Below are 103653 nucleotides of genomic sequence, written 5' to 3' on the forward strand. Positions count from 1 at the left end.
GAAGCCAGTCCGGACGAGGTCACGCAGCACCCGCTCCGACGCGGCGGCCCGCCAGATCGGTCAGTGCTCGCCGTCTCCCACCTCCCGCCAGGCAATCATGGCGGAGTCTTGTCGGGGCTCCGGCTGCTGAGACGCAAATCCCATGGCCAACCCTCTGGCCATGGCCTCTTGGGTCGTGACCTCTTCGACCTGCCCGAATGCATCGGCGCTTCCGCTTCGCGCGCTGGCGACGCCCCTCTGCCAATGACCGCGTGCCCGGAGGTCGTTGAGGTGTCATGATCGGCGGCGATGAGTAGCGGTGAAGCTTCCGAGGCCGGTCTCTGTGAGGTACGCCGGCACCATCTGGCGCAGGTGAACGGGGTCCTTCGTCGTCCTGGTATGTACGGTAGGGACGAGATGGCCGAACGGCTGCTGTTGGAGGCGATGGCCGCGGTGGATGGCAGCCTGACGCGATGGCGGGCGGAGTGCGAGGGGCTCCGTGAGCGCGACGCGTTCGCCCCGACGGGTGTCATGGGCGCCTACAGCAACGTCCTTCCGGCGGATGCCCTACGTGATGCCACGGCCTCCGTCTATGCCGAGATCGCCGATCGCCTCGGCTGGCTCGAGTTGGACCGGGCGCTGTCGGAGGCCGAGTTTCAGCAGTTGCGTACGGATGTCGGGGAGTGGGTGACGCAGGATCGGACGCTGTCTGAGCTCATCGAGACGTTCGGGCCCCCGTCGCTGTGGATCGGCGGAACCAACCCCTTCTTCCCCAAGACCCTCGTTTACACCACGGCTGATCCCGCCCACGACCTGATCTGCTTCCACCTGTGGAACGCCTTCGCGAACACCCCAGCCGGGACAGGGCTCGAAGGGGTGCACCCTGAACCGGTGGTCCTGGCCGTACGTCATCGCTCAGGCAGCTTCCTCGGCTCGTTGTCGCTCACGCCGGAGGGCCTACGCCGCAGACCGACCGCCGACCAGCGAAGCCCGCTCAGGTCTGCGGTCTGGGTGTTCCACGGCGACCGCGCCCGATACGCCTGCGGGGTTTTCGAGACCCTCGACGCCGGACTCGCCTGGGCAGCCGAGCATCAGGTGACGGGGATCTTGGCCGAGTACGGCATCGGGGGCGCCTTCGACATGGCCGTCAGTGAGGGCCGGTTCACGCCGTCGGAGGCGCACCACGGCAGCGCGCACCATGTCGCCGCCTTCGGCCCGGGTCTACGTCAGCTCCACCTGACCGACGGCCGCCGCGACTGACAAGAAGTCAGCCAATCCGAGCCGACAAGAGATCATGACCCGGTCGTGGCAAGCGCCTCGCGAGCCAGCGGGCGCCTGACCCGGGGCGGATGGTGCGCACAAGGCTCGTCGGGTCAGTCCCGGCTTGCAGAGGCGGGCGAGCCCAGCCACGGGCCATGATGGGCCGAGCGGTTGTCGGCAGGTATTAGTCAGCGGTCTGCTGGCGAGAGGGCGGCGATTCGACGCCCACGAGCAGCCCGACCGTGCGATTCAATGGACGACGAGATCGTCGGCGATGCGCAGGGTCCTGCCATCGTGATGGATGCGCTGCACACCGTCGAACGCGGCGCTGGTGATCTGGAACCGCGAGGGTTGCGTGATCTCCTCGCTGGCGAGGGCCCATGGTGCTGCGGGGTCTGCGCCCGGCACGGCGGCGAGTAGGACGGCACAGCCGTGGCGAGGGACGTCGTGGTCGTCGTGGGGCTCGTCGTACTGCGCATGGCGCAGCAGGGCCGGGCCGGATCGGACCGGGTCAGGTGCCATCGTGGGTGGTACGTGACGCCACCGTTGGTCAAGCTCCGCGAAGGCATTCTGGCGCGCTGCTCCGTGGCGGGCGCTCGCGGCCAGGATTGCACTGCCGGCGTCGGCCGCGACACGGCAGATGTCGAGGATCGGAACGCCGGCGGCCAGATTCGGATAGTGGTGGACGAGCCGAGCGTGGCTCATCAACATGACGAGCGCTCGGGCGGCTGCCTGCTGCGGTGCGGTCCGGGTCGACGTCCCTGCCGGCTTCCGCCGTTGCGGCCGTTCGTGCGGCGTGGTGAGGTCGGCCGCCTTTCCCGCTGTCGACTCGTGCCATCGGGGGTCGTCGGGCCAGACCGTGGCCTTGATCGCCTGGAGGCGTCCGGTGCGCCCGATCGTCACGGCTGCCCCGACGCTGGTGCGGCTTACGGTCATCCCGAGCCGATCGTCGGCGTTGAACTGCAGGTCGGCGACGCCGTCGAAGGTGAACTTCAACGGTGCGGCCGGCCAGGGTTTCCTCGACCCGTCCCGCGCGACACGTCCGATACTGGGAGTGAATCGCCGCGGAGCGGCCAAGGTCAGATGCACCTTCAAGCCTTGGGCCGCCGGCCGCACCGTGAGGGAGCGCACGGTCCCGCTGGCGAGGTCGTAGTCCTGGTCCAGCGCAGCAACGATCTCTGCGGTAAGCGGGATCGCGCCCGGGAAGACTTGCCCCTGGTAGTCCCGATGTATGGAGCGCTGCGGCCTCGCGGGGGGAAGTACCGTGTCCAAACTTGGGTCCAGGTCGACAATCAGCTTGCGTCGGTCTGCCCCGAGTTCAGCCATCCACCGCAGCCCGGCGCTGGCGCTCCTGGATCGAAGCGGCCAAGGAGCACAAGCCGCGCCTACCAGCGGCACGGTGTTGTTGTCCCAGATGTCGGCGAGGCGACCGATGCGGGTCGCGTCGAAGGTGCGGGCGTCCGACGCCAGGGTGGCAATTTCCCGAACGGAACGATCCAGCAGTCCCGCGAAGGCTTCCAACGGCGAGTTCACGCCCGCGAGTATGCCGGACCTAACCGAAGGCGAGAGGTGTGCCGATGGCAAAGAGGAAGTCGCAGCCGTAGTCCAGAGGCCAAATGAGTAGCGTGCGTTCCCCACACGACGGACCCCCACATGCTGAGACTCGAATCCCATCAGCAGCCCTCGGAGTGGGGCTTCTGCCTCGGTGACCTCTTCGGCGTGCCCGAAAGCTTCAGTACCCGTGGCTCGAGTTCGCAGGCCGGCGACGTCCGCTCATGCCGAAGCGCGCGTGTTCGGCCCTCGACAGATCTCGCCGATCCTCCACGGCCGCCCGCCCGGAGAACATGTAAGCCAGAGCCGCCGGATACTCCAGAAGTGCCGCGTCCAGCTCCGGGGTCAGCAGCTCGGCAGCGCGCAGACAATCAGCGATACCCGCATGGGCAAGAGGTCGGGTCGACGGCCGGCCCTACTCAGCGGTCCTGTGCCGAAATCAGGTCGAGGTCGCGGACGCAGAAGCCGTGGTGCTCGAAGGTCTCGTTGAGCACCGTGCGGAGGCACTGCCGCACCGAGCGGCCCCGGGCGTACGGCGGCCAGACATCGTCGTCGGGCACCGGCGCTCGCGCGGCTAGTTGTACAGCGGTGACCTTGTCGAGCCAGGCCGCCAGCTCGGCGGCCTGTGCGTCACGCACGCTCACTATCTCGTCCAGGGCCGGGTCGGACGAGAGGTCAAGCCCGTGCGCTCCGCTGTAGGGCTCGACGCTCGTCCCGATGCCCATCGGCGTGAACAGCTGTGTCGAGCCCAGGCAGCAGCGGCGGAACCACGAGTCGTGGACGAAGACTAGGTGGCGCAAGGTCTGTACCGCTGACCACTCGTCGTTCACGCTGCGGCGCTCGATGCCGGGCGTCTGGCGGATCCGCTTGATCGTGGCGGCCCAGCCGGTATGGAGCTGACGTGCTGCCTCGCGCAGGTCGGCAGGGTCCTCGGAGCGGATCAGCGCCCGGACCGGATGACGCCGGTCGAGCTCTGCTTCGACGTACTGCGTGACTTCGACACCGTTCACCACGAGGTTGGTGACCAGCCCGTCGATCACGACGTCTTGCATGACGACACCGATCAGGCGCGCCCCGGTCAGGTCACACTCGCGGAACTCTGCACCGTGCAGATCCTCGTCGACATATCGCGTCATGCACCACACATTAGGGCCGCACACCGACAAGCCAGCCTCGGCTCGGCTGCACTCCGTGATCTCCCCACCAACTGTACGGCGGCCAATGGCGAGCCATGACGCATCGTGACGCACATCCGAGGCGGCCGGATGCACGCTCATGCCGCGATGCGCTCGTCGCGGGAGGGTAACCGGATCGCCGGTGCCCGCCTCCGGACATGCCGATAGGTGGATACCTTGACGAGAAGCGCGGGCGTAACGTGCAGTCGATGATCGGTGATGCCTGGCTGGATCGGTGTTCGTCTCCTTCACCCCTGCTGCGAGGGCTGGCGAGAAACCCGGCAGCGCCGGTCTACGCGCTGTTGCGGCTGGTGGATTCGTGGCCGGAGCAGGTGTGCGATGGGCTACGACGCCGCCGTGAGCTGCCGCCGCCGGTGCGGGATGCGATGCTGCACCATTCTTCGCCCAGGATCCGCGGAGCGCTGGCCGCCCATCCGCAAGTCGACGCCCTGGCGCGCGCCAAGCTGCTGGCCGACCCGGCGTGGCGGGTGAGAATGCGCGCGTTCGGCCGACCCGGTCAGGAGCCGTTGCCCGACGACGTGCTGGTCAGGTTGTTGGCCGAGCTCGACGGTCCGCCCCCCGACATGCCGTTCAGCCGAGAGGAATTGATCGGCGAGTTGTTCGAAGCGACCAGGTATGACCGGCGTCTGTTCCGGCTGGCCGCCGCGCACCCCCGGCCGGGCGTGCGCCGATTCGCGGCCGGTTCCTTGTACTGGCTGGACGAGCGGTCGCGCCAGGCGCTGCTGGAGGATGAGGCGCCCGACGTACGAGCGACCGCCGTGGCGTCCGTCGCGTACCGGCAGCGGGTGATGGAGCCTGCGGATCTGCCGGATCAGCACTGTCACGCCTTCTGGTACGTGCTGCGCCGTCCACTGTCCCGGGCGCTGATCGATCAGGTGCTGGCCAGCGGCGACACGGCTGCGCTGCGGGTGATGGGCAAGAACCCGAGCGTTCCGCCGGACGTGGTCGAAACGCTGCTGCGCCACCCCGACCCGTCGGTCCGGCAGGGAGTCACCGGTCGCGTCGACCTGACCGGCGACCAGGTCGTCAGGCTCACCACCGACTCAGCGGTCGAGGTCCGCACCGCTGTCTCCACCCATCCCGGCCTCACCGAGCAGCAGCGGGCCGGCATCGACATCGACGTGACCACTGTGCCGGGCGATGGCCACTTCGGCTCCGCGGACGTCCGCTGCCGGTGGGTCCCGTATCCCGACGATGCTGCGTGGGAGGTCACCGACGCGCTGCGCTGGGCCCGTTCGGTCAATCCGCTGCTGCGCCGACGAGCGGCCCGCAACGCCGAGTTGCCGGCGGACGTCGTCGCCATGCTCGCCGACGACCCCGACCTGGGCGTACGGGTCCTGCTCGCCCAGCACCACCCGGCCGCGCCGCCGGCGTTGCTGCTGCGCTGCTACCTGGAGTACGGCTGCTGCGGCCGGGACCGGCTCAGCGAGCTGCCACAGTTTCCCACCGAGGGACTGGCCCGCTTCGCCGACAACCCGGACCCGGCGGTACGACGGCTCGTCGCCCTCGACCCGGACGCCGACCCCGAACTCGTCGACCGACTCAGCACCGACCCGGACGTCACCGTGCGACAGGCGATGGCAGGCAGCCCACGCCTTCCGGCACCGCGGGTCACCGCGCTTCTCAACGATCCCGAACTGGCCGAGGCCGCTGCGGCCAACCCGGCCCTGACGGTCGATCACATACAAGAGATCCTGGACAGGACCACCGCGGACTAGCACCAGACCACGGAGACGGCGGCCCTGGCCGCGAACCACACGCTCATGCCGCTGGCCGCACGCCCGATCAGCGTTCGCTCGTCCTGACGATCGGAGCTGATGGCTCGGCTGCTTTCAGTCCTCGAGTGGATCCCAGTGATTGCTGTAGCGCAGCAGTGACTGGGCCAGGTCCGGGTGAGCGGCCGCCCACACGGTGTCGAACAGGAACCACTGCTGGTACCCGAACGACTGACCACAGTGCATCGTGACTTGCGCGAGGTGTTTGTCGACCTTGATGCGCGATGCGTCGGGGCGTCGGCCGTCGACATATCGGCCCGTTGTAAGAAGCGCCATGGCTTCGCTGTGGGCGGCGCCGTGCTCCTTCGGCAGGTTGGGCCACGGTTCGGCGTTGAGGTTGAAGCCGGGCCATCTGTTACACCGGTCCAGCGCCGGGGTGATGGCGGCTTCTTCGGGCGCGACGAGCGCTCGCAAGACCAGCAGCTCGGGTGGCCATGCTGCACCGCTGTCGGGGTCCGCGGTCCGGAGATGTCCGGCCAGTTCCCACAACCCGACCCCCGGGATTACCAGCGGCTGGGCGCGGGCGAGGCTTTCGCCGTCGTAGAACGTGAGGAACACCGCGTACGTGCTGGCGTCACCGGTACTGGCGGGCGTAACGACTGTTACCGGCACATCGGCGACGAGCGACGTCAACTCACCTTCCCCACCAGGCAACGGCCACGACTGGAACAGGTATGCCAACCGGTCGTGGGCGGCCGCGACCACCTCGTCATCGAGGAAGAAGTAGGCCAGTTCCACCTCGTCGTCATCGGTCCGTACCCGAAGGCTGTGATCGTCGAGGCGGATGAAGTCCTCGTCACCCTCGACGTACAAGTGCTCATGTAGGAGCTCGCGCAGCTCGCTGGTCGTTGCCGGCCGAGACAGGCCGTGCTTCCGTGCCGCCTCGAAGATCGAATCGAGGCCGTAGACGTCACCGCCCAGCTCGTTCTCGACCCAGGACTCCGGATCGTCGCAGTCCCAGCCTCGCCGGAACCAATTCAGCACGGTCTCGTCCGGCAGCCGCCGGACCCGCTTGCTCAACTGGCCCTCGTAGTGGGAGCGATACACGAAATGCACGGCATGACGGTACTGCAGCCGGTCACGCAGACGTGGACGGCCGGAGCCAAACTTCTGCCGCTACTAGGTGATGTGAGGGGCCTCCGGGTGCCGGCATCTGGCCGGCGTAGCAACCGATGAGTACGACGTAGTGATCGCTGTTCCGGAGTCCCCACGATCAGCGACGCCGGCCGGGGCGGGGAATGCCTTGTAAGGCTCTGTCCAGGTCCTCGTCGGTGAAGCAGACCAGCCGGTCGACGCGGTGGCAGAAAATTCGGCCTTTGAAGGCCCAGTGCCAGAGGGTGGTTTCCGCGATCGAAAGCTTCGCTGCGGCCTCGGTGTACTCCCCGGCCACCTCGTCCTTCTCTTGCCCTCCGGTGCTAGGTGTGCGGTCAGACTGTTGGACGTTGGTGAGGTGCGGCGTCGGTTTCTCGCCGAGCGATGGGGCAGCGCGAAGGTGGCGAAGATGCTGCTGGTCGACGCGACGGGCGCCGCCGCGGTGATGCTGGGCTTCTACGACCGGGCCGAGGAGGAGATGGTCGCCGCCTTGGCGAGCGGTGACCCGCGCGACGGGCAGACCGCCGGGATCGACCGGTTCAACGGGCTGCTGGTCGCGGGTTCGTCGCCGCTCACGAGGCTAACGCGTCGACCGTGGCGGCCGGGCGGTACTCCCGCCGAGAGCACCTGCTGCTGCCGTGGCTGGACCGCCTGGTGGCCGAAGGCCAAGAGCTGTCGGAGTCCGCGCAGCCACGGGCCCTGGAGCAGGCCGAGGCCGAGGCCGCGGCCGAGCTGGGGTACGACGAAGCCGAGGGCTACGTGGAGGACGCCGAAGGCTTGCGGCCGTTCAAGGACGTGCAGCTGCCCGAGAGCGACGTGGAGCCGGCGGCCGAGCCTGACGACGCCGCCGACGGCGACGCCGAGTCGCAGGCCGAGACGGACCCGTGCCCGGACGGCGACTTTGGACTCGGCCGAGGCCGGCGGCGAGCAGGGAGCATGACCCCTGCCAGTCGGCAGGAGGGGCGTGACCCTAATTGACTTAGATTGATGAGTGAGGAGCATCTGTTCCGTAGGCCTACGACGGCAGATGGAGGCTCGATGGTCGCGGCCCTTCGGATGACCATCGCTTGGTGGGCGGAGCCGGCCGCATGGTCAGGGCGGCAAGACCGCCGGGCACTCCGAGAGCATCCAGCGCGCGGTCGAGCCATGCCGGTTCATCAGCGCACATCTCGACCAGGAGGAGATACTGCCCCGGCACGGCCAGGCGACGGTGGACGACGATGCTCTCGCGCATCAGGCCACCTGGCAACGTCCGCCGAAAAGCTACGCCACGGTGGCCGACATGATCGATGTCATTACCGGGAGTGCGGACTCGCTGCTGGCCGGAGGTGAGGACCACACCCAGGACATGCGGATGGGCGCCGAACAATGGGTCCAGGGCCTGGCGAAGTGCCTCCTCCTTACGCGGCAGAGAATCCTGGGCAAACGCGGAGAGCGGCCACAGGGCACCGGCGTCCTCCAACCACAACCAGGCTGCTCCAGCTGACTCCGTCTTGACGGCTTTCGCCACAAGCGCACGCAGCAGACGAGGGCCCTGATCCGCCGCCCATACCGGGCCAGAGACCACCGTCCCTGCCGGTGCCGGGCCGGGCCGCACGGTGAGAGTCGCATCTTCCAACGCAACCTCGACGGATGCGCTGCCTGCCACGGACTTCTGCGCGGCGGAACTCACGGCTTCCCGCCACTCATCGGTCGGCTCGTGTGCCAGTTCGCCGTCAAAGTGCACCCCGTGCCGGTGCTCGAGCTGCCGGAGAAAAGCTTGCGCCTGGCTCACCTGCTGGTTGTACTCCAGGAACTTCTTGTCCGGCCCGAGCGTCCGCAACTCAAGGAATACGTCGCTGCTGGCGCGAACCGCCCGCAGGTCTCCCGGACCGCCTTGGGGCTTGCTGGGCTCCAGCATCACCCTGGCGCCGGCTACCTTCGCCTGCGCCGCGAGCCTCGCCAAGGCAAGGTGGTGGCGGAATTCGTCGGCGACAGGGTTCGCTCGGAGGTTTCGGCGCAGATGGCCGACGCCCGGCGTCGCGGCATCAACCAGGTACTGCAGGCGCGCCCACAGCCCCACCACGTTTCCGAAGGCACCAATGCCCGTCAACGAGGCGAAGTATGGCCCCATGGTCGGACCAGCTACACCGTTGGCGGGCCGCACGGCCTTGTGCAGCCAACCTGGCCCGAAGAACGCTTCGAGATCATCGATCATGCGAGACGCCGTCTGACGACCCAGTGGTGTCAGGTAAGGAGCCTCTGCCGGATCACCGACCGCGATGGACCAGTCGAGCTCACGGCGACCTGCCTCTACGTCACGCCATCTGTCGTTCACAAGCCAAGCATTCTCAACGCCGCCACTGATTTTCGTCGCCCCGGCCAGCCGCCAGCCGCCATAGATCCGGCGATCAGTCAAGGAAGTCGTACTCGGATTCGTCGACGAGGCCGGCAATGAAAGTCTCGAAGTCGGGGGCAAGGACAGTGATCTGGTAGTTCCGCTCCTGGTCGACGTGCACGACGGCTGGCTCTCCAGGTGAGCGGTATTCGAGGGCGATCATGTCGTGACCCGCCGACGGGCAGTCGGCGATGTAGATGCCGATGGCGGGGTAGCCCCATTCGGCTACCCAGAACGCGCTGCCGAGCTCGCCGCAGAGGCTGAAGTCGGCAGTTCGACCGATTGCTGCGAGCGAGTACACGCCAACGTGGTCCTCGGCCCATGAGGTTCGGCTGGGCGCAGGGTGGGCGTCATGGGCGAACGAGCCGCCGTTGTGTCGACGAGCCAGATCCACGTACGCGGCAGGGAGTTGGTGTCCAAGCTGCGCTTCCACCGTTCGTAGAGTCTCGTTGTTGGGCGGATCCTCCAGCGGGGCAGATCTGTCGAAGACGGTTGCGGGATCGAGCACAGGTCGACGGTAGTCGGTCGGCGTCAGTTCCAGGAGTGCCGGTAGCCCGGTTGCTGGCGACAGCAACGGTGACAGCAACCGGGCCGGACAGGCAGATCCGAAGTCACCAGGAGGTGAACCAGCGCTCGACGTCAGAGACGTGTGCGGACGGAGCTGGACGGAGCGCCCAGAACTTGCAAGCGAGGGGTCGGAGTCCGTCGAGCCGCGACGTATTGGCCGGCCGCGAGCCCGAGTGCGGTTCCGATGCAGATCGGAACGGCAGCGAGGACCAGGACGAGGGCGTCCCCGATGGCGCTGTGGTGGGCCGAGTTCAGCCAAGTGCCGGTGTAGAAGCCGAGCAGCACAAGGGCCGCCCACCAGGTCGTCCGCTTGCTGAGGGCTGCAAGCGTTCCAACTGCGAGTCCTGAGCCGGCGAGGCTGGCGACCATGATGATGGCAGCGGCAGGAGCACGGTCCATCGAGCCGCCCGCACCGGCCGTTGCCCAACCCGACAGCCCTCCGAGCCCAAGGGCCATCGTGCCCGTCAACCACATGTTGAGTCGCACGGCCAGGACGGTAGCAACGGGTTGCAGGTGCCGCTGCCGTCGGTCAACCGCCGACGGTGTAGTGCCGAGATTGGGGGAGCGGAATGGGAGCAGCCGGGTGCATTGAACGGCGCTGAATGCCGTGCATCGGCACTGAACGGCACTCAACTGCACCCACGCCGACCTGCACGTTCGCGTTTCCGCAGTTCAGAGTCGGTGCGGCGTCCTGTTTCACACAACTGCACTCAACGGCACTGAACAGCAGTCAACGGCACTCTATGTCGCCTGGTAAGGAGGTATCTGCAGGTCAGAGCAGTAAGGATCTTGTGGCTGCTCGGGCCTTGCAGGTGGGTGCAGATTGGGTGCAGCTTGGCGAAGTGGTCACCGCGTCCGAAGTGGTCACCAGGGCCCGACGCGCCGAAGCCCTTTGACCTGCGACGATGCGGGCGAGCGAGGCGGAGCGACCTCCCATGGAACACCGAAGTGGTCAGGGTTCGCTGCTCCCGTCTGGATGGCGCCGGCTGTGGTCCTGGACCCCGCTGACGCCGCTCACGAGGGTGGTGCCCCATCGATGCATGGCTCTGGGTGCCGTGGTGCTGGCGTCGGCATGGATCCCGGGAGCTGGGACTTGAATCCCACTGCCAACCTTCTGAGCAGGGCTTCCTACTCGGTGACTTCTTCGGCGCGCCCGAAGAGGTCACCAAGAGGACTACCCTTACGTGAGCTTCAACGTCGCGCTGATGATTAGCGGCGGCGGTGGGGCATTGGTTCGTGTCCCCTCGAACACCACATTGCAGCATCCATGCTGTGTTTCGCGTACTGGTGGTCAAGTGCGCTTGACCACGCAACTCTCAGCTCAGTGACTCCCTCGATCGACCCTGTCTCGATCGGGGGCGATTGTCGTGGCTGATCGCTCGGTGGTTCCCGTCATCCCGCCGGTGGTGTTGTCCGGCCGATCCTGAGGTGCTGGCGCACGTCGGGCGTCCCTCGGTGGCAGGCGATGGCGCCGTTGTTGCGGAGTTGGGAGTGGAAGCGTCGTTCCCCGCCCGGCTGTAGCGAGCGCCAGCGGCGGGTCACCCCGAACTGGCACGGCAGGCGGCGCGGGGGAGAATCCCACCTGGTAGGCCAGGGTGAGCGGGTTGGCGTGGTGCCATACCCGGGCGATCACCGGGTCGTGGGCAGGCACTCGGCGAGCAGGTCGACGACGTCACGCCAAGCCCGCTGCGCGTGCCGTGGGTGGTAGCCGACGCCGGGGAGCACGGTGTGGTCGACCGGTGGTGGTGGAAGGCGTGCAAGGCGCCGCCGTAGACCACGAGGCGCCAGTCGACGCCTGCGGCCTGCATCTCGGCGGTGAATGCGTCCCGTTGCGCGGGCGGCATGATCGGGTCTTCCGACCCGACCCCGGCCCAGACTGGGCAGCGGATGCGCGCCGTCTCGCCCGGTCGGCCGGTGGTCAGTGCGTTGACGGTCCCGATCGCGCGCAGGTTGACGCCGTCGCGCCCGAGTTCCAGCGCGATCGCGCCCCCGGTGCCGTAGCCGACGGCGGCGATCTGGTCGGGGTCGGTCCGCGGTTCGGCGCGGAGCACGTCGAGCGCCGCGTGGCCGATGCCCCGCATCCGGTCGGGGTCGGCGAGCAGTGGCATGCAACGGGCCAGCATCTCCTCGGGGTCGCCCAGATAGCGTCCGCCGTGGAGGTCGAAGGCGAGCGCCACGTATCCCAGTTCGGCGAGCGTGTCGGCTCGGCGGCGCTCGACGTCGCTGAGCCCCACCCCCTCGGGGCCGATCAGGACCGCGGGCCGGCGGTCGGCGCCGGCCGGGAGCGCGAGGTGCCCGATCATCGTCAGGCCGTCGGCCGCGTATCTGACCTCGCGCGTGGTCGCCGTCGTCATGAGCCTGGACTGTAGTGCGCGCCGAGCCCGGTGGGGCCGGCGTTCTGCCGCTGGGAGAAGGCGGGTCTCCGGCGTGCTCCGGAACCATCCGTCAGCAACTCGGCTGAGCGCGCCGCCGGGGTCGGACGTTCGGGTAAGGACTGACGGGCGACGAGCGTGCCTGTCACTCCTTACCCGAACCGCCTCGACACACGATCAGCACCGCGAGGGCGGCACCGACTCCCACGGCTCCTGACCCCGCCCAGAGGGGCGGCGTCTCGACCCGGTCCGCGCCGCATCCGCCCGCGGGTCGATCAGGTCGGTGCGGTCGCAGGCGGCGTACCCCCACCGGCCACCCGCGATCCAGTACGACCGAAGAGCCACCTCACCGACGACGAACAGGGCGCACGCCGTCGCCCACAACCAGATCCTGGCGACCGACGTGACGCCGATCTCGCCCTCATCGCTCGGGCCCGGCAGTACCGACAGTCATCAACCAAGGGTCTACGGCGACGGACGGCCTCTCCGCCCCGGCAACGGGGAATGTGCTCCCTCGGCCGGGGGAGCGGCCCTCCGATGTCCGTTCCGTTCCCCGGGCAGACCGGCCGGCCAGGAGCCGGGACCTCAGCGCACCGGGGCGGCAGAGCGTCCGCCAGACCGCTCCGCCACGCCAGGCGGCGATGCCCACCCGGTTGTCGAGCCCCAGCTTCGCCCGGATGTTGGCGATGTGGGACTTCGCGGTGCCGGCGGCCCGGGCGCAGGCGCCGGACGGTGACCTCCCACGGCCGGACCCCCCGCCCGCTGTCATCGCTCGTCCGTCGGCCGGATCCGTCGCCGTCGTGCCTGGTGGGAGCGGGCACCCCGGTGTACTCGGGTTGGTCGGCGTTGCCGGCCGGGTACCGGCCGGTACAGCTGCGCTCGCGTCGGCGGGTGCGTCTCCGTCTCGCCCGCCCGGGCTGCCCGCCGTACCAGCTCGTTCGACTCCTCCGTCCGGCATCCCGAGGCCCGCAGCACTTCACTGCCCGCCGTGCGGATGTCGTTGATCATCGCTTCGCCGAGCGAGCTCACTCCCTGCCCCCAGGCGCGGCCGGCGCACTCCGCGCTCTCCAGGACGAGGCGACCGGCTCGGAGGAACTCGCGCTCGTCGCGGCAGGCATGGTGCAGCTCCCGCAGGGCGTCGGCGAGTCGGGACAGGGCCATCGGCAGCGCCGGCGGGATGGGTTCGTCGTGCTGAAGGGCGGTGACGGTGCGCCGCGCCACGGACCGGGTGTAGAGGATCACCTGTTCGAGGTGTCGCAGCGCGGTCGCGTACCGGTGGAAGTGTCGACGTCGACGCCACCGGGCCGGTGCGATGGTGACCACCTCCTCGGCCCCGGCGAGGGCGTCGGTGAGCCGGCCGACGTCGGGGCCGAGGCCGCGTAGGGCCTGCAGGGCACGCATGGCCCCCTCCGCGTCGCCTGTAGTCTGCGCCTCGGCAATGGCATCAAGCTGCCGGGTCAGTTCCGTGACGACAGGTCCGGCCGCGTTGTCGAGCACTCGCAACGGATTCACCGGCAGCAGCACCGCCACCACGAAGAGGCCGGCCAAGCCGCCGATCAGAGCGTCGACGATGCGGGGCACCTCCAGGTTGTGGTCGGCGGGGGCGAGGGTGGCGATCAGCACGGCCGTACCGCCGGCCTGACCGACCAGGGCGCCACCGCGCCCGGCAACGAGCAGCGCGGTGGCAATGGCCACGGTGACCACCACGCCGGTCTGCACGATGCCCGAGCCGACCAGATAGCGCAGCAGGTCGGTGACGACGATGCCGACGCCGACACCGGCGAGCAGTTCGAGGGTGCGTCGGACCCGTTGGCCGATGGCGGTGGCGATGGTGCCGACCGCCGCGGCGGGCGCGAACACGTGTGCTCCGGGACCGAACCGGGCGGCCAACAGAGCAGCCAGCGCGGCGGCCAGGCCCGCCTGAGCGGCGATCACCAGAATGATCTCGAGCTGGCGCCGACGGGACCGCCCGAACGCGCCACCCTCCTCTCGCGCCGTCGTGAGCACGTGGCCGCCGCGCTCCACGACCCGGTCGAGAGCCGAAGGGGCGCGATCGTCACTCGCACGGTCGGTCATGCCGGGTGTTACCCACCCTTGACCGGACGAATCGTTCCTGTCGCGGATGGCGGCCGACGGCACCGTCCCGGCCGCCGAGCGTAGGGTCAGCACCTTGCCCGCTTGCTGAGGAGCTCGCAGCCTGGGTTGATTGATCGACCGAATGGCTAATCCAGGTACGTCTATGCGGCGGCTAGGCTGGCGTTGCGTTGAGTCATCACCTGGCTACGTTCGGAGGAGTTCCATGCGTACCACCGTCAAGGTCCTTGCCGCGTCCGCCCTTGCCGCTCTGAGTCTTGCCGCCGCCGGCGCCACCCCGGCCCTCGCCGCCGCCCCGGCGCCCTCCTGCGAGTCCGGCGCCTCACAGTTCTACTGCGACGGCAGCAGCACCGGCACGACGACCTGGAGCATCACCTGGTACTCCGGCAGCGTCGGCACCTTCACGACTGCCGGGTCGACCCTCTTCGCCGGCTGCCCGGCCAGCAACCTCGGTCGCACCGTACGGGCCAGCTACAGCTACTTCGACGGCAGCACGACCCAGTACAGCGGCACCACCCAGTTCATCTGCCGCAGCGGCCCCTGGCAGTAGAGCCGTCCCGCGCCGGCGTACGGGTCGCCAGCGCGTACGCCGGACAGGCTCCAGCACCGGTGTGGGGTTTCGGTAGATCATCGGCATGATCGACGGTCGAGGCGTGGGACCGTGTGGCTCACCGCCGCGGCGACGATGACGGCGCCGGCGGCTGTCGCGTTCCGCCACCGCGCGACCGGCGTACGGGCCCGCGCCGACGGATCGGGCGAGGGCGTCCGGGCGTCCCCGAAAGGCCTCCAGGTCGACGGCTTGCCCGGGCCGCAGCTCGGTCCGGGTTCGATCCTCGGGGGGATCCTGGTGGTTGCGCACGTGGTCTCCCTCGCTGAACTCTCCCCGCACCACAACGTCGCCGGCCGGCGTGGGGTCCAGCGGGAACGGCGCCGCCGCCCGTGTCAGGGCGTCGCGGCCGGGCTCACGTCCACGGCCTGCAACGTCTGGAGCTCCTCCACCGACAGGTCGGTACGCCCCCGGAGCCGGCTGGCCTGCCGGGTGACCGCCTCGTCGAGCAGTTGACGGGCGTACCGGCCGTTGCCGAAGGACCGGCCCTTCGGCACCGCCGTGAAGTGCGCCCGCAGCGCGTCGAGCGTGCCCAGCGGGCACTCGTACCCGCTGGCCGCCGCGAGGTTCTGGAAGATGGCCAGCAGTTCGTCCGGCGTGTACTGGGCGAAGTGGATGTGCCGGGTGAACCGCGATTCCAGGCCGGCGTTGGCGGCGAGGAATGCCGCCATCTCCTGGTCGTACCCGGCGACGATCACGACCACCTCGTCGCGGTGGTCCTCCATCAGCTTGACCAACGTGTCGATCGCCTCGCGACCGAAGTCGTTGTGGGCGTCCGGGGGAGTGAGCGTGTACGCCTCGTCGATGAACAGCACGCCGCCACGGGCGCGGTCGAACGCCTCCCGGGTCCGGTGCGCCGTGTGCCCGATGTACTCGCCCACCAGGTCGGCGCGAGCCACCTCGACGACCTGCCCACCGCTGAGCACTCCGAGGGCCGCCAGCAGCCGGCCGTACAGCCGGGCGACGCTTGTCTTCCCGGTGCCGGGCGGCCCGGAGAACACCAGGTGGCGGGAGACCGCGGGGGCGGGCAGCCCGGCGCTGATCCGTACCCGGGCGTTGGCCAGCAGGTCGATCAGGTCGGCGACCTCCTGCTTCACCGCCTCCAGGCCGATCATCGCGTGCAGCGAGGCGAGCAGTCCGTCCACCGCGGCGCTGCCGGCCGCGTCCGAGCCGGCGGTCGCGGTCGGCGCGGCGCCCAGGTCCTGCGGCAGCAACTGGGCCAGCTCCACCCCGTCACTGGCGCCCTGCGCGGACAGCCGGTACGCCTGCCGGCCGATCATCTCCTCGAAGATCTTCCGGGCCACCCGGGCGTTGCCGAACGACTCGGTGCGGGGCATCGCGTCGAACAGCCCGGCCAACGCGGCGCGGGTGTCGTACTCCAGCACGTAGTGGTGGGTGCGGCAGAGCCGGTCGACGATGGTGATCAGCTCGTCGGTGCTGTAGCTGTCGAACTCGACGGTGCGGGAGAAGCGTGAGGCGAGGCCGGCGTTGCCGGCCAGGAACTGCCGCATCTGCGGCGAGTAGCCGGCGACGATCACGATCACCTCGTCGCGGTGATCCTCCATCAGCTTGACCAGGGTGTCGACGGCTTCCCGGCCGAAGTCGTGCCCGCCCGCGCCCTCGATCGGATTCAGCGTGTACGCCTCGTCGACGAACAGCACGCCGCCCAGCGCCTCGGTGAACTTCTGGGTGGTCTTCACCGCGGTGCCGCCGATGTGCTCCGCGACCAGGTCCGCCCGGGACGCCTCGACCAACTGGCCGGATTCGAGCACCCCGAGGGCGGTCAGGATCTGGCCGTACAGCCGGGCCACCGTGGTCTTGCCGGTGCCCGGCGCCCCCGCGAAGACCAGATGCCTCGACATCGGCGGGCGGGGCAGCCCGGCCGCCGCCCGCCGCTGCGCGACCTGGTGCAGCCCGACCAGGGTCGCCACCTCCTGCTTCACCGCCGCCAGGCCGACCAGGGCGTGCAACTGCGCCAGCAGCGGCGCGACGGTGTCGCCGCCGTCGGACGCCGCCGCGCCCGCCTCGGCGTCCGTCGCCCCCGGTGACGGGAACCGGCCCGGATCCGGGGTCCGCCGGCCCGGCTCCGAGTCGGCCAAGGGCACGACGGGCGTCGCGTCGGGGGCCGGGCGGTCGCCGTTCCGGGGCGCCTCCCGCCGGTCCGGGTGGGTCGCGGCCCCCACCCGGCGGATCTGCTCACGCCGGTTGCCGGTGATGGTGGCGCCGGTCAGGTCGACCGGCTCCCGCGTTTCCAGCAGCACCCCGTCCGTGCCGTTGTCGACGACCTCCGACCGGGCCAGCGTGCCCCGGGAGCCCGGTGCGAACCGCACGCCGACCAGGTCGCCGCCGCTGACCCGGCTGTGCCGCAGGTCGAGATCGCCGGACGCCTCGACCACGACTCCGGCCCGGGCCGCCGAGCCGATCTCGCAGGAGGTGAGGGTGGCCTGGCCGTCGCCGGCGACGATCAGCCCGTACGGGCCGCCGCGCAGCCGGGAGTCGGTGAGCACCAACCGGCCCCCGGCGACCCGGACGGCGGCTTCGCCGCAGCTCTCGACGGTGCAGCCGCGCACCGTGCCGAGCCCGCCGTCGACGCCCTGCACGCCGTACTCCCGGCAGTCCGCCACGGTCGTGTCGTCGAGCACCGGATCGGCGCCGGTGCGCACCAGCACGCCGGTCCGGCCGCCGCTCACCGTGCACCGTGTCAGGGTGCCCCGGGCCCCGCCGTCGAAGACCACGGTCGCGTCGCCGGCGCCGGTGATCCGGCAGTCCTCGAGTGTGGGCGCCGCGCCGCCGGTGACGGCGACCGCCGCCGCGGCGGTGGCGTCGAGCCGGCAGTCGACCAGCCGGCCGGTGGCGGTCTCCAGGGCGAACACGGCGTGCCCGGTGGCGGTCTCGACCTGGCAGCGCGACAGCGTCGGGGCGGCGTCCCCGGCGATCACCACCCCGTGCCCGTCGACATCCCGTACGACGCAGTCCTCCAGCGTCGGACGCCCGCCGGTGGCGACCAGCGCGGGGCCACCGGAGTCACGAATCGTGGTGCGCAGCAGGCGGACGGCGCCGCCGCTCTCGACGGCGACCGCCGGCCCGGCGACCGCGGACACGACACAGTCGGTCAGGCTGCCCCGACCGGCGCGGGCGGACAGCACGGCCGGTCCGGCCGTCTCGGTCAGCGTGCAGTCCACCAGCTCCGGGTCGGCGCCGGAGGAGATCACCACCCCCGCGCCGCCGACGTCGCGGACGGTGCTGGCCCGCACCGTCCCGGTCATCCCGCTCTCCAGCAGCAGACCGGCTCCGGCGGCGTTGCGCACCACGCAGTTGTCGAGGTCCAGGCGGCTGTCGCCGGCGTGCAGCGCGACCAGCCCGTCGGCCGTCAGCTCGCAGTCCGACATCCGCAGCGACCCGCCGGTGACCTGCACCGCCGGGAACCGGTCGCCGCCACCGACGACGGTGATGCCGCGCAGCTCCACCCGGCCGGCGCCGACGAAGAGGGCGACCGCGTCCGGCGCCTGGAGCGTCACGGTGCCGGGGCCGTCCTCGGCGGCCAGCGTGACGTCCCCGACGATCCGCAGCTCCTCGTGATAGGTGCCCGGCTGGAGCACGATGGTCGTGCCCGGGCCGGCGACCGCCAGCGCGTCGGCGATGCGGGGCAGCCCGCCCGGCTCGGTGTGCGACACCGACACCACACTGGAATTCATCGTCGCGAACCTCCGGGAACGGGAGCGGTGGGCCGGGCCGGCGTCGCGTCGGCGGGCCGGTCCGGGACGAAGCGGTGACCCCGGTCGTCCAGGCCGATCGGGAAGTCCAGGGTGACCGGGCCGCGGAGATCGGCGGCGGTCGCGTTCGCGCGCAGCCGCCGCAGCATCTCCTCGCCCCGACCGGCCGCCGCGGGGCGCTCACCGGTACGGTCGCGCAGCAGCACCCGCACGGGGCCGTCGCCGTCCGGATCGTCGACGGCGAGCACCGCGAAGCGGCTGCCCGGCGGGAAGGCCGCCGTGGGCCGGGCCTGCGAGGTGAACGGGTCGATCCGTCGGGCGCTGACCGACCAGATGACGTACTCGACCGCGACGTCGGGACCGGCCCCGCCGGACAGTCGCACGTCGACGAAGGCCGGCTCGACGAGTTCGTCGCCGGCCCGGTAACCGTCGGCCGTCGGCGCGCTGCTGGTGGCGTAGACCGGGCCGATGACGGTGGGTAGGCGGCGCAGCCCGCTCGCCGCGCCTCGGGCGAGCAGCGTGGCCGCCCCGGGCGGACCGTCCGATCCCCGGAGGGCATGGTTCACCGCCGCCGGGTCCGCCGCGTAGGCGCAGAGCGCCACCAGGTCGCCGACCAGGTCGGCGCCGTGACCGGCAGCGCGAAGGCCGGGCTCCTCGGCGAGGGTGCGGGTGACCACCCGGGCGTACGCGTCGTAGCGGTCGGTCAACGCCCGTCGCAGCCGGGCCCGGTCCTCGGCGCCCCATTCACCGCTGGCCAACCATCGGGCCACGGCGGGGGTCCCGGTCGGCTGCGGTGGGTCGGACGCGGGCCGTGCGGGGCTGACCGCGGCCGGGGCGTCGCGTGGCGTCGGCCGAGGGCCGGCGGCGACGGCCGGCGCGGTCGGCGGGCCGGCCAGCGTGGCCAGTCCGCTCCACCGGCCCGCCCACCGGCCCGGATCGAGGACGGTCGCGCGTGACGTCAGCTCCTCGGGTGTGTCGTTGAGCGGGGGTGGCGCGTCGACGGTCGGCGCGCCGGCCCGGGCCGGAAGCGGCAGCGGGACGGTCAACCGTGCCCCCTCTCGGTCGGCCCTGGCGGCGGTGGGACCTGACCGGTTGACAACGGACGGCACGGGCGTCGGGTTCATCGCACGGTCACCCGCCGACCATCAGCGTGGCGGTGGTTGCTGCCGGCGCGGGGCGGTCGAGTCGTCGGCCGTGCCCTCCGGGTCCTCCGCACCGGCGGTGTCCTCGTCGCCGGGGGAGATCGGGGCCTCGGCCGGACCCAGATCCTCCGCCCGGTAGCGGTCGAGCAGGCGGCGGAGGACGGCGGTCAGTTCCCGGATCTCGGTGACGCCGTCGTCCATGCCGGCGGTCGTGTACGTCTCCAGGGTCCGCGATCTGGTCTCGGCCCGCCGGTTGCCGGCGACGTGCTCGCGCAGGCTCGCCAGCACGGCCTCGTACTCGTCCCGGGCCGCACGCGTGAGGGATCGGCTCAGCGTGGGCCGGGGCCGTGCCACCGGCGGCGGCGCGGCCGGTGCGGTGCCGGAGCGTGGCGCGGTGACCGGGTGGAACACCGGGGTCCCGGCGGGGGCGGCCGTGATGTCGGCCTGCGCGGTCGGGGTGGCCGTGGGGGGAGGGACGTGCGGGCCGGCGACGATCCCCGCGTCGCGGGGCCGCGGGTCGGGCTCCTCGCCGGTGGATTCGTCGGCCGGGGACGGGACCGGCGGTCCGCCGTCGTTGAGCCGGCGGGCGATCCGGAAGACCCGTTCGTCGTCCACCTCGCCGGTGACCCCGGCGGCCTCCAGCTCCCGCCGCATGTGGTCGCGCAGGCCGGTCAGGTCGGCCTCGCGGATCCGCCTGGCCAGCACGGTGACCGGGCCGGCGCGGTCGTCGTCGAGGATCCGGAGCTGGTTCGTCGCGTACTCCATGACCTGGACGAGCCACCGTCCGTTCCCGCCGAGGACGAAGTGGGAGAGGGCGATCGGTCCCCGTCGGGCGACCGCCGTGGCGAAGACCGCCGTCCGGAGTCCGGCGTGCGCGAAGCGTACGACGGTCTGCCCGGTCACGGGGCCGAGCGATTCGACGTACGCGGCCGGGTCCATCGGCACGTCCGACCGCGCGCTGCGGATCATTCCGTCGTCGTCGATCCGGCCCGGCTCGATGATCACGTCGACGAACGGGACGTTGGCCGCGGTGAAGTCGCCGAGGGTGGCGTGGGGCGTCCGGGCGGGCGCCGGAACCGGTCGGGTCGTCGTCGGGCCACCGCCGAGGGGAGCGAGGAGCCGACCCGCGGACGCTACCCGCGGACGTCCGCCCTCGTCGCCGGGTGGATCCTCCGAGTCGTCGCTGTCGGTGTGCGGAGCCGGCGGGGTCGGCGTGGCCGGCACCAGGGCGGCGTAGTGCTCGACGAGCAGTGGTGTGCCGTCCGGCCCACGGCGTCCGGCGTGCGCGTCGGGTGTCTCGTGGGTCCGGCGCAGCCGGATCGGCGGCTCCGCGCTCGGGTCGGGCGGCGAGAGGGTGACGGTGTGCCGATCCTGTTCGATGACGATCGTACGGCGAAGCAGGTGGGTCATCAGCGGCATGACGAGGTCGCCGTCGTCGGTGCGCCAGTCGGCGTAGACCGCGTCCGAGAGCGCCTCCCGCAGGTCGGGCGCCTCCGTCGGATGTCCCTCCAGGAACGACACCAGGGTCGCGTCGTCCATCTGGTCGATGAAGGCGACAAGCCGGAGCCGCAGGCCCTGCGCGATGTCGCCGAGTTCCGCGCGGCCGAAGCCACGCGGGTGGGCGACCCGGTCGTGTCGGGCGCTGACCAGGCCCCGCAGCAGCCGCCGCTGCTGCCGGGTCCAGCCACCCAGACCGAGGACCGCCTCCGGAGCGGCGACGATCAACGCGTAGTCGGCGCAGTTGCCGTCGCCCAGCACCGGTACCTCGACGTGCGCCGCGGCCGGCCGGCCGTGGGCGGCCGGGGCGGGCCGGGGTGGCGCGTCCGGCATGGGTGGCGGTGGCGTGGTCGAGGCGGCGTCGGGCGTGGTCTCCGTGGGTGCGGAGTCCTTCGCGGGCCGCTCCGGGGTGTCGTCGGACCTGGCCGGCTGCGGCCCCCGTTCCGTCACCCCGTCCGCCGTGGCCTCGTCCCCGAAACGGTCGCGGAAGAGGTCGCCGAAGCGAACCGGCGGCCGGTCGTCCCGATCGGTGCGCGGCGCCGGCCTCGCCCGCCTGGGGCGCGCCACCGGGGGGACGTGCGGCACGCGCGCCGCGGTTTCGCCCGGGCCCGGATGCGCGGTCCGCAGCAGGATGATCATCTGGCCGTCGAAGGGGACCCGACGGAGGGCGTCGGGACTCACCCGCACCGTCGTGCGGTCGTCCCCGCCGTCCTGCTCGACGAAGGCCAGGTAGTCGTCGTCGCCGTCGGGCCGCCGGCGACGACCGGCGCGGTGGGCGGTGGTCGGCACCGCCACGGTGACCTCGCCGCCGGTGACGGCGTCCGCGTCCGGTCCGACGCCGACGAACCGGGTACGGAGATAGCGCTGTTCCTGGCTGTTGGGACCGATCCCCAGCCCGGCCCGTACCGCCAGCAGCAGCAGGTGTGCCTGGTCGGCCGCCTCGGGCAGGTGCTCCGACGACCCCGTGACCCCGGCCCGGTGCACGACCGCCCACCGCCGGCTCTCGTCGTCCCAGGTGACCACGACGGTGCCCGCGCCGAGACCGGCCACCAGCCTCCCGGTCAACTCGCGCCGTCGAATCGGGAGGCCCAGGCGCGGCATGATCGTCACCCGGCCCCGACCGTCGGGGTCCGCCGCCAGGTGGGTCGCGAGATCGACGGTGCCGGGCCGGCCATCGTGCGCGATCCCGATCCGGGTTCCGGTCGCGGTGAGGCGTCCCCAGTCGACGGCGATGCTCCCCAGCACCGCGACCCCGCGCCAGTCGGCCAGGACCCGAAGTCCTCCGTGGACCGTCTCCTCCGCGGCGGCCGTCCAGGCGTCGGCCGGCTCCGTCGACTGTCGGGTCCGCTCCCGGTGGATACGCTGCGCCACCTCCCACGGCTCGGGCGTCCGCCGGAGGCCGGCCGTCGGATCGTCATGCGGCAACACGTGCGGAGCGGCGGTGTGAGCCGCCGCCGTAGCGAACAACCGCAACCACTCGTGCACCTCGGCCTGGTACCTGTTCCCACCCCGGGTGGCGACCTGCCGGGCGGTGCGGATGCCGTCGGCGAGGGACAGACCGGCCTGGACCGTCGGCCCGCCGGCCGGCAGGTGGGGATCGAGGTACGGCGGAACGTGCAGACTCCAGGTTCCGTCTGCCCGGGTGACCGCCGGAATCCCGGCGCGGGCGAACTCGGCGGCGACCGCCGCGCGTGCCTCCGGGTCCTGGCCGGGCACGACGGCCACCCACGGGACGCCCGGCTCCCCGACCGTCGGCACCGCCGGCAGTGGCCGGCTCAGCGTCTGCATCACGAGGTACGCCGGCGACGTTCCCCTGTCGACGGCGCGCGGGTCGACGACGTGGACCCGATGGTCGAGTCGCGCCGGCAACGCCCGCATCCAGGCGGTCAGCGGCGGCTGGGGGCGGATCAGCCGGGCCCGGCCGGCCTCGCCGCCGTCGACGGCGGCGAGGGGTACCTCGCGGTAGACCTCCGGGGCGACCGCCACGACGGTTCGCGACCGTCGCGACCAGGGCGTACGCTGCACCGCCTCGCCGCGCTGGACCTGGGCGCCCTCGGCGCCGGTCAGGGCGAGATTGGCCCAGGCATCGGGGACGGGAAGGTGCTCGGCCAGCAGGTCGACAAGGGGCCGGTAGGTGTCGCCGTCGCCGAGCAGGACGACGGTGTGCACGACGCGTGACAGGTCGTCGTGGACGACGTCGACGGGCCGGCCGGCCGGCCCCGGCACCGTGGCCCGCCACGGGTTTCCGTCAGCGACGTCGCGGCTGATCACGATGAGGCCGAGTCGGCGCAGCCCGGTCAGGAAGGGCGCGTCGCGGGCGACGGGTGCGGCGAGCACCAGGATGCGCGGCGAATCCGTCCACTCCACCTCGTCGACGAAGCCCTCGGCGGTGAGCGTCGGCCCGGTCGGGATCCGGACCGTGGCGCCGTCGACCACGCCGGCCTCGACGACGACGCTCCCCCGGTCGAGGAGCACCTCCAGCACCTGGTCCGGGGGTGACGACGGCGTCACCCGTGTCAGGTCGGTCACGACGGTCCCCGACCGGCGGTAGCGGGTCATCGCCGCGAGTCCCCGCATCTGCTCGACGATCAGCACCTCGGGGTGCCCGTCGGCGGCCGGCAGCCGGGCGCCCTCGACGTGGCCGTGGGCGCGGACGAGGACCAGGGGCGCCGCGCCGCGAACGGTCGCGGCGCGGACACGGGCCCGGCGTACGAGCGGCGAGACCGCCTCCCGGGACGGATCGTCGGGATGGACGGTGCCCGGTGGTTCGGGCGGCAGCGCGACGACCAGGCCGGCCGCCCGCGCCCGGGCCCAGGCCTGCGGGTCCGACAGCGGGAGCCGCTCCGCGAGTTCGTCGGTCAACACCGTGGCGTCGACCACGCCGTCCACCGCCGCTCGCAGGTCGACGACGCGTACCGATTCCGCGGGACCGACCACGGCGGACCGGACGGCCGCGGCCGGCACCCGGAGGAAGACGTCGTCGGGGGACACGGCTCGGTCGTCCAGCACCAGGAACGGGCGGGTCTGCGACACCGTGAGCAGGTAGCGGAGCCAGTCGTGCCACCGCGCCGCCGGGCCTCCGGCGAGATCGCGGCCGACCACGATCCCGACGTCCGGCGAACCGTGCTCGGTGCGGTCGGGCGGCGGTGGTGGCGTGACGGCGAACAGCCGGCGCAGCCCGGCGACCTCGTCGTCGGTCGGGTTGCCGGCCCGGGCCCGCCGGGCCAGTTCGGCCAGCACCGTGGTCCGGGCGACGCCGGCGAGGGTGTCGACGACGTGCCAGCCCGGGCCGGCGGGCGTGTGCACGCGCCAGCCGTTGAGGATGATGCCGTGCACCGGGAGGGCGGCGGGAAGCACGACCGGGACCTGCTCGCTCAGGGCCCGCACGAACGGGCCGCCGTCGGCGTCGCGCGGGAAGGCGTCGGCGAGTACGACGAGAAGCGGACGCCCGTCCGCCGGGTCGGGCAACCGGTCGAGGTAACCGGCGACGGTGAGCGGCTCCCCGTCGATCCGCAGCGCGTCGCCGGCCGCGGTGAGTTCGCCCCGCTCGACCACGACGTGCCGCGCCGCCGCCCAGCCCAGCACGTCGACGAATCCGAGTAGTTGGTCCTGGAGGAACGTCGACGGATACCGGCCGGGCAGTCCGGCCGCCACCGCCTCCGCCACCACCCGCGGCCGGTCGCCGTGCTGCTCGTCCAGCAGCAGGTGCCGCACGTTCCGGTTGCCCTCCCACGTGGCCAGGCGGCGGAGCAGGTGCAGGTCGGCCAGGTTGCCCGTCGACTCCAGGTGGTCGGCCCAGCGTCCCTCCGCCAGCGCCGTCCAGTTGCCGTGGCTCTCGCTGACGTGGCGGTGAAGTTCCCGCGCCGCGACGACGGGATGGTCGGCCAGTTGGGCCCGGGACCGACCGACCCGGAGGGCGTGGTTGACCCAGAGTCCCGTGGGCAGGCCCCGGTGGTGGACGACGATGACCTCGATGGACGGATCGACGCCGTCCGCGAGCAGGTCGACCCAGCGAGCCTCCGCCTCGATCTGGTAGACCGGTCTGGTCGGATTGGGCATCGGCCAGACGCCCATCAGAGCCCGTTGCCGCCATGGGTCCACCTCTCCGGTCCGGCCACCGATCGGAAGTGGCCACGTCGACCTCGGTGGCGGTGGTTCGAAGTCCTGGTAGGCGGGGGTGGCGTTCGCGCTGTCGGGCGGTGGGCGGAGCAGGCCGAGCCCGTCGCGTACCCGGGTCAGCAGGCGCGCGGTGCGCAGTTCGGCGACCCGGTCGGGGGGGAGGGGTTCGAACACGGAGCGGTGGGTGTTGCCGGTGGTGTGGTCGACGACCGTCAGCGTCCGGACGAACGGCCGCCGGGCGAGCCGCCGCAGCTCGTTCTCGCGTACCAGGGTGAGGTAGAACCGCACGACCGCCTCCAGCGAGGCGTCCACCAGCACCAGGGTCAGCCGGTCCTCGGCCGCGGGCAGGGTGGCGGGCGCCCCGGGCGCCGGCGCCAGCCTCGGGTCCTGCCGGCCGGGTGGCGGGTTGTTCGGGACGGGCCGGTAGGCGAAGAAGGACGGCAGGTTCGCGAGCGTGTGGACGTCGCGCAGGAAGTCGGCGGCGGTCAGCAGGCTCAGTCGCTCCTGCCGGCCGGTGGGATGCGCGAAGGGGAAACCGCCGGCGACCACGACGGCCAGCGGTGGACCCGCCGCCGAGCGTTCCTCGACGAGGTGGGCGAGCACCGTCAGGCCGGTGGCCGACCCGGTGTGGTGCGCCACCGCGATCTCGGTCATCCGCCGGAGCCGGTCGCCGACGGCGCGGCCGGTGTTTCCCGGCGCCTCCACGTCGCCCGGGTCGAGCACCACGGCGCCGGCGCCGGCGTGGCGCCACGCCCGCATCGGTCCGGCACCGAGTCGAGGGGCTGGGGTCGCGACGAGGCTCCGGCCGCCGCGCACCACGATGTCGTGCCGGACGGCCCGGACCGACACCGTCAGCGGCTCGGCGTCCGACCCCGCCGGGCGTACCTCGCGGTGGGTCCGGGTGCGGAGCAGGCGGCGGTGCTGTTCGCCGACCGCCTCGTCGAGGATGCGTCGCAGCGCGTTGGTCCGCCGCACCGTGGCGCCGGTGGCCGCCGCGTCGTCGTCCGGGTGGCCGACGCCCTCGATCGAGACTCGGACGATCTCCGTCGCGCTCGCCCGAGCCCCGGCCCTGATCGCGTCGACCGCCTCCGCGAGCGCGGCCGTCGAGTCCGGATCCACCGTGTGGCCGTCCGGGTGCAGGTAGAGGGTCCACGGGCCGGCGGGCCGGTCCGGCGCACCGTCGACGGTGACCTCCACCTCGTCGGACCGGGTGTCGATCCGTTCGAACGTCGCGTCGGGGATGGTGGCGGCGAGTTGGTCGATCGTCGTCCAGACGCCGGCCGGCACCGGCACGTCGCCGTGGGCGACCGCGAACCGCGGGGTGGCGTCGCTGCCGCGCACCGCGGCACGCAGGGCGGCGGGGGTGCCGGCCGGGCGGAGCCAGAGCCGCCGGCCCGGCATCGTCTCCAGTTCCCAACCGTCGGAGAGCCGGTAGGTGTCCGGCGCCGTCGGTCCGGCGCTGACGATCGGGTGTACGTCGGCCGGCATGCCGTCGTAGTCGACCGCTCGGATCTCCGCCGCCTCGGCCAGCACGGCGAAGGTCCGCCGACCGAGGTGGTCCGTCGGCACCAGGGTCAGTTCGGCGGGCAGGCCGGTACCGGCCGCCAGCTCGTCGACCGGCAGGACGACCGGCACGTCCACCCGGGTCGCGAGGTCGACGGCCAGCTGAAGCAGACCCGGCCGGGTCGCGGGGGCGTCGGCGAGGCGCAGGTCCACGGCCAGTCCCAGCCGTTCCGGTGGGGACAGCTCGGACACGGCCGCGATGACGTCCTCGGGCGAGAACCGGCCCACCACGACGAGTCGGGCGCGGACGCCCTCCGGCAGCCCCCGGGCGACGTCCATCCGGGGGTCGGCGGCCGGGCCCAGCACGAATCCCGCCGGGATCGGTGCCAGTGGGACGTCGACCCCGCTCAGGGTGGGGCCGACGTAGGCCCACCAGCGTGGCCGTCCGGGTGCGACCACCTCGACCGTGCCCGCCAGGTCCTGAAGGTGGATCTGGCTGAGCACCCATCGCCTGATCCCGTCCGGAACCGGCGGCGCGTGCGGCGCGTCCGAGCCCAGGACGATGGTGCGCGCCCGTACCGGCGGTGGGGCGTCGTCGGCCGCGGTGGTCGGGCAGACCCACGCGCCCTCGCCGACGTCCCGGATGCCCCACCCGCCCTCCAGGTCGAGGAAGTCGTCGGCCGGCTCGTCGGCCGGGTCCGGGTCCGGGTAGACGGTGTAGGTGCGGGCGAGGACGCGGGCGGTGCGGTCGTTCAGGGTGTTGACCGGGATGACGGCGTCGCGGCGGGTGGTGGCGCCGGTGAGCCGGTCGATCGGCACGGTCACCGAACGAACCCACCGCCGGGCCGCCCACTCGATCATTCCGTCCGCGCTGAGCGGCTCCCCGTCGTACACGGCGCCGCGGGCGGTCGCCACGGCGTACCGCTCCAGGTGGCCCCACGGGCCCTGGTCGCTCGCGGGCGTCCGGACCAGGTGGATCGGCGGCTGCTCCTGGCCCGGGGGCCAGTACATGGCGGGCGGCCCCGCCTGGCCCCAGACCAGGATCGGCCGGTCGATCAGGCGTCCGAGGAGGGTCAGCAGGACGGGCTGGAGTTCCGGGTGCGGCTCGTCGGCCCGGACCTGATCGATCAGCCAGGCCCGCAACCGGGCGGGGTCGGCGGCGCCGGCGTCGGGCAGCTCGCCCGACAACCGGCGCCAGTACTGGTCGACGATGCTGTCGGGCAGGTCGCGGACGAAGGACGCGGTTCGTCCGCGCACGGTGGCCCCCAGGATGCCCAGCGCGTCCATGCCGTACTCGGACCCGTCCCCCTCGTCCGGGTCGTCGTCGAGCCGGTCGAGGATCTCCTCCTCCTCGTCGGTCCAGCCCACGAACCCCTGGAGGTCCTCGCGGGCGGCCACGACCGCGGCCACGAACGCCGCGTGCTCACCGACGCCGTACGCGACGAACGCCTCGCGGGGCGGCTGCCAGGACCGACCTGCTCCGCCGCTCGGCGGGTCGTGGAGATCGAGGATCCCGGCGGCGACCAGCAAGGAGTAGTTGCGGGCACCGGTGGGCAGCGCGTCGTCCGTCCGTCCGGCCGTCGAGAGGGCCTGATCGATCAGCTCCGGCGTCACCCGCACCCGACCGCCGAGCGCCCACACGCGCCGTTGGATCTCCTCGACCGCCCCCGCGAGGTCCCGTCGCTCCTCCGCCCGGGTGGCGTCGATCAGCGCCGGTAGGTCGTCGTCTCGCACCTGGACCAGGTCGCTGGTGTTGATCGGCTGGTAGGCGGCGAGCCATCCGTCGCCCTCGTCCTGGCGAACGACCAGGATGACGCCGGGTCGGGCCAGGTAGTGGACGTCGTCGTAGGTCGCGTTCGTGAAGATCAGGGCCGGCGGTCCGTCGACCTCGCCCCGGTAGCCCTCGGCGGCCACCCGGTTGAGGCGCTGCGGCAGATCCACGGCCGGGTCGAACTCGTCGATGTCGACGGCCGCCCGCCCGTCGGCGAGGACCCGCACATCGAGGGACGGCTCCAGCAGGCGGTCCTCCGCCCGGATCGGACCGACCCGGAAACCGCCGGCCCGGCCGACGGCGGCGTGCACGACGCGCCACAGGTCGGCGGTGCTCAGGGCGCTCTCACCGGCCGTCAGGCGTCGGACGGTCAGCTCACGGGCCATCGTGGCCAGTTGATCGAGGTACCGCGAGCGGAGGTGTTCGACGAGCTGCGGAAGATCGTCGGTGACCGGGTTCTGGAGCGATCCGTCGGCCCAGAAGGGCAGGTAGCCCCAGTACTGGCGCCGCTGATCGGCGTCGACGGTTTCGAGGATCGCCGGCACGCCCCGGTCGGCGAGGTCCTCGGCGAACTGCGGCCCGACGTCGGCGGCCCGCTCGCGCAGCACCACGACGGGGATGTCCGACGAGGTCAGTTCCCCGGTGGCGGGCGGAGTGGGATCCCAGAACGCCTGGAGGTACTGCTCGACGGTGAAGCGGGTGTCGGGATGCTCCTGCGGCGGGTGCAGCGGATCCGTGTGCTCCAGCGACCGGCTGCCACCGGGGGGCGTCCCGGGCGTGGCGGCCGGCTCGTCAGCCGCCGGCGTGCCGGGTCCCTCGGGTTCCGGGTCGGCGTGCGATTGGTCGGTGCCGTCGCCGGAGCCTCCGCGCAGCCGCAGCGGCGCGTCGGCGGCGGTCTGCCCGGTGTACGCGTCCTCGTCCGCGTCCGTCGGTATCGTGTCGTCGTCGGTGGCCTCGCCGTCGGACATCGTGTCGTCGGAAACCGTGTCGTCGGAAACCGTGTCGTCGGACGTCGTGTCGTCGGAAAGGTAGTCGTCGGACATCTGGTCGTCCGACGGGTCGTCGGCGGTCAGCGCGGCCAGGTCCGGGACCGGGCCGCCGGGGAACCGGTGCTCGTGCAGGGCCCGGACGACCTCGATCCACCGGTCACGTGCGTTCATCAGGATCTCCGCGTGGCGGTCCAGGACGCGCTGACGAGCCAGGTTCAGCGTGCGCGCATACCGCAGCGCCACCGCCAGCGCCGGCTCCAGGAGCGGGCGTACGTCGTCGCCGGCCATCGCCGCCGCCACCAGCTCCAGCAGCAGCACCCCGTCGGCGTCGGCCAGCCGCGCCTCCGGGTGTCGCGCGTCGGAGGTCAGCCAGTCCGCCGCCAGCGCGGGCGTGTCGATCAGCGCGGTGCGGAGGCGGCCGACCGAGGCCGGCACGGCCAGGCCCGCCTGGCTGCGGCGCACCGCGGCGAGCACCCGCGCCCGCAGCGCCGAGGGACGGTCCCAGTCCGCCGCCTCGCGCTCGTACCCGGCGCGGATGAGGTGATCGAAGGACTTGAGGTGCCCGTGAAGCTGCGACTCGTCCATGGTGAAGTCACCCATGTGGCGCACCTCGACGACGGCCAGCGGGGTCGGAAGCGCACCGTCGTTGTCGTCCATGGCGAAGGAGCCGCTGATGCTGACCGCGTCCTTCTGACTGATCGGCACGTTGCCGGCCCCCGCCGGGCTCAGCGCGTTTCGCAGGTAGTCACGAACGCTGCCGGCGGCGGGGTTGCGCAGGCTCGTGTCCAGCAGGGCGTCGGCGTGGAGGGAGTGCGCGACCCGATCGGTGAAGCCCGCCAGCAGGATCTCGGTGATCCGGTCGCGCTGCTCGTGCAGGAAGCTCTGTACGCGTGGGGGTAGCTGGGCGCGCAGCCCCGACACCGAGGTACGCAGGCCCGCCGCGAGATAGTTCTTGCTGATCAGGCGCGAGCGCGGTGGCGCGACCCGCTGGTGCAGCATCGCGACGACCTGCGTGTAGAGCAGCGCGAGGTAGCCGCGTAGCTCCTCGGTGCCGGGCACGTCGGTGAGGAAGGGCAGTGCGAAGGCCGGCACCGGCGACCCGAGCACCTGGGTGAGATAGGACGTGGTCACCACCTGGGAGAAGTCCAGTCCGTCGAGGAGGTGGCGACGGGAGTTCTCGTTGTAGGTGCCGGCGGCGATGAACTCCAGCGGGGCGACCAGGGCGTGCATCGGGGCGCCGACGGTGAACTGCACGTAGCGGGTGTGCGGCTCATCCGCCCTGGGCCGGATCGAGACGCCCTGCACGTGGTGTGCGAAGCCGCGCTCCGGCGGGAACAGGTCGGACAGCAGGGTGGGCCCGGTCACCGAGGCCAGCGCGGCGTTCACGGCGTCGAGCGCGTCGAGCACCTCGTCCCGGCGGGCCCGGTTCTCCTCGCCCGGCAGGACACCCGTCGGCGCCGTGACGACCTCCAGGATGAAGCTCCGGCGGTTCGTGTCGTAGGTGACCGCCAACAGGTCGGCCAGGCGGAACAGCGTCGTCTTGGGAGCCGGCAGCACCGGGAAGGTGAGCGCGAGGCCGGCGAACTCCACCTCGAGGCCGGTGGCGCCGCCGAGCAGGCCCTCCGGCTCGCCGGAGCGGCGTGGCCGGCGTACCCCGGGGGCGACCGGCACCCCGTCCCGCGGTCCGTCGATCGGCGCGACAAGCTGCCGGCTGCCGGGCAGTTCGGTGCCCAGGTCGGCCAGTCGGCGATGGGCGAGCTGATAGGTGAGCAGCAGGTTGCCGAACTCGGTACGGGTGGCGGGCAGCGTCCGCTCGGTCACCCCGTCGATGCGGGCGTGCAGCGCGGCCAACCCGTCGACGAAGCTCTGCCACGAGGCCCACGCGTCCTCGCCGGCCGCACCCCGGTCGGCCACGGCGATCCGTACCCGCTTGTCGAGCGCGGGGACGCGGTGCGCGGCCGTCTCCACCTCGCTCCGCAGCCGCGCGAGCCCGACCGGCGAACCCTCCCCGGTCCGGGGCAGCGGCAGGTCCCACGCCACCTCGGCGGGTAGGACGGTCACGTCCCGGCCGCCGGCCACCGGCCGTCTCCGGGTGGGCAGGAAGTGCTGGTTGACCAGGACGATGACGTGGGTCGGCGTGGTGCCACCGCCGCCACTGAGCACCGCCTCGTCGGTGCCCTCCGACAGCCCCTGCAGATCGACGCGGAGGTCGCCGCCCCGCGCGGTGGCGAGGTCGGTCGCCCAGCGGAGGACCTGGGTCACCACCAACCAGTAGTGGTCCCCCTGGTCGTTGTCGTACTCCCCGGGTGTCGCCATCGACGTGGCCAGGTCCTCGATGGTCAGCAGCGCCTGCCCGGTCCGGGCGATGTCGTGGGCCGCCGGGTGGATGGCGGCCTCGGCCAGGCGCAACGTGTCACGGATGTGCTGCTGCTCCAGCGACCGCCGCAACACGGCGGCGAGGAACGCCCGCAGGGTGAGCGGGTCGTCGACGCGTACCGCACCCGGGAGCCCCGCGGCCCGGGCCACCAGCCGGGCGGCCTCGGTGACGCGGTCCGTCCCGACGGTGCGGAGCGTCGCGGCGAACACGCAGTTCCCGTCGTCGGGCACCCAACCCACCTGAAGGCCGTTCGCCCTGAGCCACCGCTGCTGGTGGGCGCGGGGGGCGAAGAACTCGCCGGGGCGGTTCCGGCTGCCCTCGTGCCACCAGGCCGGCGCCGCGGCCAGGTCGGTGTCCTCGCGTTCGTAGTGCTCCAGCCGGGCGGCGATGAGGTTGTCGAGCATCCGCTCGTCGGCGCCGGCCGTGAGGAGGTCCTCGAGGTGGCGCAGTCGCGCGCCGTCCGGGTCGTTGGTCGCGAGGTAGTGCCGTAGCCGGACCTCGGCGTCGCTTCGCACGCGCGGACCACCGCGGTCGTCGCCGCGCGCGGGTGGCGGGTCCACCGGATGCCGCTGCCGCAGGCGCAGCACCGACGGTCGCTCCGCGTCGGTGCGCTGATACGTCGCGAGCAGCTCGGTGAGCGTCTGGACGAGCTGGGCCGTGTCCGCGAGGCGGCTGCCGGTCCCGGCCCCGGTGAGCTTGTCCACCTCCGCCGTCCGTTCCTGCCGGACCCGGGCATCGGACTGGCCGCCGATGTGCTGCCGAAGCCGGCTGGTGATCGCGACGAGCCGGTCGTCCAGCGCGATCCGCCGGGTCCGGTGCTGGCTCAGGGCCGGCGGGGCCGGCTCGGTCGTCGCCGGGGTGCGGGCCGCCGGCGCGTGGTCCGGGACGGTCCGGTCCTCGGGGGCGACCTCGGTCAGGGTTCGACTGATCGGGGCGGAGTGCCGTCGCGCGACCGGGGTCCTCCCCGTGGTGTCCCCGCCGGGCTCGTCGGACGCGGCCCGCTCCGGGGAGAGGAACGTGACGGGCCGCTGTCGACGCAGCTTGACCACCGGGGTCGGGGTCGCCGCCGGTCCGGTCGGGCGGAACGCGTTCCCGTCCACCTCGGCCAGCACGAGTGGCCGGCCGGTGGCCGGCCCGCTGGTGGTCACGGTCCCGTCGGCGGCGATCGTCTCCACCTCGACGCCCAGCACCGCCGGGACGGTCGCCAGGGGTGGCGGCGGCGCGTCGTCCGCGAGTCCCTGCCGCCGGGCGATCAGCGTCCGCAGCTCGGCGGCGGTGGTCGCCGCCGCGACCTGCCGGACCTCCGCCGTCGGGTCGGGTTGCCGCCGCGCGGTCGCGGAAAGGGCCCGCAACCAGGAGTCCGGCCCGGACTCCGGTGCCAGCGGGACCAGTCCGCGGGCGGTGAGCACGCCGTCCTGCTCGGCCGACAACGGCGGGGACGCGGACGGGCGGGCCGCCCGTTCCCGCTCGCGGAGGAACCGCTCCGCCTCGGCCGGGAACTGGCCCTCGGGCCGTCGGGCCAGCTCGACCAACTCGTCGCGGGTGACGCCGAGCCGCACGGCGCTGTCGATCAGGTGCGGCGGGAGCGCGTCCACGGCGAGTTCCGCGGCCACCACCTGCCGGCTGCCGATCGTCGGCTCGAGTTCGACGTACCAGCCGTCCGGCGCGACGCCGAACCGGTCGGTCACGCCGCCGGCCGTGTCCCGCCGTCGCAGCTCCACCGGCACGCGCAGCGCCCGGGCCAGCGCCCGCGCGGCGCGCAGCGGGTCGTTCAGGAGCCGGATGTGCAACGGCGGCTCCGGCCGGGCGCCGGCCGGGGCGGCCGCGTGCACCGCGTCGACCATCCGGGTGACCAGGTCCCGGCCGGCCGGATCCGCCTCGTGCACGGCCGCGATCTGCGCGGGCGTGAGGTGTCCGGCGGCCCACCCGTCCACGGACTCGCGGAGCTGCCGGGCCTGGCCGGCGGTGTCGACCTCCACCACGAGGACGTCCTCGGCGTCGACCCGGACCCCGCCGCCGAGGTCCCGCGCGAGGCCCAGCAGGGCCAGGTCCGGGCCGTCCGGCGCCGGCGTGGCGCCGGACGGGTCGAGCCGGGCGAACGCGTCGACCAGGTCGAGGCTCGGCGACTGCGGCCCGGCGACCGGTGGCCGCGTGCGGTCCCGCCCGGCCGGGTCCAACCTTCTGCCGAACTCGGCGCGGCGCTGTTCGGCCACCAGCGCGTCGTAGTCGGCTCTGGACATCTGCACGTACACGTCGCCGCTGAACTCGTCGCTGATCCGGCGCCGCCCCCACGACGTCGGGCGCCACCAGTGCACGATGTGCTTGTGCCCCTCCAGCCGGTACCGGCCGTACATCCGCACCAGGACGGTCGGGCCCTGCTGCTTGACGTGCTCCTCCCGCCGGTGCGCGTCGGCGAACGTGCTGGTGTGCGACTTGGGCGCCTGCCGGCTCAGGTCGGTGTCGCCCTCGGTGCGGTGCGCGCCGTACGCCTCGCTGGGGTTGGAGCCGTCGGTGACGCTCAGCTTGGCCGGGCCGCCCGCGCTCAGACCGGCGGCCAGGTAGGGCGTGTCGTGGGTGGTGGAGGCGCTGAACCCCTGCTGGTACTTCGCGTACCGGCCGGTGCCGGTGCCGTCGAGCTCGGAGACGATCTCCATGTTCTCCAGCCGGCAGCGGAGCGTGAGGTCGGCCCGTCGGCTCGAGTGACCGGGCACGAAGGCGTCGGCGGCGACCTGCACCCCGTCCGGGCTCATGGCCTCCGGGGTGAGAGCGGCCAGCAGGTCGCGCGTCACCAGGGCCCGTACGGAGGCGCTGGTGTGGTATCCGGGCCGGGTCACCCAGCGCGACGGCAGCCACCGGTTCCACTTGACCGGCCGCTCGAACAGCGCCCCGAGCAGCCGGCGGCTGGCCGCCTCGGCGCCGTGCACCTGCACGCTGTCGACGAAGGCGTCCTTGGGCAGCGCGGTCGGGTTCACGTCGGACCGGAGACCGGTCGGCGCCGCCGCCGGGGTGGCCTCGGCGACACTCTTCGGAACCTTCAACACCACCGAGCCGCGGACGGTCCGCGGCGGAAGGGACCGTTCGGTCCGGCGGAACCGGCCCAGCGTCCGGGCCACCCAGTTGCGCGAGGCCGCCGGCGACAGGGGCGGCCGTGCGCCGCCGCGGAACCGGGAGATGACCTTGCTGGTCAGCCAGTTCGTGACGCGTCGCCCGCCGAGCTTGAGCCGTCGGACCTCGACGGTGAACTCGACGTCGGCCGTCGCCCGGTAGTAGTTGCCCCAGTCGTAGGTGGTCGACTCGTAGGTGAACTGCTCGGTGGTCGCCCGTGACCGGCTCACCCCGTCGGCGAACCGGACGCCGGGTCCGGTGGTGACCCGCTGCTGGGCGGACCTGCGCTGCTCCTCCAGCGTCGGCGGGGTGTCGGGCCGGTGCTCGAACGTGGGCTTCAACCCGGCCGAGGTGCCGCGGGTGAACTGCCGGTCCGTCGCCGCGCGGCGCTCGACGTACCGGTGGCGGTAGGTTTCCAGGCCGCTGCCGCGCACGTAGTCGCCGAACTCCGGTCGGCTGGTCAACGTGGCGCTGACCCGGACCTCGACCATGTCCTGGCCGAACCAGCCGTGCGGGTTGGCGAAGTAGAGCGAGACCCCGTCCGGGGAGAGGACCTGTTCCAGCAGCGGTTGGTCCCGCCCGCCGTCGAACAGCGCCTGGATCGCGTCGAGGCCGCCCTGCAACCGCCCCACGTACGGTGAGACCTGGGCGCGGCGACGCCACCACAGGCGGCGCGGCGGCGTGTCCGGCGGCGGGACGAGCCGGTCGTGGGTCTTGCCGAGCAGGCCGGGCTCGAACTGGTCCACGGCGTCGATCACGACGTCGGACAGGGCCGTCCCGTCGCTGAGGGTGAGTGAGTGGATGCCGCTGTGCCCGAGCGAGGCGCCCGGGCCCGGTCGCAGGTAGGGCGGAAGGCCGAGTTTCCGGGTGGCGGCCGCGGTCGGGACGACAGTGGTGTCGAAGAGGGGCTCGAACTCCCCGATCACCTCGGGCGACATCGCCAGGTCGGTCCAGGCATGGCTGCGGGCCAGTTCGCGGGCGGCGTCGGTCCGCAGGTCGTGGTGGCGGTCCGGCTCGTCCTCGGCGGCCGCGGTCCGTTCCCACTGGATGAGGACGCGGGCCATGAGCTGGTGCGAGACCTTGAGGTCACCGCCGACCCACCGGGCGACGATGTCCAGGAGTTGTTCGTCGTCGAGGGGGACGTCGCCCCGGGCGTAGTGCTCCAGGGCGTCCGGCTCGGACAGCAGGTAGATCATCGGCTCGACGTCGGTGATCGGGCGGGCGACCGGCGGATAGTTGCTGTTCGGCAGCAGCTTGGCGCGTTTGGTCTTGCCGATGCGCAGGTCGTAGCGGACCTTCGCGCGGAACGCGTAGGCGCGCTGGAAGTTGAGTTCCAGCGACTCGCGACCGCCGGTCTGCTTCGTCGACCGGGAGCGGCTCCGACCCCACCGCATCGTGTGGGTCAGCGACGCGCTCACCCCGGTCACGTTCGACCGGCCGGGATCCCCGCCGGCGCCGAGGTCGAGCGGCGTCACCGCGACGCCGCTCCGGCGGCTGCTCGACTGGCCGGCCTGGGTCAGCGAGAGCTTGATCAGACCCAGCACGTAGGGGTCGCTGGTCGCGCCCACGAACTGGGAGGCGCCGAGATCGGCCTTGAGCGACACGGTCCGGTGCTTGTCGCGCCAGAACTTCGACGTGAAGAACGTGTCGGTGGTGTAGCGGCCCCGGGCCACCTCGGGGAAGTGGGAGAGGACCTGGGCGTGGTTGAGGAAGGTCGAGATCTCCTCGTCGGCCGTGCCGCCGGGCTTGGCCATCCGCTGCATCCGGCCACGCGCGGTGGTCAGGAGGCCGGTCACGTCCAGATAGGAGACGGCGGCGTTGTCGAGCACCGCGACCGGGGTGTCCTTCCGGCCGGTGGCGGCCCGCTCCGGGCCGTGCGCCGGCTTCGTGTTGAAGGCGGGGACGACGCGGACCGTCGCGGTGCTCGGGATCGGGGGCAGGGGTGTCGGCAGGCGACGGGTGTCGACCGACCGGCCGAGGGCGCGTTTCACGAGCTGCTTCCACGACCACTGGCGGTCGTGCTCGATGACCACCCCGTACTGGGTCGTCACCTCGAACTCGGTCAGCTCGCCCTGGTACTCCATCAGGCGGGGCATGTTGCTGACCTGGTTGACCGACTCGTCGCCGCCGACGCCCCGGTCCCACTCCACACCGATGCCGGCTCCCTGCAGTTGCCGGCCGGTCTTGGTGGGCAGGAACCGCAGCTTCGTGCCGGCCGCGAAGCCCTGCCCGCCGCCGGCCGAGGAGCCGCCGGAGTCGAGCCCCATCTCCAGGTTGACGATGTGCCGCTCGCTGGTGCGGCGGGGATCGGAGGTCGGGTCGACGGGGACCGTCAGGCCGCGCTCGTCCTGGACCTCCCGCGGGCGGGCCTCGATCGTCACGCGCGCCGAACGGACGCCGAAGGTGGTGAACCACCCGGTGTGCCGCTTCCGCACGGTGATCGAGAATCCGCCCTGGTGGACACCGTCGAAGTTCGACTCCAGCGCGGCGGTGGAGATGAGCTTGCGCAGCAGCACCCCGTTGTTGACCTGGCTGTCCCGCTTGCGGCTGAACCAGGAGCGGCGTTCGAAGGCCGCGTCGGGGTCGCGTACCACGTAGCCGAACCTGGCGAGTTCCCGTTCGACCCGGTCGACCAGTCTGTCGACGAGTTGCGGGTCCACCTCGACGATGCCCTTGCCGATGCCCCGGCCCCGGCGCGCGTGCTCCGGCACGGTGGGTGGCGCCGCGTCGGCGACCGCCGGGGGCGCCTCCGGTGTGGGCGCCGCTTCCGGCTTCGACGGTGGTTCGATGCCGTACGCGACGGCGTCGGCGGTGGGCACCCGGACCATCGCCGAGCCCCTGATCTCGAGCGGCTGGTAGGTAGCGCCCGGATGGTCGTGCCGGGTGCGCGGCCGCATCCCCCGTACCGCCGTGCCGGTCTTGACCAGCACGTTGCGGCGCCGGCGCACCTGCACCGTGGCCTGGTGGTCGAACTCCATCTGGTATGCCGAGGTGAAGCTGGCGTAGCGCGAGACGAGGACCCACAGGCCGAGCCGCCCGGCGGAGTTGCCGTTCCGGTTGGACCAGCTCCACCGCGCGTACGGCAGCTTCACCGCGAACCTGAGCTTCGGCACCCGCGCGACGAGGAACTCCAGGCTCGGCTCGATGCTGGCGTCGTTGGTGACCGACGACCCGGCGGTCGTACCGGAGATGGCGGTCCGCACCTCCTCGACGTGCGCCTTGTCGCTGGGCGCGCTCACCGGGCGGCCCTCGCCGACCCGCCGGGTGCGGATCCGCACGTCGGCGACGACCCGGCCGTTCTCCACGAGCGTGAACGCGTAGCCGCGGTACCGGTTGACCGCCTTGTCGAGGTGGGTGTCCAGGTTGGAGACGCGGTGCCAGACGTCGGAGCGCAGCGGATGTCCGAGGGGGATCGGTCCGCGTTCCCGCTCCAGTTGCCGGACGATGTCGTCGGCGAGCAGGTGCAGGCTGGTGAGCCCGGAGGCGTAGAAGACCTTCGGCAGACGCCGGTCGGCGCCGAGGGGCGCGCGCGCGTTCGGCCGGATCGTGGCGGCCAGTCGGGCGGCCCGGCCGGGCTCGGCCCGCTCCAGATACTTCTCCGGCAGGGCGAGGGTCAGCCGTTCGGCGGCGTCGAGCGTGGACGTGGGCAGGTCGGCCCAGCGCTGGGTCGCCTGGTGGCGCACCTGCAGGTGGTACCGCGCGGCGGCGGAGATGAGGGCGGCGTCCTCGCGGGTGTCCTCGACCCGGCCGACCTCGGCGTCGCGCACCGTGCCGGTGGACCGGTTGACGAGGTTGCGGACGAACCGCACCGCGGCGCCGATCCGCACCGAGAGCAGCAGGTGCGGCACGCCGAACGCGAATCCGGGTGAGCCGCCGAAGCGGAACCAACTGACCGGGCCGGAGTGGCTCTCGCTGTGCGCGCCGACCTGGAAGGTGCCGTGGATGGTCTCGGTGGCGCGCACCTGAGCGGCCCGTCCGGCCGGCGCGGGCGGCGGGCCCGGCTCCCCGTCCGGCCGCCCCGCGCCGGCCCCGGCCCGGTCGGCGGTGGTCGGCCCGGGTGCGGACTCCTGGCGGGGGTCGGTCAACTCCAGGCGTACCCGCACCTCCACGTTGCCGATGAAGACGACCATCCCGTCGCCGACCAGATGCCGGTAGTTGTTGCCCAGCACGCCGCGGATCCGGTCCCGGGCGGTGGCGTCCTCGGGGACCCCGTGCTGCCGGGCATACCTGATGAGCCGGCCGGTGAGCCGGTCGAGGTCGGGCACCGCGTGGGCCGGGATCCCCGCGGCGTACGCGATCGGATGGAGCTGTCCGTCGCCGACCGGGACGGCGGCGGGTGTCGGTGGAAGCGTCGGGTTGACCGCCCGCCGGTGGTGGTCCCAGGAGTCGGCGATGGCGACGTGCACGGTGACCGTGCCGACGTGCGGGGCTCCGCCGCCCGGCGTCGGCCGGCCGCCCGGCGCCAGTCGCCGCAGCGTACGCCGGAACCTGCCGCCGCGACCCCGGTCCGACGCCGTCGCCGCCGGCCGGTGCCGGAAGAGGACGATGGGCGGGTCGCCGCCGGTGGCCCGGGAGAGTTCCTGCCGGACCCGTTGTTCGAGCGTGTCGGCCAGCCACTGCGCCCGCCGACGCCCCAGCCCGGTCGGCGCGCGCCCGAGGAGTCGCGGGGGGCCGTCGCCGTGGCCCTCGATCGTGACGATGACCGGAGCGCCCTCGGGCGGCCGGTGGGCGGCCGTGCGGACCACCCGGTCGGCGATGCTCCCGGCCAGCTCGCCCAGGTCGACGTCGTCCGCGAGCGTCTCGTGACGGCCGGGAACGAACCGCAGCGTGACGGGCGGATCGGTGACCGCGGCCGGGGCGGCCGGCTCCGCCGGGGACGCGACCGGCGTGGTCGGGGTGGTTGCCGGTGCCGGGGGTGCCGGGGGCGGTGCGACGGAGGCGTGGAAGGCGGCGTGGCCGGTGCCGGCCTGAGCGTGGCGGTAGAGCCGGATCGGGACGCCTGTCGCGCCGGCCGGGGAGAACGACCGGGCGCGGGTGCCGTCGTCCACGACGACCGGCCGTCCGAGCAGCACCGCGACGAGCATCGGCCCGACGTCGGGCTGGTCGTGCGGCGTGTCGGGGCGCAGCAGGTCCGCCAGTGTGGCGCGCAGGGCGGCGTCGTCACCGGCCGGCACGACGGCCGCCGCCGCCCGGATCTCCGCGAGTTGGGCCGCGGTGAGCTGAGCGATCCGGGGGACGAGGAGATCGTGCAGGTCCGCCACGACATCGGTGAGCGCGGTGGTGCTGATCACGCGCCGCTGCTGGGCCCGTTCGTCGCGCAGCCGGGTCAGGTCGGCCCGCACCACCTCGTTCTGGAACGCCTGCTCGTCGACGTTGTCGAGTTCGCCGTAGAGGACGGCGGCCAGCAGGTGGTTGCCGTCGCCCAGCAGCAGGGCACGGTCCTCGGTCCGCAACCGCTCCGGTTCCACAGGTGTCGGCGAGCCGGCGGGGCGGCGGAAGGGGAGGCGGATCGGGTCGGGCGGCGGTGTCGGCTCCTCCGTGGGCGCCGGTCGATCTGCTATCGACCCACGGCGCTCCGCCGGCAGATCCGGAGGAGTTCCGCCTCCGTCGGTAGCTCGGAGCCCAGGTGATCCCGCGCGATCAGCGCTGCCTCCGGCCGACTCACCGACCGGCTCCACCCGGTGTGGTGACGGCCGAACAGCAGCGGCGCCGCTGCCTCCGGTGCGTAGACCCACCGACGCCGCGGCACGTGCCAGACCACCGCCTGGAGCGGACCCGGCCAGAGCCGTACCGCGATCAGTCCCGTCGGCGTCGGCGCCGCCGGTGGTGTCACCGCGTGATATTCGAGCTGGTCCGGTGTCATAGCGTTCCCGTTCCTCCGCGGTGAAGATCTCGGTCATGCTCAGACCGTGCGCGACGACCACGTCGGACAGGGTCTGGCCCTCCCGCTCCAACTGGCCGAGGTACGTCTGCCACAACCCGGGACTCCGGTCGATGAATCGCGCGAAGCTCCGGGACCGGCCCGACGGCAGCCCGTCGAGATCCGTGGGAAGAGGCCGGCCGTGGTCGCGCTGGATGCGCAGCATCTCCAGGAAGGCGTCCACCCGTTCGGACATCGGGGCCGTCCCGCGACGGGCCACCTCGTAGAACGGGTGGGTGATCGTGGCCGCCCGCCAGGACGACTCGGTGGGGAACTGCACCTCCAGCGGATCGCCCTGCCGGTTCCGCACGATCACCCGCAGCCCGCACCAGTCGTTGCCCGGCACCCAGAAGTTCTTGACGTCCTCGTCGCCCCGGACGGTGTAGTCGCGTCGCGCCAGCTCGGCCAGCACCTCGCGCACCGTGGTGGCGTACCCGACCGGCGAGACCTGGACGGCGAATCGCGCGCCGTCCTGGTTGCCGGCCAGGAACGCCTCGGCGGTGACGCCCGTGGTGACCCGCCGCATCTGGTACTTGCGGGCCAGCGACGCGAGGGACTTGGTGCGGTTGCCGGTGCCGACGAGGTGGGCCCGCTGCCCGCCGGGGTCGATCACCCGCAGCGCGTCGCGCATGATCGGAAGCGCCTCGTTCGCCCGGTCGCGCGCGACTCGGACCCCTTCCTCGAGGACCCGCCGATCGTCGCCGGACAGGTCGTCGCCGAGCCCGCGCTCGTCCTCCGGAGGCTCCGGCGACGGCTGACGCTCCGGCGACGCGACGGGTGCCGGCGGTGCGGTCGGCGGCGGTGCGACCGGCGGTGGCGTGGCGGATGCCGGCGGTGCGACCGGCGGCGGTGCGACCGGCGGTGGCGTGGCGGATGCCGGCGGTGCGACGGGTGGCGGCGGTTCGGCGGTGACTGTCACCGGCCGCTTCTCCGCCGTGTCGGCCCGGGACTGCTCGGGCTCTTCCGGCCGGATCGCCGGCGCGGCTTCGGCGGGACGCCGGGCGGCCGGGTCGCGGGACAGGCTGCGGGCGCGGTTCGCCGGGGAGCCGCCGCCCCGGTCCGTCTGCGACCGCTGTCCGGTCAGGACGCTCATCAGCAGCGGCAGGGCACCGAGGGTGTCGGCGGCCTCCGGGCGGCGGCGGGTGGACCGGACCGTCAGGTGGTGGGAGTTGTCCGGCAGCCCGAGTTCCGCCGGAGACGGCAGATCGGCCAGGGTGAGACCGTGGTCGAGGACGACGTCCAGGAACGACCGGTCGGCCCGCTCCAGTCCGCGCAGATACGACCGCCACTCGTCCCCCCGCGCCCGGACGAGTTCCGCGAGCCCCTTCTCCCGGCTCTTCGGCAGACCGGTGAGCGGATGAGGGAGATCCCGGTTCAGGCCGTTGTCCCGGTTGAGTCGCAGCAGGCTCAGGTAGGCGCTCACCCGCTCCGGCATCGGCGCCGTCTTCAGCCGGACGACCTCGTGGAAGCGCCTGGCCTGCTTGGCGGTCCGCCACGAGGCCGCCGTGGGGAACTCCACCTCGATCAGCCGGCCGCGGTAGCGCAACGTCGTGGTCAGCCCGAACCACCGGCCGCCGGGCCACCAGAACGGCACCATGTCGGCGTCGTCGCGACGTTCGTACCCCTCGGCCTCGAGGCGGGTGAGCACCGTGTGGACCGCCGAGCTGTACCCGACGCTGGGCACGCGGACCGAGAACCTGACGGAATCCTTGTTGGTGGCGAGGAACGTCGCGAGGTCGATGTGCTCCCGCAGATTCCGGTCGCGGAACTTGCGAGCCAGGGACGACACCGTCTTGGCACGATGCTGGACGCCGACCAGGGTGACGTCGATGCCGGACGCCCGGACGGCGTCGGTCACCCGCCGCATCACCGTCAGCGTCTGGTCCGCCCGTTCCTTGGCCACCTGGGCCGCGTCGAAGAGCGCCTCCTGGTCGGCGGGGGCGAGGCTCTGGATCAGTTCCCGCTCGACCCGGCGGGCGTCGAACGCCCGCCCGCCTCGCCGCCGCCCGGCGGTTGTCGCGCGTTCCGCGGGGGCGGTGGCCGGTGGCGGGAGCGGCGTCTCGGACCGGTGCGGAGAGTCGGGGGGCAGATGAAGCCGCTCCCGATCGACGAGCGTGGCCAGGCTGAGCCCGTGCTCGGCGACGACGTCGGCGAAGGTCCGGCCGGCCACCAGCAGACCGTCGAGATACTGCTGCCACGGACCGGTGCCCGGACCGACGAGCGCGGGCAGTCCGTTGTTCACGGGGTCGGGGAACAGCCTCGTCGCGCGGTTCAACCCCAACTCGTCGTTGATCCGCAGCATGCTGAGCACGGCGGAGACCCGGGCCGACAGGGGTGCCGATGCCAGGCGGTTCACCCGGTGGAACTCGCGGGTGAGCTGAAACGAACGCCACGACTGTTCGGTGTGGATCTGGAGTTCCCAGGGCCGTCCGTCCGGGCCGCGCATCGGGATCGTCGCCCCGAACCGGGTGTTTCCGGGACGCCAGTGGTCGAAGATGCCGTCGTCGTCGTCAGCGGTGTTGTGCCCGAGGCGGCGCAGCGCGCTCAACACCTCGAAGAGGAGCATCTCGTGTCGATCGGCGGGGGCCAGCACCGAGAAGCGGACGGTGTCCTCGTTCTGCGTGAGGAACTGCTCCAGGGAGATGTCCTCTCGCTGTCTCAGCTCGGCGTACTGCTGCGCCAGGCGATGCGGCGACTTGGTGGCCTCAGCCGGCTCGGCCAGCGTCAGGCCGTAGCTGGAGGCGTTGTTGAGGTCGTGCACCGCCCGGCCGACGGCGCGTGAGACCGTCATGGCGCGCGCGCGGGCCCTGGCGACCGTCCGCTCGATCATCCTCCGCTCGGCTGCGGTGAGGCTGGACCTGAGGTCACGTTCGACGGCCCCCACGTCGAACGTCGCCGGGTCCGGTGGCCGTTCGGCGCCGGTTCGGGGACTGCCGGTGCCGGGTGCCGGCCGCGCGGCAGACGGTTGCCCGAGAGGCGGAAGCGGGCGCGCGGGAGGTGGCTCGGGCGGGATGGTCGGGCCGCCCCCGCCGGTGCCCGACCCGGACGCGGCACCGGTTCCGGCCCGTCGGTGGGCGACGCGGGAGAGGCGGATCGCCTCCGAGATCTCCGCCTCGTCGAAGTCGTCGTCGCGGATCGGCAGATCATCGGCGGCGGGGTCGGCCGTCTCCGCGCCCCGTTGCGCCCACGGCACTCGACCCTTGCCCTTGTCCTGCCGGGGCCGTGCTGCCGTCACCGGGCTCGACCCAGCGGTGGTCGGGCTGCCCGAGCCCTCAGGCGGCGGGCCGGAGACGTCACCCTCACGCTCGGAAGCCTGCTCGACGACCAGGTGCAGGCTTCGGCGGAAGCGCTGAAGGACGCTCTGCTGGGTCTCCTGGGCGGGAGCTTCGGGGGCCAGCCGACGGGTCAGGCGCGAACGCGGTGAGTCGGGGGGCGAGTTCGGCCCCGTCGGTGGGGAGTCGGGCGCGGGCCGGCCAGGCGTCTGCGGTCGGGAGAACAAGCCACTCAACCGGCTCGGTGGGCCCGGCGGCGAGTCGGGCAGCGGCCGGGATCGCCCGTCCGGGGAACCGACCGGAACCGGACGGGTGGCACGCGCGCTCGGTGCCGGGTCGCTGACGTGCTCCCGGAGAGGCGTGGCGGTCGCGGACCGGGCGATCCCCTCCGGCCCCTCGACCGGAGCGTCACCGGGCGGGTGGTCCTTCTGCCGTGGGAGCATGCCCGCGGCGACCGGGCCGACCGGCGCGTCCAGCAGCCCGCGGGCGTGGACGTCCGACCGCTCGCCCCCGATGTCCACCGCCCGGCCGTCCGGACCGAGCACGAGGATCTCCGACTCCGGCGAGCGGAGCTGCCCGGACCAGAACATGGTGTGCGGCCCGTCCACCCGGGCATCGTGATCGAACAAGCCCGGCTGCTGCGGGTCCACCCATCGCAGCGTCACCGTCGGCCCGCGACCGTCCGCGACGACCCAGTAGACGTGCGCGCGGTCCCGCTGCGGCCGGGCGACCACAAGCGCCATCGCGCCCGGCTTGTCCGCCAGGTAGGCCAGCACCCGGGCGCCGTCGTGGGTGGTGGCGGTGTCGCCGCCGAGCGTCCGGAGCAGGTCGGCGGTGTCGGCGACGGATGGTCCCCGCCGGCCGGCGGGGACGAGGCCGGTGCCGGCCAGGCCGGTGCGGGGGCCCGGATTCGACCGGCGGCCGTGCACCTTCGCGAACACGTCCCAGGCCAGTGGCACGCAGTCCAGGCCGGGGTCGCCGGTGGCGCCGGGCCGCTGCTCGCGCCGGCGGAGCCAGTCGTCGAGCACGGACATCCGGGCCGCCGGGTCCGCCGCCACGGCACGGTCCCACGGGGGTACGCGGTCCGGCGCGCCCCCCGTGGCCGGCGCCGTGCCGGGCGTCGCGGGCGTGCCGATGTCGGCGGGTGCCAGCGGTTGCGGGACCTGCGCGTATTCCCCCGGCACGACCCGGTCGGGCCCGGTGCCGGCCGTGCCGGGCGCGGTCTTCTCGGTGCCCGGCCCGGTGGACGCGTCGCCCGCGTTCTGGCTGGCCGTGCCGCCCGGTCCGGTGGCCGTGCCGCCCGGTCCGGTGGCCGTGCCGCCCGGGCTGTGGCCGGCCGTCCCCGGGGCGGTCGCGGCGGAGCCCGCGGGCTGGCCGGCGGACGTGGGCGTGCCGGACGTGGCCGGCCCGCCGGCCGGGCCGACCGATGCGGAGGTGCCGGGCGCGAGCGGGGTGGCGGGTATCGGCGCGTCGGCGCGCGCCTGCTCGGCGTCCGCCCGGCCGGTGTCCACGCCCGACGCCGGGCCGCCGTCGAACGCGTCGGAGCCCGACGCGGCGTCGAGGAGGTCGCGGACCGACGAGGTGTCGGAGAAGTCGGACAATGAGGAGGTGTCGGAGAAGTCGATGTCATCGAACGTCTGGCGTGCCGACCGCGGATCGTCGAACGGCGAGTCCGCGTAGGGCGAGGTGTCCGACTGTGTCGCGGTGTCCGGCGCCGACCGACCCGGGGCCGCCTCGCCGGCCGTGGCGCCCGGTTGGGCCCGATCCCCGCCCGCGGCGTTGTCACCGGTGCCGGTGCCGGTGCCGGTGCCAGTGCCTGCGGCTGTGCCTGTACCTGCGCCCGTGCCCGTGCCTGCACCTTCGCCCGTGCCTGTACCTTCGCCCGTGCCTGTACCTTCGCCCGTGCCTGTACCTTCGCCCGTGCCTGTACCTTCGCCCGTGCCTGTACCTTCGCCCGTGCCTGCCCCTGCCCCGGCACCTGTGCCTGTGCCTGTGCCCGGGACGGTGCCGGAGGCGGTCCGGTCCGGCGTGGCGTCCGCGCCGGTCGTGCTCGTCGGGTCGACTGGACGGGCCGTGTCGGGCAGTGCGGTCGGTTCCGCCGCCGTGTCGACGGCCGTGGGATCGACCGTCGCCGGGCTCGCGTCGTCGCGCTTGCGGTCGGGGGAAGGGTTGTTCGGGTAGAACCGGTCGTGCAGGGCCGTGCCGGCCGATCCGGCGCCCGAGTCGAGCGTGCCGCTGATGGCGCCCGAGGTGGCCGCGGCGGCGCTGACGCTGAACCCCTGGCCGTTGGCAGCGGAGACGGTACCCCCGGCGATCACCTCGATGGCGACCGAGGCGGCGACCTCGGTGACGAACTCCCCGGTGTGCTGGCGCACCTGCTGCGGGCGGGTGGGCGGGGCGGTGCCGGCCCGCACCGGGACGTCGCGCCCGACGGGAACCGGCACGGGTGGCGGCGGCGGGACCGGACCGGGAGCGGGGGTGGGACGCGGGGGAGGCGGCGCGGGGACCGGCTTCGGGGTGGGGTGCGGGGTCGGGACCGGTGGGGTCGGGACGTCGGTGAGTTGCCGGGGCCGGACGGGAACCCGGTTCAGGAGCGCGCCGATGTTGCCGAAGGCGGGGCCGAGCACGGCGACGACGAGACCGGCGATGGTCCCGTCCCGGACCGCCTGCCAGAACTGCGCCTGGTCGAACGTCCGGCGTGTGCCGAGCCGCATCTGGATCCGCTGGATGATGGCGTCCATCAGCGCCTCGGTCAGCGCCTCCGTGGCGACGGCGCCCAGCGCCGCCAGCATCAGGCGGCTGAACAGCAGCCTGATGACGAAGCGGAAGATGGCGATGCGGGCGGCGAGCCAGGCCATCGCCATCCCGGGATTGATGAAGGCCGCCGCGAAGGCCCAGACGAACTCGATGAACATCTGGACCGTCGACCCGAGGATCATGAACTTCTGGTACTGGGTCCGCATCGCGGCGTTCTCGGTGGTGGCGCTGGCGTTGTGCAGGTGCGCCGCCGTGTTGCTCACATAGCCGGGCGTACGGACGTAGTCCTGCATGCTGGCCACGAAGGCCCGCTGCGTCTCGCCCCCCACGCCCTCCTGGACCCGGCGTACGGCGCCGGCCAGCTTCGGCTCGGCCGCCTCGACGAGATCGGCCGCCGTCTTCAGCTCCCGGGCCAGCCGGCGCATCTTCTCCGCGCTGGCGCCGGGGAACTTCTGGTCGGTCAGCCAGTAGAGGAAGTTGGCGAGCCGGTCCGGGATCTCAATCTCCACGGCCGGCCCCTCCGTCGATCGGGGCCGGCGTCGAGGTGACGCCGGCCGTCATGGACGCGTTCCGCCGAAGGAGGCGACGTCCGTGTTCAGTTCCTCGACCGCGCCGAGCAACTGGTTGAGCGCGGTCACCTGGTCGGCGTCGCCCGCGGACAGGTCCCGCAGCCCGTACAACAGCATGCGGATCTGCTCGACCTGGGCGGCCAGGCCCTCGTTGAGGATCTGGTCGGACGCGTCGCGGATCGTGGTCGCGACCGGCAGGCAGTCGTCGACCGCGGCGTTGAGTGTGTCGATGACGTTCTGCATGTGCCTGACGAACGGCGCGAACGACTCACTGCGCAGCAGGTCGGTGTCGGCGTGCAGCGGCGGGGTCGGCATGCGTCAGCCCCGCTCCGCGTCCGGCACGCCGGGCAGGTCGGGGACCTGCCGCATCGCCTGGCTGATCATCTCGTCGATGTCGGCGGTCCCGTTGATCATGTCCATGATCGGCAGGGACTGGGGGAGGACCGCCGAGAACATCGACGCGACCTCGGCGACCGCCTGCCGGCGTGCCTCCGCGATGGTCTCCACCAGCAGCTCGCTCAACTCCCGCGGGGGCATCGAGCGGTACCCGCGCGAGTGGAACGTGATGTCGACGACCTCGCCCTGGGCGTCGACGACGACGGACAGCGCCCGGTTCCGGGACCGGACCGTGATCCTCCTGTCCGCCATGTCGTGCTGCACCCGGGTGATGGCCTGCTGGCTCTGCTCCAGCTCGGTGTAGGCCCGATCGATCTCGTCATGCCAGGAACCGGACATGCTGTTTCGCCTTTCCTCTCGACTAGCGGTTTCCGCGCCCGCGTGACGGCTCGTGGCCCGGCTGCGGCGTGCGGGGCGGTGCGGGCGTGCGGGTGGGCCGGCTGGCCGGCTCGGGTTCGAGCTCCTCCCGCCCGATGACGGCGACGGTGACGTCCGGATCGGTGCCCCAGACCTCTTCCTCCTCGGCCAGCCAGGTGCTGCGCTCGCGCTCCTTCTCGTTCTGGTTGCCGCCGCCCCCGCCGCCCATGGGCGGCATGAACGGCATGCCGCCCATGGCGCCCATGCCGGCGCCGGCCGCGCCGGTCGAGCCGTCCGCGCCCGGCGTGGCGTACGCGGCGGCGCCGGGCAGCGCGGCGAGGTTCTCGCCGCCGGAGGCCACCGAGCCGGCGCCCAGCGTCCCCGGTGGCAGGCTGCCCAGCCCGGCCGCGGCGTAGCCCGCCGGAGGCGTCCCCAGGGGACCGAGGGCGAAGCCGCTCGGCTGCCCCGGTGTCCGGATGCCGCTGGAGCCGAGGTCGCCCAGTTCCGAGCCGCTCGACCCGAGGTCGCCGGGATCGACAGTGGCCGGGGTGCCTCCGGAGAGCCCACCTCCGACGGTGTCGTCGTCGAAGCCGGAGCCCGAGGCGCCGGCGCCGCTGCCGGAGCCACCGCCGACGCTGCCGCCGCTGCCGCCGGCGCCCAGTCGGCCCGGCAGCCCGCCGCCGCTCGCCATGCCGCCGCCGACCAGGGCCGGACCGCCCGTGCCACCGCCGGTCTCCCCGCCGGACGCGCCGACCCCACCGGCGCCGTCGAGGCCACCGCCGGGACCGCCCGCGCCGTCGAAGCCGCCGGAGCCGCCGCCGGCGCTGTCGAAACCACCGGACCCGCCGTCGAAGCCGCCGCCGGCGCCACCGAACTCGCCCGCTCCGCCGGGACCGCCCGCGCCGCTGAAGCCGCCCGAGTCACCACCGAACTGCGTACCGCTGCCGCCGCCCGGCGGGGGGATGGCGGCGTTCGAGACGCCGCCGCCGCTCCCCCCGGGTGGTGGGGCGGCGCCGTCGAAGCCGCCGCTGCCGCCGGGCGGCGGGATCGAGCCGCCGGAGCCCCCGCTTCCGCCGGGTGGTGGGGTGGCGCCGTCGAAGCCCGGTGGCGGGGGCCCGTCGAGGCCGGGTGGCGTGTTGCCGTTGCCGGACCTTGGGTACGGCACGTGCGGCAGGGCGATGACGCCCCGCCCGAACGCCGCGATCAGGTCGTTGTAGCTCTTGATGAGCAGCCGGGTCGCGGTCTGCGAGGCGGTGTCCAGCTCGTCGTAGCGGCTCTGCCACTCCCGCTTCAGGTCGTTGTTCAGGCGTACCCACTCGGACTGTTTGATGACGTCGTAGGTGGCGTTGCCGGCCTTGCCGAGGATCGACCCGAAGTTCAACGTCCAGGTCTCCTGCCGGTCGCCGGTCGCCGCCGACCTGTCGACGTTCGCGTCCGCCGCGTCGACCTGGCGCTCCATCTCCTTGAGCAGCGCGTCGACGAGGGTGTTCGGGTCGTGGTGCTGATACGCCGTGTAGGCGCTCCACGCGTCCTTGAGGCGCTGCCGGAACCGGTCGATCTCGGTCGCGGTCAGGTCGAGCACGTGCGGCCAGCCGGTGTCCACGTAGTGGTTGTAGTTGAGCTCGAACCGGCCGCTGATGTTCTCGGCGAGGCGTTGCATGCCGAGCGCCATGTCGTGCATCGCCCAGGCGAAGACGTCGGCGGCGGAGCCGTCGAACGACCCCCCGGCGTGGACCTCGTCGTACATCGCCCGGAGCCGGGCCTGGCCGGGGCCGGTCAGATAGGTGTGCACGTTGCGGAAGCGGGTGGCGACGTCGCGGAACATCGCCGGGTCGAGGTACTGGTTGGTGTCGATCCCGTCGATGATCGCCCGGCTCGCGTCGATCAGCGTCTTGGCCTGGCGTGCCGGCGAGTTGTCGCCGCCCTCGTAGAAGTAGACCGTGGCGCGGATGAGCTGGAAGTTGGCCATGTCGTTGTAGGCGCGGTACCGGTAGATCGTGATCTTGTTCCAGTCGTTCCCGTTGGGCATCCAGTGCTCCCACGGGCGCTGGTAGTCCTGTTCCGTGGCCGCCGAGGTCTCCCAGAACGACATGTCGAGGCCGAGCCAGGCGGGGGTGCTGACGCGGGACGAGTCGATGTCCTTGTCGGTGCCGAGAACGACCCGCATCGACTCGTCCCAGTCCATCGGCTGTGTCATCTGATCCCCTCAACTTCGACCGGCGGCGCACGTCCGGGTCGTCGGCCCGTACGGCACCGCCGCCCAGCGCGATGGCGTGCTGGGGCGGCGATGCCGGCGGGAGTAGTGGCTACTTGCCGGGCGTCGGCGAGGTGTTCCATGCCGGCGCGTTGGCGAGGAACTCCTGCGCCTGGTGGCCGTTCATGCCCTCGGTGTCGTTCGTGATGGCCATGAAGTTGGTCAGCTGGGCAGCCCGGTTGGTGGCCGTGTCGCGGATCTCCGTGAGCCGGGCGCTCAGGTTCGCGCCGACGCCGGAGACCGCCTTCTGGACCTGGTTGCCGAGCGAGAAGCTGCTGTGCCCGGGCTTGAGGCTGATCCCGGCGATGTCACCTCCCGGCGAGGCGGTGACCTCCTCGGAGATCAGGGTGTTGGAGCTCGCCGCCCGGGTGAGATAGGCGTCGTCGGTGGTGATCGGCATCGCGGCCCCTCCTAGACGTTTCCGCCGAACAGCGCCGCTCCCTGACTGTCCGCGATGTGGTAGTTCTCCCGGATGCTGTCGATGGCGGTGGCGCCGCTTCCGAGCGACGCCTGCATCTTCGCCAGCCCCTGGTGCCAGGTCTGCTGCGCCTGCTGGTACGCCGTGGCGGCGCCGCCGGCGTTGTTGGCGATGAACTGGTTGACGTACCCCTCGAGGGTGGTCAGCGAGTTGTCGATGGCCCGGGTGACACCGCGCAACTCCTCACCGGAGTCCAGCAGGCCGTTCGGGTTCAGGGAATAGGTCGCCATCTGCTCTTCCTCTCGTCAGTTGGTGTACCAGCGGGCGTTCTGGGCGGCCTCGTCCTCGACGTTGGACGAGATGTTCAGGTGCTGGGTCATCGCGGTGCGCAGCATCTCGAGCCCGCGCCGGACGTCGTTCAGGCCGGTCCGCCACTCGGCGAGCGAGTTGCGGTACTGGGTGGCGGCGTCGCCGCTCCAGGGCACCGACGAGCTGACCGCGTCGACCGACTGGTCGGCGGCGTTCACGTCGGCCATGGTGGTCTCGAAGGCGCTGAGCGTCTGGGTGATGGTGGCCTGATCCACCTGGTTCAGCGGTGAGGTCACGGTGTTCCTCCTACATCGGTGGTGGTGGACGGGGTGCCGGCCGGGCCGGCGGATCCTCGGGGTGTCACCTCCTCGCCGCCGCCGAGTCCAGGACCGGCCCGGTCGGCAGCAGGGACAGCAGGTTGGCCGGCACGACCCGGGCCGCCTCGACGGTGAAGCCGAGCGCCCGGACCACGTCGGCGCCGGCGACCGGGAACTTCACCCCGGCGTCGGTGACCAGGAAGTAGCTCGTCCCGTTCAGTTGCCCGGCGCGGCCCTGCCGGACCAGTCCACCCACCCCCGGCGCCACCGACACCGAGGTGGCGGTCTGCTCGGTCCGGTTCACCCCCGGCGTGTCCCCGGAGGCGGTGACCGTCGGGACCGCCCGCGCGGTCACCCGGGCCGGCCGGTCCGTCGTGGACCACTGCACGCACCAGGTGTCGCCGGCCGCCGGGCTCGCCTGGACCGGCGGTCGCGGCGGGAGGCCGGCCGGCAGCGCCGGCTGCTTCGACACCGGTAGCTGGCCGAGTGCCCCGGCGCTGAGGTCCACCGGACGTACCGTCGAACCCGGGTACGCCGCGGCGGTCGCCGGGTCGCCGAGCACCAGCGCGAGCGCGGTTTCGGCGAGCGGGCTCAGCCCGTCGCGCAGCAGCAGGAAGTAGCGGTCGGCGGTGCCGACGACGCGGGCCACGAAGACCTGACCGATCCGGGTGGGTCGCCCGTCGACGACCGGTCCGGCGGCGCCCCGCCCGGCGACCGGCACCGGGGCGACGTCCGGGCCGGGGGGAAGCTGGTTGAGCCAGTTCGCCGTGACCACCGGGGCCGCGGGGTAGCCGAGCACCCGCGGGATCCATGGCCGGGTCAGCGTGAAGCGCTGCCCGTCCCAGATCAGGAACAGCTGCCCGCCCGGCGAGGTCACCACGAAGCCGCCGTCCGCACCGAGCGGGGTTCCGCCGGCGCCCGGGGCGAGGGTCAGCAGCGTGCCGGCGCGCGCCGTACCGGTCCGGTCCGTCCCGCCCAGGGCGCAGACACTCCACTGCGCCCCGGCCAGCGCCGCCGGCGCGGGCGGTGAGTCGGGCGCGCCGACGATGCCGATCGGCGTGCCCCGGGGTACGGAGGTCAGCGACGCCGCGGAGACGGTCACCAGGGCGGGCCGCCGGCCGAAGATCAGGGCCGCCGACGTGTAGTTGTGCACCGGCCGGAGCCGGCCGTCGACGAGCACGAACCGGCCGCCCGACTCCTTCTCGACGATCAGCGTGCCTGGCTCCCGCCAGCGGGTGGCGCCCCCCGGCTTGAGCAGGCCGTAGACCACGGCCCCGGCGACCACGAGGCAACCGACCAACAGCCCGGCGATCATCCCGGTGAGCAACCGCCGGTGCGGGTTCTCCAGCGCCTCCGGCTCGGCCATCACCAGGGCGGCGGTGAGCCGCCCGGTCATGTACGACTGGGCCTGCACCTGGTCCCGTCTCGACTGCACCGCGCTCAGCCCCCGATCCCACGGGCGAACCGGTACACGTCGAGCACGGCGAGGAGGACCGGCAGGACGGCCGTGGCGGCCAGCGTCTGGAGCAGGTCCCCGAGCCGACCCCAGTACGGGGTGAGCCGGCGATCGGGCATGGTCCGCGCGATGAGCAGCAGCAGGGCGGAACCGAGCGACACGGCGAGCACCGGGGCGGTGACCCGCGCCAACGGGCCGCTGGATGCCACCGCGCCGAGGGCGAGGGTGACCGCGCCGACCGCGGCGGGCGCGAGCTGGGCCAGCCGGTGCCACGCGCTCGTCATCGTCCGGGCGGCCAGGCAGCGGACCAGCGCGACCAGGCCGACCAGGGTGGCCGGTGCCCAGCCCGGGGCGATGCCGACCACGACCACGGCCACCGCCGTCGGGGCGGCGATCCCGGCGTACAGCGCGGTCATCGCCCGGTCCGCGACGGCGGCCTGGGGCAGCAGCGTGCCGCTCGGAATCGGGTCGAGGTCCTCCTGGAGATGCTCCGGCTGCGTGGGCAGCGGCGCCATCCGCAGGCCGGCGAGCCGGAAGGCGACCAGCGGCACCACCATCGTGGCCAGGGTGGCCGCCACCAGCATCGCACCGGCTGCCTGCACCGCGGTCAGGCCGGCGAACGCGGTGAGCGCGGTCGCCCCCGCGGCGAGCAGGCCGGCCACCAGCACGGCCAGCAGTGCCGGCCGGGCGTGCGCCGTCGTCGTCGCGGCGATCCCGGCGACGGCCAGGACGGCCACCGAGGCGGCGAACAGGCCCGGTCCGTCCGGCCGCAGACCGACCACCCCGACCCGCGGGTCGACCGCGAGCAGGCCGGCCAGGCCGGCGTACCCGGCGGCGGCGCCGGTGAAGGCGCTGCCGAACGGCCGGTCCCCGACGGCGAACGTGGCCACCAGCGCGCCGACCAGGCAGGCGGCGGCGAGCACGCCGGCCGCGCCCGCCCGGTGGCCGGCGTGGCCGGGCAGCGCGAGCGCCGCGACGCCGGTGGCCGCCAGCAGCACGGTCGCCGCCAGGGCGGCCCACCGGCTCAGCTCCGGCCGCCACCGGCCGGGCCGCTGCTTCATCCCGGTGGCGACGCCGTCGACCAGGTCGTCGAAGTCGGCCGGCGGGATCTGCTCGGACCGGGGACGCAGGTGGACCAGGTCGCCGTCGTGCAGGCCCAGCATGGCGACGGTGGAACCCTGGTCGAACGGCGCGGCGCCGAGGCGTTGCAGCACCCAGCCGCCGTGCAGCAGGCCGGTCTCGACCAGGTTCTCGCCCAGGTGCTCGACAAGCACCGGCAGCAGGTCCGACACCACCACGTGCGTCGGTACGGCCACCTCCACCTGGCGGGTGGGCCCGCAGACGGTGAGGCGGCACATCTCACCGGTGGCCGAGACAGTCATGGCCGAATCAACGGATGGGTGCCGGCCGAGTTCATCCGGCGGCGGAAAAATCTGCTCCCGCTGACCCTCCGCCCTCGGATCGTGCGTTGTAGTGCGTGCCGGCGACCCCGTACCGCCGGCATCGGAGGTGAACGGTGAGCACCGTCGTGTTCCGGCGCCCGGCCCGGCGGACCGGGCCGGAGACGCCCGCGGGCGAGATCAGCCTTCAGGAACCGCCGGTGCTGCCCGAGGTCACACCCGGCGGGCTGCGCAGCTTCATGACGATCCTGCCGATGATGCTGATGTCCGGCGTGATGGCGATGATGTTCCTCGGCGGTGGCCGCGGAGTGCTCACCTGGGTGATGGCCGGCATGATGGGCGTCGCCATGGTCGGCATGCTGGTCGGCCAGCTGGCGATGAGCGCCGGGGAGCGCAAGCACCGGATGAGCGGCGACCGCCGCGACTACCTGCGCTACCTGTCGCAGCAGCGCAGGCGCGTCCGCAGGTCCATCGACCAGCAGCGGGAGGCGTCCGACTGGCGGCACCCCGACCCGTCCGCCCTCTGGTCGGTGGCGCTCACCACGCGGCGGTGGGAACGGCGCCCCAGCCACCCGGACTTCCTGGAGGTCCGGGTGGGCACCGGCCGGCAGCGCCTGGCGACCCGGATGGCGCCGCTGCAGACCAAGCCGATCGAGGACCTGGAACCGCTGGCGGCGAAGTCGCTGCGGCGGTTCATCAACGCCTACAACACGGTCGCCGACCTGCCGGTGGCCTTGTTCCTGCCCGGCTTCCACCAGATCCGGATCACCGGCGACCCCGAGCGGTGCCGGGCGGTGGCGCGGGCGCTGGTCGCGCAGGTCGCCACGTTCCACGCGCCCGAGGAGGTCATGATCGCGGTGTGCGTGTCCGACGACGCCACCGAGGCATGGGAGTGGGCGAAGTGGCTGCCGCACCTGCAACACCCCACCGAACAGGACGCGGCGGGTCCGGCCCGGCTGGCGGCTGCCAGCACGGACGCCGTGGAGCGGCTGCTGGGGGAGGACTTCCTGGCCCGGCCCCGGTGGGAGGCGGGCGCCACACCGAGCCGGGACGAGCCGTTCGTGCTGATGGTTTGCGACGGCGGGCGGATCCCCGCCGGCTCCCGCCTGCTGTCCGGTGGTTACCGCAACGCGGTGCTGATCGACCTGGGTACCCCACCGACCACGGTGCCCCGCGGCCTGCTCTGGGCCGACCTCACCGACTCCGGGCTGGAACAGGTCAAGCACGACCAGGTCGGCCGGGAGGTCCGGTCCAACCTGGCCCGGCCGGACGAACTGGCCCCGGCCGAGGCCCGCAGCCTGGCCCGGATCCTCTCGCCGTACCGGCTGAGCATCACCACCGAGCCGGCCGCCGAGGCGCTGACCACCGACTTCGACATCGGTACGCTGCTGGGCGTCGCCGACCTGAGCCACCTGGACCTGACGCACGCCTGGGCCGCCCGCCCGCCCGCCCGCCGGCTGCGGATCCCGATCGGCATCGACGCCGAGGGCGCGCCCGTCGAGCTGGACATCAAGGAGTCGGCCCTGGACGGCATGGGCCCGCACGGGATGCTCATCGGCGCCACCGGCTCCGGCAAGAGCGAGCTGCTGCGCACCATCGTGCTGGGGCTGGCGATGACCCACTCGTCGGAGATCCTCAACTTCGTGCTCGTCGACTTCAAGGGCGGCGCCACCTTCCTCGGCCTGGACCGGCTTCCGCACACCTCCGCCGTGATCACCAACCTCGCCGACGAGGCCGCGCTGGTCGGCCGGATGCGCGAGGCGCTGCACGGCGAGCTGATCCGCCGCCAGGAGCTGCTGCGGCAGGCCGGCGGGTTCACCTCGGTGCTGGAGTACGAGCGGGCCCGGGCCCAGGGGCAGCCGCTGGACGCGCTGCCGACCCTGTTCGTGGTGGTGGACGAGTTCAGCGAGCTGCTGGCCACGCACCGGGACTTCATCGACACCTTCGTGATGATCGGTCGGCTCGGCCGGTCGCTCGCGGTGCACCTGCTGCTGGCCAGCCAGCGTCTGGACGACGGCCGGATCGCCGCGCTGGAGACACACCTGTCGTACCGCATCGGGCTGCGCACGTTCTCCGCCATCGAGTCCCGCACCGCCATCGGCGTACCCGACGCGCACGAGCTGCCGACCCAGCCGGGGAACGGCTTCCTGCGGGCCGACGTGTCGTCGCTGCTCCGGTTCAAGGCGGCCTACGTGTCCGGGGCGCACCGGCCCAAGCACAAGCGGCTCGACCTCGCGGTGGTGCAGCGGCAGGTGGTGGCGTACCGGCTCGGGTACATCCCCGTCGCGGCGACCGAGCCGCCGGAGCAACCGGCGGCGGCCGGACCGGCCGACCCGCCCGACGAGCGCGGCCCGAGCGTGCTCGACGTGGTCGTGGACCAGTTGGTCGACCAGGGCCCACCGGCGCACCAGGTCTGGCTGCCGCCGTTGCAGCAACCACCGACCCTGGACCAGCTCCTGCCGGCGCTGGCGCCCGACCCGGAGGCCGGGTTGCGGGCGGTGGGCTGGCCGGGCAACAGCCTGCTGGTGGTGCCGGTGGGCTTCGTGGACAGGCCGTTCGACCAGGCCCGCGAGTTGCTCGTCGTGGACCTGTCCGGCACCGGCGGCCACCTGGGCATCGCCGGCGGCGCGCAGAGCGGGAAGTCCACCCTGCTGCGCACGCTGATCTGCGCGCTGGCGCTCACTCACAGCCCCCGCGAGGTGCAGTTCTACTGCCTCGACTTCGGCGGCGGCACGCTCGGCACGCTCGCCGACCTGCCGCACGTCGGCAGCGTCGCCAGCCGGCTCGACGCCGACCGGGTCACCCGCACCATCGCCGAGGTGAGCGCGCTGATCGCGGAGCGGGAACGGCGGTTCGCCGCCGAGGGCGTGGACAGCATGGCCGCCTACCGGGCCCGGCGGGCGGCCGGCCTGGACGACGACCCGTACGGCGACGTGTTCCTCGTGGTCGACGGCTGGTTCACGCTGCGTCAGGAGTTCGAGGCGGCGGACGCGGCGGTGCGGCAGATCGTCGCCCGGGGCCTCAACTTCGGCGTCCACCTGCTGCTCACCGCGTCCCGGTGGTCGGAGGTGCACCACGGCATGCGGGACCTGATCGGCAACCGGCTGGAGTTACGCCTCGGCGACCCGGTCGACTCGGCGATCGACCTGCGGGCGGCGGCCACCGTCCCGCACGTGCCCGGGCGCGGGTTGACCGCGCAGAAGGCGCACTTCCTTGCCGCCCTGCCCCGGATCGACGGCGTCGCCGACCCGGCCGGCGTGGCCGACGGCACCCGGGCGCTCGCCGCGGCGGCCCGGGACTTCTGGGACGGCCCGGACGCGCCGCGGGTACGCACCCTGCCGGCGGTGCTGCCGGCGACCGAGCTGCCGGCGGCCGACGGCGACCTCCGGTTGCCGATCGGCATCGACGAGGAGCGGCTGCGGCCGGTGTGGCACGACTTCGAGGAGTTGCCGCACCTCACCGTCCTCGGCGACGCGCAGAGCGGCAAGAGCAGCCTGCTGCGGTACGTGGCGGACGCGCTGGTCCGCCGTTACCCGCCACGGGAGGTGCGGATCATGGCGGTGGACTTCCGGCGGGCGCTGTTCGACCGGATCCCCGAGGCGTACCGGCTCGGCTACTCGGTGTCCGTCGACTCCACGAAGGCCACGGTGGCCGAGGCGATCGAGGGCCTGAAGCACCGGATGCCGGGCACCGACGTCTCGCCGGAGCAACTGCGGGCCCGGGACTGGTGGTCGGGTCCCCGGCTGTACCTGCTCGTCGACGACTACGACATGATGGGCGGGCACGAGAGTCCGCTGCTGCGGCTGGTCCCGTACCTGGCACAGGGGACCGACATCGGGTTCCACATGGTGTTGACCCGGGCGGCCGCGGGCGCGATGCGGATGTCCATGGATCCCCTGGTCCGCCGGCTACAGGAGACGAACAGCCCGGACGTGGTGCTGTCCTGCCCGCCGGGTGAGGGCCCGTTGCTGGGCAACACCAAGCCGAGGATCCTGCCGCCGGGTCGCGCGCTGCTCTGCACCCGCCGGGGGGCGAGGGTCATCCAGACGCCGTACCTGGACCCCGGGACGCCGGCTGGCGGTGTCCCCGCCGGATCCGGACCCCGGCGCCGATCAGCAGCGCCACCGCCGTGATCGCGGCGGCGAGCAGCCCGGAGCGGGCGACCGCCGGATCGGCCGGCGGGGCGGTGGCGACCGGGACGGGGCCCGCGTCGAGCCGGACCGGTCGGGTCGCCGCGCCGGGATCGAGCGCCGTCATAGCGGCGTACGGGTCGACCGTGCCGGCCGGCGCGTAGGGCGTCCGCTCGGCCGTGCTGACCAGCCGGTCCCGGACCTGAGCGGCGGTCAGCTCCGGGTGGTACCCGCGGACCAGCGCGGCGGCGCCGGCGACGTGCGCGGCGGCCACCGCCGTCCCGCCGACCGTGTAGTGGCCCGCGCCGGTCGGGCCGGGCACGACCGCGTCCTTCGCCGGGGCCAGCACGTCCAGGCCGCTCGCCGGCGGCGCCAGCACGGTGCCCCGGCCGTTCGCGTCGACCCCACCGACCGCCAGGACCTGCGGGTACGCGGCGGGGTACCACACCGGCGGCGGTTGTCCCGTGGTGGACGCCGGCCCGTCGTCGACCGGCGCGACGACGAGGACGTCGCGCCCGGCGGCCCGGGTCACGGCAGCGCGCAACGCCGGGGTGTCGGCCACCTGGCCGGTGCCGACCAGCACCACGTCCGCGCCCGCGTCCACCGCGGCGTCGATGCCGTCGGCGATGGACGCCGGCGTCGTACGGCGCTGCGGGCCGATGATCCGGAACGGCAGCACGGTGGCCTCGGGGGCCATCCCCACCACGCCCGTGCCGGAGGTGGGCCGGGCGGCCACGATCGCCGCCAACGCCGTACCCCGACCCAGGCAGTCCGACCGGGCGGGGCCGCCGGAGACCACGTCCCGGCCGGGCGCGACGGCGGCGCGCAGGCCGGCGGCGGCGCCGCTGACGCCGGAGTCCAGGACCGCCACCCGGACGCCCCGGCCCTGGCTGAGTGAGCGGGTCAGGTACGGCGCCATCCGGGCGACCGGCCACGGGGTGCGCTCGCCGTACCGGACCGGGGACGGGCCGACGCAGCCGGTCAGCGCGGCGGGCAGGGCGGGCGGGTCCTCGTCGGCGACCGCCGGGGTGACCGCGGTGGCCAGGTGCAGGCCGGCGATCAGCGCCACGGCGGCGCACGACGCGGCGGCACGGGCCACCGGTCGGGACGAGCGGGGCATCGGCGCTCCCTACTGGTTCAGATACGTGCGCAACGCCTGCTTGGCGTAGTGGGCCCGCGACTTGACCGTCCCGACCGGGACGCCGAGCCGCTCCGCGACCTCGCTCGGGGTGCGGCCGTGGAAGTAGAGCTCGATCAGCACACCGCGCTGGTCCGGCCGCAACCGCAGCAGCGCCTCGCGGACCGCCCGTGCCGACACCACGTCGGCGATGGTGTCCTCGGACACCGACAGCTTGGTGAGATCGTCCATCACCACCTCGGACGGCCGGGACCGGCGCGACCTCAGCATGTCCACGACCAGGCGCCGGGCCACCGTGTACAGCCACGGCCGGAACGTGTCGATGTCGGTGTCACCGTTGCGGGACAGGTGACGCCAGGCGCGGACGAACGTCTCCTGCAACAGATCCTCGGCCAGCTTGCGGTCGCCCAGGGTGAGTTTGACCAGATAGTTCAGCAACTGCTTGCTGTGCAGCTCGTGCAGCCGGGTGAGCTGGGCGTCGGCCCGGCTCGTGGGGGTGGCCGCCGCATCCGCCGGCGTGGCCTGCCGCGCCTCGCCCGACCGCCCCCGTGGCGGGTTCCAGGCGGGATGATCGGCCATCGCGGTCATCGGACCCTCCATTGTCGTCACTGTCATGACGCTCCCGTGATCCGGCCGGCGAGACATCGTTGAGCCCAGTGATTTCTTGCACGCGTGTGAACGTTTCGAACCGGTGCGACGAAGTAGCGGTGACGGACCACTGCCCGACCGTTTCCGAAGGAGGCGTCCTGTGACGGTCGCCGCGTACCACCACCTGCTCCTCCGGGTCGCCGGCTGGGTGCCCGACGCGTTGGTCAGCGTTGCCCGCGACAGCCTCGTCCGGGGGGTGACCGGCGACGTCGCCGCGATGGTCGGATACGCGGCCACGATCGGACGGTTCCCCCTCGTCGACCGGGACGCCGAGCGGATCGGGGCCGCCCTCGGCGAGGTCCCGCCGGTGCTGCGCGCCGGTGACCGGCCCGTCCTCCCGCCGGTCGTGTTCACCCGTACCCCGCCGGCCGGTCCGCTCCCCGACGGCGAGCCGGTCCCGCCGGCCGGCGCGGCGGACCCGGCACCGATGGACGGCGTGGCCGACGACCTCGATCAGATCGACCGGGCCTGCGTCGACGCGGTCGAGCTGGAGTCGGAGGGGACGGCGAGCGCGGTGTGGCGGGTCTGGCGGTCGCCGGACCGGCTGACGGCGTGGCCACCGCCGAGACGGGTGTACCTCGTCCGGGCCGCCGCCGACGGGGAACTGCTCGCCCTGGTCGCGGCCCGCCTGCAAGAGGTGCTGGAGCACGCGGGCGAGACGGACCCGCAGGTCGAGCTCTTCGCCGAGCCGGACGACCTGCCGCCGTACCAGCGGGCCGCCCTCGCCGTCGCGGCGCTGATCTGGGCCGCCGACGGCACCGGGGCGACCCCTGCCGCGCGGGTCCGGCCCCGGGTGGCACGACTGCTCGATCCGGGCGTACAGCCGGGCGTCGCGTCCGGCCGGGAGGATCTCGACGCCGCCGAGCGAGACCGGATTCTGGCTTTCCTGACCGGAGGCGTGCCGGTCCTGGCCAGCACAGCCCTGATGGACGACGTCGTCGGCGGCGGGCCGGCCGTGGTGCCCATGACCTGCCGGTCCGACGGCGCGTGGGTGTGGTCGGACGGCGTGGCCTACTACCTGCGCACCCACGGGTTGGCGCCGGAGGAGGACTTCCTGCGGCACATCCGCTCGGCCGGCTACCGGGCGGGGGCACCGGACACCATCGCCGCCCAGTTCGCGGTGCGGGCGCTGGCCGACGCGGGAACGGCGGGTCCGTGGTGAGGTCCGGGGACGGCCGGTGAGCGCCGCGGTCGCCGTCGAGGCGCTCGGCGCCGCGCTGTTGCTGCGGGGCGGAACCGGGCCGGTGGGCGCGCTACGGGCGGTGACCACCGCCCTCCAGCGGGCCCACCCGGAGACGGTGCTGGTGACCGCGCCGGCGGTGACCGGTCGAGACGGGCTCTTCGCACTCGTCGCCGAGGCCCTGGCGGGCGCACCGCCGTCCGAGAACCGCCTGCGGCTCGTCCTGCTCGGTCGAGGGCCGGACGCGGCGGCCCGCCGCGACGGCGCCCGTCTGGTCGCCCGCCGGCTCGGCCGGCCGGTCACGGTCTCGCTCGGCCCGGTCACGGTCGCGCTGGACGGCACCTGCGTGTCGGTGGCCGAGCCCGACGGTCGCCGCCCGGATCTGCCCGACACCGGGGCCGGATGGTACGCCGTCGGCGGTGCCGGACCGGCCGAGGAACGGGAGGAACCGCCCTGGTCACCCGCGCCGCCGTGGTCGACGCTGCCCGCGCCGCAGCGGTGGGCCGGGCCGGACCTGGTGGCCCGCCCGGTGCCCGCCGGGCTGTGGCTGGTTCCGCCGGACGTCCGGCCCGGCGGGACGGTCGGCGGCCTGCCCCGGGAGCCGGACGCCGCCACCATCTTCGTCGGCGGGTGCGGCGCGCCGGTGCCCGTGGCGGAACTGTGCCGGGCGGTGGCCGCGCTGCGGCCCGATCCGGTGTCCCGGCTGGTGCTGCTGCCCGGCGCGGTGCCGGCCGGCACACCCCCGGCACGGCTGCGTCACCTGCCGGTGCGGCTGCGCTCGGCGGTGCCCGCACTGACCCCGACCGGCCGGCGGCTGGTGCCGGTGGCCTCCGACGGCACGGTGGTCGCGGCGGTCGGGGAGTTCCCGTCGGCTGACGGCCCCGACCCGGTCGGCGGCGTGCCGCCGGACGCCGCCGAACCGGGGCGGCCCGCGGGCGCCGCCGGTCCGCCACCGCACAGTGGTTCCTGGACCCCACCCGGCCCGGATCCGGCCGGCCCGGCACCGCGCACCGGTCCATACACCACCGGCCGCCGGCCGGTCACCGGCCATGCCACCGCCGCGGGATGGTCGTTCCTGGACGGCGCCGACGACCTCGGCGTCACGTCCGCCGCCGCCGGGACGGTGGTCGAGGTCGCCACCGACCACGACGGCTTCGTCGTCGGTGACCGGGTGATCGACGCGACCGACTTCGCCGACCTGCTCACCGCGGTCCTGGGACCCGGCGTGGGACCGCTGGTCCTGGCCGGGCCGGACGATGGCCGCCCCACCTCGCTCGCCGCGGACCTGGCCGCCGCCCGGGACGCCACGGTTCTCACCTCGGCCGGCCCGGTGGCGCTCACCGCGACCGGGGTGCTGCTGGCTTCGGCCGGGTTCCGCGCCCACCGGCCCGCTGCGCCGTCGCGCCCGGTCGGCTCGGTCCTGCCGGCCTCCGGTGCCGGGCTGGACGACCTGGCCGCCCGGTCGACGCCGTACCCGCCACCCGCGTCCGGGCCCGCCGCCGCTGACGCGGAGGGCACGCGGATGGACCCGGCCTCCGGGCTGCTCGCCGCGCTGGGCCCGGCCTTTCCCCGGTACGCCGCCGAACTGGCCGACGCGCACCACAGAGCCGCGGTGACCCCGGGCGAGGAACCGCGCCCGGAGCTGGTGGCGTTGTGGGTCTACGGCACGCACGACCGGGCCGACGTCAACGCCTACCTGCGGGAAGCGCCGGCATCCGGATCGGAGCCGGTGGACGGCGACCGGGCGTCACGCGCGGCGGCCGTCGCGAATGGCGTGGTGGCGGCGCTGCCGCTGCTGCCTGTGGTGTTCGGTCCGGTCTTCGCCGCCACCGGCGTGCCGGCGGTCGGCACGCCCGGCCAGCACCTCACCGAACCCGGATTCGTCGACGCGCGACTGGTCCCGGGCGGCCACCTTGCCGCGTCGGTCGAGTACGTCATCTGGTCGATGACCGCCCGCCGCCTGGACGGCGTCTTCGTCGCCGGGGCGCCGGTCGCGGTGTTTCCCCCGGGCAGCCGCTTCGAGGTGCTCGCCGTCGACCCGGTCGGCGAGCGGTTCCGGGTGTACCTCGCGGATCTCGGCGCCGGTCGGCCGGCCGATCCGGACGAGTTGCTCGCCCGACTGCGTCGGGATGTGCCCGACGCGCCGGACGGGGACGCCCCGCTGATCGCGCCGATCGGCTTCGCCGACGCCGGCCGACCGTTCGCCGGGCTCGGGTGACGCCCGGGCTGACGGCCGGCCGGCGCGCGTCGGTGCGGCGGCCCCGCGCGCCGGTCAGGAGACCGGGGCGAGCAGCCAGGTCTGGTTGGCGTTGGGGGCGGCCGGGTCGGCGTTCCACTGCTGGACCGCGACCCCGTCGGCGGTGCCACCGTCCCGGACGTCGAGCAGGAATCCGCTCGTCATGTTGCGGATCGAGTACCGTCCGGAGCCGACGCTCCGGAAGCACCAGGACTGGTTGGCGCTCGCCTGGTACCACGTCCACTGCTGCATCTGCGTTCCGTTGGTCGAGGTGCCGTCGGTGTTGTCGAGCGACTTGCCGGACCGGACGTTGATCAGCTGGTAGCAGCCGGATGGGCCCGCCACCATACGCCAGTGCTGCGCCGAGCCGGCCGCGTCGCCGCTCTGCGTGATGCGCGCCCCGTCGGCGCCCGAACCCTGGCTGACCCCGGCGGACTTGCCGGTCGCGAGGCTGACCAGGCGCACGGTGATCCCGGCCCGCGGTGCGATGTGGTCGGGGCGCGTGACCCGCCGGACCGCCGACGGCTGCGGAGAACGGGGTGCGGGCGGGCGTCGCGCCGCCGGGGACCGCGACGCGGCGGGCGAGGGCGGGCCCGCGACCGGCGCGGGATCGCTCGACGCCGGAGCCGACGGCGGCTCCGGGGGACTCGGTGATTCGGTGGGTTCCGTGGGCAGCTCGGTGAAGCCCGGCTCGGGCGCCGCGGAGGGTTCCGGCATCTCCGAGCCGGACGGCGGCGACGCGGTGGGCCGCGACCCGTCGCCGCCGGCGGTCACCCAGATCGCCGCCGCGAGCAGGAGTACGCCGGCCGCCACGATGACCTTGACCGGCACCGCCGGCCGACGCGGCCGGTCCGGTACGGGGGTGACGTCCGGGTCGGCGGTGACGTCCGGGTCGGCCGGTTCGTCGGTGTTCCCGCCGGTCTCCGCCGCCTCGGCCTCGGCGACGGTCCACACGAGACGCGGCTCGTCCTGATCGGCGTCACCGGCGGCGCGTTCCCAGTCCTGCGCCTGGTCCCACTCGTCCTCATGAGGATCTCGGTTCACGGTCGTGTCTTCCCTCTCCACCGTGTCGATCCGGCGGGGCGGTCGGTTCCGCCCGTCCGAAACGACGATCCCCGGCACTACGTACCGCCGGCCGTCCGGGTTCACCACAGGTGCGGCCGGCGGCCCACCCGCGGCGGGTCGGCGGCCCGCCGGCTGCGGGCGATCGCCGCGCACCGCTGACCGCAGTACCGTCCCGCGCCCGTGCGGCCGCAGGTGACCGGGGAACGCCTGCACTGCGCGCAGAGCAGGGGCACCGCCTCGGTCCGCCGCCGGGTCCGATAGAGCAGCATGCCGCCGCGGATGATCCCGTTGTCGCCGTTGGCCAGCCCGTCGGCCAGGCACGCCTTGCGCACCGGGCAGCCCAGGCAGATGCGCACCGCCAGGCTCCGGTCCGGGCAGTTGTCGGTCCACCAGTTGGCGTCCGAGCCGGCACAGGCGGCCTGCCGCCACCAACCGGACGCCTTCTCCTCGCCCACGTCCCACCTCCTCCGGACCCGGCACAACTCCCGTTCGTCCGCCACCGCAGCCCACCGGCGGTACGACGGCGGAGACTCACCGTTCTCTACGAACAGGCGGGCCCCGGGTTCACCCGGGACCCGCACGAGGTGCCGCCCGTCAGCCCGCGGGGAGCAGCTTCCAGGTCTGGTGCGCGTTCGGCGCGGCCGGGTCGGCGCCCCACTGCTGGATCGTCACCCCGTCGCCGGCGCCGCCGTCGCGCAGGTCCAGCAGCGCTCCGCTGGCGGCGTTGCGGATCGAGTACCAGCCGCCGCCGACGGAGTGGAAGCACCAGGTCTGGTTGATGTTGCCCGGGCCGATCGTCCACTGCTGCATCGGCGTGCCGTCGGCGTGACTGCCGTCGGTGAGGTCCAGCGCCTTGCCGGAGGACCCGTTGGCCAACTGGTAGCAGCCCGACCCGGCCGACACCAGGCGCCACCGCGTGGCCGCGCCGGCCGTGGACCGTTGCACGACCGAGGCCCCGTCCGACGTCGATCCGCCCCGTACCCCGACCGGAAGGCCGCTGGCCCGGCTCATCACCTGGACCATCAGACCGTTGCCGGGCGCGACCGCCGACGGCCCGGCGGTCATGGTGGCCCGTGGCGGGGTGGGCCCGGCGCTGACCGTCGCCGGCGGGGTGGTCGAGGCCGGCCGTGGCGCCGGGGCGGCCGGCGACGCCGGCGCCGCCGACCACCCCGACGTCGGTGGCGCCGCCGGTCCGGCCGGGCCCTTGGCCGGCGGGCTGGTCGGGGCCCGCCGCGCCGTCGGCGTCGGGCTCGCCGTCGCGTCGCCCCACCCCTCGGGCGGCACCGGCTCGACCGGCGCCTCGGTGCCGGTCGACGACTGATCGGCCTCGGACGTCGGTGCCCGGTCGGACAGCCCGGCCACGGTGTTCCAGCTGGCGGCGGCGACCGAGGTGGCCACCGCGACGGCGCCCAACCGGACGAGCCCTGTCCGCCGGCGGCCGGACCGCCGGTGCGACCGGATCGGGCCGCGCCGCGTGAACAACGCGCCGTCGGACGCCCAGCCGTCGTCCTCGTTCGCGGAACGCTTCACGCTCCTACGCCTCCTCCGGATCGACGATTCGCCATCCACAACGTCGGGCGGGGGCCGGTCGTTCGATCGGTACGGCGAACAGTCGGCCTCTTGTGCGGTGACCGGTCGTGGTTATGGTGAGGCGGTGCGGTTCGCCGATCGCGTCACCGTGGGCCGGAGCGCCGAGTTGGTCCGCATCGACGCCGCCCTCGACGACGTCGTGGCGGGGCGGGGCGGCGTCCTCCGCATCGAGGGTGGCCCCGGCCTGGGCAAGTCGCACCTGGTGGGCGAGCTCGATCGGCGGGCGGCCGCGCGCGGCTGCCGGGTGCACATCGGGCACGCCGATCAGCTCATGCAGGTCTTCCCGCTGTGTGTGGCGGCCTACGCGCTGGGCGTGTCCACCTGGTCCGACGACCCGGTACGGGCGCAGATCGCCCGCCTGCTCACCGGGGAGGCCGCCGGGGAGCTGCCGTACGCCGACCCGGTGCTGGCGGCGTCCGAGCGGATGGTGGAGCTGGTCGAGAAGCTCTGCGCGGACCAGGCGCTGGTCCTGGTGCTGGAGGACCTGCACTGGGCGGACGAGGCGAGCATGGCGTTCGCCGAGCGGCTCGGCCGGGAGGTCGACCAGCTTCCCCTGCTGCTCGTGCTGACCGCCCGGCCCGACCGGGACGAGCCGGGCGGCGCCCGCGACCCGCTGGGCCGGGCCGCGACCGTCACGTTGACGCTGTCCGCGCTGAGCGCGGACGACGTGGCGGCGTTCGCCGGGGCCCATCTGACCGGACCGCCCGGGCCACGGCTGTCGGCCCTGCTCGACACGGCGTCCGGCAGCCCATTCTACCTGCGGGAGATTCTCTGCACGCTGGGTGAGGACGAGCTGACCATGCTCGCCGACGGCTCGGTCGAGCTGTGCGTGGCGGAGCTGGTGCCCCGGACCCTGGCCGGGGCGGTGGGGCGCCACCTGGGCGTGCTGAGCCCGGACTGCCTGCAGACCATGCGGTTGGCCGCGTTCCTGGGAAACGACTTCACCCGGCAGGATCTGCGCCTGGTGCTGGCGCGGGACGCGACGGACGCGCTGGCCGCCGCCTCGGCCGCCGGCGTGGTCGAGCTGGCCGCCGACCGGGTGCGGTTCCGGCACGAGCTGCTGCGGCAGGTCCTGCTCACCCAGACGCCGTCCGCGTTGCACGCCGGCCTGCACGGGCACATCGCCCGGGCGCTCGCCGACGGGTGCCGGGCGGACCGGGCGGTCGCCGGGCACCTCACCGCGGCGGCCGACCCGCTTCCCGGCTGGGCCCTGGGCTGGCTCGCCGAGCGGCCCGAGTCGACGCTCTACGCGGCCCCGGCCGCGTACGCCCGGCTGCTGCGCCGCGCCGTGGACGCCGTACCCGACACCGACGGCCGGCGGCGGGTCCTGGTCCGGCAGCTGATGCTCGTCTCGTTCTGGGTCGGCGACGACGAGACGGTGACCGGGCTCGGCGCGGAGGCGGTCGCCTCGGCCGGTGACCCGGACCTGGCCGCCCGGCTGCGGATCCAGGTGCTGCGCTCGCTGTCCCGGCTGCGCCGCTTCGACGAGGCGGTACGGGTCGTCGCGCCCTCGGTCACCGACCCGGCCGCCGCGCCGGTCTGGCGGGCCCGGGCCGCCGCCTGGTCGGCGAACGCGCAGGCGTTCGCCGGCGCGCCCGAGGCGGCCCGGTCGGTGGGGGAGCAGGCGCTCGCGCTCGCCACCTCGATCGGTGATCCGCTCGGTGTCGCCTACGCGCACAGCGCCCTGGCCGTGGTCGACGGCGGCGATCGGTTGATCGCCCACCTGGACGCGGGTCTCGCCGTGCTCGGCGACGACCCGGAGTCGCTGGACCAGCGGCTGCTGATGGCCGGCAACCGGGCCGCCCGGCTCGGCGCGCTCGGATCGCCGGACGCGGAGGCCGCTTTCGACGAGGTGCTCGTGGCGGCCGAGCGGGTCGGCACGTACCGGACCTCCACGGTGCACGCCCACGCCGCCGGCTTCCTGTTCGGGCGCGGCCGGTGGGACGACGCCCTGATGCACATCGCGCAGATGGACGCGTCGGCGCTGCGCCACCCGGCGTTCGGCTACCTGCACGGGATGCGTGCGGTCATCGCCTACCGGCGTGGGGAGCCGGAGGAGGGCAACCGCCACCTGCGGGCCGCCGGCATCCCCGACCCCGACCCCGACGAGCCGCCGGCCGCCGCCGGCCCGCACCTGGACGAGGCGCTCGCGTTGCGCGCCGAGTCGACCGGCGACCACCGGCAGGCGCTGCTGATCCGGGCACGCTATCTGGACCTGCCGGCGGGGGTCCAGCGCGACGGTCGGTGCGCCGACGCGCTCCCGCTGATCCGCCTGGCCCGGGCCGTCGGCGCCGACGAGATCGCGCGCGCCGCCGGCGCCGCGGTCGAGGCCGCCCGGCCGCCGAGCCGGGACGGGCAGCTCTGCGCCGTCGCCTGCCGGGTGATGCTCGACGGCGACGCGGCCGGCCTGCTCGCGGTCGCCGAACGGTTCCTCGCCGGGGGGTGGCCCCTGCACAGCGCGTTCGCGGCCGAGGAGGCGGCGGTGCTGCTGGCCGGCGCCGGCGACGTCGACGCGGCGCGTCGCCACTATCTGCGGGCGAGCGAGCAGTACGCGCGGGTCGGTGCGGACTGGGACCTCCGCCGGGCCGCGGCGCGGTTCCGTCCGTACGGCATCCGCCGTGGCACCCGGGTGTCGCCGCGGTCGGTCCGGCACGGATGGGAGTCGTTGACCGACACCGAGCTGCGGATCAGCCGGTTGGTCGCCCAGGGACTGTCCAATCCGGACATCGCCCGGGAGATGATGCTGTCCCGCAACACCGTACAGACGCACGTCTCCAACGTGCTCCGCAAGCTCGGCCGGCGCTCCCGCACCGAGCTCGCCCGTGACGTGGCGCTCCACGAACCGGCCGTCGCGCCACCGGCCGGCACCGGTGTCAGGTCGACCGCCCGGGCCCGGACCGTCGGCACCTGACCGGCCCGACCTCGCCACCCGGCTCGGCCTGGAATCCGGCCGCCCTGGCGATGTCCAGCCGGGACCGCACGCCGAGCTTGGCCCGGATCCGGGCCAGGTGCGTCTGTACGGTGTTCTGACTGAGATACAGCTCGTCGGCGATGTCCCGGTTGGACATCCCCCGGGCGACCAACCGGACGACCCGGAACTCGGCCGGGGTCAGGGCGGCCCAGCCGGAGGTGGGCTGGTCGGCCGGCGTCCGGCGGCGCACCCGGTAGCGGCCGAGCCGCCGGTCGGCCCGGGCGATCTCCCAGACCGACCCGACCGAGGCGTAATGCCGCACGGCCTCGCGCAGCGCCCGCCCGGCGCCGGCCCGGTCACCGGCCCGGGCCAGCGCGACCGCCAGTTCCTCCAGCCCGTACGCGTGCTGCCGCGGCGCCCCGCGCCGGCTGAGCTGCTCGACGACGCGGCTCAGGGCCGCCGGGTCGGCTTCCGGCATCGCGCGTACCAGGGCGGCGATCGCGAGTTGCACCGGTAGCGCCTCCTCGGCCGCCGCCCACTCGCAGCGGCGGACGACGTCGGACACGTCGTCGCCGACGGCGAGGGCGAGGCGGACCACGTGCTCGGCGCCGTGCAGCCGGGCGGGGCGGGCCTCCAGCGCGGCGGCCAGCGCCCGATGCCGCGCCCGCAACGCCCCGGCCAGGTCGCCCACCTGCTCGGCGGCCATCGCGTCGAGTTCGTCCTCGCGCCCGACGGACCTCAGGGACCGGTTGGCGGTCGTGGCGTCCGGGGGCGACCGGTGCCGGGCCACCAGCGCGGCCAGCCCGGGCTCGGCATCGCCGACGAGGTCCCACCGGCCGGCCAGGTAGCCGGCGCGGGCCGCCGTCGCACGCAGCCACGCGGCGAGGCCGGGGTCGGTACGGGCCGCGAGTGGCCCGGCCTCCAGGATCGCCCCGGCCAGCGCGTCCGGTGGACCGGTCTGCACGAGCAGGTCGATCAGACATCCGTGCAGCAACCCGCGCAGCTCGGCCGACTCGCTGTCGCCGCCGAGGTCGTCGCGGACGGCGGCCAGGTGGTCCGCGACGAGCCGGCCGTCGCCGGCGCGCACTCTCGCGAGCGCCAGCACGGCGGCCGTCGGCCCGTCCTGCGGCGCGCCGGCCAGGCCGCGGATCCGTTCCCGGGCGGCGGCCAGTTGACCGAGCCCGGCCAGCGCCACCGCGTGCCAGCCCGCCAGGCGGGGATCGTCGGTGTCGGCGCAGATGGCGTCGACCTCGGCGAGGCTCCCGTCGCGGACCAGGGCGCGAACGGCGAGCCGGCGCAGGTCGGCGGCGGCCCCGGGGCGGGCTTCGGCGGTCGCCGCGAGCGCGAGCGCGGTGCGGGCCGCCCGTCGGTGCCGGCCCAACCAGTGGTCGAGCATGCAGCGGCGGGCGTCGACCGGACCCAGGCCCAGCACGTCGGAGAACAGCGCCGGGTCGGTGAGCAGCGTCGACTCCGGCAGCTGGGCCAGCCAGTCGCGGGCGGCCGGCGGCAGCTCTCCGGATTCGCGCAGGTGCCTCGCCACCACCCCGGCCTCGGCGCCAGTGGCGAGCAACGCGAGCGCGCCGGCCCGGTGGAACGCGCGCCGGGCCGCGACCGGGAACGACCGGGCGACGGCGTCCCGCACCACGTCGTGCCGGAACGACAACCGGTCCCCGTCGTCGCCGAGCACGCCGTCCTCGACCGCGTCGGACAGCGCGGTGGTGACGGCGGGCAGCGGCAGCCCACCGGCAGCGGCCAGTTCGGTGGCGTCGAACCTCGGCCCGAGCAGCGCCGCCATCCGCACGATCGGACGGTTCGGCTCGGCCACCCCCGCGCAGGCGTACCGGTCGAGCGCGGCGGCCGCGCGGTCGTCGTCGCCGCCCAACTCGACCCGCCCGCCGGCGCGGCGCAGCAGGCCCGCCGCGTCCAGGTCGTCGAGCAGGCCGAGCACGCGCGCGGGACTGCCGCCGAGCGCCCGCAGATGGCGTCCGAGCCGAGGGCCCGGTCGGGCGCCCAGGCGCCCGGCCGCCACGGTGACGATCTCGGCGTCCCCGAGCGGACCCAGCACCAGCAGCTCACCGTCGTGCTGGGTGACCAGCTCGCGCAGCGTCGCGACCGGCTCCCGGTACGGGGTGGGCCGGCAACCGCTCACCAGGAGCAGCGGAAGCCGGGCCGCCGACCGGCTGATCCGGTTCCAGGCCAGCACGGTGGCGTGGCCGGCGCGATGCAGGTCGTCCAGGGCGAGCACGGCCGGGCCACTCGCGCAGAGCGCGGCGACCGCGGCATCGACCTGGTCGACGGACTCCGTGATCCCGGACGGATGAACCGGCCGGTGGTCGGTGAGGCCCCACACCGCGTCCAGCGACCTCGGGTCGTCACCGGCGCCGGCCCGCACCGTGCAGCCGGTCGACGCGCCCCGGCGCAGCAGCGCCGACAGCAGGGCCGTCTTGCCGAGGCCGGCCGCGCCTTCCAGCCACACCACCCCGCCGCGCCCGGCCCGTACCCGGTTCAGGAGGGCGACGAGAGTGGCGAGTTCGGACTCGCGGCCCACGAGCGGCCGGGCCGCCCCGTCGTCCACCGGCCCGGTCGCGCGATCCGGCGTCCGTCCTGGTGCTGTCATCCGGCGGGGGCCACCAACAGGACGTCTCCCGCTCCCTGGATCACCGCGAAGAAGCGGCACTGGTCGGGGCGCAGCCGGACGGTCCCCACAATCGTCTGCGGACCGCCGGCGGCGACGCCGTCGGCCACCACCAGGGTACGGCCGTCGGTGCTGACAGCGAGCAGCTCGTACCGCACGCCCGGGCGTAGTCCGACGGTGACCGCGCGTACCTCGGCGCCGCCGGACCGGGGCGTGACGGTGGCGGCGAGCTGGCCCTGCGTCCCCGTCGCGGTGCCGTTCGCGGCGGGTACCGGGTCCGGTTCCCGGTGTTGGTAGAGCGTCCAGCCGCCGCCGAGCAGCGCGCCGACCAGCAGCGTGGCCAGATAGGCGAGCACCGGGCGGGCACGTGAGCGGCGGCGCGGCGGCGGGCGGCGGCTGTCCGAGGTGGAGCTGCCACGGCCGGCCGGCCGGGCGGACGCCGCGCCGGACGCGCGGTCGCCGCCCGCCGGCGTCGACCGGTCCGCGTCTTCGAGTTCGGCGACGAACCCGGACGGCAGCGCGGCCACGGCCAGCGCCACCTCGCTCGACTCGTCCGCCTCCGTGCGGCACGAGGCGCACCGCAACAGGTGCTCCTCGAAACGTTGTTCGCGCTCCGCGTCCAGCGCTCCGGTCAGGTACAGGTCGATCTGATCGCTGACGTGCGATCCGCCCCGACCGTTGGTGGCATCCATGCTGGCGCGTCTCCTCCTGACGGGTCACCCCGCTGATCTCGCTCTGACATCGGATGGGAAGGCTCACTCGTTCGACCGACGGGCAGAATTTCACAAGGCCGAAACCCGCTCCTCGGCGCTTCATCAAATCCTCACGTACCCCGGGCCACAATGCGGACCACGCACGGTGAGGGAGGCGCAAGCGTGTTGTCATTCGGCGACGTCCGGCTCGACGAGACCGGACGCCGGGCCTGGATCGGGAACCGGCTGTCCGCGGCACGACTCGGCTGGCGGGAGTTCCTCGTGCTCCGCGTCCTCGTCCAGGCACGCGGACTGCCCTGCACCGCCGAGCGGATCTGGCACGCCATGCCGGCCGCGATGCGACCGCCGCGGACGAACCAGATCGGCGTGATCATCCATCGGCTTCGGGCGCGGTTGGGGCGCGAGCTGATCGTCACGGGCGGTGGAGGGTGGCGGGTCGCGGACGCCGAGCGGTCCGAGCCGGTCCGGCTCAGTCCGCCGGACGCGACCTGACGTCTCCCGGGCTGAGTCGGCGTCCGGGCGCCGGCGGCCGGCTGAGCCGGCGAGCGGACCGACCACGGGTCGAGACGACGCCGCGCCGGATGAACCCGTGCCGTCGCCCGCCGTAGTCCTCGACACAGTTGACGGTCATCCGCTGCCCGGCGTGAGGAGCGAGACGCATGCGAATCCTGATCCTCGAAGACGGCGGCTCGGTGCGGGACACCACCGTGCTCGCCCTACGCTCGTCGGGGCTCGCCGTCGACGTGGCGAACTGTTGGCGTCAGGCCGAGCTGCGACTGGCGGTCAACGAGTACGACTGTCTGGTGCTCGACCGGTTCCTGGCCGACGGCGACTCGGCCGACCGGCTGCACCTGCTCCGCCGGCGCGGCATGGCGGTGCCGGCGATGCTGCTCGCCGCCGGGGACGACGTGCGCGACCGGCTGGCCGGCTTCGAGGCGGGCGCGGACGACTACGTCGCGAAGCAGGTCGCCACCGCGGAGCTGGTCCACCGGGTGCGGGCGCTGTGCCGACGGCGCGGCTCCATCCGCCCCGCCGTGCTCCGCACCGGCGACCTCGAGTTCGACGTGGCCCGGCGCCAGGTACGCCGGGACCACGTCCTGCTGAGCCTGACCCCGAAGGAGTTGGCGGTGCTGGAGCGGCTGATGATGCGCCACCCCACAGTGGTGAGTCGGACGGAGCTGATCGAGCACTGCTGGGACGAGATGGCCGACCCCACGTCGAACGTGGTCGACGTGGTCATCGCCCGGCTCCGGCGGAAGCTCGGCGCGCCGGCGGCCATCGCGACCGTCCGGGGGACCGGCTACCGGCTGGCGTTCACCGAGCGGCGGTAGGCACCTTCCGGACGGACGGGGTCACGACCGGTCCGCGGTGCGCTCGGCCAGTTCCTCGAGCACCAGGGCGCCGAGGTAGTGCAGCGAGCGCAGCAGGCTCTCGTCGCTGGCGGGGTCGATCCAGAGGATCTCCGCCGGCGGTTCGGCCACCGGACGTGGCAGGAGCCCGGCCGGGGCGTACGCGCCCTCGATCAACACCAGCGGCGTCTCGGTGGTCCAGACCGTGATCGCCGCCGGGTCGGCGGTGCCGCGGAGCGCGTGCATCTGCTCCGGGGTGTGTTCCCGAGCGTCGCTGAACGCCAGCAGTTGCGCCTGGAGGACCGCCCGCAGCCGCTGCGCGATCGACCGTCGGGCGGCGGCCCGACCGGCCGCCGACCCCGCGGCGTACCAGGGCGCGAGTTCGGCGACCAGGTCGGCCGGTTCGTCGGCGTAGGCCCGCCAACGGTCGCCCGGCTCGGTCAGCTCGAAGCGGTAGAACGTGCCGTCAGGCTTGCGGATCGGGGTGGGTGCGCTCCCCGGCCGTGTCCTTACCCTGATCGCTGGCATGGCTGCCCGCCCTTCCCTGCCGCCGTCGCTCGGAGTCGTTCGCCAGTCACAACGGACCGACCGGGCGCGAGGTTCGTCGCAGTCAGCCAGCCGGTACGAGACGCCAGGTCTGGTTGGCGTTCGGAGCCGCCGCGTCGGCGCCCCACTGCTGGACCGCGGTGCCGTCGGTGGTGCCGCCGTCGCGGACGTCGAGCAGGTAGTAGTTCGTCAGGTTGCGGATCGAGTACCGGCCCCGGCCGACGGAGGTGAAGCACCAGCTCTGGTTGCTGGTGCCCCAGCCGTACTCCCACTGCTGCATCTGCACGCCGTTGGTCCACGTCCCGTCCGGGTTGTCGAGCGCCATGCCCGACCTGACGTTGACCAGGTGGAAGCAGCCCGACGTCGCGGCGATGAGGCGCCACCGCTCGGCCGGCCCGGTCCCCCCTCTGAGGACGATCTTCGCGCCGGCGAAGGACGCCCCGTCCGCCACTCCGAGCGACCTGCCGCTGGTGGCGACCACCCGGACCAGCAGCCCGTCGCGGGGCGTGGTCGCCGTGGGCGCGGCCGCGGGGCTGCTCGACGGTCGTGGCGGGCCGGTCGTGGCGGACGGTGCGCGTGATCCCACCGGCGTGGGCGACGGCACGGCCGGGCGCGGGGAGGCCGAACGAGGGACGGCGGACGGCGAGGGCGTGGCGGGCGGGTGGGTGGTGCTGTCCGCCACGGTCGGCATCGAGGGCGTCAGGTCGAGCACGTGCCGGCGTCCGTACGGGCTCAGCGTGAGCGGCGGCCGGAGGTCGTCGTCCCGGTCGGCCAGCAAACTCCCGAGGGCGTCCACCCGACCGACCGTGTACGGCCACGTGGCGCGGCGCTGCGGGGCCGACGGGTTGGTCAACGTCGCCCTCCGCTCCGCCAGGAACGCCGACAGCCAGTCGCGTTCGGGCACCTTCCCCGGGCGGCCGTGGGCGCGGACCTCGGTCCGGTAGATGATCGACGGCAGCGCGTCCGGATCGGCCGAGTCGCCGTGTTGCAGGAGCGTGTCGTAGATGACGGCCAGGCCGAGCGGGGTGGTCAGGCCGAGGTCGGTGGCGGTCCGCATCGCCGGCTGGTAGTACCTGTCGTCCACCACATCGTCCTGGGCCTGCCGGAAGCGGGGGTCCTTGCTGGCCAGGCGCCACGCGTCGGGCAGCCCGGCCAGTTCACCGACCGCCGGGCTCCGCCGGCCGGCCAGCCGCTTCAGCACGGGCAGGTAGGACAGTGACAGCGGGTTGGCGCCGACCCGGGCGGTGTAGGTGTCCAGGACCGCGACGATCTCACCGCCGGCCGTGGAGAAGTCGCCGGTGCCCGCGACGTAGCCGCGCCCGTCGGCCTGGTCCACCACCCGCCCGTACTGGGGGGCGTCCGCGTCGTGCATGAGGACGCTGCGGATCTTCTCGATGATCAGCCGCTGTTCCGGGGTGACGGTCAGCCTGCGGTCGGGTTCGATCGCCCACACCACAAGCAACCCCACCACGATCACCACGACGATCGCCGGCCAGGCGAGCATCGGGAGCCCGGGCCGGAATCGGGATCGCGCGGTCGGTCGGCCCTGCGGCACCCCGCCCCCTCACGTCGACTTGCCGGTGCCGCAGCGTGTGCTGGAGCCGGACAGATGATGGCAGAACCGATCACCGACGTGAAGATGGTGTCACCGGCCTCGTGCGCGGGGTGCGACACTTGTCGGCTGTGGCCGGTGCGCCGCCCTGCGGGTGACCGCGGGCGGGCACCGCCGTCCGGTCCGGGGAGGGAGTCAGCCATGCGCGAACCTGCCGGACCTCGGACCACGGACGTGACCTGCCGGTCACGGGTGCCGGCGTCGGCGGACCTGGTGGGCCGCGATCCCGAGTTGTCGACCCTCGACGAGGTCGTTACCGATCTCGCCTCGGGGCGGGGCCGTTCGGTGTGGATCGACGGCGAGCCGGGCGTCGGCAAGACGGCCCTTCTGACCGAGCTGTGCGGCCGGGTCGGCCGGTGCGCGATCGCCCTGTTCACCGCGCGTGCGGCCGAGGCGGCGGACATCTTCCCGCTGCGGGTGCTGCTGGACGCCCTGCGGGTCGGTCCCGGAAGCACCGACCCGGACCGGGCCGCCATCGCCGAGCGGCTGTGGGGCCGCGACGGCGACGACAGCCCGGGCACCGGCAACGCCGTCACCGCCGCGGCCGAGTTGCTGACGGTGCTGGTCGACCGGCTCTGCGCGGCCGGACCCGTCATGATCGTGGTCGACGACATGCAGTGGGCCGACGAGACCACGCTCGCCGTCTGGGGAAGGCTGGACGAGGCGACCCGACAGCTGCCACTCCTGCTGGTCGCCGCCGCGCGGCCGGTTCCCCGGCGGGAGGAGGTCGACCGGCTGCGGCGGGCCGTGACGGCGGGCGGCGGGGCGTACCTCCCGCTCGACCCGCTTGCCGACACCGACGTACACCGTCTGGTGGAACGGCTGGCCCAGGCCCCGCCCGGACCGGGCCTGCGGGCCCTGGTGCGGCAGGCCGGCGGCAATCCGCTGTACGTGCGGGAACTGGTCGACGCCCTGGTCCGGGGCAGTCGGGTCCGGCGGGCCGAGGACGGCGCGCTCGACCTCGACGACGCCGACGCGGCGGCCCCGCGGTCGCTGGCGGCGGCGATCGGCGCCCGACTCAGCTTCCTGTCCGAGCCGGCGATGCGGGTGCTGCGGGCCGCGACGGTGCTGGGCGCCGGCTTCCGGCTGGAACACCTCGCGCTGCTGGTCGAGCGGTCCCCGCTGGCCCTCGTCGACGTCATCGAGGAGGCGCTCGCGGCCGGCGTGCTCACGGACGCCGACCCGGACCTGGCCTTCCGGCACGCGCTGATCCGGCACGCGCTCTACGAGTCCATGCCGGCCGCGATGCGCAACGCGCTGCACCGGCAGGCGGCGCAGCGGCTGGCCGAGGCGGGGGAGCCCGCCGAGCTGGTGGTGACCCAGCTCCAGGCCAGCCCCGGGCCGGTCAGCGGCTGGGTGGTCGACTGGCTGCTGCGGGCCGCCCCGTCCGTGACCACGCGCGCCGCCGGCCTGGCCGCCGAGCTGCTGCGGCGGGTCATGGCCCAGGTCGGCGACGACGATCCGCGGCGGTCCGTGCTGGGCATGCACCTGGTCGATGCGCTGTTCCACCTCGGCGACTACGAGGCGGTGGACGCGGCCGTCGTCCCGCTGCTGCGGGAGGCGACCGACGTCGAGGTCATCGGGCGGATGACGTGGTGCCACGTCGTCGTCCTGCGGGCCCTGGGTCGCCCGGTCGAAGCGCTCGACCTGGCCGTGGCCGCGCTGGCCGCGGACCGCCTCGACGCCCGGTGGCGGGCCCGCGTGCGCGCGATCCAGGCCGTCACGCTGGCCGGTCTCGGGCGCTTCGACGAGGCGTTGACCGTCGCGCGTGCGGCCGAGGCCGACGGGGAGCGGGTGCCCGACCGGATCGCCGTCGCCTGGGCGTTGTTCGCCTGGTCACTGGCGACCGGCATCTCCCTCGGCGACTCGGCCGGCTCGCTGGCCGAGGCGGAACGCGGCCTGGCGATCCTGGGCGACGATCCCGCCACGGTGGAGCTGCACCTGCTGTTCCAGGGGCTGCGGGTCACGGCGCTCTACAACCTCAACCGCACCGAGGAGGGGGCCCGGGCCCTGGGCCGCGCGCTGACGTTGGCCGAGCGGGCCGGCACTCCGCTGCGGCTGGCCTGGCTGCGGGTCCAGGCCGCCGAGATCAACTTCCTGATGGGCCGCTGGGACGACGCGCTGCCCGAGCTCGACGCGGCGGCCGAGCTGCTGCACCGGGGAGCGGTGGTCCGGGGCATGCTGTTCGGCGTCGGCGCGCTGATCGCGGCGAACCGGGGCGACGACGAGCTGATCGCGCGGTACCTGGCCGCCGCCGCCGCGGAGCCGCCGACCCCGGACGCTGCCGGGATGACCGACTACGTGCACGCGGCGCAGGCCCTCGTCGAGGAGCGTGACGGGCGGCCGGAGCGGGCGCTGGACCGGTGGCTGTCCCTGCTCGACCCGGATTCGACCCGGTGCTTCCCCCGGCTCACCCCCGAACGCTGCGTGTTCAGCGCCACCGCGGTTCGGATCGCCGTGGAGGTGGGCCGCGACGAGGTCGCCCGGGCCGCCGCGAGCGCCTGCGTCGCGCAGGCCGAGGAGCGTGGTGACCTGGTCAGCCTGGCCGCGGCGGAGCACTGCCGAGGACTCGTCGACCAGGACCCGACCCGGCTCCTCGCGGCCGCGGCCGGATTCGCCACCGTCCACCAGATCCACGACCAGGCCACCGCGCTCGAGGACGCCGCGTCGGTGCTGGGTCGGGCCGGCCGGCTGGCCGAGGCCCGGGCGGCGCTCGAGGAGGCGCTCGACCGGTACGCCGACCTGGACGCCCGGTGGAACAGCCGCCGGGCCGAGGCGCGCCTGCGTGACATCGGTGTCCGCCGGGGCAGGCGCGGCACCCGCCGGCGCCGCCCGGTGACCGGGTGGGAGGCCCTCACTCCGACCGAGGTCACCGTGTGCCGCCTGGTGGCCGCCGGCCGGTCCAACCCGGAGATCGCGACCGAGCTGTACACCTCCCGCAACACCGTCCAGACCCACGTGTCGCACATCCTGGCCAAGTTGGGTTGCCGATCCCGTACCGAGATCGTGGCCCTCCACCGCGAGCGGGGGCTGCCCGCGGGGGCGCGGCGCGACCGCGCCCCCGCCGACCCTCAACAGCGGTAGAAGCCGCCGTGCCAGTTGCCGTACACGACGGCGCAGGCGCCGTCGGACCCCGAGACCCAGAACGACCCGACGTAGGTCGATCCGGCCATGAAGGAGATCGTCAGCATCCCGGACGGGAGGCTGAACCACCCGCAGTTGTACGAGGGGACGCCCCTGGTGGAGTAGCTCCCGTCAGGCCCGCTGACGAGCGCGTTGGTCCACGGTCCCTGGGAGCAGAGCTGAAGCTGGTAGGGCGCGGCGGCTTCGGCCGGGGCGGCGGAGACCGTGGCGAGAAGGCCGGCCGTCATCAGCGGAACAGCCACCCGGGCGACGGCGCGACGCCACCGTCCAGTCCTGAACAATGTGGTACCTCCCTCTCATCGGAGTGCCCGATCCGTTCGCCGGGGCGGGAACCGGTGCCGGGCACGCCGTCACAACGGATCCCCGACGGCGATCGTTCAGCCTCGTCGGATCAGAAGGTGGGACTCACCAGCCGCGGTGTGCCGTACGGGGCGACGGTCAGGGGCGGCCGTAGCGTGTCGTGGCCGTCGTAGAGCAGTGCCGCGAGCACGTCCACCCGACCCACCGTGTACGGCCAGGTGTTCCGGTGCTCCCGGTCGGCTGGGCTGGTCAGGGTCGCCCGGCGTTCCCGCAGGAGCACGGACAACCACTCCCGTTCGGTGACCGTGCCGGGTGGACCGCCGGCGCGGTGCGTGGCCCGGCGGACCAGCGCCGGCAGCGAGTCCACGTCGTCGGTGTTGCCGTGTTGCAGCATCGAGTCGAAGAGAATCGCCACGCCCAGTTGCGTCCTGATGTCCAACGTGCGGGCCAGGCTCAGCGCCGGCGCGAGGTAGCGGGACTCGAGGACGTCGTCCTGCGCCCGCCGGAACCGGGCGTCCGCGCTGGCCTCCGCCCAGGCGGCCGGCAGCCCGGCCAGATCGGTGACGGAGGGGTCCTGGTCGGCGCTGAGCCGGGCCAGCACGGTGAGGTATCTCCTGGACAGCGGGGTCGGGCCGACCTGGGCGGCATAGCTCTGCACGACCTCGAACGCCTCGCCGTTGGCCGTGGAGAAGTCACCGATGCCGAGCAGGTAGCCGCGCGAGTCGAACTGCCGGACCGCGCGAGCGTACTGCGGCTGCGCGGTGTCGTGCAGCAGGGCGCTCTCCAACTGGCTGAGCACGAGACGTTGCTCGGCGTCCACCCCGACCGGCTCGTGCGCTCCGACGAGCAGCGCGAGGACGAGACCGGCGGCGGTCACGGTCGGTAGCGCGGTCCAGGACACGCGCGGCCGGCGACGACGGACGTCCAGGTAGCCCACGCACCACTCCAGTGGCGAGAGTCGATACACACCACGCCTGCTCGCCGACAAGACTAGAGCACCGAGCAGGGCGTACACGCTTCGCCGGTCAGTCGACGCGGACGAGTTGCCAGGTCTGCTTGCTGTTGGGGGCGGCCGGGTCGGCGCTCCACTGCTGGATCGGCACCCCGCTTCCGGTGCGCCCGTCCCGCAGGTCGAGCAGGGAGCCGCTGGCCATGTTGCGGATGGAGTACCGCTTCGAGCCGACCGACCGGAAGCACCAGTTCTGGTTGGGGTTACCGCTCGCCGGCTCCCACTGCTGCATGGGCGCGCCGTCGTCGTAACCGCCGTCGGGATTGTCCAGGGCCTTCCCGGAACGCAGGTTGATCAGCTGATAGCACCCGCCGGAGGTCGCGACCAGCTTCCACCGGGCCGCGTCGCCGGTGCCGGTGAGCTGGACGATGCCGGCGCCGTCGGCCGTCGACCCGTCGCGTACGCCGACGAACTGGCCGCTCGTCGGGTTCGTCAGCCGTACCGTGCCGCCGTTCGACGGCGCCACGGCGGTGGGGGTGGCCGGTGCCGTGGTGGGTGCGGGCGTGCTGGTCCGGGTCGCCGCCGGCGGCTCCGGGCGTCGCGTCGTCGGGGTCGGCGCGGGCGCCGCCGGCCGCGCATCGGACCTGCCCCGTGGTGGCGCGGGCGCCACGGTGATGCCGGCCGTCGCGGCCACCGGGCGCAGGGGTGGCCGGCTCGGCGTCGCCACCGGAGGTGGGGTCGGGCCCGCGCTGGAGGCGTCGCCGATCGGACGGGGCGCACCGGGGGGCACCGTGGCAGGCGCACCGCCTCCGGCGGGGTGCGGCGCCGTGGGGGGCGCGCCGACGGCGAGGTCGCGGGCCGGCGGATCCTGCGTGGTGGCCAGGCCGTCGCGGTGATGCGGCACGGCGGTCGTCCAACCGGTCGCCGACCAGGCCATGGCGCCGACCATCGCGCCGCTGACGAGGACCCGCAGGGGCCGTCGCCGTCGCCGGTCCCGTGGCCGGCGGTGGGACCGGATCGGTGGCCGGTTGCCGAACAGTGCGCCGTCCGCCGGCCAGTCGTCGGGGCCGAGCGGCGGGCCGCTTCGTGTCGAGTCCATGTCCTTACAACGGACAGACCTGGGCCCGGTTCGATGGCCGTGGGTGGCCGTCGGGCAGCGCGCCGGTCCGGTCAGGCGATCAGCCGGTATCCACCGCGAACGACGGTCTGCACCAGGTCGACGCCGGCCAACGGGGTGTCGTCGAACGCCCGCCGCAGCCGCGACACCGCCATCTCGACCGCGTGGTCGTTCACCCCCGACCAGGCCGCCGAGGCGCCGCGGATCTCGGCGGAGGACGTCACGCGCCCGGGCGAGCGCGCGAGCACCCGCAGGACCGTCATGGGTCCGGCCTGCACGGGGACCACGAGACCGTCGATCGCGACGGATCGGCTGCGGATCTGCATCCGGTGGCCGTCGACGTCAAGCGTGGGTCCTCGGCCGGGCACCTGCTCCACCAACGCCGCCAGCAGGCTGCCGAGGCACGGAGCCGCCGCGACGACGGGGGTCATGCCCCGCTCGCGAAGCGGCGCCGCCGTGAGCGGGCCGAGGCAGGCCACCAGCACGCGGTCGGTCAACGCGTCGCGCACATCGTCCAGCACGCCGTCGGCGTCGGCCCGGCGCAGCAGGTCCACCGCAGTGGCCGGACCGGTCAACGCGACCGCGTCGACGTGACCGCGGACGATTCCCGTCCACAGCCGGCGCAGCTCGTGGGCGCGCGGGGGCGGCAGGGCCCGGCTGGTCGCCACCTCGACGACGTCGGCGCCGCGCCGGCCCAGCGCGGCACACCACTCGCGATGATGATCCGACCCGACGACGGCGACGACCCGGCGACCGGCCATCGGCTGATCGAGCAGCCACCGATCGGGATCCCGGGCGGTGTGGCGGGCGGGCGGCCGGGACGGGGCGACGCCCAGCTCGCGCAGCACGTCGGCGGCCCGGGCGTCGTGGGCGACGAGCCGGGCCTCGCGGAACAGGGCCGCGACCCGGTCACCGTGACCCGACTCCTGAGCGACCCGCAGCCAGGCCCGAAGCCCGGGGGCGGAAAAGACGACGACGTCGTGCACGGGTCGCGCGACCGCCCGGCGGGTCGCCTCCGCCGCGGCGTCCGGATCAGCCGGCCCGACCGCGCGGACGGGCCGGACGTCGACGGGCCACGCCCCGACCGCCCGCAGGCGTGCGGACAACTCGTGCCGGCCGGGGTGCTCGGCGGCGACCGCGATCGTGTAGCCAGCCAGGTCCCGCATCCCTGCCTCCCCGCACCACCACTCGGAGTCCCGCTCCCGCTCCGGGCCCCACACCCGGGACGTCGGCCGGAGCCGACCTGTCCAACGGCTGGTGACGGAGTGGCGTTCACGCCCGCGAGGATCTTGTGAGGTTCTCGTCGTTTGCATCACGTCACAGGCGCGTCGCTGGTCGGAAACCTGACCGCGTTCAACACTGTGCGGGACCCCCGATCGGAGGACCGGCAACCGCGGACCGTTGGAGACCCCATGGCACGAAGATCGGTCCTCGCCGCCGTCGCGACCGTGGTCCTCCTGGCGTCCTGTGACGACATCGTCGGCCCGCCCCGCCCGGACCCCGACCTGGCCGGTACGACAGTCGAGGTCGCGGCGACCTGGTCCGGTACCGAACGGGAGAACTTCCAGGCGGTACTCGACGCCTTCGCGGCGCGGACCGGCGCCACCGTGCGGTACACGGCCGGCGGCAACGACCTGCCGGTGCTGCTCAACAGCCGCATCGCGAGCGGGTCGCCACCCGACGTCGCGCTCGTCCCCCAGCCGGGTGTGGTCGCCGCGCTCGCCGGACGCGGTGCGCTCGTCCCACTCGGCGGCCGGACCGCGGACGCCGTCACGGCGAACTACAACGATGCGTGGCAGCGGCTCGGCGCGGTCGGCGGCACCCGGTACGGCTTCTACTTCAAGGTGGCCAACAAATCGGTGATCTGGTACCGCACGGAGTCGTTCCGGGCCGCCGGCGTGGCGCCGCCCGCGACCTGGGACGACCTCCGGGTGGTCTCGCGCGCCCTGGTCCGGTCGGGCACCACCCCGATGGTCGCCGCCGGCGGTGACGGCTGGGTGCTGACCGACTGGTTCGAGAACGCCTTCCTGCGCATCGGTGGGCCGGAGAAGTACGACCGACTCGCCCGCCACGAGATTCCCTGGACCGACCCGGCCGTCGTCGAGACATTGACGCTGCTGGGCGCGTACTGGCGCACGCCCCGGACGATCCTCGGTGGACCCGCCGGCGCACCGCAGATCACCTTCGCCCAGTCGATCGCGGACGTGTTCGGCGCCACGCCGCGGGCCGCCATGCTCTTCGAGGGCGACTTCGTCGCCGCCGACATCACCCGGCTCGGCCGGTCCCGCGTGGGGGAGACCGCGAAGGTCTTCCCGTGGCCGTCGATCAAGGACTCGGCGCCGGCGGTCGTCGTCGCCGGCGACCAGGCGGTCCAGTTGAAGGACACCCCCGGGGCGCGAGCCGTGATGACGTTCCTGGCATCCCCGGAGGCCGCCGCGCTGATCGTGGGCAAGGGCGGGTTCATCTCGGCCAACGCCAAACTCGACCAGCGCGCCTATCCCGATCCGACCACCCGGGCGATGGCCGCCGCCGTGGTGGACGCGCGCGTGCTCCGGTTCGACCTGTCCGACCTGACGCCGCAGCGCTTCGGCGGCGGTAGCAACGCGGCGCTCTGGGTGCTGCTCCAGGAGTTCCTCGCGAAGGGCCTGGACGCGCGGGTGGTGGCGCAGCGCCTGGAGGACGCGGCGAAGAAGGTGTACGGCATCGGGTAGCGGACCGGGCCGCTGCGGCGGCGAGACCGCCGTCACCCCATCCCGACCTGCCACGCCGGCGACCGCGGCTCGCCTTCGCGCCGCCTGGGCCGGGGCGATCCATCTGCCCGCGGTGTCGATGTCGCCGCCATGAGTCGGCATACCCCGCCCGACGGGCCAGGTGGAGCGTCAGGAGCTGCTGACCAGCTTCACGAACGCTTCGTCGATCTTGGAGGATCGGCCGGCTTCCATGCCGGTGAGAAACTGCCGGAGAACATCGGGGCGATGACTCTCGCGTACGTCGAGACAATCATCCGAGACAACGCGAACGGCGAAGAATTCGCCCTGGGCGGCACCTCCAGCGGTGGGCGTGGCGCCGGCTGGCGTCATTCTGCTCGACGCACCCTCGCAGAAAGACCTTCAAACGGTATCGGGAGACGGACCGCTGCGGCAGAAGCAGATTTTTGAGGGACCCAGGCGGGCCGGCGACGAAGCTGGGTCTCTGCGATGGGCCCACTACCTCCAGGTCCGGGCATCCGAACGGATCAGCGGACCGGCAGACGTGCCAGGAAGTCATCTACAAATAAGCGACGAATACGCATCAGTGAGCGCGTTGGCGGTCAATCACCGGTTCTCCCCCGTTCGAGGAACGCCCAGCGTTCGTAGACTACCGGGAGTCAAAGTAGAACCCTCCCGGGCTCATGGGCCCAGCCTTTGCTGAACCACCGCGTCCTGACCCGGGCGGGGACCATCAACCTTTCCGGAGTTGACCCAGCAGGTCATGCCCGACCCGAAGCCCAACTCTTGCGGTCATCCGGGGGTTCGCGGACCGGGAGCCGCTGCCGGCGCGGTGGTCGGGGTGGCAGCGGCGGCGCGATCTCGGCCCAGAGGCCGTCCGGGACGATCCACGGCGGCTGCTCACCCCTCCCCACGATCAGGCAGAACGATCTTCACGTCCCGAAGACACGCCCAACATCATTCAGTTGGGACTTGTCAGTGGTGTCCCGTTACGAGGCGGCATGGCGGCCGGCACGGAGCGGACCGACGACGGCTGGCAGGCCGCGAGCCACCGATCTGGCGGTATCGGAGACGAACGCACGCACAAGCGGCGACAGGCGCAGTTCGGCGCATCCGCTGGGCGTGTTGCTGAGCATGCCCGCATCAACGAGTTCGTCCACCAGTTCGTCGTCCTCCGGCGGCAGCGGGCTCACCGCATCCGCGGCGACCGGGGCCAACCAGTGCAGCAGTATCTGGGCCGGCTGGCTCAGCGCCAGATAGGCCGACCGGAGGTACTCCCGCATCGACAGGTCGCCGATGCGGAGCCAGCTCAGCACGTCCCCACCACGGTGCCAACCGTCCACCACCTGCCGTAGGACCGTGTGTGGACGCAGGGCGATCCTCCGGAGCGCGATGTCCAGGGCCAGCGGCAGGTCGCCGCAGGCCGCGGCGAGACGATCGAGGTCGTCGGGCTCGGCCGTGACGGTGAGGGGCAGGGCCGATTCGATCATGGCGAGGGAGTCGGTGCGCGTCAGGGGTCTGATCTGTAGCCGACGAACGTCGCGCAGTCCCAGCAGCCGTTTGCGGCTGACCAGCATTATCGTGCTCGTGTCACTGTCCACCAGCAGCGGGCGCACCTGCTGCTCGTCCCACACGTTGTCGAGAAGTATCAACAGGCGGCGTTCGGCCGCCAACGTGCGGTACAGGCCCACGCGGTGGTCGAGGGTGTCGGACAGTTGGTCGCCGGACACCCCGAGTGCCCGGAGGAACCCGTCCAGGATGTCGTAGGGGCTGGACACGCTGCGGGCCTGGTGTGCGCCGAGGTCGGCATACAGCTGCCCGTCGGTCGCCTCGGCTGCTTGCGTGTGGGCATGGTGCAGAGCCAGGCCTGATTTGCCGGCCCCCGCCGGACCGCTGATCACGATCGGGGTGTCGTCGGGGATCCGCAACCACTCCAGTTCCGCCGCCCGGCCGATGAATCCGCGCGGTCGCTGTGGCAGCTGCATCGGGTACGGGAGGCCGCCGGCGCGCCGGCCCGCCGGCCGTACCCGCGTGGAGAGCCGTACCTCCCCGCCCGTGGCGGCGAGCCAGCGCTGCCGCCAGATGTCCTCGTCGCCGCCGCAGGCGGCGACGAATGCGAGCGTCACCGGCAGGGACGGCATCCGGTTGCCGCTCGCGGCGCTGGAAAGCACAGACGGCGAGAACAGCGCGCATTCGGCCATCTGGCGATATGTCGGATTCCCCGCCAGCGCACGCAGTTGCCGCAATTCGTCGGCAAACTGGGCGACGCGTTCTCTGGCTTTATTGACCGGCTTCTCGGGTCTGCCCATGGTGGATTCTCCCCAACACGTTGTTCAACACGGCGCAATCGGCTCTCCCTGCGGGAACCGAGCCCTGATGTTCGCCGAACTGTTGAGTCGGTGTCTCCGCTGCCTGATCCCGCGACAGCTGATCCTCGGGCACATCTCATGCCCGAATTCAGGCGGACGCCGCGTACGCATGTCCATGAGGTGAGGTGATTGGTTCTACCATTCGCTCAATGTGGGCTTTCGCCTTTTCGCGGCAGTATCGGCCGGGTGGGGTGGATGGCTTTTCGCTGGCTGATTTCGAGCCGGGATTCGTCGTCCGGGCGTGTACCGGTGCGGCTCTGCCCCCTGTCGCGGCCCGCCCAGCGGCGCGAGGTCCGGTACCCGTCGCGGTCTGATCGCGAGCGAGATCGCCGGTCGTGCACCCGTCCGAGCCCGGCCCCGGTGGCAGGGCTCGGACGGGTGCACCGTGCGGGCGGTGGTCGGCTCAGAACCGGGCCGGCGATTCTCCCGCCCACCGGCCCGGGGGATCGGGATCGCCCAGCCGCCGCTCGCGAGCGAAGTCGCCGAGGAGCGTCGGACCTCGCCGGAACGCGGTCACACCGCCTGTGGGAAGGCGAAGAAACGGTCCGGGTCGTACCGGCGTTTGACCTGCCCGAGCCGCTCGGCATTCGGCCCGTAGTAGGCCCGCTGCCAGTCTTCGAGGTCGGGGTCGGCGAAGTTGACGTAGGACGCGTCAGGGGCGAACCGGCCCGACTCGACGTAGAGGGCATGCAGCCATTCCAGGTTGGCGCGAACGACCTGCGGCGAGTCGGTTTCGGCCCATGAGGTGTCGAGGCTGAGCAGGAACCGCGTGTCGCGATGCGGGAACGCGGTGTCCGCCACCGGTACGCGGCTGATCGCCCCGCCCCACGCGAACAGCGCGGCCCCGGCCCCGTCCGCGTTCCCGCTGCCGGGCCACGTGTCCACGGCCCGTACCAGTGCGACCAGTCCGGCGTCGTCGATCGGGTGCGGCACGCAGCGGTTCCGTACCGCGAAGGCGCCGCCGGCGCTGCTGTGGTGCAGGTAGGTGGCGGCGGCCCAGAAGTCCCGGTCCTCGACCTCGGCCCGGTGGGGCCGGGCGACGGCGTGGGCGGGCGCCAGCAACTCGCGCAGCTCCGCTGCCGGGCCGAGGTGGTGGCCCACCACGGACACGACACCCGCGCCGCCGGACGAGCGGGTGATGCCGATGCGGGCGGAGAAGCCGTCCGGCGCCGTCCGCATGATCTCCTGCATGGTGGCGAGCACCTCGACCGCGTGCCGCCACGACCACAGCACCAGGCAGGTCGACCCGGCCGGGGCGGGGCGGACCTGGAAGGTGAAGCTCGTGTTGACACCGAAGTTGCCGCCCCCGCCACCCCGGCACGCCCAGAACAGGTCCGGATGTTCCCGCGCCGAGGCGGTGACCCTGGTCCCGTCGGCCAGCACCACGTCGGTCGAGACCAGCGCGTCGCAGGTGAGGCCGTGCGCGCGAGAGATCGTGGTGACACCCCCGCCGAGGGTCAGGCCCCCGATGCCGACCGTGTCGGAGTTGCCCAGCGGGAACGTGACGTCGTACGGCCGCAGGGCCGCGTAGATGGCCTTCATCGGGGTGCCGCCCGCCACCACGGCCTGTCCGTTGTCCGGGTCGAACCGGATACCCGCGAGCCTCCGCAGGTCCAGCACCAGCCCGGAGGACACGGAGTAGCCGGCGTAGCTGTGACCGCCGCCACGGGCGACCAGCGGCACCGACTCGGCACGGGCCCAGTCGATGGCTCGGCTGACATCCCCGGCATGGGCGACCGTGAGGACGGCCGCCGGTCGGATGCCGGCGAACCGCCGGTTCGCCGGCGAGCATGCTTCCGGGAAGCCGGGATCACCGGGGAGCCGGAGCTCGCCGTCGACGAGGCCACGCAGCATCCGCCATCCGGTCATCGCGCCGCTCCCGGGATCTCCTCGAGGTACGACACGCCGGCGGCGGTGTGCGCGCCGTAGCGCTGCCAGACCTCACGCAGCACCAGGGTGTCGCCGAGCCACTGCGGCGTGTTGGTGCTGTGCCCCGCGATCACCTCGCCGCCGGCCAGCACCATGGTGTAGGCGAGGCTGAGCACGCCGCGCTCGTCGCAGGTGCCGGTGATCGTGCCGCGCCGAACCCGTCCACCCTCGAAGACCGCCCAGACCAGGTTCCCGCGCTGGTGGTACACGGCGCAGGTGCCGTCGCCGCCGCCCAGCGCGCGAAACCGACGGCCGTCGTAGTCGATGCTCACGCGTCCACGTCCAGCAGCCCGGCGGGCATCGTCAGAGTGGTGCCCGGCGGCGGGGGAGCGACCGGTTCGGCATCCAGTTCGACAAGTGCCACCGCGTCGTCGAGCTGCCGGGCGCAGGTTTCCGGGTCCGGGGCGGAGCAGACGACGAACGAGTGGCGGGCGATGTAGCCGCCCGGTGGCAGCCGCAGTGTGGTGCCCGGCTCGACCATGCGGGACGCGAGAACCAGGCCGGGCGCCTGCTCGGGTACGGCGACCGAGTGTACGACGCAGTCGTGGTCGGGGTAGCCGAACCGGATGCCGGCGACGCCGGCGCGGGCATGGGTGAGGTCGGGGCGCTGGCCGGTGGCGACGTCGAACAGCACGCTGCCCGGTTCGATGCCGGTGGCGATCTGACCCAGATACGGGATCAGGTCACCGCCGAGGCGGCCGTTGACCTCGATGATCACCGGGCCGTCCGGGGTCAGTCGAACCTCGGTGTGCGTGATGCCGTTCTCGATGCCCAGGATCTGGTGCGCCGTGACCAGCGCGTCCAGCAGCGTGTCGTCGGACCGCAGCGGGTCGGCGGAGTCCACGACGTGCCCCGTCTCCTCGAAGAACGGTGGCATGCCGGTGGTCTTCCTGGCGACGAACATCGGCAGGTACTCGCCTTTGTGCACGGCGCCGTCGACGCTGATCTCCGGACCGTCGACGAAGCCCTCGACGATCGCCCCACCGCGGTAGGGCTCGTCGCCGATCAGGCTGGCCTCGTGCGCGACCCGGTACGCGAACTCGAGTTCCCGCTCGTCGGAGGCGAGCGAGACCCCCATGCTGGCGCCGAGCGCACGCGGCTTGACGATCACCGGGTACCCGATCCGGGCGGCGGCCGTGCGGGCCTGGTCGAGATCGGCGGTCAGCTCGAACCCGGGTTGTGGTGCGCCGGCCGCGGTCAACCGGGTACGGCAGCTGTACTTGTCCCGGCAACCGTGCACTCCTGGTACGCCCAGGCCGGGCACGCCGAACTCGGCGGCCAGTTCGGCCGCGGGCATCACCAGCGGCTCGTCCCAGCACATCAACCCGGTGACGGTGTACCTGCCGGCCAGCTCGCGGGCGGTCTCGGCGAGCAACCGGTGATCGAACACGTTGACCACGACGATGTCGTCGAAGTACTCGTGCTGCCAGGTCGGCCGGAGATTGTTGATCAGCACCAGCCGCAGCCCGGCCTTGCGGGCACGGTCGGCGACGGCACGGACGATGTACTCGCGGTAGAGCCTGAGGCCGCTGCCGACAACGAGCAGCGCGCCGGGTGCGGGTGCGGGTGCGGTCATGAGGGTGTCCTCCAGGGTGCGGTGGGTGTCATGGGGTCGACGCCGCGGCACCCGCGGCTCGACCCCGGAAGCTCGTCGACGACCGCGTCGACGGCATGCGGAGCGGTGCGGAATCCGTCGCCGCCGCTGGCCGGGCGGGCCCAGGCCCGGAGCCCGATCCGGACGAAGCCGGTGTCCGCGCCGGCCGCGGTGGCGTAGTGGCAGTGCCGCACGCGCACGACGTCGTACCGGTGGACGTCGGCCACGATGCCGGCCGAGAGCACCCGGGCGGCCCAGCCCGCTGCGTCGTCCGGATCGGACAGCGTGGTCGCCCCACGCCGGACGGCATCGGTGCTGATCTTGAGCAGGGTGCCCGCCACCGGGGGCAGCAACCATGCTCGGCCGTCGGTGCCGATCCCACCCGCGGCGGGTGCCGCCGCCCAGTTGTGGACCAACTCAGCCGGTGGCCGCAGATAGACCATGGTCTGCCGGTGCAGCGTCACCGGCAGGTCGACCAGGGCCGCCGACCAGGGCCCGGCCGTGACGAGCACCGCGTCACCGGACTCGACCGAGCCGTCGGCCAGCAGCACCCGGCCGGTGTCCGGTCCTACGCTGACGACCTCCCGGCCGGGCCGCAGGTCCGCCAGCCGGTGACGCCGCAACCACCGGGCCGCTGCCCGCAGGATGCGGTCGGCGAGCAGGACGCCCGCGTGCGGCTCGAACACGACCGCGGCGCCGGCCGGAAAGCCGATGTGCGGACGGTCCGCCGCATCGGTGACCCGGATCGGCAGCCCGGTGGCGTCGGCCGTGGCGACGGCCGACGCCACCTCGTCGGGAGGGAGCGCCGTCAGCACCCCGACGCGCCGATAGAGGCGGGTGCCCGACAGACCTCCGCCGATCAGGGAGTCCAGCTCACGCCAGCGACGGTGCAGTCGCGCCGCCCGTTCGGTGCCGGCCACGTCGCCGGTGGCGAGGGCGCGCAGGACACGGTGCTGGTCGAAGGACGTCGACTCCGGATGCGGGATCGGGCCGTGCTCCAGCAGCACCACGCGGTGCCCGGCCAGTACGCACCGGATCGCGCAGAGCAGCCCGGTGACGCCGGCGCCGACCACCACGACCCGCGGCCGGTTCCGGTCCGCCTGGCAGGTGGCCTCGGTCATCGCCCGCCCCTCGGCGCGGCCAGCCGCGGCAGCGGCACCGGAACGACGGAGGTGACCTCGGCGGGATTCGTGCTGGCGTTCGCGGCTTCTCCCAGGGCCTGGGCCGCCAGGTCGACCAGGATCGGCGCGGCCGCCCGGAGCAGCCAGCCGACCTCGAAGCAGAAGTCACCGGCGTCGTCGTCTGCCGCCGGCCAGCGGTCCAGCCTGGCCAGGTGGTCGCTGATCGCCTCCGCCGCGCGGTTGAGGCTGAACCCGGGCAGCTCGTAGGACGCCGCGAACCGGTCGGACATGCGAGCTGCGGCGTGGCGCGAGCGCGCCGACACCGGCAGTGGGCCGCGCCCGACCCAGCGGTTCACCCGCTCGGCGACCCGGTTCCACGGCCCGGTCAGCCGGGACTCGGTGACTGCCGAGAGCGCGTCCCGGCTGAAGCTGGTCCGCTGGTGTTCCGGGCTGGTCGTGGCCAGGTAGAACCGGATCAGGTCGCGTGGCACCTCGGCAGCCAGGTCCCGGCCCCGGACCACATGTCCGCGGCTGGTGGAGAACTTCTGGTGGTCCAGCTCGTAGAACTCGTTGGTCAGGTAGCGGGTGGGCAGCTCGTAACGATCGTCGCAGGCCAGCAGCATCGCCGGACCGGTGATCGCGAACGGGTAGAAGTTGTCGAATCCGAGGAAGTAGACGATCTCCGACTCGCTGCCGGCCAGCCACAGTCCGTCCTCGCCGGCCGGGGGGTGTCCCCGGCTCTCCGCCGCCAGCGCCGAGCAGTGCATGCTCCACGCCATCGCTTCGGCGTTGGGGTTGACCACCTGCCCCGCGACCTCCGGAAACGGCACCTGGATGCCCCACGGCACCGGATAGGTCACCGGGAAGTCAGGCAGTGGTCGGGACAGCACCCGCACCATCGCCTGTGCCATGTGCGGCCGCATGCCGTCGACGTGCCTCTCGACGTGCGTGCGGAGCCGGTCGCGATAGCGCTCGACCGGGAGTACGAGCACCCGGGCGTTCCGCAGCGTCACCGGCTCGTCCGGGTCCAGGGTGGACCGGACGTTGAGCAGCTCGCCCGCCGGCACCAGGTGCCCGCAGCTCTCGCACAGCCCGGCGCAGCCCTCGGCCAGGCACTCCGGGCAGTTGCCGGACACGAAGCCGTCCACCAGGAACTGCCCGGTCCGCTCCGAGTACGGCAACGGCATCGTCCTCAGCTCCAGCCGGCCTGCCGCGCGCAGCCGGCCGACGAAGTCGACGACCCACCCGGTGAATCGGTCGTCGTCGCCGGTGTAGCCGTCGACACCGATCCCCATCGTCCGCAGGGTCGACTCGATCTGCGCGGCCGAGGTGGCCACCAGCTCGTCCGGGTGGACGCCGCGGCGGTGGGCGGTCGTCACCACGAACGTCGAGGTGTCCTGGAAGCCGGTGCCCAGGAGCACCTCCCGCCCCTGCGCCCGCGCGTAGCGGGTGTGCACGTCGGCTGCCAGGAACGGGCCCGCGATGTGCCCGAGGTGCAGGTCCCCGTTCGCCGTCGGCGCCGGCGAGATGATCACCGTCCGGGTGCTCATCGTCGATCCGCTTCGTGCCGGGCCAGGAACGTCGCCGACATCTCGTGGTCCCACCAGAGTCCGTAGTACTCGAAGTCGTCGGGGCCGTCGTTGACCACCCGGTGGGTGGACCCCGGGGGCAGCCGGACGATGTCGCCCGTGGCGAAGGGATGCCGCGTCTCGTCGACGACCACCGTGGCGGTGCCGGAGACGGCGATGAAGATCTCGTATTCGTGGTGGGAGTGCGGAGTCGACTCGGTTCCGGCACGCAGGACGCACCAGGCACCCTCGAACGGCGCGTTGAGCGCCGGCCAGGGCAGCAGGCGCTGGCCGGCGAGCCCGTAGGCAGGTTCCAGACGATCACGGTCGAGGCGGCGAATGTCGATCATGCCCGCACCGCCAGCGCCCGGTCGGCCGACACCTGGTCGACGCCGGTGCCCCGGTCGGCGACACGGCGGTCGACGATGTCGCCGACGATGTCGGCCGAGCGTTGCGCGAGCACGCTGATGAGTGAGTCGGAGATGCCGTGCGTGGCTTCGTTGACGCCCTGGAGGTACAGCGCGCCCCTGGCATCCGCGCCCAGATCGACGCGGTAGTGCCGGTTGACGGTGACCTTCGGCAGACCGATGGTGTCGGCCAGTTGGCGCACCATCGCTGGCATCCGTGAGTCGAAACCGGTGCCCAGGAAGAGCGCGTCGCACCGGACCTGCTCCACACTGTCGTACCGGAGGTCGCGAACCTCCAGCACCACCTCCTCACCGCCGCCGGGCACGGGCTCGACCTGTGCCCCGACGACCTCGGTGAGCCCGCGGACGCTGGAGACGGGTTGGCCGAGCATCTTCTGCCGGTAGATCATCGAGTACAGCTCGTCGAGGAACGGCGGGGCCAGGCCCGCGTAGTTCGTCAGGTGCATCTCGTTGAGCACCTGGTGGCGAACCTGGTCCGACATGCCGAAGAAGGTGTCCACGAAGGACGGATAGAACAGCTCGTTGACGAACTTGCTGGTCTGGTAGTTCTTGAGGGCGATCGAGCGCAGCAGCATCACGGGCGACGAGCCGGGGGCGTCCTGGTGCAGCGCCATGAACATCTCGGCCGCGCTCTGCGCACCACCGATGACCACCGGCCGCAGTGGCCCGCCCGGGCGGGCCAGGCTCGTGGCGGCGTCGACCCGGCTGCCGTACTCGGTGCTGTGGATGACCCGCTCGGTGGGCAGGCCGCGGAACACCTCGGGCACGAAGGCGTCCCGGCCGCCACCGAAGACCAGGTCGCGGCAGACGACCGTATCGCCGTCGGACAGGTGCACCACAAAGCCGAGCACCGCGGTGTCGTCGGCTCGGATCGGCTGGATCCGTTCGGCGCGGACCTGGTAGCGCACCCGGACGTGCTCCAACGTGTCGGCCACCCACTGCTGGTAGGCCGACAGCTGCCACCGGAACGGGTTGAACGTGCCGAGGTTGACGAACTCGTCGAGTTCCCCGCTCTCGTGCAGGAAGTTCAGGAACGAGAAGCGACTGCGCGGGTTCCGCAGGGTCACCAGATCCTTGAGGTACGACACCTGGCTGCGGGTCCAGGGCAGAAGCAGATTCCGCTGCCACTTCACATCCCCGTACTGCTCGAGGACCATGGCCCGGCCGGCGACCTCGGGTGAGTCGCACTCCTCGAGGGCCACGGCCAGCGCGAGGTTCGACGGACCTGCGCCGATCATCAGAACATCCACGTCGTGGACAGACACGTGTATTCCTTCCGGGACGGGGGACGGGTGTGACGTGCCGCGACGGCACGCCGTAAGGGGCGCGGCGCACCGTCGACAACAGCGTTTTCCGGCTGTCGTGCATTCACCCAAGCCGAAGTACGCATTGATGGAAAGCATTGGGAGCGGAAGACAATCAAGTGATCGTGACTACGGTCGACGAGTTTATCGGTATGGCGGATGCGACCTTTGTCGGCCGAATGAAAGGGGTCCGGATGTGTGGCGCGCGGGCGGTCCGGTCGCGACTCCGGCCGGACCGCGGCAGGGTTCGACCGTCGACCAGCGGCTGTCATCCGCGGCCATCCGTCGCCGCCGCCAATTCTGCTGGAAGCTATTCCCACGGGGGTGTGTGAATTGGTTCTTCTGCGCGGTCAAAACTTCCGACCAACTCGTCGGCACGCTGCAATGGCAGCCGGCGGTGGGAGAGACAGCCTTCGATGTCATGCCCGCGCGCCACCTGACGACGAGCCACCTGGAGACATCGCCGTGACCGCCACCATCGACAGACCCGCCGGTGTGCTCACCGTCCTACGCCGGACCCCGACACCGGTGCGTTGTCTGCTCGGGGGCGTGCTGGTCAACCAGCTTGGCGCGTTGGTCCAGACGTTCATGGTGCTCTACCTGGTCTTCCGCGGGTTCTCCGCCGGGCAGGCCGGCACCGCGATCGCCGCCTACAGCGTCGGATCGGTGGTGGGCGTGCTCGTCGGCGGCGAGCTGATCCACCGCATCGGCCCACGCGGCGCCATCACCGTCGCGATGCTCGGTTCCGCCGTGCTCCTCGCCGTCCTGCCTCTGCTCAGCCGACCCTCGACGTTCGGCGTGCTGATGATCGCCATGCTGTTGGCCGGGCTCGTGACCCAGAGCTACCGTCCCGCCGCGGCCGTGCTGTTGAGCGACCTGATGCCGGACGACATGCGCGTCATGGGCTTTTCGATGATGCGCATCGCCCTGAACATCGGCGCCGCACTGAGCCCGCTGATCGCCGCCGGGCTGATCCTCGTGGACTGGAACCTGTTGCTGTGGTTCGACGCCGCCACCGCTCTGGTCTACGCGATCCTCGCCCGCTGGCTGCTACCCGATCTGCGGACCGGACGAGGGGCGCCCGGCGTAGTCGTCCAGGGCGGGACCGGGACCCGCATGGTGTACGGCATCCTGTTGCGCGACAGGCGCTTCTGGTTCTTCCTCGCCTCGACGCTGATCGGTGCGGTCATCTACGTCCAGTTCAACGTCGTCCTCCCGCTCAAGATCAGCGCCGAGGGGCACTCCACCGGTCTGTACAGCGGCATGCTGGTCACCGCGTCGATCGTGCTCATCCTCTGCGAACTGAAGATCACCGCAAGCGTCGCACGGTGGCCTGGTCACGTCGCGGCGACGGCGGGCACCGTGCTCATGGCAGTCGGTGCGGCCAGTTTCGGGGTCAGCGGTGGCTCGGCCGTGGCGCTCGTCGCGTGCACCGTCGTGTTCGTGTTCGGCACCATGATCAACGGGCCCACCATGTTCGCCTACCCCGCCACGTTTCCCGCACCGGTGAACGCCCGCTACATCAGCGCGCACCAGGCGACTTTCGGCCTGGGGATGGCCGCCGGCCCGCTGATCGGGGTCGCGGCGTGGGTGGGGCTGGGCAACGGGGTCTGGTGGCTGTGCGGCGGACTCGGCCTGGTGGCGGCATGGTGCGCCCGGCTCGGGATGAAGCCCCCGCGCCGGACACCGTAGTGCGACCGCCGCGCGGCGTCGCACGCCAGATGACGGGCCCCGTCCGAGGGCGGGCCGGAATGTCCCGACCGAGCATGCCGTGCAAGGAAAGGTTGATCCCGATGAGCGACATCCGCCAGGTCTCCGGCGACGAACGCCTGCGCACCGCCTTCACCCTCTATCCGTACGCCTTCGACGAATCGCCGGCCCCGGACGCGGCGGACGGCCTGGCGAGCATCCTCCCCTTTCACGAGGGCAACCACACGCTGATCGCTGAGGACGGTGGCCGGACGCTCGCCACGGCGGCGGCGATCCCGACGCACCAGAACCTGCGCGGCATCGTCATGCGCATGGCGGGCATCGCCTGGGTGGCCACCCATCCCGCGGCCCGCCGACAGGGCCACTGTCGTCGGTTGATGCGCCAGCTTCACCGCGACATGCTCGACGCGGGACACCTGCTGGCCACGCTCTATCCCTTTCATCCGTCGTTCTACGAACAACTGGGCTACGTCGGGCTGCCGCTCAACCGTACGGCGACGTTCGCGCCCGAGGGGTTGGCGCCGCTGCTGGGCGTCGACCTCCCCGGCGATGTGTCCTGGCAGGGAATACAGGATGGCTTCGAGGTCTACCGCGCCTTCCAGCGACGCCTGCTGGCGCAACGGCACGGTTTCATGTTCACCCCCGACTACCGAGCGGCCCGCATCCTCGCCCCCGCCGACCGTTGGCTCGCCGTCGCCTCGGTCGACGGGGAGGTGGCCGGTGTGCTCACCTACCGGATCGACGGCTACGGCGGCCGCCTGCACGGTGACGAGTTGCTGTACACCAGTGGGCCCGGGCGGGCGTTGTTGCTCCAGTTCCTCGCCCAGCACGTCCACCAGGTCGCCCAGATCGCGGTCACCGTCGCGCCGGACGAGCACCCCGAGACCTGGGCGGGCTCCCTTGCCGTCCGGACCGAGGCGAGGGCGGCCTTCCCCACGTCACCGCCCCTCATGGGTCGGCTCCTGTCGATGGACGCGCTCCGCGACGTGCCCTGTGGCTCCGGACGGGCTCAGCTGGAGATCGTCGAGGATGAGCTGCTCGCGGGGCGGTATCTGCTCGACGGAACCCGCGGGACGATCGACGTCACCGTCGCCGGACAGGCCGGGGAGAGGGCCACACTCACCGCCGCCGGACTGTCCGGACTGGCCTATGGTGTGCTGGACCCGGCCGACGTCGTCGCGCGCGGCCTGGGCGACATCTCCGACACCGTGGCGGCCGAGCTACGCGCACTGCTGCCTCGCCGCACGCCGTACGCCTTCGGTAAGGGCTGACGCACCGCCGCGCCCGCACGGCGGCCGGCAGGGAGAGCGGGCCCGGCTGCGGCTGTCAGTGCTGAGCCGGTGCCGGGACCGCCCGCCATACGGGGGCGATGTTCTCGACCTTCTCGATCATGCCGTGACAGTAGTGCGCGTTGTGCTCCAGGGTCTGCGTGGCCATGTTGGGGAACTGCAACCGCTTGTGATCGACGACGTAGCCGGGGCCGCCGGCGGGCAGCCGCGCGGCGTCCTGTAGCTCCTCGGTCCACTCGGTGGCCAGCTCGACGGTGTACTGGCGGCCGGTGCGGCCGAGGACCCGGACGGCTACGTCGGCGCCGGACGGCTCGTCCAACGGTGTGTTGGAGTAGACGTACGGGCGGTTGATGGTGTCGATCTCGAAGCGGGCGCGGGCCTTCGGGTCGGCCCACCAGTCGCGACTGGTGGCGAAGTCGCGCAGTTGTTCGGCGAACACGTCGCGATGCCGGTGCAGCGCGAGGTGGACGAAGAGGCCGTAGTTGCCGAGGTCGTAGTAGTCGGCGGCGGCGATCGAGTGTTCGACGAAGCGCACCAGTGGGTCGTCGGGGCGGCCGCGCCAGTAGTCGACGAACTCGGAGAACAGGCCCGCGTAGGTGGTGACACCGGCGCCGACGAGGTACTCCGCGACGGTGCGCAGGCTGCGGGTGTTGTGCAGCGCGTGCACCGCGTAGAAGAAGCGCATGCCGTCGGCGAAGTCGGCCGTGCTGGCCTCGCGGGTGGCGATCACGATGCGGGCGTCGGCGACGTCCCCGCCGGCCGGCCGGGTGGTCAGGCCCAGGCGATCCCGGTTGTGGTAGATGGGGGTGTTGTTGAGCAGCAGGTGGGAGTATGCGATGACGGTCTGCGCGCCGTTGTCGCAGAGCTGCCCGATGCCGCTCTTGAAGGAGTCGAGTGTCTCGCCGGGCAGCGGCCAGATGAGTTCGATGAACGAGCTGACCCGCTTCTCGCGCAGATCCTGTTGGAGTGCGGCGAAGGCGCTGAGCTTGATGTTGGAGCGGGCGACCAGGTCCAGGACGCGGGGCTCCATGCTCTGGATCGACACCGGCTGGGACGCGACGAGACCAGCGTTCTGGAAGATTTCGGTGATCTTGGTGACCGCCTGCGGCTTGTTCTTCGCCGCCGAGAAGTAGACCGTCTTGGGCATGCCGTACTCGCGGGTGCAGTCGGCCATGTGCTGCGACAGCTCGATGTCCCGGCCGAGCATGCCCCAGTTGGCGTCGACGAGGTACACGAAGAAGACGCTGTTGCGTCCCATCCAGGTGATCTCGTCGCGTACGCGGTCCTCGTCGAACCGGTACACCCGGTCGTTGGTGGCCGCGCCCCAGTAGCAGAATCCGCAGTGGTAGGGGCAGCCGCGGTTGGTCTCCAGCAGGCCGATGGTGTACTCGTCGCCGAACAGGCCGGTGAGGTACGGCGAGGGGATCTCGTTGAGGTCAGCCAGCCGCGGCGGTGCGGGCGTCGTGATGAGCTGCCCGTCGCGGCGCACGCTGAGGCCGGGGATCTTGGTCAGGTCCGGCGTCGTCTCGGTCAGCTCGCGCAGGTACGCGGCGAAGATGCCCTCGCCCTCGCCGTTGCAGACGGCGGTGAACGTGTCGGTCGAGCTGAGCTGCTGGTCGGCGTGGTGCATGACCTGGGGGCCGCCGAGCAGGACGGGCACGTGCGGTCTGGCGGCGCGCAGCGCGGTCAGGACCTGCCGCACCAGGCCCATGTTCCACACGTAGCAGCTGAACGTGTAGATGTCGGCGTCGAGGTCCAGGACGTGGCGCGTCACCTCGGCGGCCGGAGTCTTGATGCTGGTGGTGTACGTCCGGTACACGTACTCACCGGTGAGGACGTCGTCGGCGCGGGCGTACGCTTCCAGGTATCCGGAGACCAGCGGGGTGATCCGCTCAAAGACGGAGAGCTCAACCATGCCGACCGTTCGCATCGGTGTTCCCCTTGTCACTGTCGTGGCCGGTGGCGTTCATCCACCGGCCTTCCCTGCCGTTCAGGCTGGCGCGAGTGGCGAGCCGGTGGGCGCGCCGACGTAGAACAACCCGAAGCCACCGAACTCGACGGGCTCCGCGGCGAGCCCCGCCGCACGGAACCACTCGGCCAGGCGCGACGGGTGGTAGGCGACGGTGTCGAGACCCTCGTCGTTGCGGAACCGCACACCGTCAGCGTCCTCGGTGACCCGCAGCCCGGTGTAGCCGCAGGCGTCGTAGTACTCCCGCCGCCGCCGCGACGCGTCCCGGTCCGTGCGATAGGTGCTGATGGCGAACGGCAGGCCGCTGTCGGCCAGCGCTGTCAACACGGCGCGGGGCCGGTCCATGTTGCCGAAGCTGTTGAACGGGAACAGCGCCACCGCTCGCCCCGGTGGCAGTGCCACGGCCGGCAGCTCCTCGGCGTCGGCGAGCGCGAAGCGGTACCGGTCGGCGGGTAGCGCGCGATCGGCCAGCCGTGCCCTGCCCTCGGCCACGTAGCGGGAAACGACGTCGACGCCGACGTACCCCAGGCCGCGGCGGACCGCCCACTCGAGATGCAGGCCCGACATGCTGCCGACCTCCACGAGCACGTCGACCCCCGCACTGATCGAGTCCAGCATCCGCTCCTCGTGCGCGAGCAGCGCCTGCACCACCGGTGGGAGCAGGTCGGCGTCCACCAGCCGGTCGCCGGCACCGCTCGCGTAGAACTGGGTGGTCACCGCGCACCACCCTCGCTCGGCCGCGCGTAGAGCGCGTGGAACGTCGCCCTGATCTCCTGCACCTCCGCCAAGACCGGCGGCGCGCAGCCGCTGAGCGGGTAACGCGTGGTGGCCTCCCCGAAGTCGTCGAACGCTTCGGCCCACTCGCCGGCGGGCACCGACCAGTCGCTGTAGCGGTAGCCGGTGCCGCCGTCGGCGCCGCGTAACGGATGTTGAGTGGCCCAGTTGAGGCTGACCGGCCACGGCCCGCCGTACCGGTCGCGCCAGTCGTTGAGCTGTCGCAGGAGGGCGAGCCGGTCGCGGTGCGGCTCGCCGAGGCCGAACAGCACCGCCGCCCCGGTCTGGACGCCGAGCTGGGTGAGCTGGTCGATGGCCTGCTCGGTGCGGCTCATCCACGCGGCCCCGTCCGGCCGCCGGTCCTTGCTCATGCCGCCGATGCCACCCGGGTCGAGCGTCTCCACCCCGATGAAGACGTAGTCCAAGCCGACCTCGGTCAGTCCCTTGATGAGGTCGGTGCGGCTGAGGATCTGGTCGATGGTGAACTGCCCGCCGAACCGGATGTCCAGGTCGGCCCGGTCCAACAGGTCGACCAGCCGGGTGATCTCCCGCGGCGATCCGCCGAGAATGGTGGAGTCCTCGATGAAGGCGCTGGCGCCGCGACCGGGCGCGTCGGCCGCGATCACGTCGCTGACGGCGCGCAACTGCCGGACCAGGCGGTCGGCGCCGTTGCCGAGGTCGACCAGGCCCCCGGTGACGCTGCGCCGTTCGCTGCAGAAGTCACAGTCGAAGACACAGCCGTTACCGGTGTCGCTGAAGACGTGCCCGGTGAGCCGGCCGCCGAACACGTCGAAGCTGGCGCCGACGCCGAAGATCTCGGCCGGGCTCGGTAGCTGGTCACGGCTGAATGTCGGCCGCCGTGAGGTGACCGTCCGCGGCAGGTCGCCGTCGGCCCAGCTGGCTATCCAGTCGCCCGGCTCGTCGGCGATCCCGGCGGCCAGATCGGCGGACGTCGCGGGCTGTGCGGCGGTGGCGATCACCTCACCGAGCCCCGCGATGACATGCTCACCCGGACCGGCGACCACCAGGTCGAAGACGGGCGGCAGGGTCCCGTCGGCGATCAGGCGCACCGGCGATCCCGGATGGTGCCGCACCGTGCCGCCGGCCCGCCAGATCGTCTCCGACGCGTGCCGGCCGCCGAGGACGACGTGGACCCGGTCGCCGAGGCGCTGCTTGGCGCGGACCGCGCAGGCGACCGCGCCGGGCAGACACACCGACATGGCGCCGAGCAGCAGCAGGTTCGGCTCGAACCGCTCCAGGAGCGCATCGAACCGCGCCATGTCCTCGACCAGGCTGTGCATCAGCAGCACCGACTCCCGCCGGGACGCGCGGCTTCCGGCCCAGTTCGAGTCGCCCCAGGCGCCGATGCCGTTCGCCGCCCGCTGCCCCGCGACACGGCACGCGTTGAACAGGCTGGCGGGGTCGGCGCTGGTCAGCGTGTGCCGGCCGAGCCCGCTCGCGGGCAGCTCGGGCGGGGCGACCGCCACGACGCGAAGTGCCATCTCCTACCCTTCCCTTCCGTCCGTGGCGGAGGTCAGGCCCCGGATGACCATTCGGCCAGCACTCGCCGTAGCTCTTCCGGTGTGGTGACGTCGATGCGCCCGACCGGGCGGTCCGGCTCCTGCGTCGCGGTGGTGAGGAACTGGCTCCAGCGCTCGATGAGCGTCCGCACGGTCGCCGGGTCGAACAGGTCCGTGGGGTATTCGAGGACACCCGCGAGCCCGGCCGGGCGACCGTCGTCGTAGCTCTCCCACAGGCTGAAGAACAGGTCGAACCGGGACGTTCCGGTGTGCGCGGGCTGGTAACTCGCGGTGATGCCGGGCATGTCGAGTCGGCCCTCCGGTGTGTTCTGCAGCGCCAGCATGACCTGGAACAGGGGATGGTGCGCCAGGGACCGGGCCGGGCTGACGGCTTCGACGAGGTGCTCGAACGGCACGTCCTGGTGGGCGTAGGCGGTGAGCGCGGTGGACCGGGCCCGCTCGACGAGCTCACCGAACGTCGGGTCGCCCGACACGTCCATGCGCATCACCAGCGTGTTGACGAAGAAGCCGACCAGGTCGTCGAGCTTCTCGTCGGTACGCCCGGCGATCGGGGAGCCGACCGGCACGTCGGTGCCCGCACCGAGCCGGCTGAGCAGGCCGGCAAGCCCGGCGAGCAGCACCATGAAGGCGGTCGCGCCGCGGGCGCGGGCCATCGTCACCACCCGCTCGTGCAGGACGGCGTCCATGGTGAACCGGTACGTCTCGCCCTGGTAGCTGGCGACGGTCGGGCGGGGCCGGTCCGTGGGCAGGGCCAGCGCGTCGGGCAGCCCGGTCAACGTGGTGCGCCAGTGGTCGGTCTCCCGGGCCAGGCGGCTGGCCGGGTCGGTGCCGGCGCCGAGCGTCTCGTGCTGCCACACCGTGTAGTCGGCGTACTGCACCGGCAGCGGCTCCCACTGCGGTGCCTCGCCGGTGAGGCGGGCGGCGTACGCGCTCGACAGGTCGCGTGACAGGGGGGCCAGGGACCAGCCGTCTGCCGCGATGTGGTGCATCAGCAGCAGCAGGACGTGCTCGCTCGGGCCGAGGCGGAAGAGCGTGGCGCGAAGCGGCAGGTCGCGTTCGAGGTCGAAGCGCGTCTGCGCGGCGCGGGCGAGCGCGTCGGGAAGCGTCTCGGCGGTGACCGTCTCGACGGCGATCGGAACGTGGACTTCGGCCGCCGGCCTGATCTCCTGCCACGGCTCCCCGTCACGCTCGGGAAACACCGTGCGCAGACTTTCGTGGCGGCCGACGACGTCGTTGAGCGCGGCGGTGAGCGCGCGGACATCGAGCCGGCCCGACAGCCGCAACGCCAGCGGCACGTTGTAGGTCGCCTCGCCCTCGAATCGGTGCAGGAACCAGAGCCTGCGCTGGGCGAAGGACAGCGGTGCGCCGTGCGCGTGGTCGCGGGCCTCGATCGGGGCCCGACCGTCGTCGTCGTTCCGCAGGTGCTCGGCGAGCAGCTTCGCGGTGGGCGCCTCGAAGAGGGTGAACACGTCCAGGTGTACGCCGAGTGTGCTGCGGATGCGGCTGATGAGGCGGGTGGCGAGGAGGGAGTGTCCGCCGTGGTCGAAGAAGTTGTCGGTGGGGGTGAGGGTGGGT

Annotated in this window: 59 protein-coding genes and 1 pseudogene; 14 read left to right on the forward strand and 46 right to left on the reverse strand. The window is 73.2% G+C overall.

Annotated features, from left to right (window positions below; genetic code table 11):
- Nucleotides 1-396 precede the first annotated feature (396 nt).
- Entirely contained in the window at nt 397-1239 is an 843-nt protein-coding gene (locus AB0B02_RS28455) for a hypothetical protein (RefSeq protein WP_281938946.1), read from the forward strand.
- Between the two features lie 249 nt (nt 1240-1488).
- Here AB0B02_RS28455 and AB0B02_RS28460 read toward each other — a convergent pair whose 3' ends face one another.
- Together AB0B02_RS28460 and AB0B02_RS28465 are read right to left on the reverse strand one after the other, a co-directional pair.
- Nucleotides 1489-2772: a hypothetical protein gene (locus AB0B02_RS28460; RefSeq protein ID WP_357305388.1), complete on the reverse strand. Its 1284-nt coding sequence runs from the start codon at nt 2770-2772 to the stop codon at nt 1489-1491.
- A gap of 437 nt (nt 2773-3209) precedes the next feature.
- Nucleotides 3210-3926, reverse strand: coding sequence for a DinB family protein (locus AB0B02_RS28465; RefSeq protein WP_357305391.1), 717 nt, complete (start codon nt 3924-3926; stop codon nt 3210-3212).
- Between the two features lie 248 nt (nt 3927-4174).
- Here AB0B02_RS28465 and AB0B02_RS28470 point away from each other — a divergent pair, with 248 nt between their 5' ends.
- The gene (locus AB0B02_RS28470) at nt 4175-5704 is read left to right on the forward strand and encodes a hypothetical protein (RefSeq protein ID WP_357305394.1); all 1530 of its coding nucleotides are present in this window, start codon (nt 4175-4177) and stop codon (nt 5702-5704) included.
- Nucleotides 5705-5818: 114 nt separating this feature from the next.
- Here AB0B02_RS28470 and AB0B02_RS28475 read toward each other — a convergent pair whose 3' ends face one another.
- Together AB0B02_RS28475 and AB0B02_RS28480 are read right to left on the reverse strand one after the other, a co-directional pair.
- Entirely contained in the window at nt 5819-6817 is a 999-nt protein-coding gene (locus tag AB0B02_RS28475; protein WP_357305397.1) for a hypothetical protein, read from the reverse strand.
- Between the two features lie 157 nt (nt 6818-6974).
- The gene (locus AB0B02_RS28480) at nt 6975-7151 is read right to left on the reverse strand and encodes a hypothetical protein (RefSeq protein ID WP_281938953.1); all 177 of its coding nucleotides are present in this window, start codon (nt 7149-7151) and stop codon (nt 6975-6977) included.
- Nucleotides 7152-7447: 296 nt separating this feature from the next.
- Here AB0B02_RS28480 and AB0B02_RS28485 point away from each other — a divergent pair, with 296 nt between their 5' ends.
- Nucleotides 7448-7831 (forward strand): hypothetical protein, encoded by a 384-nt coding sequence (locus AB0B02_RS28485; RefSeq protein WP_357305400.1) that lies wholly within the window; start codon nt 7448-7450, stop codon nt 7829-7831.
- A gap of 37 nt (nt 7832-7868) precedes the next feature.
- Here the strand turns inward: AB0B02_RS28485 and AB0B02_RS28490 are convergent, their stop codons facing one another.
- The 5 genes and pseudogenes from AB0B02_RS28490 to AB0B02_RS28510 all read right to left on the reverse strand — a co-directional run bounded on the left by AB0B02_RS28490 (nt 7869) and on the right by AB0B02_RS28510 (nt 14245).
- Nucleotides 7869-9050, reverse strand: a complete 1182-nt coding sequence (locus tag AB0B02_RS28490; protein WP_357305403.1) for a hypothetical protein — start codon at nt 9048-9050, stop codon at nt 7869-7871.
- Nucleotides 9051-9243: 193 nt separating this feature from the next.
- Nucleotides 9244-9771: an SMI1/KNR4 family protein gene (locus AB0B02_RS28495; RefSeq protein WP_357305516.1), complete on the reverse strand. Its 528-nt coding sequence runs from the start codon at nt 9769-9771 to the stop codon at nt 9244-9246.
- A 98-nt stretch (nt 9772-9869) separates the two neighbouring features.
- A complete protein-coding gene (locus tag AB0B02_RS28500; protein ID WP_357305406.1) occupies nt 9870-10283 on the reverse strand; it encodes a hypothetical protein in 414 nt (137 codons plus the stop codon).
- A 1143-nt stretch (nt 10284-11426) separates the two neighbouring features.
- A pseudogene (locus tag AB0B02_RS28505) lies at nt 11427-12151 on the reverse strand (dienelactone hydrolase family protein).
- A 783-nt stretch (nt 12152-12934) separates the two neighbouring features.
- Nucleotides 12935-14245, reverse strand: a complete 1311-nt coding sequence (locus AB0B02_RS28510; protein WP_357305409.1) for an FUSC family protein — start codon at nt 14243-14245, stop codon at nt 12935-12937.
- A gap of 223 nt (nt 14246-14468) precedes the next feature.
- On the opposite strand from AB0B02_RS28510, the gene AB0B02_RS28515 reads away from it, so the two are divergent.
- A complete protein-coding gene (locus tag AB0B02_RS28515) occupies nt 14469-14813 on the forward strand; it encodes a hypothetical protein (protein WP_281938968.1) in 345 nt (114 codons plus the stop codon).
- A 392-nt stretch (nt 14814-15205) separates the two neighbouring features.
- Here AB0B02_RS28515 and AB0B02_RS28520 read toward each other — a convergent pair whose 3' ends face one another.
- From AB0B02_RS28520 to eccD, 11 genes are all read right to left on the reverse strand, one after another.
- Nucleotides 15206-18565, reverse strand: coding sequence for a right-handed parallel beta-helix repeat-containing protein (locus AB0B02_RS28520; protein WP_357305412.1), 3360 nt, complete (start codon nt 18563-18565; stop codon nt 15206-15208).
- Nucleotides 18562-19629 carry a hypothetical protein gene (locus AB0B02_RS28525; protein ID WP_357305415.1) on the reverse strand — a complete coding sequence of 356 codons (1068 nt, stop codon included), beginning with the start codon at nt 19627-19629 and terminating at the stop codon, nt 18562-18564. The genes AB0B02_RS28520 and AB0B02_RS28525 overlap by 4 nt, the downstream gene beginning before the upstream one ends.
- Nucleotides 19630-19728: 99 nt before the next feature.
- Nucleotides 19729-47544 (reverse strand): hypothetical protein, encoded by a 27816-nt coding sequence (locus AB0B02_RS28530; protein ID WP_357305418.1) that lies wholly within the window; start codon nt 47542-47544, stop codon nt 19729-19731.
- Nucleotides 47545-47592: 48 nt separating this feature from the next.
- The gene (locus tag AB0B02_RS28535) at nt 47593-47919 is read right to left on the reverse strand and encodes a hypothetical protein (RefSeq protein ID WP_357305421.1); all 327 of its coding nucleotides are present in this window, start codon (nt 47917-47919) and stop codon (nt 47593-47595) included.
- A gap of 3 nt (nt 47920-47922) precedes the next feature.
- Entirely contained in the window at nt 47923-48339 is a 417-nt protein-coding gene (locus tag AB0B02_RS28540; protein WP_281938978.1) for a YbaB/EbfC family nucleoid-associated protein, read from the reverse strand.
- 22 nt (nt 48340-48361) lie between these two features.
- Nucleotides 48362-50554, reverse strand: a complete 2193-nt coding sequence (locus AB0B02_RS28545) for a WXG100 family type VII secretion target (RefSeq protein WP_357305424.1) — start codon at nt 50552-50554, stop codon at nt 48362-48364.
- 109 nt (nt 50555-50663) lie between these two features.
- Nucleotides 50664-51011, reverse strand: coding sequence for a hypothetical protein (locus AB0B02_RS28550; RefSeq protein WP_281938982.1), 348 nt, complete (start codon nt 51009-51011; stop codon nt 50664-50666).
- A gap of 11 nt (nt 51012-51022) precedes the next feature.
- On the reverse strand, nt 51023-51319 hold the full coding sequence (locus tag AB0B02_RS28555) for a WXG100 family type VII secretion target (RefSeq protein ID WP_107157657.1): 297 nt from the start codon (nt 51317-51319) through the stop codon (nt 51023-51025).
- A 15-nt stretch (nt 51320-51334) separates the two neighbouring features.
- Complete coding sequence (locus AB0B02_RS28560; RefSeq protein ID WP_281938983.1) at nt 51335-51634, reverse strand: WXG100 family type VII secretion target; 300 nt, start codon at nt 51632-51634, stop codon at nt 51335-51337.
- Between the two features lie 64 nt (nt 51635-51698).
- Nucleotides 51699-53090, reverse strand: coding sequence for a type VII secretion protein EccB (gene eccB, locus AB0B02_RS28565; protein ID WP_357305429.1), 1392 nt, complete (start codon nt 53088-53090; stop codon nt 51699-51701).
- Between the two features lie 5 nt (nt 53091-53095).
- Nucleotides 53096-54493, reverse strand: coding sequence for a type VII secretion integral membrane protein EccD (gene eccD / locus AB0B02_RS28570; RefSeq protein WP_357305432.1), 1398 nt, complete (start codon nt 54491-54493; stop codon nt 53096-53098).
- A gap of 134 nt (nt 54494-54627) precedes the next feature.
- Between eccD and eccCa the strand changes: the two genes are divergently transcribed.
- Complete coding sequence (eccCa, locus tag AB0B02_RS28575; RefSeq protein ID WP_357305435.1) at nt 54628-58644, forward strand: type VII secretion protein EccCa; 4017 nt, start codon at nt 54628-54630, stop codon at nt 58642-58644.
- Here the strand turns inward: eccCa and AB0B02_RS28580 are convergent.
- A complete protein-coding gene (locus tag AB0B02_RS28580; RefSeq protein ID WP_357305438.1) occupies nt 58550-59761 on the reverse strand; it encodes a S8 family serine peptidase in 1212 nt (403 codons plus the stop codon). The two genes, eccCa and AB0B02_RS28580, sit on opposite strands and share 95 nt — an antisense overlap.
- Before the next feature lie 9 nt (nt 59762-59770).
- A complete protein-coding gene (locus AB0B02_RS28585; RefSeq protein ID WP_281938993.1) occupies nt 59771-60367 on the reverse strand; it encodes a sigma-70 family RNA polymerase sigma factor in 597 nt (198 codons plus the stop codon).
- Between the two features lie 160 nt (nt 60368-60527).
- Here AB0B02_RS28585 and AB0B02_RS28590 point away from each other — a divergent pair, with 160 nt between their 5' ends.
- Nucleotides 60528-61589: a hypothetical protein gene (locus tag AB0B02_RS28590; protein ID WP_281938995.1), complete on the forward strand. Its 1062-nt coding sequence runs from the start codon at nt 60528-60530 to the stop codon at nt 61587-61589.
- 16 nt (nt 61590-61605) lie between these two features.
- The gene (locus AB0B02_RS28595; protein WP_281938997.1) at nt 61606-63825 is read left to right on the forward strand and encodes a hypothetical protein; all 2220 of its coding nucleotides are present in this window, start codon (nt 61606-61608) and stop codon (nt 63823-63825) included.
- A 54-nt stretch (nt 63826-63879) separates the two neighbouring features.
- Here AB0B02_RS28595 and AB0B02_RS28600 read toward each other — a convergent pair whose 3' ends face one another.
- The 3 genes from AB0B02_RS28600 to AB0B02_RS28610 form a co-directional block, all read right to left on the reverse strand.
- Nucleotides 63880-64887, reverse strand: a complete 1008-nt coding sequence (locus AB0B02_RS28600) for an RICIN domain-containing protein (RefSeq protein WP_357305443.1) — start codon at nt 64885-64887, stop codon at nt 63880-63882.
- Nucleotides 64888-64988: 101 nt separating this feature from the next.
- Nucleotides 64989-65363 carry a WhiB family transcriptional regulator gene (locus tag AB0B02_RS28605; protein WP_357305447.1) on the reverse strand — a complete coding sequence of 125 codons (375 nt, stop codon included), beginning with the start codon at nt 65361-65363 and terminating at the stop codon, nt 64989-64991.
- A gap of 139 nt (nt 65364-65502) precedes the next feature.
- Nucleotides 65503-66438, reverse strand: coding sequence for an RICIN domain-containing protein (locus AB0B02_RS28610; RefSeq protein WP_281939003.1), 936 nt, complete (start codon nt 66436-66438; stop codon nt 65503-65505).
- 124 nt (nt 66439-66562) lie between these two features.
- Between AB0B02_RS28610 and AB0B02_RS28615 the strand changes: the two genes are divergently transcribed.
- The gene (locus tag AB0B02_RS28615; RefSeq protein ID WP_357305450.1) at nt 66563-69409 is read left to right on the forward strand and encodes an AAA family ATPase; all 2847 of its coding nucleotides are present in this window, start codon (nt 66563-66565) and stop codon (nt 69407-69409) included.
- Here the strand turns inward: AB0B02_RS28615 and AB0B02_RS28620 are convergent.
- Nucleotides 69372-72026 carry a LuxR C-terminal-related transcriptional regulator gene (locus AB0B02_RS28620; protein WP_357305453.1) on the reverse strand — a complete coding sequence of 885 codons (2655 nt, stop codon included), beginning with the start codon at nt 72024-72026 and terminating at the stop codon, nt 69372-69374. The two genes, AB0B02_RS28615 and AB0B02_RS28620, sit on opposite strands and share 38 nt — an antisense overlap.
- Complete coding sequence (locus AB0B02_RS28625) at nt 72023-72736, reverse strand: zf-HC2 domain-containing protein (RefSeq protein WP_357305456.1); 714 nt, start codon at nt 72734-72736, stop codon at nt 72023-72025. The genes AB0B02_RS28620 and AB0B02_RS28625 overlap by 4 nt, the downstream gene beginning before the upstream one ends.
- A gap of 183 nt (nt 72737-72919) precedes the next feature.
- On the opposite strand from AB0B02_RS28625, the gene AB0B02_RS28630 reads away from it, so the two are divergent.
- Both AB0B02_RS28630 and AB0B02_RS28635 read left to right on the forward strand, forming a co-directional pair.
- Complete coding sequence (locus AB0B02_RS28630) at nt 72920-73249, forward strand: hypothetical protein (RefSeq protein WP_281939012.1); 330 nt, start codon at nt 72920-72922, stop codon at nt 73247-73249.
- Between the two features lie 167 nt (nt 73250-73416).
- Nucleotides 73417-74088 carry a response regulator transcription factor gene (locus AB0B02_RS28635; RefSeq protein ID WP_281939014.1) on the forward strand — a complete coding sequence of 224 codons (672 nt, stop codon included), beginning with the start codon at nt 73417-73419 and terminating at the stop codon, nt 74086-74088.
- Nucleotides 74089-74109: 21 nt separating this feature from the next.
- Here AB0B02_RS28635 and AB0B02_RS28640 read toward each other — a convergent pair whose 3' ends face one another.
- The gene (locus AB0B02_RS28640; RefSeq protein ID WP_357305460.1) at nt 74110-74634 is read right to left on the reverse strand and encodes a hypothetical protein; all 525 of its coding nucleotides are present in this window, start codon (nt 74632-74634) and stop codon (nt 74110-74112) included.
- 82 nt (nt 74635-74716) lie between these two features.
- Complete coding sequence (locus tag AB0B02_RS28645) at nt 74717-76156, reverse strand: chitosanase (protein ID WP_357305463.1); 1440 nt, start codon at nt 76154-76156, stop codon at nt 74717-74719.
- Nucleotides 76157-76405: 249 nt separating this feature from the next.
- On the opposite strand from AB0B02_RS28645, the gene AB0B02_RS28650 reads away from it, so the two are divergent.
- Nucleotides 76406-79348 (forward strand): AAA family ATPase, encoded by a 2943-nt coding sequence (locus AB0B02_RS28650; protein WP_357305466.1) that lies wholly within the window; start codon nt 76406-76408, stop codon nt 79346-79348.
- On the opposite strand, the gene AB0B02_RS28655 is transcribed toward AB0B02_RS28650, so the two are convergent.
- The 4 genes from AB0B02_RS28655 to AB0B02_RS28670 form a co-directional block, all read right to left on the reverse strand.
- On the reverse strand, nt 79336-79650 hold the full coding sequence (locus AB0B02_RS28655) for a hypothetical protein (protein ID WP_107157677.1): 315 nt from the start codon (nt 79648-79650) through the stop codon (nt 79336-79338). The genes AB0B02_RS28650 and AB0B02_RS28655 overlap by 13 nt on opposite strands.
- 149 nt (nt 79651-79799) lie before the next feature.
- On the reverse strand, nt 79800-80675 hold the full coding sequence (locus tag AB0B02_RS28660) for a chitosanase (RefSeq protein WP_357305469.1): 876 nt from the start codon (nt 80673-80675) through the stop codon (nt 79800-79802).
- Between the two features lie 58 nt (nt 80676-80733).
- On the reverse strand, nt 80734-81756 hold the full coding sequence (locus AB0B02_RS28665) for an RICIN domain-containing protein (RefSeq protein ID WP_357305472.1): 1023 nt from the start codon (nt 81754-81756) through the stop codon (nt 80734-80736).
- A 71-nt stretch (nt 81757-81827) separates the two neighbouring features.
- A complete protein-coding gene (locus AB0B02_RS28670; RefSeq protein ID WP_357305475.1) occupies nt 81828-82940 on the reverse strand; it encodes a uroporphyrinogen-III synthase in 1113 nt (370 codons plus the stop codon).
- Between the two features lie 246 nt (nt 82941-83186).
- Between AB0B02_RS28670 and AB0B02_RS28675 the strand changes: the two genes are divergently transcribed.
- Nucleotides 83187-84485, forward strand: a complete 1299-nt coding sequence (locus tag AB0B02_RS28675) for an ABC transporter substrate-binding protein (RefSeq protein WP_357305479.1) — start codon at nt 83187-83189, stop codon at nt 84483-84485.
- 168 nt (nt 84486-84653) lie between these two features.
- Here AB0B02_RS28675 and AB0B02_RS28680 read toward each other — a convergent pair whose 3' ends face one another.
- From AB0B02_RS28680 to AB0B02_RS28720, 9 genes are all read right to left on the reverse strand, one after another.
- Complete coding sequence (locus tag AB0B02_RS28680; RefSeq protein ID WP_357305482.1) at nt 84654-84854, reverse strand: hypothetical protein; 201 nt, start codon at nt 84852-84854, stop codon at nt 84654-84656.
- A 617-nt stretch (nt 84855-85471) separates the two neighbouring features.
- Nucleotides 85472-86791: an NB-ARC domain-containing protein gene (locus AB0B02_RS28685; protein ID WP_281939033.1), complete on the reverse strand. Its 1320-nt coding sequence runs from the start codon at nt 86789-86791 to the stop codon at nt 85472-85474.
- Nucleotides 86792-87364: 573 nt separating this feature from the next.
- Nucleotides 87365-88720 carry an FAD-binding oxidoreductase gene (locus tag AB0B02_RS28690; protein ID WP_357305486.1) on the reverse strand — a complete coding sequence of 452 codons (1356 nt, stop codon included), beginning with the start codon at nt 88718-88720 and terminating at the stop codon, nt 87365-87367.
- Nucleotides 88717-89052 (reverse strand): hypothetical protein, encoded by a 336-nt coding sequence (locus AB0B02_RS28695; protein ID WP_281939037.1) that lies wholly within the window; start codon nt 89050-89052, stop codon nt 88717-88719. The genes AB0B02_RS28690 and AB0B02_RS28695 overlap by 4 nt, the downstream gene beginning before the upstream one ends.
- On the reverse strand, nt 89049-90356 hold the full coding sequence (locus tag AB0B02_RS28700; protein ID WP_357305490.1) for an ATP-grasp domain-containing protein: 1308 nt from the start codon (nt 90354-90356) through the stop codon (nt 89049-89051). Before AB0B02_RS28700 ends, AB0B02_RS28695 begins: the two co-directional genes overlap by 4 nt.
- A complete protein-coding gene (locus AB0B02_RS28705; RefSeq protein ID WP_281939041.1) occupies nt 90353-91495 on the reverse strand; it encodes an FAD-dependent oxidoreductase in 1143 nt (380 codons plus the stop codon). The genes AB0B02_RS28700 and AB0B02_RS28705 overlap by 4 nt, the downstream gene beginning before the upstream one ends.
- The gene (locus tag AB0B02_RS28710; RefSeq protein WP_357305493.1) at nt 91492-93045 is read right to left on the reverse strand and encodes a class I tRNA ligase family protein; all 1554 of its coding nucleotides are present in this window, start codon (nt 93043-93045) and stop codon (nt 91492-91494) included. The genes AB0B02_RS28705 and AB0B02_RS28710 overlap by 4 nt, the downstream gene beginning before the upstream one ends.
- Nucleotides 93042-93413, reverse strand: a complete 372-nt coding sequence (locus tag AB0B02_RS28715) for a cupin domain-containing protein (protein WP_281939045.1) — start codon at nt 93411-93413, stop codon at nt 93042-93044. The genes AB0B02_RS28710 and AB0B02_RS28715 overlap by 4 nt, the downstream gene beginning before the upstream one ends.
- Nucleotides 93410-94756, reverse strand: a complete 1347-nt coding sequence (locus tag AB0B02_RS28720; RefSeq protein WP_357305498.1) for a SidA/IucD/PvdA family monooxygenase — start codon at nt 94754-94756, stop codon at nt 93410-93412. The genes AB0B02_RS28715 and AB0B02_RS28720 overlap by 4 nt, the downstream gene beginning before the upstream one ends.
- A gap of 504 nt (nt 94757-95260) precedes the next feature.
- On the opposite strand from AB0B02_RS28720, the gene AB0B02_RS28725 reads away from it, so the two are divergent.
- The gene (locus tag AB0B02_RS28725; protein WP_357305501.1) at nt 95261-96487 is read left to right on the forward strand and encodes an MFS transporter; all 1227 of its coding nucleotides are present in this window, start codon (nt 95261-95263) and stop codon (nt 96485-96487) included.
- Between the two features lie 101 nt (nt 96488-96588).
- Complete coding sequence (locus tag AB0B02_RS28730; protein WP_357305504.1) at nt 96589-97776, forward strand: GNAT family N-acetyltransferase; 1188 nt, start codon at nt 96589-96591, stop codon at nt 97774-97776.
- A 55-nt stretch (nt 97777-97831) separates the two neighbouring features.
- On the opposite strand, the gene AB0B02_RS28735 is transcribed toward AB0B02_RS28730, so the two are convergent.
- The 4 genes from AB0B02_RS28735 to AB0B02_RS28750 all read right to left on the reverse strand — a co-directional run.
- Complete coding sequence (locus AB0B02_RS28735; protein WP_357305507.1) at nt 97832-99709, reverse strand: cobalamin-dependent protein; 1878 nt, start codon at nt 99707-99709, stop codon at nt 97832-97834.
- Between the two features lie 75 nt (nt 99710-99784).
- Entirely contained in the window at nt 99785-100480 is a 696-nt protein-coding gene (locus AB0B02_RS28740; RefSeq protein WP_357305510.1) for a class I SAM-dependent methyltransferase, read from the reverse strand.
- A complete protein-coding gene (locus tag AB0B02_RS28745; protein ID WP_281939057.1) occupies nt 100477-102039 on the reverse strand; it encodes a B12-binding domain/radical SAM domain-containing protein in 1563 nt (520 codons plus the stop codon). The genes AB0B02_RS28740 and AB0B02_RS28745 overlap by 4 nt, the downstream gene beginning before the upstream one ends.
- 32 nt (nt 102040-102071) lie before the next feature.
- Nucleotides 102072-103653, reverse strand: a 1582-nt coding sequence (locus AB0B02_RS28750) for a condensation domain-containing protein (protein ID WP_357305513.1), incomplete at its 5' end; no start/stop codon positions are given.

Source organism: Micromonospora sp. NPDC049240, assembly GCF_040647835.1.
Lineage (GTDB): Bacteria > Actinomycetota > Actinomycetes > Mycobacteriales > Micromonosporaceae > Micromonospora.

Excerpts from the sequence above, each read along its gene's own strand:
- AB0B02_RS28455 (WP_281938946.1), top strand. The coding sequence starts at position 397 with ATGGCCGAACGGCTGCTGTTGGAGGCGATGGCCGCGGTGGATGGCAGC.
- AB0B02_RS28465 (WP_357305391.1), bottom strand. The coding sequence starts at position 3,926 with ATGACGCGATATGTCGACGAGGATCTGCACGGTGCAGAGTTCCGCGAG.
- AB0B02_RS28470 (WP_357305394.1), top strand. The coding sequence starts at position 4,175 with ATGATCGGTGATGCCTGGCTGGATCGGTGTTCGTCTCCTTCACCCCTG.
- AB0B02_RS28490 (WP_357305403.1), bottom strand. The coding sequence starts at position 9,050 with ATGATCGATGATCTCGAAGCGTTCTTCGGGCCAGGTTGGCTGCACAAG.
- AB0B02_RS28510 (WP_357305409.1), bottom strand. The coding sequence starts at position 14,245 with ATGACCGACCGTGCGAGTGACGATCGCGCCCCTTCGGCTCTCGACCGG.
- AB0B02_RS28515 (WP_281938968.1), top strand. The coding sequence starts at position 14,469 with ATGCGTACCACCGTCAAGGTCCTTGCCGCGTCCGCCCTTGCCGCTCTG.
- AB0B02_RS28520 (WP_357305412.1), bottom strand. The coding sequence starts at position 18,565 with ATGAATTCCAGTGTGGTGTCGGTGTCGCACACCGAGCCGGGCGGGCTG.
- AB0B02_RS28535 (WP_357305421.1), bottom strand. The coding sequence starts at position 47,919 with ATGCCGACCCCGCCGCTGCACGCCGACACCGACCTGCTGCGCAGTGAG.
- AB0B02_RS28540 (WP_281938978.1), bottom strand. The coding sequence starts at position 48,339 with ATGTCCGGTTCCTGGCATGACGAGATCGATCGGGCCTACACCGAGCTG.
- AB0B02_RS28545 (WP_357305424.1), bottom strand. The coding sequence starts at position 50,554 with ATGACACAGCCGATGGACTGGGACGAGTCGATGCGGGTCGTTCTCGGC.
- AB0B02_RS28550 (WP_281938982.1), bottom strand. The coding sequence starts at position 51,011 with ATGCCGATCACCACCGACGACGCCTATCTCACCCGGGCGGCGAGCTCC.
- AB0B02_RS28555 (WP_107157657.1), bottom strand. The coding sequence starts at position 51,319 with ATGGCGACCTATTCCCTGAACCCGAACGGCCTGCTGGACTCCGGTGAG.
- eccD (WP_357305432.1), bottom strand. The coding sequence starts at position 54,493 with ATGACTGTCTCGGCCACCGGTGAGATGTGCCGCCTCACCGTCTGCGGG.
- AB0B02_RS28580 (WP_357305438.1), bottom strand. The coding sequence starts at position 59,761 with ATGCCCCGCTCGTCCCGACCGGTGGCCCGTGCCGCCGCGTCGTGCGCC.
- AB0B02_RS28585 (WP_281938993.1), bottom strand. The coding sequence starts at position 60,367 with ATGACCGCGATGGCCGATCATCCCGCCTGGAACCCGCCACGGGGGCGG.
- AB0B02_RS28620 (WP_357305453.1), bottom strand. The coding sequence starts at position 72,026 with ATGACAGCACCAGGACGGACGCCGGATCGCGCGACCGGGCCGGTGGAC.
- AB0B02_RS28625 (WP_357305456.1), bottom strand. The coding sequence starts at position 72,736 with ATGGATGCCACCAACGGTCGGGGCGGATCGCACGTCAGCGATCAGATC.
- AB0B02_RS28635 (WP_281939014.1), top strand. The coding sequence starts at position 73,417 with ATGCGAATCCTGATCCTCGAAGACGGCGGCTCGGTGCGGGACACCACC.
- AB0B02_RS28640 (WP_357305460.1), bottom strand. The coding sequence starts at position 74,634 with ATGCCAGCGATCAGGGTAAGGACACGGCCGGGGAGCGCACCCACCCCG.
- AB0B02_RS28645 (WP_357305463.1), bottom strand. The coding sequence starts at position 76,156 with ATGCTCGCCTGGCCGGCGATCGTCGTGGTGATCGTGGTGGGGTTGCTT.
- AB0B02_RS28650 (WP_357305466.1), top strand. The coding sequence starts at position 76,406 with ATGCGCGAACCTGCCGGACCTCGGACCACGGACGTGACCTGCCGGTCA.
- AB0B02_RS28665 (WP_357305472.1), bottom strand. The coding sequence starts at position 81,756 with ATGGACTCGACACGAAGCGGCCCGCCGCTCGGCCCCGACGACTGGCCG.
- AB0B02_RS28670 (WP_357305475.1), bottom strand. The coding sequence starts at position 82,940 with ATGCGGGACCTGGCTGGCTACACGATCGCGGTCGCCGCCGAGCACCCC.
- AB0B02_RS28675 (WP_357305479.1), top strand. The coding sequence starts at position 83,187 with ATGGCACGAAGATCGGTCCTCGCCGCCGTCGCGACCGTGGTCCTCCTG.
- AB0B02_RS28680 (WP_357305482.1), bottom strand. The coding sequence starts at position 84,854 with ATGACGCCAGCCGGCGCCACGCCCACCGCTGGAGGTGCCGCCCAGGGC.
- AB0B02_RS28685 (WP_281939033.1), bottom strand. The coding sequence starts at position 86,791 with ATGGGCAGACCCGAGAAGCCGGTCAATAAAGCCAGAGAACGCGTCGCC.
- AB0B02_RS28690 (WP_357305486.1), bottom strand. The coding sequence starts at position 88,720 with ATGACCGGATGGCGGATGCTGCGTGGCCTCGTCGACGGCGAGCTCCGG.
- AB0B02_RS28700 (WP_357305490.1), bottom strand. The coding sequence starts at position 90,356 with ATGACCGCACCCGCACCCGCACCCGGCGCGCTGCTCGTTGTCGGCAGC.
- AB0B02_RS28705 (WP_281939041.1), bottom strand. The coding sequence starts at position 91,495 with ATGACCGAGGCCACCTGCCAGGCGGACCGGAACCGGCCGCGGGTCGTG.
- AB0B02_RS28710 (WP_357305493.1), bottom strand. The coding sequence starts at position 93,045 with ATGAGCACCCGGACGGTGATCATCTCGCCGGCGCCGACGGCGAACGGG.
- AB0B02_RS28715 (WP_281939045.1), bottom strand. The coding sequence starts at position 93,413 with ATGATCGACATTCGCCGCCTCGACCGTGATCGTCTGGAACCTGCCTAC.
- AB0B02_RS28730 (WP_357305504.1), top strand. The coding sequence starts at position 96,589 with ATGAGCGACATCCGCCAGGTCTCCGGCGACGAACGCCTGCGCACCGCC.
- AB0B02_RS28735 (WP_357305507.1), bottom strand. The coding sequence starts at position 99,709 with ATGGTTGAGCTCTCCGTCTTTGAGCGGATCACCCCGCTGGTCTCCGGA.
- AB0B02_RS28745 (WP_281939057.1), bottom strand. The coding sequence starts at position 102,039 with ATGGCACTTCGCGTCGTGGCGGTCGCCCCGCCCGAGCTGCCCGCGAGC.